Genomic DNA, 115,343 nt, shown 5'->3' with positions numbered 1-115,343 from the left:
ATGTATATGTTCGCTATTTACGAAACAAATTACATGGTGTAGATAAGGAGGAGTATATCCAGACTGTTAGAGGGGCTGGGTATGTGATGAGATGATCAAAAATTTTGCACAGCGCATTCGAAATCTCCCGATAAAATGGAAGCTAACTCTTTGGTCAACTACGTTATTATTTATTTTATTTGCTTTATATAATATTTTGCAGTTTATTGTGATTAATCAATGGACAGTAGACTATGAAAAGAAACAAATAAACAGACAAGTGAAAGAAATAGCAGCATATTTTACTGATAAAAAAGAAACACTTTCTAACAAAACAATTGAAAACAGTAAAGACTTTCTTAATAATATGAATGATAAACATCAGATTATTCGAATTTTAGATAAAGATGGACAACCAATTGTCTCGATTTCTCGTGATTTTAATCCGAGGTGGGCTTCTCCTAAATCGGTTACTCAGCCTGAAACTTATATAAAGAGGCATTTAGAAGATAGGATCTTAATTGAACGTATGCCGATTCAAACAGCGTCATTTACGGGAACAATTGAGGTTGGGGAAAATTTAGAAGCGTTCGATCATTTGTTGAAAATCATTTTCGTTGTAATGGTTGCAGCTGGTATCGGTGGACTTATACTTAGTTTTTTAGGTGGAAGGATCATTGCTAAACAACTTTTATTAAGTGTTCAGAATATAACTGATACGATGAATCGAATTAAAACAAACGGGTTAAAAGAAAGAGTTCCTATACGGGAAAATAATGATGAACTTGCAAAGTTAGGCATTCTATTTAATGAATTAATGGATGATGTAGAAAAGTCTTTTTTACAACAAAAACAGTTTGTTGAAGACGCATCACATGAACTTCGAACACCCCTTACAATTATTCAAGGACATTTATCCATGTTAAACCGTTGGGGAAAGGATGATCCTGTTATTCTACAAAAATCACTTCAATCTAGTTTAAAAGAAGTGGATAGATTGAATAAATTAGTCTCAGAATTATTAGAGTTATCCAGGGCAGAATCAGAGCAAGTGCCCTCATTAACAGTCGAGCCTGTACATGTAAATACTGTGTTAAAACAAGTAATTCAAAACTTTGAGGTTCTTCAAACTGAATTTCAATTTGATATACAATTACATGCCGAAGGGGCATACGTGTCTATACCGGCATCTTACTTAGAGCAAATAATTATTATCGTACTAGATAATGCAATTAAATATACCAAAACAAATGATAAGTACATTTGTATTCAAACAAACTTGCAAAGAGATAACATTGCTATACGAATTGTAGATCATGGCGTTGGAATACCCGAATCAGATTTACCATTTGTACTTAATCGTTTTTATAGAGTAGATAAAGCAAGGAGTCGTAAACAAGGCGGAAATGGACTGGGGCTTTCCATCGCAAAACGGCTTGTAGAAAAATATAATGGAAACATCATATTAGAAAGTAAGGAGAGAGAAGGTACATCAGTTACAATTTCGTTTCCTTATGTTTTACATGAAAATGAGAAATAGATGAGAAAAGTTTCAAGGTATTTTCATATTGCTGTTGTATACTGTGTAAACCAATAGAACTTGTACTTTCTTAAAGTACGAACGTAATGAACATAAGGAGAGGGTAGATATGAACTACACAGTATTTCAATGGATTAATAATTTAGCGGGAACCTCAATCATTTCAGATAAGATCATGATTATGATTACGAATAGCGCGCCTTATGTGGCGATTCTTTTCATGCTTATTTTATGGTTTAGTAACGCAAAAACAGAAATGGCAATTCAAAAACAATATACTGTTGTATATACTGTTCTTACAGTTGGAGTTTCATTGCTATTAAATGTTTTCATTCATGCAGTATATTATCATGCACGACCTTTTGTAACTTATCATGTTCATCAATTAGTGCCACATGCAGTAGATTCATCATTTGTAAGTGATCATTCTGTACTTGTATTTTCAATAGCATTTACGATGCTATTGAGAGGGGAAAGATTAAAATATATTGCATTAATTTGGACCGTACTAGTTGGAGTTTCACGTATTTACGTTGGTGTCCATTATCCAGCAGATATAATTGGTGGAGCATTCCTATCATTTATAACTTGTGGCATAGTAATGCAAAGTACGCGAAAATTAGAACCATTAACACAAATGGTATTTGTAATTTATGCATCCATTGCAAAACGAATTCCATTGTTATCGAAATATAACCATACACATTAATCATACAAGTCACTAGAAAAAGAACCTATTCGTAAATGATGGGTTCTTTTTCATGCATACAAACATTAATTTCACGCACTGTATTTAATTAGAAAACAAAATATCAGGGCTAGTTAGAAGATGTATGGCATGTGTAATTTTTCGTAAAACATTTTTTGAACGAAGTGTACAACGTCCATTGGGTACGAAACAGTCATATGTTCTGTAAAAATTTTATTCCGGAGTAAGAAATTTCCGCGAATATGTTAGTTAATAGAAATTCCTTACTTCAAAACGGGATCATTCAATGATCTGTATACCTCATCCATCCACTCTCTGATCGTTTTGCTTTAAATTTACCGTAAGATAAAAGCTTCATTGCTGAACGAGTAGCCGTGTGAAAAACTAAGATTCGCATCCATTCATCTTCCGTTTCACTAGGATAAGACGCGGACTCATAAGCATAATAAGCAGCCATGATACAAGGACCTACTTGCTCTGGTTCAAATTCATATGCAGTTGCATCATCGATAATTAAATCAATGATACTCTTGTTTCTTTCTTTGACTTCTTTCTGGATTAACTTTTTTACCGCCTCTGGTACTAACTTTAATATTTCATCTTTCATAACAGTCACCTCATTCTTTAGCATGTCCAAATAGCTTGGGGAGATATTGAACGTATTGTACCAAATTGGATGAAATTTGAATCTTAATTACGCAGGTTGAACAAAAGCTTACAGGTAATTACACTAAGACGTTTACTGCGTTCTTTATAGGTAATTTGTTTTTTCTGTTCTTTAGATGTTAAATCCTTTTGCCTACGTTTCATTTGTGTTTCAGTTAATTTATATAGGATAAGTCTTGCGGGAAGTTTTTGATACATTCCAATATAAATCTCAGGAATTTCATATGTTTCACCAGGCTGTAATTGGTCAATATCTTGATGGCGATGGGACGGGACCTCAATTAAAGTTTTTTAAACCTAATTGGACTTACCATTAAGAGAGCAAGGATTAAGGTAATCCATGCATTGCTATATGAAAACAATCCCATACCAGCCAATGGTAATCCAGCAGCTGGAATAGGTAATCCCATAAAATATCCAATGGTTGGTTTAACACTAAATTTAGCTAATCTTAAAGCACCCATCGTTGGGAAAAGGATAAATGCCAAAGAAGTTAAAATAGATGGTGCTGCTATCGAATGAAATAGAAGTGCAGGAGCAACTCCAAAACTAACAATATCAGCTAAGGAATCCAATTCTACGCCAAACTCACTGTTCACTTTTAATTTTCTCGCAATCCTTCCATCAAGAAAATCTAAAACAGCTGAAAGGAAAATAAAAATGGAGGCTACTTCCAAAAAGCCATTCATATTCAAGGTAATTGAAAAAACACCACACAATAAATTTCCAATCGTAAATAAATTGGGTACAGCTTTTACTATCTGATTGAACAATGTTGTCCCCCCTAAGTTGATCAAACTTCCCATTTATGTAGCATTTTCTATATATTCTTCCGTTATTCTTAAAAATATATGACCACTGCAAGCTAAGTAAATTTCGACAAGAAAAAAGCCGATTCCCTTGAAGTGACCCCAAGAAGTTGTCTTAATTCTTTTATAATTATAGTACACTATATACGTTGCTAGTTCTTGCTCAAAATGTTCTATACTCTTGAATTCTTTTCGATATATAAATTTTGACTTCATGATACCAAAGGAATTTTCAATTACTGCGTTATCGTAACAGTTCCCTTTACGGGACATGCTTTGTGTAATGCCACGTTTAGTAAGGGAATGACGGTATTGTTTCATTTGATAGTGCCAATCTTGATCAGGAGGATGCCGAATGCTCAGCTCATTATTTATCCAGATTCAGGGCATGGGTTCCTCTTCCGGTATCCGGAGCTGTTCGTCAAAGACATGTTGCTGTTCCTGCGATAACAATACATCCGACCCGCAAGCTATCTTTACCGTTAAAGAGGTCCTGCTAACATTTTAACGAAAATATACACATACACTCTGCCATTTTTGGGATGAAAAAGTTGATTTTCCTTACGTTAAGGAATCAGTGTCGATACACTAAACTATTGGAGGGTTTAAAATGATAAATAAAGATGTCATTCTCTACACTGGAGAAAATGGAATCGCAAAAATTACAATAAACAGACCGGAAGCACTCAATGCATTAAACCGAGATGTTCTTGAACAACTTTCATCCATCTTAGACAGGATTAAAATTGATTCAAGTGTAAAGGCAGTGATCATTATCGGTTCCGGGGAAAAGGCATTTTCCGCAGGTGCAGACATTAAGTATCTTAATAAAAGTACTCCTCTAGAAGTACGTGATTTAGCTCAGCTAGCTGTTACGGTTACTAATAAAATCGAGTCATTGGGGAAAGTAGTTGTTGCTGCTATCAATGGCTTCGCTCTAGGAGGTGGGCTTGAGTTAGCTGAATCCTGTTCGCTCCGTGTATGTGCAAATCATGCTAGATTAGGACATCCTGAAGTACGTATAGGTGCTGTTGCTGGTTTTGGTGGAACTACGAGACTTCCCAGACTTATAGGTAAGGAACGTGCTGCAGAACTGTTACTCACTGGAAACGCGATAAGCGCAGAAGAAGCTTATAGAATAGGACTGGTTAATAGGATTGTTGAGCCTAAACAGTTACTATCAGAATCAGAAACTCTTATCCTAGAAATTCTGTCTCAGGCTCCAATTGCAGTAAAAATGACCTGGGAGGCAATTCATAGGGGGAGCAATTTAACTTTAGAAGAGTCCGCTCTTCTCGGTGCAGATTATTTTGGTTTGATTGCATCCACAGAGGACTTCAAAGAAGGAACTAAATCATTTTTAGAAAAGACCAAAGCATCATTTAGTGGGAAATAGTTTATCGAATCAATCATTTAATTATTTCTCTTTTGATACTAGTTTAGTTATTTAATATCTTTTTGAATTACTTACTAATAAGTCTTATACAACAAGAATACAATATCAACTAAAATAAATACTATGAGGCTGGTGTATTACTATGAAAATTCTTGAAACCAATCGGCTTACCCTTCGCCTACAAACTACCGACGATGTAGAGTTTATCCTAGAGCTTCTCAATGATCCCTCTTGGTTACAATTTATAGGCGATCGTGGTGTGAAAACGATTGATGATGCACGTAACTACATTATGAATGGACCAATTCGTATGTATGAGCAATTCGGATTTTGTCTTTATTTGGTAGAGAGAAAAGAAGATCAAATCCCAATTGGGATTTGTGGTCTAGTAAAAAGAGACACCCTAGAAGATGTGGATATTGGTTTTGCCTTTCTTCCAAAGTATTGGGAAAAAGGATATGCCTATGAAGCAGCTTCTGCTGTAATGGCATATGGTAAAGATACTTTAGGATTAAATCGAATCGTCGCAATCACAACTCAAGACAATCACCCTTCAGCCAAGTTACTTGAAAAAGTAGGGTTACAGTTTGAAAGATTAGTTCAGTTGTCCAATGATCCTGAAGAGCTTAGACTTTTTGCATATAATAGTAGAACAGAAAACCATATAAATAACACATATAAATTATCAGATCAAAAAATAAGTTTAGATCGATTAACTGATGCATTCTTTAATGCATTTACCAACAAAAATGGAGAAGAACCAAATGTACGTGTACTCAATGATTTATTTATTCCAGAGGGAATGATCATTAAAAATACGGATTCCATCCCAAATATTTACAATCTTCAGCAATTTATCGATCCACGTGAAAAACTATTAAGAGAAGGGCGCTTAAATGATTTCAAAGAAGAAGAAATACAAGAAATTACAGAGATTTTCGGTAATATCGCTCACCGTTTCAGCTTATATCGAAAATCTGGAGTGTTGGATGGCGATTCATTCGAGACATTGGGGATGAAAACGATGCAGTTTATTCAAACTCCAAGTGGTTGGAAGATTAGTTCCGTAGCATGGGATGATGAAAGAAATGGATTAACCATACCGGAAAGATATCGCAATTAACAATTCAAGCAGAAAGCTCTCTGATCAAGGGTCTTCGCTTTTGCCACAAATATTGCAGATTACTTCGGTTTGATAGCAACAAAAGGGACAAGGGCAATTTAAGATTGATGATGAAATCATTGAAATTAAAGAGGGTACTGTTATTAGGATAGCACAAGAAGGGGAACGAATTTGGCGTAATAATTCAAGTGAACCTCTCTATTTTATCTGTATTCAAAACGCAAAAACAAATATCCGAATAACCTAACAAACGATACTGAATTCTCAAAAGAGGTAAATATTAGAAGTGAAGTAACGAAAAAAAATTTAAATAAATAATATTTTGAGTGGATATAATTAGGGGCCATTATAGAACATAACCTCATATTTAATTCGTTTCAGACATAGACAAAAAGATGTACACAACGTGAGTTTGTACATCTTTTTGTTTTTGATTAATTAAGTCACAATGATTGTTAAAATCCAATTCTACATAGTTGTTGTTTCAAATTTCATTTACCGTATATTTACAATAAAATAAAAAAATATAAAAATTGACCAGTACCAATAAATGAGAAACAGATCATATATTCTAATTCAAAAGAATATGCATGAAAAAATTGTAGAATGGAACCATATTTCATAAAGGATTTATAAAATATTATTGATCAGAAAAAAGAATGGGGAATTTTATCATGAAACTAACACCAGAACAACGGATTCAATTACATGGATTTAATAACCTCACAAAATCATTAAGCTTTAATATGTATGATATTTGCTATACAAAAACAAAAGAAGAACGAGAATCTTATATAGAATACATAGATGAACAATATAATGCAGACAGATTAACTAAGATTTTAAAAAATGTCTCAGATATTATAGGTGCACATGTATTAAATATTGCTAAACAAGACTATGTACCACAGGGGGCAAGTGTAACCATACTAGTATCAGAAGGTCCTGTGGTGGAAGTGCCGACAGAATCATTCACTGAATCTCCTGGACCGCTCCCAGATTCAGTTGTCATGCAGTTAGATAAAAGTCATATAACGGTTCATACGTATCCTGAATATCATCCAGATGAAGGTATCAGCACTTTTAGAGCAGATATTGATGTAGCTACATGCGGTGAAATTTCGCCTCTTAAGGCATTAAATTACCTTATCCACTCATTTGATACAGATATTATGACAATTGATTACCGCGTTCGGGGATTTACAAGAGATATAACAGGTAACAAGTTATTTATTGACCACGAAATAAGTTCTATCCAAAATTACATTCCAAATAACGTGAAAAAACTCTATGATATGATTGATGTTAATGTATATCAAGAACATATCTTTCATACAAAATGTAAACGAAAAGAATTTGACTTAAACAACTATCTATTTGGATATACCCAAGAAAAATTATCCGTGAAAGAACAAGAGGAAATTACAAAAAAATTAAAAACAGAAATGGATGAAATATTTTACGGAAAAAACATGAATCATGGATTAATTGAAGAGGATTTGGATGATGAACTCTAGGCACAATTTATTTCATTAGGCAACTTCTTGGACATGAGTCTGGTATTGTATCAGATTCATGTCTTTTAGTTTTGCCTTAATTTTTTATGATGATGAACAACAATTTGCTATATAAAAAGGTGAATTTCTCAATCCGAATTTTCAAATGAATCCATAATAATATAATGATTCCTTCACAAAACGTGAAGGGATTTTTTATCAATAGAGAATCATTAAACATTTATTTTCCAGTATATACTTTTGGGTAATCAGCTCTCGTTGGTTGCGGGAATTCCTTTAAAGTCTAGACAATCGCACATCACTCTGTTTACACCGACATTTCCAATATCCAGAATCCCTTGTTGTCCTACTGCTTTTTCCTTCATTAGATGAGCTAACAAGTTCACATCAGTTTCTGTGTACGCAATTCTCATTACTATCCCTCCATGCTCTTTACAAGTATATGTAAAGAGAATTAAAAACACGAATTTAAAGTTCGTGCAAAATAGGCAATTTCACGCACCGTATTTATAGGGGAAATATAATAATTTAAATAACTAAGTCAACATGAATATCTAATTTCCGCAAATACTACATTTTTTATTCTAGTAGTTGCTAAGTATAGAAAGTTTGCATAAACTACAATTAGAACAATCGTTCAATTTTTAATGAATTTAATCGAAAGGAGAAAACCGTTGAATAAAAGGCGTTATGACAGTGAACAAGCAAAACGAGTAATAGCTGAAAAAGCAACCGAATTATTTTCTATAAAGGGCTATGCAAAGACTTCTGTTGAAGATATTGCGAAAGCCTCTGGTTATAGCAAAGGACATATTTATTATCATTATCAAAATAAAGAAAACTTATTTGTATATTTGGCGCAAAGGGGTATGCAGCAATGGGATGAGAAATGGCAAACAACAACAAAGAAATATCAAACAGCGACAGAAAAGTTATATGGAATGGCTAGACACGTTCTTTATAATTACAAAGCTCCTTTATTAAGAGCTGGTCAAGAACTTGCATCAGATCCTACCACCAACCCTTCTACAGTGCAGAAACTATATGGATTAGCAATTATCCCCTTACAAGCATATCAATATATTTTAAAAGAAGGAATTAGCAATGATGAATTTAAAATAGAAGATATTGAAAAGACAAGTATTCTATTAGGTTCGTGGTTAGGTGGCTTATGTCAATTTATCCACACAATTGAAACTGAAGAATTACAACGTTTATTTGAAGAGGCAATCACTATATTTTTGTTATCTATTTCTAACAAGAAGTCTTAATTCATACTCGCCTTTTATTTCGTTTTCATGTAGAGAAATACGAGTCATGGAGGAGAGAAAAATGAAAATAGCGCTATTTGGAGATAGTCTAACCGAGGGAAGGCCAGGTATTTCTTTTTATAAAATATTGAGCGATCAATTTCCAAACGACACGTTATATAACTTAGGGAAACCAGGAGAAACAGTGACGGGCTTATATAATCGAATTAACCATTCTAAAGATGATGGTATATTTGATATTTCTTTTCTTTGGATAGGAATCAATGATATTTACGCCAAAGTATTAGGGGTAAAAGCGCGGCCAGTCGTATCAAACCAAAAAGAGTTTACTGAACGGTATGAAAAAGTTCTTGAAAAACTACATTGATCATGATTCTATTCGCTCAACAGCTGGCACGAGGTCTAGAATATGAAATGTTGCATGAAATTCATGCACAAGGCGAGCTTCAAGATTTTATTAATGTCCTCAAAGCACTTGAGCAATATCCCATAATAGGAACAATACAAGTAATTATGGATGTGTTGCCAGATGGTCACGGTGAACGTAGATTTACGAAATTGAGTGATAATGTCACTAAGCGACGTTATGTAATTGCTCAAATGTATTTGGGGAATGGCAAACAATTCAACATTATAGAAATTGAACGGGAAAATCGCTCTTTGTCGATGTTAATATTATCATCGTTTGAAATTCGTGAATGGAAAACTATTTATGATCGACTGCTTATAAATCTTGTGAATGATAGTGGAACTTGGACAAGTAAGTCATTGAAAAGCATTGAAGGTCAAGGTATTACAGTGGTGAAAGCTAAACACAGTTCTAAAGGGGTTCAGCATAGGGCAGAGGTTTTATTGAACAAATTAGATTACTAGACATTACGAGGGGGTTTATTAATGAAAATGAATGAAAAAACATATCTAAGTATAGAAGAGATTATTTCATTACCAACCTTATCAGGTACAAACATAAGTGATGATGGCAAAAACGTAGCATTTGTCAAGAAGACAGCTAACTGGAAAGACAATAAATATAGGAATCATGTATGGATATATGAAAAAGATAAGGGGCAGAGTTACCCATTAACAACTAGGGATATAGATAGTACATACCCATTATGGTCTCCAGATTCTAGGGATATCGCATACCTTAGCCCAGTTGGTGACGGGGATAATAAGAAAAATCAGATCTTTGTTAAGTCAATAGATGGTTATAGTGGGGTTCAAATTACTGATGAGAAAGAAGGGGTCAGTAAATTCAAATGGGCGTCTACTGGCAAGGGTTTTTATTATGTTGCACAGTCAAAAGAATCTGAGGTGATAAAGAAACGTAAGGAACTATATGGGAATTTCCATCATATAGGTAAAGAATACCAGAATAATTGTTTATATTACATTGAAATAGAAAAAGTGATACAAAATGATAAACATGAACACCTAGAAAATTCTGATAGTTCTGGTAAAGATAAAGATGAACACGAAAATAGCGTTGTTTATCAACTAACTGATGGGAAGGATTTTCATATCCATGAATTTGATATTTCAAATGATGGGAAAAAGGTTGTATTTATGGCTACACCAAGCCCAAATATGGGAGATTATATTAATGGAGATCTATACATACTAGATATTAAAGCTGGAGAGCTACAAAAGATGAATATAGATAAGTTGTTAGGAGGGAGCGTTTGCTTTTCTCCTGAAGGCAGCAAAATATGTTATTCAGCAAGCATAAGGGAGAAGGATTACTATAAGACCCATATACAAGACAGTACATTAGAGATATATGATATTAATAATGGAGAGCTAATTCAACCTTTAGCAGATTTTGATAGTACGGTTATTCCATTACGGTGGACAGCTAAAGGAATTTTAATTAGATGGCAGAATAAAACTAATTATCTTATTGGGTTGCTATCTGAGGATGGCACTGTGGAAATGTTAAGCGAAAAAGTAGATAGCTTTATAATGGATGCTTCTATAACAAGGGATGGAAATCATATATCCTATAATAAGGCTATAACAAATGAAACCTTTGAAATCTATTTAGACGATAAAAAAATAACGAATGAAAATAGCTTTTTCAAAGGAAAGCTTAAAAGTAACAGGGAAATAATCTCATGGCAAAGTAGTGATGGTCTTGAAATAGAGGGAGTTTTATCAACCCCAGTAGAGTTTGACGCAAATAAAAAATATCCCTTATTAGTGGTAATCCATGGTGGTCCGGCTTGGGCATCCTTTCCAATATTTTCAGACTGTTTTAATGAGAAATATCCTATTGAACAGTTTATCGAAAAAGGCTTTATAGTTTTAGAACCAAACTACAGGGGAAGTTCTGGTTATGGTAATGAATTCTTAAAAGCAAACTATAGAAAGCTGGGAATTGCTAACTACGATGATGTTATATCTGGAGTGGATAAACTAGTTGACAAAGGGATTGCAGATAAAGATAGAGTAGGGGTTATGGGATGGAGCAACGGGGGATATATATCAGCTTTCTGTTCTACATTTAGTAGTAGATTTAAAGCTATTTCAGTTGGAGGTGGAATTACTAATTGGAGTACCCATTATGTAAATACAGATATACCTTACTTTATTAGGATGTATTTAGGAAATAATCCATGGGATGATCCAGAGATATATACTAAAACATCACCAATGATATATATTAAATCAGCCTGTACTCCCACCTTAATCCAACATGGTGAAAAGGATGCAAGAGTTCCAACTTCAAATGCATATGAGCTATATCAAGGATTAAGGGATATGGAAGTTGATACAGAATTAATTATATTTAAAGGAATGGCATATAGTTCTGACCAGCCAGGAATTAATGTGGCTATTATGAAGCAGAATTTGATGTGGTTTTCACACTATATTCTTGGAGAAAGTATGAAAGATTTTAGGGTTTTATGATTAATAAATGGATATCCTCACAGGATACATAAGGATGAAACAGTCTTCATAAGGAAGCTTTTTTTCTTATTTAGCCTGTGATTGTAGCTCTATGATTTCCATGTGAATTTCCACTGTATAATACTCTAGCAACTACATTGACTTACAATTGTATAGCAACGTTATGGCATTAAGCTCCCTGTACCTTTGTAGGGGTACGGAAACGATTCGTGTAAAAACTGCAATAGGATAAAAACGTGGCTCAGATATGGAAAATTACATATTTGCCACGTTTTCTTCTTATAAAAGATTAATTAGACCTAGAAGGCAAAGTAGAGATAAGAAATGGATACTTCAGTACAACTGATTTATCTACGGGACAAAAAAAGATATATTAAATAAAATGATCAAACTTTTTTCAAAATTTAGCTATTGTTTTTTGCTGAAAAAACAATACTTCACACAAGGTTTTGATCAAACTTTTTTTAACACCTACATTTATCACTACATTCTGTTGGTTTGGAATAGTGTTTGATAAAAATAGTTTGCTCATTAGCTTACATTGCAAGCGGTTTTTATCTAGTTTGTGTACAATATTAAAGTAAGAAGAATATTGTACAAGAGTGCAGATTTTCAAAGGAGGCATATATATGGGATATATTATGGACTTACGTAATTTGGTTGGAAGTAAACCTTTAATTATGGTTGGGGCGTGTGTACTTGTTATAGATCATGAGCAACGAGTTTTATTACAACTTCGAAAAGATAATGGATGTTGGGGACTGATTGGTGGTTCTATGGAGTTAGGAGAAACACTTGAACAAGTAGCTTATAGAGAATTGTTTGAGGAAACAGGACTAACGGCTGAGAATCTTAAATTAATTCATACATATTCAGGAGAAGCTTTTTACTATCAATATCCTCATGGTGATGAAGTCTATAATGTTGTGACGGCTTTTGAATGTAAAGAATATAACGGCTATTTAAGTCATGATAAGGATGAGGCAACAGACCTTCGATTTTTTTCTTTATATGACTTGCCAAAAAATATAATCCTACCAGATAGACCTGTACTCGAAGATTACAAATTAAAATACACTTTATAAGAATTGGTGGTTAAATAAAAGATTCGATGTACGGATAGAATAATGATCAATCTTTTTTTATAAAAAGCTTTCTAACAACATAAATAATAGAAGGCATTTTGATCAAACTTTATTTCAAATTCACACGATTTTTCATTCATTCCCCTAAGTCTATTAAAATGCCATAAATCCCTACTTTTTTAGTTGAAAGTAGGGATTGTTTTTCGGAGGAAAAATTTAGATTTTCCCTTAAAGCACTACACTACATTTAAAAACGCCAGTCATGTTATTCCATTGAATTCCCATTTCATCGAAAATCAATAAGAATCTCAAGTGGAAAGTTGAAGTGTCAGATTGATTTGTTTTTGATTTATAATGGGATTTATTGGAGCAAATTGTTTGGAAAAGGGGCTTTGTTATGTATACCATTGGAAGATTTTCAAATCTGTGCGATGTACCTGTGAAAACAATTCGTTACTATAGTGACATTGGTTTACTCGCACCTTCTTATGTAGATCCCGAGACGAGCTATCGTTACTATGACTACGATAAGATGAAAGAGCTAAAAACTATCCTAGTGCTTAAAGACTGCCAGTTTTCGTTAAACGAAATTGAGCAAGTTTTAAAAAGTAAAGATATGAAAGATCTGGATGTAAGATTAAAGAAAAAAACAGAAGAGTTAAAGTATCAGCAAGAACAAATCATCAAGCAAATTAACAACATTCAGCAAATAAAGAAGTTCATAAAGAATGATGAAACATTCATTCCTGAGCCCACTCTGTCAAGTTGTTACATAGAGGAGCGAAAAGATACACAGGTTGTGTCTATTCGCAAAACAATAAACATGTTTGAAATGGACACACTCGTTAAAATGTTGTTTGAAAGGATATATGCATATCAGTTTAATATGGATGGGGAGCTACTAGCTATTTTTCATCAAAAAGACTGGAGACAAAAGAAAGCAGATGTTGAATTACTTTTACCCGTAAAAGTCGATAAAAATGAGGAGTATCTTACGAGAGTGCCTGGAGGAATGTATGCATGTGTCAATGTAGAAGGACCTTATTCAGAACTTCACTATGGCTACAATCGTTTAAAGGTATGGGTGGCAGAACAATCCCTTCATGTTAAAGGAATGTATATGGAACAGTACATAAAGGGACTCGTCCCATCCAAAGTAGTGAATCCAATAAATATTAAACCGAACAATGAGATACATCCAAATGATTTTTTGACAAAAGTGTTTGTAAAGGTAACAACGCAGAATAATTGAATAACGAACTGAGATTAACTCTCTAGTTACTGGAGGGTTTATTCTGTTTATAGCAAGGTATATATGTTTGCTATTAAAATGCAGAATGGGGAGCTTTGAATGAATACGCATACAGGGAAATTTACTTATCTTAAAGGAAGTTCGTATGAAATTGGAAAACAACAAGCATTAGAATACTATGAAAGTGCACACGTTAAGGAAATTTTTTTTAGGAAACACTCTGATTCTACCAAAGCGTATCTAGAAATCAGGTCCCAAATCGAGGAGTATTGCCCGGGATTAAATGAGGAATTAGAGGGTTTTGCGGAAGGGTTTGGTTATAAATCAAACCAATTAAAATTTTATGATGATGCCTGGTTAATACCTGGAGGGTGTAGCCTAAGTGCAATTTTGCCCCAAAAAATGTCTGATGGTAAAACATACGTATTACGAAACTATGACCTCTCTCCTGATATTTCGGATATGCGCCTTTGTACAACTAAAGTAGATGGAAGATACACGCATACCGGTTTCTCTGTTTCTACATTTGGTCGAAGTGATGGATTAAACGAGAAAGGTCTATGTGTAGCGTTTGCTTCGTGTGGCATGCCGATAGGCAAATATCCAGGTATGAGAAAACCAGTAGTTACTGGGTTGTAGTTTATGGTGGTTGTTAGAGCCATACTAGAGACGTGTGAAAATATTGAAGAAGCCATCTATGCTGTGAAAAACATGCCTGTGGGAACGAATATGAATTTACTTTTAGCGGATGCAAATGGTGAGGCAGCTTTAGTTGGAACATATGACGGAGTTAAAGTAGTTAAAAACGCAGAACTAGATTATTTAATTGCAACAAATCATGGGCTATTTCCTGAAATTGAAAATCTTGAACCAGGCAAGCTAGAACAATCTCAACTACGATATAATATTTTAGAGAATAAATTTAGTGCCAATGGTAAAAGAACTGCTTGCGAAATTAAAGAACTTCTTTCAACGGAGTTTCCGAAAGGGGTGTCCATTCATAATTATAAAGAAAACTTTGGAACAGTGCATTCAATTTTGTTTAATCTAACTGATTGCCAACTTGAGTTTTCCTATGGTTCTCCTTTACATAATAAATTATATCAGTTAAACGTTGGTGATAATTTTCCAAAGACACGAATTCCAGTTGAATTTTGTAACAAGAATTATGGACCGGATTTTTGGAGAATATCGAGATAATAAATATAAAATCATAGATAGTGTTTAAAGTGAAGCGCTGTATCTTGCTACTAAAGGTAGTTTTAGTTCAATATGTCCTAAGTACTAAGCTAATACAAGTTATGTACATATTCAAGAAAAGGGCACAATTGTGGATGTAGCTTTATAAAAAAGATTGATTATTTAATATAAAGATTGATAATTTGTAATAAAGTTTGATTAAAACATTCAAGAAGATGATATGAATTTGGAAATTCGTATCATCTTCTACTATTTCTTGGCATAATAATTGTAAGAATATTTCAATATTCGATAATTTAAAGAATGGGCAGGATGGAGGAATGTAGGTATGAATGTAAAAGATGTGATACCTAACTTAGTTATTATAATAAAACCTATATTATTTTTTATCGACGTACTGATAATATGAAATATCATAAAGAATATGTAGCAATGATAAAGGAGAGTATAATGTACACAATTGGACAAGTCGCTAAATTTTTAGGTGTATCTAGAGATACTTTGAAATTTTATGAAGAAAAGGAATTAGTCAAGCCTAAGCAAAATATTGAGAATGGGTATAGTAAATACTATCTTTACAAAAAAGCTTATACCTTCATTTTTAATTGGTATAGGATCCTTATTCATTTCAATTGGATATATGATTTATGCATTCTCAAATCATTTTATAATAGCAGCTATTGGTTTCTTCATTCTTTCTTTTGCTATGGATTTTGCGAATACAGGTTTTTATACATTTTATCAAAACAATATACCTGTAGATATAATGGGAAGGGTTGGGAGCATTTATGAATTACTTATAGCAATTCTAACCATTCTTGCAACTATTCTTTTTGGAGTAGCTACTCATTTCATTTCCATTCAAGTTGTAGTTATTATAGGGGCATTTGTAATGTTATTAATAACCATCGTGTTATGTGCATTTAATTTATTACCATCGAAAGCAAAATTATATTCAGCGCAGTCATTGGATTCTAAAAAAATCTGAAAAAGAATTTTGATTTTATTTTCGCATTGAAATCACTGAGAGTATAAAAATACAAAAAGATGTGCGTACTAAAATGTACGTCTTTTTGTATTTTAATTGCCAAATATTTTATAAAAATAGATGAATTGTTGAAGTAATCGAAACTTGTATTAAAAATAGTAGAAACATTCTAGCTTAACATTAATTTTATTATTGAAATTCTGAATATTAAAATGTAATATAGAAAAGCGTGTGTAATAATGTACTAATTAAAAAATGTATTTACAATAGATGTTTGTGTAAGTGATAAGGGGGAAAATGATAACGACTATACATATGGAATTTAAAAGTTTATCGGCATCAAAAATATGAAAATAAACTTACTAGAGTCTAAAGTAAAGTAAAGTAAAGAAAACAACATACAGGTACACTGTAAAAGTCATATGGAGGTTTCAGGAATGGGAAATGAAAGTAGATTTCAAGAAAAACAACAATCACGTCGAAAGCGCGGTGTTGTTAATATTGGATTAAGTTTAGTATTACTGACAGTCAGCATGGTATCTTATCAATTATTTTTTACTGGTCAAACAAAAGGAAAAGAACATCCAGAAGAAAAGAAAGTAGCCCAATTAGCATCTAAAGAGGCGAAAAATAATAAATTAGAGGAACAAAAAACAAAACAATCAGAAGAAGAGGCATCAAAAGAACAAATAAACAAAGAAGTTGAAAAACAAGAATTAACAGAGCAACAAAATCAAGAGAAAGAAAACTCAAAAATACTGGAAAAAGAAAAGCAGAGTAATGAAAATCAAGTGAAAAAACAAGAGGAACAAAAGAATACAAAAATGGAACAGCAAAAGGTTAATGAAGAGGGAACAACTAAAAATCAACCAGACAAAAATGAGGATCAAACAGAACAAAATAAGCAATGGAATCCAGTTGGTACAGAGCAAGGGGCAAAACCTGCCATGCAATTTAAAGAGGGAACGACAGATTGGAATGAGATGAAAAAAGCAATTTCCTACGCTGTTGATGCTCCTGAATCACAACTCATTTATGATTTTATTGGAAATAATGGAACGAATAAGGCCTATGGTAATGTGCGAGATAAGCAAAGCAATAAAAAATATAAAGTATATATTGATTGGGTAGAAAATAAGGGATGGAAACCAGCATCTGTTCAGGTTATAAAATAGTCATACCGACAAATAGTCTACCAAAATTCAGTATATAAGACAAAGACTCTCCCGATTGGAGAGTCTTTTACATAAGTTACTATTTTTCATATGTTTGCTGTTTATTTATGTGGTTGTCTTTTCGTTTATCAAATGCAAACAGACTAAGTTCTTCAGAATCATTAGCTAACTGAATCAATCGTTCAAACTGCAATCCTATTTTTTTTAGAAGCTTAGCTGAAGCGCGATTGTCTTGAGTAGTAATCCCCACAATACGATTTAGCCCCAATTTATCTTTTCCATATGTCATCACTGCAGAAGCTGCTTCATAGGCGTATCCTTTAGCCCAATACTTTGGGAGAAAGGCAAATCCAATATCTACATCTTCCAATGAATCTCTTTTTACCAGACCACAGATTCCAAGCGGAACGTGATCCTCCTTTTGTTCCACCAAAAAAAGACAGAAACCAAATTGTTCATACATGCGAAGCGGTCCGTTCAAAATATAAGTCTTTGCGTCTTCTATTGTCCTTACACCACGATCGCCTATACATTGCAACCAAGAGGGGTCATTCATAAGCTCTAGGATAAAAGCTGCATCGTCAGTTGTTTGTAGTCGAAGAATAAGACGGTCTGTTTCAAGGATATTCAAAGGGAATACACCATCCTTTCAATATTATATTCCATCTAGATATCATAATCGTATTGTAACTTAAAATTCAAGGATATTTGTTCATGAGGTACACATTATATGTTAAGCGTTGTAACAAACGCTTTTTTATGTACGCCACTTGGTACAATAATTAATAGAGGATATTATGTCTGAAAGAAATATCACTAATTAACAATTAAGTTATAAAATCAAAGCTTCGCTTGATTAGTAAATGATGAGATGGTGATACTAATAACTATGAAAAGTTTATGATAAGGGATGGTATTATGATTTTTATTTACACAGATTTTGGCGGAACACATACAACTTCACTTGCGGCAGCATATCATTTAAACAAACTCCCCACTGATCGAAGACTGACAAAAGAAGAAATTTTAAATGTGGACTATTTTAATAAGCTTAAAACGTCTGATATGGGAAAAATCATTTTTCATGGAAGGGACGAAGGAGGAAATCCGGTTTATACAGTAGGACATGGGGCATCAAAAGTAGTTGTTCCATCCATGAAAAATTTAGCGGAAATTCTTCAACATCAGTATCAAAACAATGAAAAAATCATTTTTTCAAATACTTCACCAACCGTTCCACTTCCTATGACGTTTGGAGGATTGTTTTCAAGAAGATTACATATTGATTTTATTGGTGTTCCCTTACTTGTATGGGGAGCAAAGCTGTGTTGTGATAATATACAACGACTTGTTGATTATACAAAAGAAGCGGGTAGAATGACTAATGATTATGTTGTTATTTTAGAGAATGAAACTTTCAAATAAAAATGCAGGATTTATTGGAATCCTGCATTTTTTCTATATCAATTCAACTTTTTTTCGAATGACAATTTTATCAATTTCATCTTCTTCATCACCAATGTATAAGCCACGTTCTTTTAAATATGTTTCAAAATATAAATCTGCTTCTGCACGTTCATCATAAGGTTTTACAGATAAAACAAACCCTAATTTATTTTGTTCCTCTAAATGGGAAGTAGAGATATAAGCAGGGATATTATGACGTAAAAAAAGTTCCTTTATAGGAATAATCATATCCTTCATTAGTTTTGATAGCATGCTCATTTCAAAATCAAAGTTAAAACGATCAATACTAGATATGTCAGCAAATACAACCCCAATAAAGCCTGTATTAAATACTTCTTGAAATTCGGCGTCTTGCTTATCATAAAAATTCTTTTCAATTAAGTAATTTTTAAAATAAGCAACACCATCAGCTTGTTCAAAAGGTTTTGTTGAAAGAACAAAACCGATTTTCTTTTGTTTATGTAAATACACACAAGACATATGTGCGGATATATTATGTTCTTTAAATAAAGAACTTGTTGCTCCTGCAAGACCATCTAATACATGATGGACAATTTGTAACTTTTTACGGGCAAAATAATAGGATTTTTTTTGTAGTTCCAATGTATCAATAAACACAGAGCCGATAAAGCCTGTATTTGAGATAGTAGGTGTATGCTTTTTTCTTCCTCTGCGCTTGTTTTGAGCCATTGTAAAAGTCATCCCTTCAAGTGCGATTAAAATAAAAGAACGTTTGTTCGCATATTTATATTTTACTATTTAATCGCTACAAAGTAAAGGGATTTTCATCAAAAAACAATAAAAAAGACACCTTTTAAAGGTGTCTTAAACGTGATAGGGAAGAGGTTTCAACCCACTTTATTTGTAATTTATATTATGAAACAGAGACAAGTTCTTCTGCATCGTCTACATCTAAATGACAATCCATTGTACGTACATCTTGATCTTCATGACTTCCGAAATAAATAGTAATTTTCATATGTATCGCTCCTTTATTCTAGGAATACCTAAAATAATTACTAGTAATGTTACTGCTTATTATATACCACTTTTTCCATTTCGACAATCTTATCCAGTTTATAAAATTTCTTTGTGAATATTAAGAATTTTTGTTACGATACACATAACTAAACGTAAGGAGGAATTCACATGTTAAAAAATTTAAACCGATTCTCAAATGAAGGAAGAGGAGTGAATAGCATTTAAGCTAATTTAACACTCCTGCTTCCGCAAAGAATATAAATATCGGAAAGTAGGAGAACGTTTGGATAAGTGTACGCTGGCAAATCATAATATTTCTATTTTATTTTGGGTACATTTTTTTGGAACAATTAGCTTTTTACAAGCGGTTATGACGTTGTTTTATGTGGAAAGAGGATTAACTCCTTCAAATGTTTTTATTGTATTGATGTGCTGGAGTGGAGCAGTTCTAATTGGAGAAGTACCAGCAGGCATTTTTGCAGATCGATTCGGTTTAAAACTCTCTTTTATAACAGGTGCTTGCATAAAAATTATAAGTATTTCCCTTTTATTATTTGCTGATAACATATGGCTATTTTGTTTATATAGCTTATTGAATGGTTTATCAGTCACTTTTTTTTCGGGTGCTGATGAAGCCTTAATATACGAATCTTTAAAAGAAACGAATGAACAACATCTTATGGATAAAGCGATGGGGAAAATTCAATCCGCTAGCTTTATTTCAATGTTGATTGCTGTTATTTTCGGATCTTATTTTGCGAAAGATTTGAAGGAAGAGCAATTCTTTATTTTAATTACACTCGGACTTCTTTTTCATTTCGTAGAATTAATTTTACTTTTATTTATAAAAAATCCGGCGGTGGAATTTGAATATAATGAGTCATCGTATTCACAAGTAATCGAAGGAATACAAGTTATTCGAAAAGCACCTCAATTACTCATCATGTTCTTAAATATATCACTTGTATTTATTCCAGCGAGTGCGGTTTTTGACAACTATGATCAACTACTTTTGAAAAATGCAGGAGTTCCTGTATTTGCAATTGGTATATTATATGCAGTCGCTGCAGTAGGCGGATATTTTGCATCTATTTCAATAGGATGGTTAACCAAAAAATTCTCTCGTATATTTTTATTAAATCTTTCAGGTGCATTAGCTGTCTGTGGATTACTATTAGCAGCGTGCTTTGGAAATACGTTATGGATCGTTTTAGGAGCATTTATTATATTAAGATTTGTAAGAGCAATAAGATATCCAATTTATTCACAGCTGAGTAATGATATAATTCCATCACATGTACGTGCAACAACAATTTCATTATTATCAGTGCTAGATTCTGTACTGGATTTAATTATTTTTGGTACGTTATCTATACTTGCTGTATACGGGTTACCTGTTATGTTTATGGGTTGTACTATAATTGCACTGATAGGTACTTGCTTACCGATTAAAGGTATAAGAGAAGTGCCTAAAAATATTGAATCGTAAATCTGTTTTAAAGCGACCATTCTTTAAGGTATATCCAAGCCTTAGAGGATGGTTATTTTTTATTAAGACATTAGCTATCCAATTGTTTATTTTGTAGACTGAATGATTTTGTTACAAAGCTTTAATAACATATTTATACGTGCTTAAATTTTATCGTGTAATATATATAAATAGAGTATAAGATTAGGAGTTAAAATATCACTATGAAAAAAGCACTTATTACTACAACTATTTGCATCTTAATAGGAATAAGCATTGCTGTTTTACAGCAAATAAAAGAAAGAAAGTTTATAAAAGCTAAGAATCAATCAGACCATGTCATAACAATTGCTCATAGAGGGGCATCTGCATATGCTCCAGAACATACAATATCAGCCTATAAATTAGGTCAACAATTAAAAGGTGATTATATAGAAATAGATCTTCAAATGACAAAGGATGGACACTTAATTGCTATGCATGATAATACATTAAATCGAACAACAAACGGATCAGGACTTGTTAAAGATCATACATTAGAAGAAATAAAAAGACTTGATGCTGGTAGCTTCTTTAATAAAAAACATCCCAAGCTATCAAAAGAAGAATTTAAGGACGTAAAAGTACCAACGTTTGAAGAGATTATTGAAGCGTTTGGCCATGATGCTCGTTATTATATTGAAACAAAATCACCAGAGGACTATCTAGGAATGGAAGAAAAGCTTTTAGAAATACTGAATCGATACCAACTAAGTGATCCCGCTATTGTAAAGGAGAAAATAATCATCCAATCATTTAGTACAGAAAGTTTAAAAAAGATTCATAGTCTAAATTCTAGCATTCCGCTGGTGCAATTATTAACACACAAAAAAGCAGTCAGACTAACCAATGAAGACTTAAAGGCGTATAAAACTTATTGTGTGGGCTTGGGCATGAACTATACATATATGAATGCTACCGATGTCCCAAAAATACAAAAACAAGGCTTAGAAGTTCACCCATTTACAGTAGATAAAGAGGAAGATATGAAAAAGATGATTGAATGGGGTGTAGATGGGATGTTTACGAATTATCCGGATCGTTTACAGCATGTAATTTTAGCAGCCTATAAAAAAGATTAAATAAAACACCCCTTAGTAATAAAATAGATAAACCTAAGTTACAAAAATAGATTATAATTAGTAGTGGTCTTAAATCTCTTATTCATTTCTTATAAGGAGAGTGCTTATCATGATTATTAAGTTCATTCGTTTCCGTTAATTTCAGGTACATTTCTATTCGTTCATTTTTCTAAAGTGAATTTTGGGCTGTCTTGATGTACCTTTTTTCAAATGACCAAATTCGAATGAAATGAGGAATGAATCATGAAAGAAAAGATAAATAAAATTAATGGAATTGATATATGCACAGAGAGTTTTGGAAATCCTAATCATCCAGCTACTTTACTGATTATGGGAGCAATGTGTTCAATGGTTTACTGGGATGAAGAGTTCTGTAAAAGATTAGCAGATACAGGGCGATTCGTTATTCGATATGATAATCGAGATGTTGGACGTTCCGTTTCCTATGAACCGGGAAGTTCTCAGTATGCTGTGGTAGACATGGCGGATGATGCTGTTGGAGTGCTCGATGCATACGATATTAATCAGGCACATATTGTTGGAATGTCCTTGGGAGGTATGATTGCTCAAATTATCGCAGTAAGGCATCCTCAAAGGGTCCTAACAATGACCTTGATTGCATCAAGTATTTATGGGTCTGATGAAAACAATCGGAATTTACCTCCAATGGATGAAAAAATTCTTGCTTATCATGCGAATGGAAGTAAATTGGATTGGACAGAAAACGAATCTGTTGTGAATTATTTAGTTAGAGGATCAGCATTACTCTGTGGACCAAAGCATAAATTTGATGAACAAAGAGTTATGAAGCAGGTAACAAAAGAAATAAAACGAGCAAACAATCTACTCAGCATGTTTAATCATACACTGCTTAAAGGTGATGATTACTTTGAGGGAAAATTAAAAGAAATAAATGTATCTACATTAGTTATTCACGGCACCGAAGATACGGCACTTCCATATGAGCATGGCTTAGCTCTAGCGAATGAAATTCCTAATGCATCGTTACTACCACTAGAGGGAACGGGGCATGAAATTCATTTTGATGATTGGGATAATATAATTAACGCTATTTCGAAACATACTTCAAGAGTGTAGGAATTTACACAGTCAAAATAGACGATTTAAGAAGTTTTCTGCTCCTTAGATCGTCTATTTTTTATTGGCACTTCGTTTCAACTATTCACGAATAATAAAGGGTTTCAAGTAGTATCTTGACTTTTAATAAAAAGTCTTTTATCTAAATGGATTCTTTTTCTTTGAACTAAAATGATTGAGTAGTAATAAAAAAATCGCTGAATCCAGTTATCGAAGCAGAATATTTATTGCATGATTAATAGCGATTCTATTTTTTCAAAGAGGAATAGAACTCTTTACTTGTTTGTATGTTTTTTATATTTTTTTGCAACAATTATTGTAAGTGGGGTACCAATCAATGTAGGCAAAAACCAAAACCATAGTTTAGGAAGTAAATTTAAAATCGGTATAGAACTCCCTATGTTCACTAGAAGAGCCGTTACAGCACCTATATATGAACCTAGCATACCTCTAATATGATGGTGAATCCAATTCTTCCAGCGTCTCTTTCTTGCAAGATAGCCATAAATAGCAAATGAATAAGAAAAAAGTGCGACATAAAACAAATAAGCAATCTCATTCCAATGTAAAATAGACAATATAATTGCAGTGATGAATATTACAACGTAAGATGCATGGTAAACTTCACCCCATTCTGTATGAGTTCCTTTTCTCTTTTTTGCAGACATTGCGACAGCTCCTGAAATTAAACATATGATCCCAAATAGAATATGAATTATTAAAAGTATGGGAAAGATATCCAATATACTTCCTCCTTTGCTAATTTAATATTTTGGGTTTATTGAAGAAGAGATGAAATATATCCTTGATTCACCTTAATATATTGAAATTAAGGTGTTTCTAGAACATCTTCTAGCTATAATAATTTTCATCATATTTTATTAGATGATTTAGAATGTATACCATAATTTAAGAAACCACCTCATATTTGAAAAGGTATTATAGTTCTAAAAAACTTGCTTTTGCAAAAATTCTAGGGCTTGATGAGGATTCGTATGAACAATTTATTATATTTGGAAGAAAATTAAATTATGATAAGGAGGTATATAATAATGGCTGAAAAAACGAGAATAATAGAAATCATGTCTTATAATCCTGAATGGAAAATGGAATTCCAGAAAATCAAAATAATGATTGAAAGTTATATCGGCGATTTAATTTTAAGAATTGAGCATGTAGGTAGTACCTCTGTGGAAGGGTTAGCAGCAAAACCATTTATTGATATTTTACGGGATTATTTATCAGCTAATGAGGCTGTGCGGAAAGAATATGAAGAACTAAAATATCGATTAGCTGAGAACTATCGATATAATATTGATGGTTATTGTGAAGCTAAAACTGATTTTGTAAAAGGGATTTTGAATAAGACGCTTTATATAAACTAAAAAGAAAAAGTGGGAATTACTACTTGTAATAGAAGAACAAATAGAATCTAATTAAATTGGAAATTTCAAAAATATTTTTCATCTTTCTTATATACCAATATGGTTAAACAATTATAAGTTAACTGAAAGATTTGATTTGGACGGTTTATGAAAAGGTAGAGAAGAATGTATCAGGAAGTTGTCAACACCTAACATATGAATGTATGAGTACCCGCTTGAAAGTCCTCTTCCTTAAATGAAGAGGACTTTTCTATGGTTCTATTAATTCCCTAACAATTTGACTTATCTGATAGATTCCTTGCGTAAGATCTTGGACAGGTACATAGCCATACGATAAACGAATATGTTGATCAAATTCTTCTTCATAAATACGCCCTGGGTTAAGAAGAATCCCTTTAGATAATGCTTTTGAAAATAGTTTTTTCATTGGAATTTTAGGTTGTATCTTTAACCATATAAACAATCCTCCGCTAGGGGCATTCCATGTTGCGATGTCTTTACAATACAGGTCCAGCGCTTGCATCATGATTTTTCTTCGTTCTTTCAGCTGCAATCTCACGGATGCTACATATTTTTGATATAAACCACTAGACAACCATTCAGCAGCAACTCTTTGTGATAATGAACTAGATCCATAATCTGTTTGCATTTTTATGTCTGATAATCTTTCAATCACAGGTTCTGGACCAATTACCCATCCAATTCTTAATCCAGGACTAAGTGTTTTCGATAAGCTACCGACATACAATACGTGCCCATTTTGATCCATTGCCTTTAATGGTAGTGGAGGTAGTTCATCAATCCATAATTCACGATAAATATCATCTTCAATAATAGGAAGTTGTTCTTTTTCACAAACATTCATAAGTTCTTTCCGTCGACTTTCCAACATTAAGACACCTGTTGGGTTGTGAAAACAAGGGATAGAATATAAAATGTTTTTCGTTTTATTATATTTACTTCGTCTAGACAAATCGCTTGGTACGATACCACACTCATCCATCGATATTCCAGAAAGATGTATATCTGCTGATTGAAATACATGAAGCGAATATAAATATGAAGGCTTTTCAAGTAGAACTGTGGATTCCCTATGCAAAAGACCAACTGATATTAACTGTAGTACTTTAATTAATCCTACATCTCTTAAATATATATATCGAGAGGTTACTGTCGATACACAGGGAGAATCAAAAGGACAGACTTTTGCTGATTTTCGTCCAAGTGCTAAATCTACAGGAGTTTGTATTGCATTAGAATTGGACCAACAAATGTTTATTCAAGACTTTATAAAAGTCATGATACGTATGGCGTGATTTTGTATAAAGATTGCGAGCTTCTATTCTTTTAGAGAGGGAATGATAGCGAATCGTTGAATATATAAGAAGTGTATTCGAACTATTAAAATCCGATAAAGAAACAATTATGAAAGAAAGATATTTTTCAAATAGTATAATTTGTTATTCAAAAAGGAGTCCATACGATGAATATCCAATTAAAAATAATAACAAGAGATAACTGGGAAGAAGCACTGAAATTACAAGTATCGAAGAAACAAACTACATTTGTACCATCAGTAGCAGTATCACTTGCGAAAGTATATATTAAGCCAGATGGCGAAAATGTCGAATACATTCCATTCGCCATCTATGACGACGATAGTATGATTGGGTTCATTATGCATGCATTCGAACCAAATACATCGGACATGTATTGGATTAACGGATTTATGATTGATGAGCATCATCAAGGAAAAGGATATGGTAAAACTGCTTTAGCTGAAATGATTAAATGGATTACAAATGAATTTACGGAATGTAAGGAGATTCGATTAACTGTACATAAAGAGAATATTATTGCAAAGAGGTTATATGAAGGTTATGGATTTAAAAACCTTGATTATGTTTATGACGAAGAGCAAGTATATCGTTTATATGTCTAACTTTTATTTAGAAAAGGTTGTGATCTAGCGCATGGAATTTAATGAAGTAAAAATCGAAATATTTATCCCAGAGGAATATATTGAAACTCTACGAGATGAATTAAATAACATTCACGCTTGTAAGGTCGGAAATTACGATAACTGTCTATCTTACAGCACAGTTAAAGGGTACTGGAGACCTTTAGATAATGAAAGACCTTTTGATGGAGAAATCGGTCAAATATGTGAAGGGCAAGAATGTAAAGTCGAAATAAGGTGTAAACAAGACATTGTAAAAGACGCACTTACCATAATTAATCGAATTCACCCTTACGAAACACCCATGATTTATATCATGCCACTACTAAATGAATATTTTGGACAAGTTTAATATTCTCGGAGGATATCACTTTCAAAAAACATGAAGTTAGTATTGTAATTTCATTTGTTAAAAATTACTTAAAGGTGTATCCAAAATCTATTCACAATAGTTTTAGAAAAACGAAAAATAATAATAAAGACTTAATGAAAATACATGCAAGAGTACTACGTTGTAAAAAAACATGATATAAGTACCCTTTCTCGAAAAACTAATATACTCTTAGTTCATCTTTTTAAAAATTTAATATCTGTGTTTTTTTATGACTAAAAGATATCACGCAAAAAACTACCACGCTTAAGCTATAGAACTAGAAAATGATGACATAAAGCTAAATGTTATTGTTTAAATTCATATTTTATAATTTCCATTTATAAAAATGAGCCCATAGTAAAAACAACCTAAAAATAGGCATATGAACAAGGTGCATCCTCTAGTGATAGGTCATATTTTGTTGGTGTACACGTATTGAACTTAGTTTATAGCGCTATTTCTACTTAGATTTAACGAGCAGAAATATAGGAAAGCATCGATGGGGTTTTAATTTATAAACGGAGGTCATGAAAATGAATGAGTTTCAACAAGAACTACAAGCGTTAAGCCTTAATGATTATCAGTCTGGAAATGTTGTGTATTGGGACCAGCAAAACCAATATCCATATTACTATATTGAAGATGATGCTCGTCGCTGTGGCGGTTGTGGCCGTTGCGGTGGATTTCGTTGTGGTGGATTTCGTTGTGGTGGATTCCGTTGTTTTGGTTGCTTCGGTTGTTTTGGTTGCGGTGGTTGCGGTGGTTGTGGTGGTTGCTCTAATTGTTTTGACGGTTTTAATGGTGCTACCTGGTGGGTCATTTAAATTCGTGACATAAATAAAGATATTTTTGAAAGAAAAGTGTATATACAAGTATGAACTGTAGAGACACTTTTCTTTTATTTTGTGAATTTAACAAATAAAAGGGCATCTTCTATTTTCATCGAAATTAATATTTGATATAGCATTTCATATAGAGGTGAATGGTACATTGGATACATATCAAAAATTAGTTTCATGGGTAGAAGAAATAAAGGTACGGAATAAGAGATTCGTCTAACTGTACACAAAGAGAACACTCGGGCAAAAAGGTTATATGAAAGCTATCGTTTTGTAAATCTTGGTCATGTTTATGATGGAGAAGAAGTATATCGTTTACTTGTTTAACTTTAATTAAGAAAATGGATAAAGAGGAGAAACCTAATTGAAAACAAAATTTCATCATATTGTAAGAGGGATAATTATAAAAGATAAAAGGCTTTTAATAGCAAACTACAAAGGGCATCATTCTTTTCTACCAGGTGGTCATGTTGAATTAGGAGAATCTGCAGAATGCGCATTAATTCGCGAACTTAAAGAAGAACTAGGCATCAATTGTGAAGTTAAGCGCTTTTTAGGAGTGATTGAAAACCAGTGGCAAGATAGTGAAATACTTCATTATGAAATTAATCATGTTTTCGAAGTTGATAGTAACGACTTACATAGTGATATAGAACCAATTTCCAAAGAGTCTCACCTGGATTTTAGTTAGATTATTCCTAATAATGAAAATCTAATTGCATATAAAATAATGCCTGAACCTTCAGTCCGAAGATTAATAGAAAAACTCCAAAAAGAGGAGTTATCAAGTTGTTGGCTGAGAAATTTATAAAAAGTACCCTTGTTTCGTTGTGGTGAATAATCGTAATAATGAAATAGAAGTTTTAGCATCTGACGGTACTTCGAAATTGCATACTAAGTCACCGATGCAAGTGACGAATCTTATAAAAATAAAATAATGAGAGAAGAATTTATGCTAGAGTTAGTATAGTCGGACACAACATAGTTAAGTTCATATAATAGATTTCAATGAAAATTCCGGGGAATTATCTTAATTTCTTGTAAAACAGCTGTCAAAGTAGATAGCTGTTTTTTTCCCTTATGATTTCTGTTTATAAAAATGAATCCAACATACAAGCTATCTAAAAATAGGCAACCGAACAAGGTACATCACCCAATAAAAGCTCATATTTTGTTGTTGTACGTATTGAAATTGGTTTCTAACTTCTATATTTATTGCTGTTTATTATGCCAATTAAACAAGTAATACATATAGAAAAGCACCGATGAGTTATGCTGGATAGAAACTTTAATTTATAAACGGAGGTCATTAAAATGAATGAATTTCAACAAGAACTGCAATCATTGAATCTAAATGATTATCACCCTGGAAATGTTGTGTACTGGGATAATCAAAATCAATATCCATATTATTATGCACAAGAAGATGCTCGTCGCTGCGGCGGCTGCGGACGCTGTGGTGGTTGCGGCGGACGTTGTGGTGGTTTTGGCGGACGTTGTGGCGGGTGCGGCGGTTTTGGCGGGTGTGGCGGATGCTTTAGCTGCTTTAGCTGCTGGAGCTGGTGGTTCATTTAACTTTGTAACATAAATGAAGTTATTGTATGAAAGAAAGGTGTATGTACATGTTCAGAGTGTAGAGACACTTTTCTTTCATTTTGTGAATTAAACAAATAAAAGGACATCTTCTATTTTCATCGAAATTAATATTTGATATAGCATTTCATACAGAGGTGAATGAGACATTGCATACATACCAAAAATTAGTTTCATGGGTAGAAGATATAAAAGAACGGAATCATAGTTCTGCAGCAGCACTTTTTATTATGAAAGATAATGAAGTGGTACTTGAACATTATAGTGGAAATCATTCTAATACTGAAAACAGTGCCACTATAACAGCGTCTTCACAATTTAATGTTGCTTCCGCTAGAAAGAGTTACTTAGGTTTAGCAGTTGCTTATGCACTATATGAAGGGAAAATAAAGCATCTCGACGATTACGCAGTTGATTATTTTAAAGAATATGATACAAATTTACTTGGTAAAACAACATTAAGGCATTTAGTAACCCATTCACATGGTTTAAATGAAAAAGTAGACGGAACTATTTATCGAGAATTCGAACCTGGACACAGGTGGGCATATCGAGATATTAACGTACGTATGATGACCCATCTTATTTATCAACTATATAATAAAAGTTTTCCTGAGTTATTAAAAGAACGTATCTTTATACCTGCAGGTTTTAAAGAAACAGGATGGCGAAAAAAGCATCATGAGAATTTAGTAAAGGTAATAGTAAATCCTCATGAAGAAGCAATATGCAGTACTGGAATATTAGATGATGGAACAGAAAAAAATCTTTTTGTTTCTGCTAGAGAATTCGCCTATTGGGGAAATTTACATTTAAATGAAGGATACATAAATGGAAAACAAATCGTACCGAAAGAGGTTATTCAAATTGCAACAAGTCTTCAAAGTCCAAAATACGAAAACATGGACTTACCTCAAAACGGCTGCTTTTGGTTTGTTCAAAACACACCCGCTATACAAAGCGAACTTGGGGAAAGGGTGCCTAAAGGTTCGTATCAAATATTAGGCATTACAGGACCCACTATTTTAGTTATTCCCAAGTATAATGTTGTCGTTGCCAAAATGTATAATAAAAGATATAACTATGGGGGAGACAACTATTTGTATTATTTACGAGAATTTAGCAATTTAGTCGCTGATACATTCGCGAAATCATCCTCTACATACCAGTAAAAATATTTGAATTAGGGTATAACTACTTTTATAAAGAAAAGGAGTGAACCCTTATGAAAAAACAAACAAATAGAAGTAAAAAACAAAACATCAAAGATACAAGTGTTGAGCAAAACGCTATATATAGCGATCCAAAAGATGCAGCGAATATGCAAACTGTTCCGCAACCAAAAGATTATGAGGAAATCGAATATTAATTTTTGTTGTTATAAGACTTTTTTATGAAAGAAAAATACATCTTAAGCCCCATAAAAATAAAGACATCATTTGGTACTATAATGTATATAAGCATTTGAAAATGTCTTATCTTAACACAGCTTTTTTTTACAATAAACCCGTATATAATCTAATTGACAAAAAGGCACTTCTTAACGAAGTGTCTTTTTGTTTATTTTGTACAATGACTCCAATTTAATTTCCAGTTTTAAATTAGTATCTTGTATTTCATCACGGATATACTAAATTGTGATAAAACATGTCATGATAAGAAAGGGACAGTTCGCATGAAACAAGCATCTGTAAATCCATGGCTGATTGTCCTAGGCACAATCATTGTGCAAATTGGTCTTGGAACGATTTATACATGGAGCTTATTTAATCAACCTTTAGTAAGTAAATTCGGCTGGGAACTTCATGCTGTGGCTATTACTTTCTCAATTACCAGCTTTTCTTTATCATTTTCAACTTTATTTGCAGGTAAATTACAACGAAAGTTGGGACTTCGTAAACTGATCGCAACCGCAGGAATTGTTCTTGGAGTTGGATTAATACTTAGCTCACAAGTTTCCTCATTACCACTTCTTTATTTACTAGCTGGTGTCGTGGTAGGTTATGCAGATGGTACAGCCTATATCACATCATTATCAAATTTAATTAAATGGTTTCCAAATCGTAAGGGCCTAATTTCTGGTATATCAGTCTCAGCATACGGAATGGGAAGCTTAATTTTTAAATACGTAAATGGAAAGTTAATTGATACAGTTGGTGTATCGGAAGCTTTTTTATATTGGGGCATAATCGTTTTGATTGTAATACTTGCGGGATCTTTCTTCTTACGTGAAGCTGCTGCGAATGAAACAGTATCTGAAACTTTAAGCAATGATTATTCAACGAAAGAAATGTTACGCACAAAACAAGTTTATTTATTGTTTTTTATGTTATTTACATCATGTATGAGTGGCCTATATTTAATCGGTATGGTAAAAGATATCGGAGTTCAACTCGTCGGACTTAGTGCAGCAACCGCAGCTAATGCCGTTGCAATGATTGCGATTTTTAATACTGTTGGCCGAATTATTCTTGGGACATTATCAGATAAAATAGGTCGATTGAAAATTGTCTCAGCAACTTTTATTGTAATCGGTTTATCTGTTTTTACACTGAGTTTTATGAATTTAAACTATGCTATTTATTTTATTTGTGTTGCAAGTGTTGCTTTTTGTTTCGGAGGAAATATTACCATATTTCCAGCAATTGTGGGTGATTTCTTCGGTTTGAAAAATCATAGTACAAATTATGGAATTGTATATCAAGGTTTTGGCTTTGGCGCACTCGCAGGTTCATTTATTGGAGCGCTGTTAGGTGGATTCCAACCAACTTTTATTACAATCGGTATACTATGTATTGTATCCTTTATTATCTCTATTTTAATTCGACCACCGAGCAATGAGAAAAAGAAAGAAACGCAAAAGTTATACCGAAAAACAGCTTAACATTTTGTATGTGTTCTGTATAGAAAAGAGCCCTAAATGAATACTAGGGCTCTTTTGAGAAGGAATTAAATTTTTTATTTCCAGTTATTTTATAAATAATGTAGTTCACCCCAAAGTATGTTACACCAAATAATAACAAAAACAATGGAAATAAAATAAGAGCTAGTAAACACCCTCCAATATCCCCATTAAAATCCGCATCTGCATTTGAAAAATTCCAGTCCTTAACTTTGCTGATAATATGCCCTAGAATATAGGACAACATAAAGCAAATTATAAAAGCTAAAGCAAGGTACACTGTAAATTCTCGATGCGATACTTTATCAAATATGTAATAACAAGATCCCCAAAACGCACCAAAAAGCACTAAAACAAACAGTACTTTAAAAAACTTCTTAATATTGATCCAGCATTGAAATACAATTTGCTTAAATGTTTTTCGATTACGTTTTTTCTTTCTAAGTCTTTTCTTTTTATGCGGTTTCATTTCATCCATCCACAATCTTTGTTTTTTCTTACTATTATATCTTTAAATAAAAACAAAGATATCCTTAATATTCCATATAATAATATTTAAAATTTACTAACAAGGGGATACATCGCTTTATAGAGAACTGTATACTAGAGATCTACTAAGGAGGTTCCTATGAAAAAAGTAACTGTAACGTACGTACTACTTTATGATACGTTTCAAGAAAAAGTATTAATGGTTAAAAATACAGGTTCAAATGCTTCTTATTTTACTTTACCGGGCGGTGCAGTCGAGTTTGATGAAACGTTAGAAGAAGCAGCAATTCGCGAAGTAAAAGAAGAGACAGGATTAGATATAGAGGTAGATGGGATTTTCTCAATAAGTGAAGCGTTTTTTGAAGAAAAAGGGCAACAAGTTATTTTTATTAACTTTGTAGGGAAAATTACAGGTGGAGAAATACATATATCAAGGCCCGGAGAAATCGAGGAAATTAAATGGATGGAGTTACAAACCGCCGAAACATATTTACGACTTCCCAAACATGTAAAAGGTCTATTGCAAAGAAAAGAAACTGTACCGTATATTTTTAATGGGACAATTATTCACAAATAATAAAGCTAATATTTTAAGTTGAAACAAATATGAGAAGAAAGATACTTGATAACCAAGAATATCCCATGAAAAGAAATTAGAGTAATTGATTCAATACATGGATGAAAAAGGTTTATTAAAAAACAAATCGTTAGCTTTTAAATTATTATGCACAGAAATAATAGGGGCTTAGGAGAAATAACTATGCAAATATACAACGAAATACTTTCAAGCGAAAAACTTGAGGAACTTATACTAAATGAAAGCGGAGAAATACTAGAAAACTTGAATAACAAAGAAATGTTTATTAGTAGTTTCATTGATTATTTTACAAAAGAATACGGGAATTCGGAATGTAATTACGTTGAGCTATTTGATATTGACAGTCCAGACTATATTAAAATTGAATTAATAGATAATAAAATGTTTGTTACTGCTTCTTTGTTTGCAGGATTATCTATATGGTTGGATAAAAAAGCGTTAGGAAAAGTAACAGCTACTATAGAGGGTGTTTATTCGTTCATATTGATTGATACAGACGGCAACATTATTACCTTAGATGAAAAGTTACATTTACATGAGAGTTCTTTTGCCATTACAAATTTTAAAATAGAAAAACTACAAAGTATCGATCAATATTTTGATGACTATACGATTATATAAGTAATGGTTGCTTTGCATTATCAGATGATAACAAACATCTGAAAAAGGGGATTACAACGATGGATTATACCGAGCTACTTAAGCGAGTAATTAATGGAGATTGGAAGTCAAATCAAAAAGGTTTTGTTGCTTATACTCCTGAAAAAACCATTGAATATTTTGAAGATATATCAAATGAAAAAGATATATTGTTAGCGGATTTTAGATATGTTGAGGATTTATTTTTTGAGGCCTGTTCTAAAGTCATAGAAAAATTTTCTCATTCCGAAAATAATAAAGATGTGTTTGTACTCGCATTGTATGTTGATACTGAGGGAGGCTATTGCGGTATATCAATAAATACAGAACATGCATACCGAAAGATAGTTGATAAATGGTATTCTGATGAATCAGAAGAAGAGCTTAATAGCTTATATGGTGTTCGGTACCATGATTCATCATTTCCGTTTACCTTTTTCAATGAATTAATCACTCCACAATTAGAAGAAATCACAAACGCATACTATTGTATAAATACGGAGCATCCAATACTTGATGTTGAAAGAAAGATAGCATTTCATAAATCGTTTTTTGAAGAGCAGCTAGTTTTAATAGGAATCAATGTAATAAATAGACTTAAAAATACATTTTCGTTGTTGGATACAACAGAAGATTTCTTTGCTTATGTAACTCTACATGATGTTGGTGCTGAAGTTTACGAATTGTTAATTAAAAAAACGGTTCCTTACTCATTGTTCAACAAGCTATTTACAGAAAACAAATGAAACTAACATAAAAATAAAAAAGTCCTTCGAGTGGTAATTATTTAAAGAAGGAGATTAAATTAATAGATCATCAATTTGGTTAAAAATATATTTCATATATAATTAAAAGATGGTATATCCCGATATTTATCTAATTAAAATAAAAGTGGTAATTAGTAAAAAAGGAGGGGAATGATGGATAAGTTTTTACAAGAAATCGCAAATTGGATTAATACAACTAATAAACGAATTGTTATCGGTATTTCAGGACATGGTGCTGCGCGAAAAACTACGTTTGCCAATAAGCTCATAACCCTATTGATGCAAAATAAATTTAATTATATTAATACAGATCCATATATTGTTAGTTCGGACATTCGCAAGCATGCAGTTATTAACTATACATACCAAAACGTAAATCATCATTATAAAATGACCGATTGTCATCCAGCAGCGCACCATTTGGCAGCTTTAGAAAGAGATGTTCGGATGGTTAGAGATGGATTAGATTTTTATACAATAGATGCTCTGTATGCCATACTCCAGAAATAGCTTTTTTCATAGCTTGTTCAGCTGTTAAATCATCAATATTTTGATACACAGCGTTCGCTTCTGCAAAGCCTGATTCAAACGCAATCACGTCATATCCCATTTCTTCATGTAAATATTTAATCATCCGAACCTTTGATTGATTCATTTCGGTTGAACCATGAGTAGACTCACCTAGTAAGACAATACGTTTATCTTGTAAGGTTTGCTTTAAAAATGAAAAATCCTCATTAGAACTAGCAGTTGGTTCTTGTAATTTAACTGCATGTTCACTAACCCATTTTTGTTGATCTGCAGGCAGTTCTTCAGCAGATGCTACAGTCGAAAACGTTGTTAATGCAAATAAAGTAGTTACTAATCCTTTTTTCCATTTCGAAAACACACATATCCCTCCTGGTTTTTTATAAACTTTATCACATAAATCTAATCATCTATGAGTTATCTAAAAAGAATAGGTGTAATTAGATTCATATTATGGGATAGGTTTTATATAAGGTAAGTGAAAATGAAGAATAATTCTTGTTAAATTATAAAATTCTATAAATTTCATAATTTAACAAGAAATGTCATAAGAGCACTCTAGGAAATACGCTCCATAGCAGCTACAAAAATAGAGCAAAATGTATGTGCAATGTAGGCAGAGTAGATAGTAGCAAAAAGAAGGGAGGATACGGGGTTTATAGCGAATAAAAATATTATCTTCAATTTCGATAGATAAAACAGACGGAACGTTCGTTCTTTTATATGATATAGAAGACAGTACACACTTAAGTTATATCTTTGAAAGGGGGATTAATTAAAATGATTGAAAGGAGTAAAAAGAAGTCTAAATGCACACTGGAAAAAGCAGAAATGATTAAGCTTTATTTAGAAGGAGAGAGCACATCAAACATTGCAAAATTAGCTAATGTTTCCGCTAGGTATGTTCGGATGTTCCTAACGGATAACAACGTTGAAAAAAGAGCAAGAGGCAGCTGGAAACGAAAATATAACTTAAATGAAGATTACTTTAAGCGTTGGTCTAATAATATGGCATATATTTTAGGGTTTTTCATTGCAGATGGTGTCATTACAAAAGATAACCAAACTGTAAGTATTTCTCAAAAAGAATCAGCGATTTTAGAAGATATAAAAATAAAACTCAATTCAAACCAACCATTATATAAAAACAAAAACACTGGTGTTTATATGTTAAATTTAAATAGCAAAATCATGAAAAATGATCTGATAAACTTACATGGAATCATGCCTTGTAAATCATACGACGTACAATTTCCATTTGTTCCAAAAGAGTATCTGCATCATTTTAATCGTATATATCTAAGTGGTAAAAATACGATTAAAAATTTTTCGGAATGGATTTACACAGATAAAGAATTATTTTTACAACGAAAATATGAGGTTTTTCAACTAAAAAATAGTTTTTAAGAACATAGTAAGAAAAGCTTGATCAGTACATATCCCAAAATCATATGTACTGATTTTTGTGTTTACGACTAAGTTATCCATTTCATAAACACAATTTCTAAACCGAATTCAAAAAAATGTACCACAGTGAGCCGCTTTAAAACTAACTAAATGTTCATATATATTAAAAGTCCCCAAGTTTGTGTCGCCAAATAGAAGGGGGAAAACAACCGACTAAAAGTAAGTTTATGAATTTTATCTAGTAGACATAATATATATTATAGGTAGTTATACAAAAGAAGTGTTTTCCTGTCTCTAAATACAAGTATACTATACATAATGAGATGAAACGGATATTTTTTATGAAATCCGCATTACATATTGCTTATTTAAATTTTTATAGATTTTATAGTAAATTTACGATTAAATTTCTCTACAGCATTTTTAGAATAAAAGTTTTGCTGAGTTTACAACATACAAAAACATTGATGAACATAAATTTATTACGTAATTCGTTAAAAAATTCTTTTTGTTATTACATTGTTTTCGTGTGCATATTTAAGTTTTTCATCATCTATTATACATTTCCTTATAATTACATCTTATTTTCTTAATATAGTTAAATTTAGAGTTTATCTATGCAATTTGTTTACTACGTTGTACTTTTTATCTTAGTTAACATAACCGATACTATTCCTATAAAAATTATCCCTATTTTTTAGGAATAATTTTTATATTAGTTTATATTTCTTTTTGTAAATTATATTTACTTTCTATTCATGTAACTACGTACATAAATTTTAAAATTGTGATTTCACACTAAGATTCTTGCTATAACCGGTAATTCACACAGATATAGCGAAATACTTCAACCCCTCTTCCCTATTTTTCGCTATATTAAAGGTGTTTTTAGACTTAACAGCAATCCCAATTATAAAGTACATTTGAAAAGTTTAGGTTTAGTAGATCTTCTTTCCGTACAAAAAAGTTAGCGATGCCGCAATCTCCCCACATAATTCCTAGAGAATCATCTGTATCGATTTGTAGCCATAAGATGTTATGTTCTTGATAGGTTTCTTCCCATTCCCTTGGATCTGTTTGTTTAAAGAATGGATATCCTCCACTTTTATGCCCTTGGCTTTCAAAGTGTTTATTGTACAATCTATGAAATTCCATTCTACGCTATCGTCATCGATTTCTTCTAAATGAATTGCATCTCTAAAAAACTCTTCAAATCGATAATCTCCTAGTGTACAGGTTGATAACCTGCTTCAAACCTTAACTTTGCTGCTCTAGGCACAATAAAATTCTCTGAATCAATAGCATTTAAGTAGCTAAAATCCGTCACAATTTGAGTTTCATCTTGCGTTAATTCTGCTCTTTGGTACAAATTCAATATGCGGAATCTCTCTAAAATTCAACTGCGCAAGTAACATCATAGGCTGTCCATTCGAATCCTTTGGATGCTCATGATGAATAGGTACATACGGATACCCAACAAATTTACTTTCAAATAAAATTGTTTCACCTAGTTCTCCTGTAATTTTTATATAGGGTTTTGCGCTTTCTTCCAGAATGCCTCTATACTGTTCTAGCTGCCTCGGTATTTATAAATGGTATGTATTTGTCACCCTCTACTCCTCCCTTACATAATATATGAAATAAGCCTATTTTAATTACATAACAAGAAATAGGCTTATTGAAAAATACTAAAAATCCGTTTTCACTCTCATTTTTTGTGCAGATGCTGGGCACAATAAGTTATGTTCCAAAACTTTTTTATTAATAGTCCGAACTAGCTTTGTTGCTTCATTAGAATCTGTAATCTCTTTCAGCTTTTCCTTTAAATAATCAATTTCTTTCGAAAGCTCAATCCACCTAGGTAAAACATGATTATCTTTCAATGTTTTATAAAGTTGTTTTTCAGGATTATACGAAAGGCTTTTATCAATATTAAGTGGTTTCCCCTTGCCAGGTAGGTCATCAAAAGCTCCCGATTTTTCTGCCCGCTTAACGATAGAACTAATATGATCTTCATACGTAAAATCCCAAACTTTCTCATCCTTTACTAAAATCTCTTGTTTTTTTAACTCTTTATCTAAATCCTTTTGATTCATATTTTACCTCCTCATTTCTTTTTAAGATAACGATCTTGAATTATTTAATGCTAATAAACCCTCAGCAAGTTGCTCTCACCACCAAATCTCGTCGTGACCGCCTTGAAACTCACTATAGGTGATTTGGTATTTTTTTCTCTAAGTGTCTTATATAGGCTCCTATTGGCTTGTAAAAGCGGTTCGTTCTCAAGAGTTCCAGCTGCCATATACATACGTAATCTCAGCGTATTACTAATTGATAAAAATTGTTTCTCCATCCAAGGAAGTTTTTCTTCATACCCGTCCTTTTTCCAATGTACAGAACCTGACAATGACAGCACATTTCCGAAAACATGAGGATTCTGAAGTGCTGCATAAAACGCCGCTAGACCACCTAAACTTAAACCAGCAATTGTTGCATGCGCCGGATCCTTATATACATGATATTTTGTTTGAATCCAAGGAAGTAGCTCTTCTATTAAAAATGCATTCATCTTGTCGTTATAAGTAAGCTCATTTAATCGATCTACGTGCTCAATTCCAACAACAATACACGAAGGTATTTCTTGTTTATGAATGAGATGATCGAGTGTTGCTGGTGCTGAAAGATTTTGCATAAATGCGTTTCCATCAAATGTGATGATAAGATTTTGAAGGCTTGATGTAAGAGAATAATCATGAGGTGTGTAAATATATATCTTTCGTGTATTGCCTAAAACAGAACTGTAAAAAGAATATGTTTCAATTTTCCCATGAGGATTATAATTTTTAGGGAATCTTTTATCGTACTGCATTTCCATTCCTATTTCTAAAACAGCTGCTCTATCTGTTCCTTCTCCGAATATATGACTGTTAAATGGATCTAATTGATACTGTTCACTACGTGTTATCCAATTTTGTTCAAAATAATCATTAACTGAAAAATGATAGGTAGAAATAAACCTTTTGTTCGTTCTAAATGTTTTGTACCATAAATTCGTGTCTGAAAGCCGTTCTAGTCGATTAGAATGAAGATCCCAACCAGGATAACTACCAAATACATAAACATTTTCTGTGTCTTTATCGCCTAGCCATATGTAAGTAATAAGATGATACTGATTATTCATTGGACAAGTTTCTATAAGTGGCGTCTCATTTGCTTTGAGTTCATCTAAAAAGGTATGAAAAACTTGTGTATCTCCATTGCTTAATTGATCTGTAAGCTCTGTTATTTTGGGGCTTAGTATTGACTTCATTCCTTTTCCCTCCTCCACCGCAGTATATTAGTACTTCTTTTTTTGTAAATAAATCCCTATATAAACAGGGTACTAATGTTGTATATTCTATGAACAAAAACACACAAACAATATAGTCTGTGTGTTTACATTCTTATTTATCAAGGTAGTAAAATGATAATTTACGTGCTGTTTCCTAGTATCCACTGTTCACCCCTATAGTTATTATTTCTCTATCCATTCTAATAACTGCTCATACTGATTCTTTGCATCCTGATACCCAAGATTATATAAATTAACAAGCTTGTCCTTATTTCTTTCAATCCCACTAACAGGAAGCTGCATGCTTGGTTGAATTACAAAAAAATTTTCTTTTTGTTCATCTGAAAACATGTATGAAATGCTCTCATTATAAAACCGATAATGATCTACTAAAAGCTGAGAGACTTTCGGATATCGTCTATATAAATATTTTGCCATTGGTGAAAACTTATTACGCTTTTTCTCATATCCTTTTGGCTTTGTCATAATAACAATGTTTTTTTGAAATCCATCTATTTGTGCCTTTCGAACAGGGATAGGATCAATGATTCCCCCATCTAAAAGTTTTTTACCATCATAGTCCACAGCTGGCGCAATAAATGGTACAGAACTTGATGCGCGAATAATTTTCAATATATCATTCCCATGCTCTTGCTTATTATAATAAACAGCTTGTCCTGTCTCGCAATCTGTTGTGCCGATTACAAATTGCTCATTTGCATGTAAAAAAGTTTGAAAGTCAAATGGTACAATTTTATTAGGCACTTCATCAAAAAGAAAGTCCATACCAAACAATTCTCTTTTTCGTATTAAGTTGCGATAAGATATATAACGATGATCAGATACTAACTCTGTATTTACTTTTTTATTCCTTCCTTTTTGACGCGATAAATAAGTTGCGCCCATGCATGCTCCTGCCGATACTCCAACTACATATGGGAAAAACAAATCATTTTCCATAAAGTACTCAAGTACCCCTGCTGTATATAACCCTTTCATGCCTCCGCCTTCTAATACTAAACCGATATTTTTCATTTATAATCCCTCTATATTTGTTTCTTGATTTTCTAAACACTTATATTTTAGCACAAGATATTATGATGAAGTATCAATAAATTCATTGCATTTGCTTAAAAAAGCTCTTGCTGCATTGTAAGAATCTCTTAGTCTATAACATGATACAATAAAAGAAACTCATTCCACAGATCATAAAGGAGGAATTTTATATGGGTTTATTTAATGGTATTTTCGGAAATGCATCTGATACGAGTACAGAAAATGTTGAGCGTGACTTACAGAAGATTATGCTTGATGATGAACAAGTTGAGTATGCGTATAAATTGATTCGAGATTTAATTGTATTTACAAATCGACGAATGATTTTAGTAGATAAACAAGGAGTAACTGGTAAGAAAACTGAATATCATTCTATTCCATATAAAAGCATTACACAATTTAGCATTGAAACAGCAGGTCATTTTGATTTAGATGCAGAACTTAAAATTTGGGTATCTAGTATGCATGAACCGATTACAAAGGAATTTAAAAGTGACGACAGTATTTTAAGCGTTCAAAAAGCGTTAGTAAAATATACAACAAAATAACACCTTTGCATTTTTATACAAAAACAAAAGTTATAACCCCGTGTTTTTTGGAACAACATGCATTGTTTTGTTTTAAAAATACAAAAAACTTCGCAACATTGTATTATATAGGACCAAAATAAAAGGATAGATAATACAGATATACTCTGTTTTATCTATCCTTTTAAAATCTATTTTTATAATATTTTCTTATAATAAACAAGTGTTGTATTATCATTCAACTTCTTTTTTAAACCCGTCTTAGTGTAACCCATTTTTTCATACAGATAACAATTACGTTCTTCTTCGAAAATTGTAGCTAATTCCCAACTAGTTGCATGTGGAAACAGTTTTTCTATTAAAACAAGTACTTTCTGGGCCACCCCTTTCCCTTGATAATTAGGTAGAATAAACATAGGACTGATCCAGAATTGTGTCGTCTTCTCTTTCCAAAATACACAAATAGCCCCCGCAAGAGTATGATTAACTAATATTTTATAAAATCCACCATTAGGATTGTTTATTCTTGTAATTACTTTATCAATCGTTTCATTGGCAGGATTCGTTTTATAGTCCTTATATTTTTCTAATAACGGTTTAAATGCTTGTACTTGAATATTGAAAATATATTCCGCATCAAAACTTCTTGCTCTTTCTAGTGTTATTTTCATAACATTTACCATCCTAATCGTTCCCGTAAAGAAGTAATATGTGCAGTATGATGACGACCGTGCCATGCATATAATCCGATTGCTACTTCCAGTTTTGTTTCACCTGACTCCGGATGGTTAAAAGTTTTTTCAAGATCTGCCGGCTCTAAAGAACTTAATACATTTACCCACCTTTTATGTAATGAATCTAATAATACAAGGGAAACATCTACAGGTAATTTTGAATCAGGGAGCTCTGCCCATTTCTCTTCCATATATGGTTTAATTGTCGGGTTATTTTCTGTAAGAGCTAACTTAAAACGAATATAACTATTCATATGACTATCGACAACATGATGAACAACTTGCCGTACTGTCCATCCACCCTTTCGATAAGGTGTATCTAGCTGTTCTTTATCTAAACCGTTAATTGCTTTTGTTAGTTCTGTAGGGAGATTTTCAATTTCTCGAATCCACTTTTCTACCATTTCCTCCGTAATATTTCCTTCATAAGTAAACTTCCCAATTGGATAACGTAAGTCCTGCATTGTATTGTTCCCCTTTTGTTTTAAAATTTCTTTTATAATACTTTAGTATGTTTCCAAACGTAATGAATGAAATTAATCTTTTGACCATTTAACTCTATACTTTTTTTATCAATTGCGGTACGTGAAAAGCCGCTTTTTTCTAATACTAGTTGTGAAGCAATGTTATTATTTGTTGTCTTTGCATGAATTTCGATAATTTGATGGTCTGCTGCTTGAATTAGGAGTAATTGGACGGCCTTAGTTGCAATTCCATTTCCGATAAAATTTTCTCCTACACGATAACCAAGATATCCTAATTGTCTATCTTTCTCTATGTCTACTAAGTTTATTCGACCTACAATTGTTTTTTCCATATTCCGTATGAGATAAAAGTAGGACGTGCCTTCTTTTTGTTCCTTTAACAATTCATCATGTTTAGATTGAAACGTCTCATAAACATAGTAATCATCACCACGACTCGGTACCATCTTTTCAAAAAAAGTTCTGTTATAACACTCAAAAGCAAACAATTCTTCTGCATCTTGTTTCTTTAATTTTTCTATGTATATTTCCATTCATGACTCATTCCTTTTTTTATCAATTAACTATTATGGATTCGACATTTAATAGTTAATTTCCTACTACTTGTAATGAGATTAACCTCCTTTATTTTTTCGAGTTGTAAGAATAGCAAGCCATACCTTAGGATGAAGAAGATGTAGAGGATTACGCATAAGGTTCATGACCCTAACTAAACGAATGTAAACGTCTGTATTACTCGCGGAAAGTTGGTATATTTTTTTCGTATACCATTGTCTTCAATGGTTTGAATAAAGGCGCCATAAGGATTTTCAGGAAAGCTAGGAGAAATAAGTAAATTACACCAAGCAGGATATTCATTCTTTTTTAGACGGAATACCCTAGTCGCGTAAAATAATTGAATCCATACTTTTTCTTCTATTACAAGTACTATTTAAGCAAAGAATCAACATGTAATTCCGCTAAAAATAGCATTGTTAGGTTTATCTAATAATGTTCACCAGCAAGACCCAGCATAAAATAAGATTATTGCATGACTGTATTTTTTCAATGTCGTTCTCCTTAAAATACGCCAGTGAACTGTAAAGTTAAAATGATAATACCTAGAGCCCAAACGTAATAGGCAAATACTTTAAGAGAATGCTGCTTTAAATATTGAATCATCCAAGATACTGCAATATATCCAAAAAATGCAGCAGATAAGGTACCAACGATTAACGATGTACTTGAAATACTTTCAGCTTTCCCTTGAAATACGTCTACAGACTGTAAAATGATTGCTCCAACAATAGCGGGAGTAGATAACAAAAACGAAAAATATGCAGCTGTTTCACGATCTAATTTTCTCCAAAGTGCTGCGACAATCGTCATACCAGAACGAGAGATTGCTGGAAAAATAGCAAACGCTTGAAACGAACCAATAATAAAAGCATCTTGATATGTAATGTCATCCATTTTCTTACGTCCATTTTTTTGTTTCTCCGCCATATATAAAAACAAACCTGTCACTAAAAACTCCCATCCGATTGTTACACCCGTTTTTGAAATCTCTTCAAAGAAATCTTTAAATAATAAGCCAATTATAACTGCTGGGATTGTTCCAACAATGAGTAAAAATGTAAGTTTCGAAAATGGGTTTTTAATTAAATAGATAAACTCTTTTTTATAATAAATAAACACTGCTAGCAGGGTACCAATATGCAGCATCGTGTCTAAAAAAAGCCCAGCTTCATCTAAATGAAATAAATGTCTTCCTAAATATAAGTGCCCTGTACTGCTTATAGGTAAAAATTCCGTTAATCCCTGAATAATTCCTAATATAAAAGCTTCTAACCAGTTCATGATTGTCTCCTTTCTTGTTTGCTTGTACCAGTATATGTTTATTTTTACCTGTTATGAAAGAAAAGAAAGGAAAAGGAATTCAAGATTTAAGAACTTTCCCAAACAACAAAAAAAGAGGGTATATACCCTCTTAACATAAACTTTATTTAATTTGTTCTTTATGTTCATGATTAACAAGAACATACCATTTACCTGTATCAAACTTTTCTTTATTAATCACATAAACTCTCTTTTCTTTCTTTATATCCCCAGGTTTTAATTCCATATTACTAATAGGGGTTACGCCTTTTTCAACTGCATAACTACTAGCTGCCCACACATTCATTTCGTAAGCATTATCATTTTCATCCACTAAATCAACAGATGGCAAAACCGCTAATTTCATCGGTTCGTTTGTTATATTTTTCCCTTCAATCTCTATAACAATAAAGACATTCCCATTGTCAGCTTCTTGAATCCCTATGCTTTCTTTACCCACTTTATCTCTTTCTACAACCTTTTTCACAGTTACATCAAATTTTGGCGTATTAAAAGTTTTGTTTAATGAATACTCTTTTTCTTTTATTTTTGTCTTTTCTTTTGTTTGTTCCGTTTTTTTCGAATCTGTATTCCCTTTCGTTATATCGTTTGTTTTCACATTCTTTTCTTCTTGCTTAGAAGTGGTTTCTTTAGATTCAGAAGAAGTTTTGTCAGAGGTACTTCCACAGCCAGATAAATTAAATACTAAAGCGCCACCCAAAATACATGTAGTAAATTTTTTCAACATCCCTTTTTATCCCCTGATAAACACAATATATAAAATTCCTACTTATCATAGCAAAAAAACAATTTTTTGCATTGTTATATTTTGTCGAATAATCAAAGAAGCTCAAATTTATTAGATATAAAAAAACATGACCTTAATATAGCACTAAGATCATGTTTTAAATGGTTCTTATTTTATTTATAAAAAACTTTATCAACATTATACTTCGCTTGAAGTTCATTAATGATGTATGTTTCGTAAATTTCTCTTTCCATTGGATCTTCTACAATACATACATCAATACGATATACTTCATCGCGATGTGCTTGAATTGGTGAAACATTGTCTTCAAAATGCTTTTTAATACGCTGTCTTATTTTACGTGCTTTCCCAACAAAGAGAAGCTCGTCATTAATGTTATAAAACATAAAAATGCCACCTTTGTCTCTTGGGAACAAGTGGAAATCAATAAATCCATGAATCGGAGTGATTCTTGGTTCATCTCCTTTTATTACTTGTTTTCTTTCTGTTATAGAAACATCAACTGCAGGTAAATCAATTTTAATCAAGTTACTTCACGTCCTCTTTTATAGTAAAGGTAAATAATAGCATAAGTATGTAAGAAAAGCTATGCGTGTTGATTATAAATGTAATTTAATTAAATTTATACAATCGATTTGCTAAAACACATTTCATTATCTACTAAATATTATAGGTATATCATTTATGCATTTTCTCCAAATCATATGATCATACGCCTCGCCCCAATAATCCTTTAACAAAAAGTTAGGCTCTCCAAATTTTTTCTTCCATATTTCCTGTGCATTGGTATATCCACTATCCAAACAGAATTCTTTTATTCCTTTATCCAATAAGGTAAGAAAAATCGCATTTAAAAGCAAATTACCTATGCCGCGTCTTTGGTAATTCGGGAGTACAAATACAGTCCCTATCTCATATAAGTCTTTTAATGCGCCATCTGTGCAATTATTAATTAGTTTACTAGATGGCCCAAATTCAATTGTGCCGATAATTTTATTACAATGTTTGTCTACAGCGATCAAAAAATATCGATTTTTCCCATCGCTATCAAAGTCACATTTCAAGTACTTCTTTTTATTTTCAATTTCATTTTCTATATCATCAACCAACTCCGATAAACCTTCTCTAGCAAACGTGTCTATAATGACTGTATGAAACAATTGATTTAACTCTTCATAATCACCAATGATTGGTCTTCTTATTTCAACGTTATACACTTAAGACACCCCCTTAATCCTCTAAAATTGTATGTGTAATTGATTTATAATTTTCATGCTATCTATTTCAAATTTACAATCAATATAGCTTTTCTCCAAAATGCTCAAAATTCCCTCTGCAAATATCAAAAGAAACAAAAAAAGATTAGGTAGCTATTCCTAATCTTTTTTTGTTTCTAGATCTAATCACTATTCAAGTGCACCAGCTACATCATAATGACTTAAATCCAATTCTATCGGTTGGTCAAGAGCAAGTTTCGCAAGTTCAGAACCTAAGTATGGACCTGCTGTTAATCCAGAAGCACCTAGACCGTTCGCAACAAGGATCCCTTCAAAATTAGGTAACGGACCAATGACTGGGAGAAAACCTGGTGTGAATGGTCTAAAACCAACTCTTGTTTCAAGCATTGTACTATTTTCTAACCCTGGAGCCACTGACAATGCTTTATCAAAGACTTCATGTAAACCACCGGCTGTAACACGATAATCAAGGCCAGTATCATTTTCATGTGTTGCTCCTACAACTACACGGCCATCTTCAAAAGTTAATATATACTGATCGTTTGGCGGCATAACAACTGGCCAGTTTTCAGTATTTGTATTTGGCATATGTAAATGAACAATTTGTGCTTTTTGGAAGGTCACAAGAAAGTTAACCCCCAGTGGTTGTAACAATTCATTTGCCCACGCTCCTGCAGTGACAATTACTTGATCTGCCATTAATGTTTCACCATTTACATGAATACCTTTAACAAGATTATTTTCATGAATTAAAACGGCATCTCCTTTTATAAAGATAGCACCATGTTTTTTCGCAGCATTTACAAGGGATTGACGAAGTGCTCGTCCATTTACTCGAGCAGCACCGCTTATATGTACTGCGCCATATTCCTCTGATAGCGCTGGAAATAAACTTTTCGTCTCATCTGGTGATAAACGAGTAATTTCTCCAATTTCCGGAGCATCCTCACGTCGTTTATACGCTCGCTCTTCCATTTGATCTAATTTTTTATCATCCGTATGCAAGCTAATAGCTCCTACACGTTTATAACCAGTATCCGTTTCGCCATCTTCTTCTAATTGCTGAATTAAAGAAGTATAATAATGCGCCCCGCCTTTTGCAATTTTATACCAAGCCTGATTACGTCGCTGCGAAAGCCAAGGACATACAATTCCTGCCGCTGCATCCGTTGCTTGTCCTAAATCCTGGCGATCAACTAATGTAACATGAGCTCCCGCCTTAGCAAGATGATAAGCAGTAGACGCCCCTAAAATTCCAGATCCAACTACAATATACGATTTCATTTCAAACACCTTTTCTTATTCGTTCTTTTATATTCTACTTAATGTACGAAGGGCTTACACATTATCTGTACTGTAAAAAACAACCCTCATAAACCTTGAACCATATTCAGTATACTTGAAGGAGATCTTTTTTCAACTTTTTCATTCTATTAATTGTGTCATCATTATGTATTTTGATATCGAAAACTGAAGTTCATAAAAAAACATATTCTTGATGAGGTCAAGAATATGTTTTACATCTTAAAATTAGACGTACGGTACCTATCGCTACAGTTTAAATAAGTTCCACTCTTTTTGAAACGCCTAGTTTTACTATTAAACCTTCTTTATTTCTTCTTTCTGCGGAATAAATCAATTGATTTATAACCTTGTGAAAGAATTTCAACCATTTGCTGAGCACGCTTTTCACGTGTCTGTTGCTGTTTTGCTGAGAATATGTGGCGTGCCCAATCTTTTTGATATCCTGGTGTTAAACCTTGATAAAACTGAAGTTCATTTGGGTGATTAGCTAATAATGCTTCTACATCTTTAATATTCTCTACATAATCAGAAACACATTGACTAGCAGTAGATGTTTTCTTGACTTTCTTTTTTTCGCGTTTCAAACCAACAACGGTAAAGACATCATCCATACTTACCATCCGTGCGAATTTGATATCACTATTATCTACATATCCATCTTCTCCAACGTTCATTGCTGGGAATATTTCATCTCTGTGAATAAAAGTTTCATAACGATTGTTACCTTTTTTTGGATAAGCAAAAAATAAATAACCTTTTTCGAGTAATAGTTGTTTATTAAGAATAAGTTGTGTGTGCTTCACCATCTCATCAATTGTTTCTACAAAAATGAAAATAGCATCATGATTTTTAGATAACTTAATTGCTTGTTCAGTAAAGAGGGCATAATCGTTTGGTTGATTAATCACTACCATATTACTATATTTACTAAGGTTCAATTTATCGATAACTGACATAGTAGACTCCTTTTTTATTCATTGTTACTTTTATCGTACCTATATTACTATAAAAGAGAATGACCTTGCTGTGCAAACCAAGCCATTTATTTAATTCGTTTTTCAAATAAATAGTTTGGTTTTTCATTTATTTATCATGACGCTTTTACATTAAGGATCATACTATTTCTATTTTGAATGCAAAGGTAAGGTTTACATTTCAATGTTAAATATATCATGTAAGAGCTTCCTATAGTGATTCTCTGTAATTACACTTTTACTTTTTTGGCCATTCATTACTTGAGTCAAACTATCTTTCGTCAAAGAGACATATCCAGAATGCGTAAGTTTTACTGCAATCGGCCCTTTATTAAAACTAGAATTCTCATCTTCTATGACTTTTCTTTGAACTTCATTTAAAGTTGTTTCATCAATAGGATCCGTACGAAAAGCATGACATACTTTCCATTCTATCTTTTCGTGTGGGTCATGCCACGAATGAGTGTCTCGTCTTTCTAAAATATAAGTTCCTTTATCTGTATCTTTTCTCCTAACACGATATTCGCCATTTTTTGAAGTAACAATCTCACCAGTAAACGGTACAAGTGTGAGAGGTACAAGTGAAGCAATTCCTATATCAGCTAAATACGATACTGAATCATAATTTAAAATGATTGTAATATGGCCTTCTTCAAGAGCCCATACATTTAAATCACTTTTATAAACTGTGCCTAATGCTAACTTCACATCGAATCCACAATCTTTTAATAAGTAATATAGAATAGAATTCATTTCATAGCAAAGCCCACCTCGTGAACTCATTAGTATTTTCTTTTGTAAATTCTCTTTAGAAATCTCTTTCGTATTACCTGTTACGATATCTAAATTCTCAAACGGAATTTCATACGCAATTGCGCTAATTATTTTGTTCAATTCCTCAAATCTCACAGTCTGTTGTTTCTTTAGGTTTAACCTTGAAAAAAACTGATCTTGTAACTCTGTCATATAAAGCACCCCTTCAATATTTAGAGTGAATGTATTATATGCTAATTTTAAAAGCTATGAAGAGCATCAACAATGTTCATTTACAATAACTGTACCGGTACAAAATTCCTAATTTTTAACAAAAAGAAGTAGATACCGATGTTTAAAACACCAGCATCTACTTCTTTTTCATTTTATTTTAATGTGTTTTGAACAACAAGGTCCGGAAATACTGATCCCATAACCATAAAGGTGTATGAATATCACTTGGAGTAAACACACTTCCTATTAACACTTAATCCCACGCTGCAGCCACAACTTGACTGCTATCAATTGTAGATAATTCTCTACTTATACATAATAACAATTACAAACTTATGTAATCAACTCTTCATATAACAATGTAAAGAATTACCCTTTTCATTCATTTTTCATGCGTATCTATGTACATTTTTTTATTTATTAGTTATATTATGGTTATTGAATGATTACGAAAATAAATCTATCGCTTATAAAAACGTTTGTATTTTTTATATCCATAACAACACTACAAAATGTATGAAAATCCATTTGTCAAATGAATTCTACACGGAAGGAGGCTTGTAGTTCGTTCATCAGGATATAAAAAAACAGTTTTCTTTTTAGATAACTGCTAAAAAATACAGGAGGCGACACGATGTTTCGTACGATTTCAAACTTTATGAGAGTAGCTGAGATAAGAAGGAAAATCTTTTTTACACTTGCGATGTTAATTGTTTTTCGAATTGGCACGTTTATACCAGTTCCTCATACTAACGCAGAGGTATTAAAAGTACAAGATCAAGCCAATGTTTTAGGTATGCTTAATGTATTTGGCGGAGGAGCCTTACAACACTTCTCAATCTTTGCTGTAGGCATCACACCATATATTACAGCCTCCATTATTGTACAATTGTTACAGATGGATGTTGTACCTAAATTTACAGAGTGGGCAAAGCAAGGGGAAATGGGCCGCAAAAAATCAGCTCAGTTTACCCGATACTTTACAATCATACTCGCATTTATTCAAGCCATTGGAATGTCTATTGGCTTTAACAATATAGCAGGCGGACAATTGATTTCAAATCCTAACTGGACTACATATTTATTTATTGCTACAGTGCTAACTGCCGGTACTGCATTTTTACTTTGGTTAGGTGAACAAATTACTGCAAACGGCGTAGGTAACGGAATTTCAATGCTTATATTCGCAGGACTTGTTGCAGCCATTCCAAACGTCGTAAATCAAATTTATTTACAGCAATTCCAAAATGCTGGAGATCAACTGTTTATGCATATTATCAAAATCGTATTGATTGGATTAGTTATTTTAGCAATCGTTGTCGGCGTTATTTATATCCAACAAGCAGTTCGTAAAATACCTATTCAATATGCAAAAGCTGTTTCAGGAAATAATCAATATCAAGGTGCAAAAAATACACATTTACCGCTTAAAGTAAACAGTGCGGGTGTAATCCCGGTAATCTTTGCTTCTGCATTTCTAATGACGCCACGGACCATTGCGCAGTTATTCCCTAACTCTGATATATCTAAATGGTTAAGTACAAATCTGGACTTTACACATCCAGTTGGAATGATCCTTTACGTTGGACTCATTATTGCTTTCACATACTTCTATGCATTTGTTCAAGTAAATCCTGAACAAATGGCCGAAAACTTGAAAAAGCAAAATGGCTATGTTCCAGGTATTCGACCAGGCAAATCTACAGAGCAATATGTAACAAAAATTTTGTATCGCTTAACGTTTATTGGTGCGATTTTCTTAGGTGCTATTTCAATTTTACCAATTGTATTTACGAAAGTGGCTACTTTACCACCTTCTGCTCAAATTGGTGGTACAAGTTTACTCATCATTGTAGGGGTAGCGTTAGAAACAATGAAAACACTAGAAAGCCAGCTTGTGAAGCGTCACTATAAAGGGTTTATAAAGAAAGTAAACTAATATTTTTACATACAAATTAGGCATAATAGAACCCTCTCGTTTTATTTACGAGAGGGTTTTTCATGTTGCTTTATAAAATAGTTTAATTTAAATATTGAGTTATCAGAAAGACTTTGTTTTCTTTTAAAGAAAGATTAATGAAAACATTTCATTCTCTGATGTTACAGGTCACATATCTTAGAATAAAATCCAATCAAAATTGTTTATAAATTCAAAAATTTCTTTCGGATTTTTAAGATTCGTATATATGTTGAATTTCGACATTGTTACATAATGTAAACCTTACAAAAATAGAATACACATATAAAGTTCTCAACCACCCCTTCTCTCAAATGAGATGATTAGGAAAAAAGGGAGAATAAAAACGGGTAAAAGAAGACTTTAGTGATCAAGAAAGGATTGGTGAAGAATCATGAATCAAGTAAGTGATAAAATCCAAACAGTTTCTATAAAATATTCTTATTCTTCTATTTCACAACTAAAATACAATCATGTTACATTTCTTTTTTCAATAATCTCCCCTGTTTAAAGTACACTTCAAGTGTAGAGCGATTTGCTAAAAATACACCAATCAAGATGAAACTCGCTCCGATTCCCATTACTGGATTAATTGGTTCCCCTAAAAATACATATCCTGTAATAACAGCAATTAATGGAGATACATACAGCCAAGTTGATGGGAATACTGGATTGGTCTTTGACAAGAGCCAATAATATAAACCATGCCCACCAATTGACCCTACAAAGATGAGATATAGAATGGGCCATTGTACACTCCAAGATGTTAATATATCGAGATTTGGCTGTTCTATAAAAATAGAACTAATCAGAAGAAAAAGTCCACCGTAAAACATTTGGATTCCGTTAATGAGAAACGGCGATACTTTTGGCAGATCTGAAAGTATTTCTTTTGAATGGATGGAACCTATGCCATAAAATAATTCGCCGACTAATATGACAAAGCAGGCTATACTCCATATAAAAGTGAGTTGTTGGTGCATCCCTGGTAAGGAGATACAAACAACTCCAATAAGCGCTATGATTAGAGCGAGAAATTGCTCCCGTTGTAGTTTTGTTTTATTTCTCTTCGATTGTAATAACAAAATCATCATTGGCCCTGTTGCAGAAAGAACAGCTGCTAAACCCGAAGAAATATACTGTTCAGCCCAATATAATGTTGCAAATGTCATAAAGGTTAAACAAAAACCAGCATATATAATTCGCTTTGAAAGTAGGTATGGTATAATGGTCACGTTATATATTTAAAAGGATTCAGTAAAACATTAGCGCCAGGCCTTCGTATTGCAGCATTAGCTGTAGAAGGACCTATTTTTGAATGGTTATATGCTGTGAAAGCTTCGATGGATATAGGAAGTCCGTTACTAACACAAAAAGCGCTTCTTCCATTTTTACGAACAGAAAGAATGAAAAATCATTTAGAAAAATTACGCACCGCATTACAAATAAGACGCGATACAACACTAGAAATATTAACTTCTCTAACAGAGGAAATTCATTTTCAAAAACCTCTAGGTGGTTTTAATTTATGGATTACACTTCCAGATTCAATCAATGCTTTTATGTTACTTAAAAAAGCGAATGAAGCGAACGTTTCTTTTTTACCAGGAACGGCTTGTTTTTTGAATCATGAATCAAAATATAACTATTTACGAATTAGTTATTCTATGTTAAATGAAAAAGACATGTTGATTGGATTAAAAAGATTTCATAACGTATTGCTAAATTCCCTAAAACAACAAAAAATAGTTAATATATCTCCATATTAACTATTTTTTTTCAGGTTGTATTGGTGCAATATCTTTTCTAACATTTCACAAGTAACCGGCTGCGCTCCAGCTGTTAGTTGATAACCAACGCGGCCATTTGGTTCTACTGTTGCTTGTTGTAATATTTTAATATCATGAATTCCTTGTTCTCTTAAATACATCAGCAGTTGCTGTTCTGTCATTTTTGCACGTCTTAAATTATTTTGTAATATCTTCCCACTTTGAATAATAATGATGCTATTACCATTTAAAAATTGTTCCATCTTTCGTGATTTCATTTCTAAATAATGAATAATAAGTAAAACACCTGAAAATATACAAGCAGCAAGGATAGACGAACCTACTTTGCTACTCAATACCGGCTCTACAATAATACGCCCAATGGAAGCAACAATAATAATCTCAGCTCTTGTCATCTGACTAACTGATTTGCTTCCGGTTAATTTTAAAACGAGGATGCCAGTAACAATTAGAATTATGCTTTCAAAAAAAATATTCATCAACAATCCATTCCTTTAATGGTAATTTATGAATAGCATTACCATTAATCAAATCCTTTATTGTTCACTTGGTACATAAAAACTAAAAACAAGTATATACCAGTACTCCCTAGCATGTACTTGTTTTTAGTTATCCTAGTCAATTCTTATTTCTCCTCATCCCTCTACTAGATTTTTTGAACTTCCAAAAGAGATTTTCAATTTGTGCCTCCTCTTGCTCTACTCCATAAAACAAAAAAGCGGATGTTCTCTTTTTATTTGGTACAATTCCCAAGAATGACATAGGGGATTTGTCTCTTTTTTCATTTAAATAATTTTGTGAACGATGAATATATATTTATAATCCAAGTAATAAGAGATTGAAATGTATATGTATTCTTATCAATAATCACACTTGTTAGACTACCTATAACAGCACTCCCGATTATGTCAAATGGATAATGATGTCCTACCCAAATACGTGAAAAACCCGTCAAAACTGCTAATAACCACATAATAGAGCCAATTAAACGTTCACGAAGTAAAACGGAAGTCGCTACAGAAAAAGCTAAGGCAGTATGTTTACTTGGAAATGAGGAATTACTCTTTGATGGGATAAGCAAACGAATTCGATGGAAAATAAAAGGACGAGGTTTAAAATAAAAAAGTTGGATGATACGGTTTATAAATAAAGTAACTCCTGCTGAAATTCCTGCATACAAAATATTTTTTTTGTAGAAATTGTTTCTAAACCACATAAATATTAATATACAAAGGTATAGATAACGCGTCTTCTGTGAAAGAAAAACCATTATCGCATCCATAGTAGTACCTCGTCCAGCAAGACGATTAATCGCTTTAAACAGCATATAATTCATTGCAGATGTTCTCCTTCATTTCAGAAATGATATATAAAGTCCATTAACTAACAAAAAAATGGAAAACAGTTTATGACTGAATTGCCTGGGTGGCAATTGTTCACCAATGAATTTAAAATGGTCCCCACAAACTATAAACCATCCCTCCAACAATGAACCCTAAACCTAGAAATAACACTATAAAAGCGAGAATTGATTTTTTATTATCTTCCATGAACTTTACCTCCCTAAAAATTATTGGTTCTATATAAATTTCCCCACAACAAAAACCTTTAGTCATAATTATGGCTAAAGGTTTTGTCATCATACTTATAAGTAATAAAAATATGGAATTATAACCTGTAAGAACAGACTATATACAGTTAAGAAAGATTAAAACCTTTTTATTTGCCCTCGAATTTCTCCGTTTGGGTGGTTTTCTGTATGAGCGTTTACATACGAATTGCCGATTTCCATCTTTCTTGCTAGGTCTAACAAGGAAATACCTTGTAAAGGACCAGTAAGATCACTTTCTACAATTATTCCCGTTACCACTCCTCTATTGACACTAATACCACTCGTTACTGGTCCAAAAAGAAATGCGACAATCTGACCATTTTCACCTCGCATCCCTAGATGAATGTGAGCAGCAGTCAATATTTCTATATCATTAAGCACCAATTTAAATCGAAGTCCTGTAAAATCATTATTAAATCTAAATAGTACTAAACCGCAAGCATCTGTTTTTACAAGAGGCACTTCTTCTCGCCCTGTTAATCTAGTTAAAAAACATTTAGACAAAGTATAGTTCACTTCCCTATTCATTAAATAATGTATTTTATTCATTTGATAGAAAACAGCTTGCACGTTTTTACTATAAATAGATTTATCGCTTTTAGATGCACAACGATAAATACATTTTCTTGGGTTAATGGAATCTTATCAATGTTTTTTCTTAATGCATTTATCAAAGTAGCACGAAATATTAATAAAAAAGAGCCCATCTCAATTCCACAAATCTATGCATTTTTTTGTTCAATGATGTCTTTGGTTCATACGATACATTTCTCTTCCGCTCAAATTCGCTTTATGCTAAGCTGCACTTTTACAAAAATAAATCATATAGTGACTTTAACAATCCCTAATCTAATAAAGTAGGTGAAGACTATGCCCTCTGTTGTCGGAAATCTTGTTGTTCAAAATAGTAACGGTTCTTTTAACTTAGGTGATTTCTATAATGTTTCTCCGAAAGAGAATACAAAAGCCTATAATGGTTCAGGATCATCTAATGTTGCTTTTGTAACTAATACCTTTAACGGTGTGAGTGCAACGAATACATTTGATTCTGATGTTGCAGATCAAAATCAAGTTGGTACAGTTTAATTTTATTAAGAGTAATAAAATCAGTTTTATAAATTGTACACAGCACCAATTGGAATTGTTGAAAAATATATCCCATTCTGAGTAATATATGTAGGGTAATAATATTGTACAGACGGATAGTCAAAATGCATACCTTGCATCTGCATTGTTTGTACCTGTGCTTGTAATGCCTGCTGAACAGATTGAAGTGTACCTTGTGCTGCAGTATATGTTACAGCAGGAACTCGAATTTCATTATTAAAATATGGAACATTCATATTCATTCAACTCCCTCTTATATAATCATCTACACACTGTTTTATATATTATGGATATGGGTTTTAAAAAGTTCTAAAACGTAACAATATTTAACAGCCTTTTGTCCACCGTTAGAAGGAATGAAGATGCAGCAAAAATATTTATAAAAACGAAAATGAAGACTAAGAACCGATATATACATGGTTCTTAGTCTTCATTTCATTTTATACAATACTCATTGTCCTTTTAAAACATTCTCTTCAAAATATTTTCCCCAATCAGGTTGTCTTCCATCAATATCTTTAAATCCATATTCTCTCGCTAATCCCCAAGAACTAAGGGCTTTTCCTGTTTTATTATGAACGTTCGAATCACTTGCTAAAGCAGCGATTGCCCTACCAATAAAGAAAGGTGTTTCAGATGCGATAAAGTGTGGATCTTTCTTTGCACCTTCTTGCCAATTTTCTTCTGTTATACCAAATAAATCTAACATTGCTTCCGAACGGAGAAATCCAGGGCTTACCGCAACAGCAGTAATATGATGTTCCTCTAAATCTTTCGCCATTGCTTCTGCCAAATGGATGGTTGAGATTTTTGCTAAACTATAATATAGGTTTCCACGGTACTGATAATCGACACCGTCTGTAATTTCAATGACAAGCCCTTTCTTCTTTTTCACCATAAGCGGTACACCATAATAACTTGTCATCATATGCGAATGGACAGCACGTTGTTGCATGAGTAATCCGTTATGTAAGTCGTGTTCCCAAAACGGTTTTTCCCATTCAGTAAGCGGATCGCCACCCCAAACATCATTTACTAAAATATCAAGTTTTCCGTTTTGTTCTTCTTGAACTCTATTAAATAGCGCTTTAATATCAGCTTCTACTGTATGATCTACACGAACAGCAATCCCTCTTCCTCCTTGTTTTGTAACAAGCTCTGCTGTTTCTTCAATCGTTTCTGTTCGTCCCATTGATGATAAATTCCCGTTTGTGCTTCTTCCCGTTACGTACACAGTTGCTCCCGCTTCACCAAGCATCATTGCAATACCTCTTCCAGCACCGCGTGTCGCACCAGCTACAACTGCGACTTTTCCTTGTAATGGTTTCATATAAAATTCTCCTTAATGTTTATTTTCCAGTCTAATTAATTTAGGCACATGCTCTCTATCATACTTTTTTGTATATATTTCCTCATCCGGAGTAACAAATTTTAGCGTAATCTTACCACAAACACCAGTGTAAAATTCGAACTCACCTTGTGAATTTGAAATAGCAAGTTCTTCATTTACGATTGAGTCTGCATAAACTTTAACATTCGATATAGAAAGGTTGTTGCCATCTACAATAACTGACTTTATATGAATAGCAACCCCTTTACAATTTTCACTTCCTTTATTATACATAACCATTACTATCACTCCGGTTCCTACGACAATACATATCAACAAGGCTATTATGTTTTTCTTCATAATAAACCTCCTATATGAAGTGTTAGTCTTTCTTAAAATGGAAATCTACACGATTTACTTGTTTCATTTCCTCGATTACTCTATGAATTCCTACCCTAATTTTATCTTCTTTCATATTTGATACATTCAGTTTTAAAAGTTTTTCTTTACGGAAAGAAGACAAATAATTTTTATCAACAGTCTCTATAAATATTTGATTTTGTCCTAAGTTTTTAATAAGCGTTTCCGTGACAATACTTTTATGTAATGATAAGCACGTATGTATTCCTATTTTGCTTTCTGTTTTACAAAACAGATGTTGATTTTCTTTATAAGCTTCTTCTAATGCTCCAGATAACGCCTTAGATCTAGCGTAATATGACAATTGGATTTTTTGTTTGTGTCGTTCAAACATCCCGCTTTTTATGTAAATTTCTAAAGCAGCTTGGGAAATCATTGAACTATCAATATCTAATAGCTTTTTATATTTATGAAACGCTTCTGCAATAGAAGCAGGAATAACTGCCACACCTACACGTAATCCAGGGAAAATAATCTTCGAATAACTTTTTAGATAGATTACATGTGAAGAATTATCGTAACTATATAGTGGATCTACCTTTGGGTTTTGTTCTAAATCTGCTAAATAATCATCCTCTACTATAAATACATTGTATTTCTTTGCGAGAGAAATAATCTTTTCTTTTTCCTTCTTAGAATATGAAGTGCCGAGTGGATGATGAAATCTTGGGATGGTATAAAAGAATTTTATCTTTCCCGTTCGAAATATCTTTTCTAACTCAAATAAATCAATACCTTTAGCAGTGCGTTTTATTCCGATTACAGGAGTACGATTTGTTTCTAGATATTCAATAAATAAGTGATAACTCGGTTGCTCAATAAGTATCGTTTCATTTTGAGTTGGAAAGGGTATTGAAGTTAATATAACTAGAGCTTGCTGAACTCCTGAGGTGATAAAGATATTTTCTTCTTTTGTGAAAACTTGATAGTTCGCTAGTTGTTTTTGCACAACTGAAATTAAAGATGGCAGCCCTTTAGGTGTACCGTATATAAACAAATCATTCTTATACGTATCAATTGCCTTATTAATACAATGTTGAAAATCTAAGTAAGGAAATACATCAGGATCTGGAGCTGAAGATGAAAAATCAAAATTCTCTGTTTCATCTTCTTCATAATTCCCCATTTTTTTCACCACATAATATCCACTTTGAGGTACGGAATAAATAATATGGCGCTTCTCTAATTCATGAAGTGCACGTATAATGGTTGCTTTGTTGCACTCATATTGTGATACGAGTGAACGTATAGACGGTAATTTCCTACCTTCTCTTATCTCTCCTTTTTGAATCATGCTTTCTAAATCATTTAATACATTTAAATATTTATACATGATTACACCTCAACGTCCATTTTGTACCGGTACAGTTTGTATTTGTTCACATTGTAGCACCGATTCAGAAAGATTACCATGTACATATACTGGCCAGTAGTAAATCAATTATATGAGGTGAAATTATGAAAAACACAACTAAAGCATATACAGCCGCATTAGTATATGCCTTTATTATCGGATTTTCATTTATGTTTGTGAAATTAGCATTAACGGTTACAACTCCTCTCGATATACTTGCACACCGTTTTACAGTTGCTTTTTTAATAGCAACTATTCCTATCATTTTTGGTTTTGTAAAATTAAATATTTCATTTAAAAACATACTTTCACTTTTGCCACTAGCAATCTTTTACCCAGCATTATTCTTTGCGTTCCAGGCTTTCGGCTTAGTATATACAAGCTCGTCTGAAGCTGGGATTATCCAAGCTGTCATTCCGATATTCACAATGATTTTCGCTTCTTACTTTTTAAAAGAATTTACAAATGCATGGCAAAAAATATCTGTACTCATTTCTGTAATTGGTGTTATTTATATATTTGTTATGAATGGCATAGGAACTCATGAGACTAGTTTTATAGGAGTTGCTTTTATTCTGCTATCGGCGTTATCATCTGCTTGCTACAATGTTTTAGCACGAAAAATGACAAAGAAATTTAAGTTAATAGACTTAACATATATAATGACAATGATTGGGTTTCTTAGTTTCAATTTAATCGCTATCATTGAACATATGAATGAAGGTACTGTAAATGCATACTTTAAACCATTTACAAACGGAACATTTCTTATATCTATTTTATATTTAGGATTATTGTCTTCTTTGCTAACAGCATTTTTATTAAATTATTCATTGTCTTATATGGAAGCAGCTAAAATGAGTGTCTTTAGTAATCTATCTACACTTATTACAATTATTGCAGGAGTATTATTCTTACACGAACAAATTGCATACTATCATATCGTTGGGGCCATAATGATTGTTCTTGGTATAGTAGGTACAAACTTCCTAGGTAAAAAAGGAATTCATATGAAAGAAAAGAATACCTCTATTAGTAAATAAAAAGTGAGGGATTTTTCATGCAGCAGGCAATGCCTATTAATATTAGTAATATAGCTGAACTAACAAAAGAATTGGATACATTATTAAACGTATCAATATCTTCTAATCAAGAACTTGAGAATTGGTTAATACAACAATCACAGACTTTAAATTCTATCAATGAGCAACTCATGCAACATTATATTGCTTTTCAACGAAATACAAATGATATAAAGGTAAAAAAAGCTTTTGACTTTGATCAAAAAAATGTACAGCCTACATTAAAACGTTATAAAAGTCTACTAGATCAAAAATATTATGAATCACCCTATCGTTTCCAGTTAGATCCCTCTCAGTTTGGATTCTTAGATACAAAAATCCAAAACATTAGAAGCCTCTTTAACGAAGAAAATATTAGTTTAGAGGTTACTGAAGATGAGTTAATAACAAGATATTTTGAAATCACTGGTAATCTCTCTTCTATGTGGGGCAGTGAAGAAGTAAACCTTTCTGAATTAAGAATATATCTACAAGATTCTGATCGAAACATTCGTCAAAAAGCGATGACTGCTATCTCTGAAAAATTTTTATCCGTAGAGAATGAAATTCAAGAAATCTTAAATCAGTTGATTGTACTTCGAACAAAAAAAGCTAGAAACGTTGGTTTAACCAATTATCGTGACTACATGTTTAAAAAATACGAGCGTTTTGATTACACTGCCGAACAATGCAATGAATTCGCCGAATCTATTCGTAAATACGTTGTGCCGCTTCAAGAAAAAACACATAAAAAATTACAGGAAAAGCTTCGGGTAGATACATTACGTCCGTGGGATATACATGCTGTACCTGCAGATCATAAACCTTTACAACCTGTAAAAAATGAAAATGAATTAATAGAAAAAAGCAAAACACTTTTCGCAGAGATTGATTCAAGTTTTTCAGCTCTTCTAGAAAAAATGCATAACCATTTAGATTTGGAGAGCAGAAAAGGGAAAGCACCTGGTGGATTCTGTGAATATTTGCCCGCATCTAAGTTATCATTTATTTTTATGAATTTAACAAGAACACAGGATGATGTTGTTGTTTTCTTACATGAGATGGGTCACTGTATTCATCATGATTTAATGAAAGATATTTCGATACATCAATATCAACATTTACCAATGGAGACTGCTGAATTAGCAAGTATGACAATGGAACTATTTACAATGAACAACTGGGATGTTTTTTATAATAATCAAGAAGATTTTAAACAAGCTAAGCAAGAACAATTAACACAAATTATAGAGTATTTACCAATTACACTGATTATTGATCAATTTCAACACTGGTTGTATGAGAATCCAACTCATACTGTTGAAGAAAGAAATGCTAAGTTTTTAGAACTTTCTTCTCTATATAATTCAAGTATCGTAAATACAGATGGCTATAAAAATTGGATCGTCGCACAATGGTTATCTGTTCTACATATTTTTGAAGTACCCTTCTATTATATTGAATACGCAATTGCACAAATTGGTGCTTTACAAATGTATAAACAATATAAAGAAAACCCTCAGCAAGCATTGCAAAACTATAAAAAAGCTTTATCTTTAGGTAGTTCTAAATCTGTAAAAACAGTATATGAAGCAGCTGGAATTCGATTTGACTTTTCTGGTGAAACAATTAAGGATTTGATGTGTTTTGTTGAAGAGGAATTAGCGTTATTAGAAAAAATATGAGTAATTAAGCCTACGTTTTACTTAATTTAACCTTTACTAAAAGACTCTATTTTGAAATTATATTTTTCAAAATAGAGTCTTAGTTTATCATTATTAGTTTACATAATAATATTATATTTTTTCGAGATGATGACTTACAAGCAAAACACCAACTGGTTGGTATTTATATGATGATTTAAAGGAATCAATAACTATTCGATCCTTTCAGACATTTGCTGAACAAATTGTCTTGGTCGTCGATGAAGCTAATAATGAAGTGATTGGTCTTGATATTTTTGGATAAGCTTTTACTTCTAACTGAACTATTAAATGATTGTTAAAACGAAAAAGCACAATGATGTGCTTTTTCGTTTTAACTCTTCACTTTTAATCAGATAACACCGCTTATTAAAATCTTCTTCTGGGGATCGAATCTCAATAAACAAATCCGCATAAACTCCTACTCATTAAGAAAGGGTAGAAAATTCCTTCTATGTAATTACATCAAGCTTTCTGAGAATATTGTAAAATACCATTTGCATCAAAATAATAATAATAACCATCTAATAAAATCCAACCTCTAGTCATATGATATCCTGCATAAAAATGATACCACTTGCCATCATATTTTAACCATCCAACATGTTGTGATCCATCTTGTTTCATATAAGCCCAACCTACACCATCATGTACCCAACCTGTTTGCATTTGACCGTTGGAGTTAAAATAATAAAGCTTTCCATCAATATGATTCCAGCCAGTACTCATATATTTATCTTTAGGTGAATAATACCAATACCCACCATTTTGAAACCAACCAGTTTGCTGTGAGCCGTCCGCTTTAAAATATGCCCAACCTACACCATCATGTACCCAACCTGTCTGCATTTGACCACTGGAATTAAAATAATAGTTTTTGCCATCCACCTTATACCACCCTGTTACCATTGCCCCGGAACCATTCAATAAAAAATACCATTTCCCTCCGTCTTGTAGCCAACCATGATATAACGATCCGTTTTTAAAATAATACCAGTATCCACTATAAGAGAACCATCCATTTCTTGGAGCTTTGACCGTATTACGTTCTTGGTTAGAGTATTGAATACCATGTTTATTTCCTTTAATATCACTATTCCTTATTTCTGGTGAAAGCTCTGTTTTTATATGAATTGCTTTTTGCTGTTGGACAGCAGGTGTTTTTTGAAATCTTTGATTCTGTTTTTCTTGCTTAGAATTTTCCTGTGCATGTGAAATAGTAGGAAATAAAATAGCAGAAGATAAAATAACTGAAACTATTCTTTTTTTCATATGTATCCCCCTATGATAATGTTAAGAGTAATTTGGTAAAAATATACTCTATTAAAATATATTACCACAACGAGTGTAGTTCGAATATAAAATAACTATAAAAACATTGGAACTTGGATATAACAAGTTGTGTATAAAATGGTTTCAGAAAAACATATTGCCTCGAAATATAATAAAAAACAGCACTTTTTTATGTACTGTTTTTTATTATTGTGAACAATTATGTACTCTTTTCTGTATTTATTTCATTCATCATATATAATCAACAGTTTTTTATTTCACGATAAAAGCTTTTTTAATCTGTAATTATCACATAATAATACAATTAATTTAAATCATTATTTTCGATTTTACTAATTACTAACTTATATCTTTTATACCATTTTTCCCATTCATCTTTTGGAAAGTCCATGTCATGACCATCTAATACAGAAGAAAAAATTTCTAAACATATATGCCATCCAGATAAATCTTTTGGTGTGTGTTCATTTATTTCATGAATAAATTCCTTTAATATTAATAGACAACCATCTGGATTTTTATGTACTTCAAATCGAACACGATCTTCTCCCCAAGTAAATTCTAATACAGAATTTACTTGACAGTCTAAAATATTGATATCAATAAAATCCCCTGAGCCATCCATCATATCAAATTTTATAATACCTTCTTTTTGTAGGTTCTCAATATGAAGGTTTGGCATCCATCTTGCTAGTTTATCATTCTCTGTTAATACAGCCCAAACTTGTTCTACTGCATGATTTAATGAACGGTTAAATTGAGCTACATATTCATTATCTATTTTCTCTATTAAAGCTAACATAGTCATACCTCCATTTAAACTCGAAAAACAAACATACGCTCGTTTTTTAAAAATATCACACAAAACACATGAAAAAGCAAATAAAAACTTATGATGTCTATAAAAATATAAATCCTTCAGTTTCTTTTAAAGTATGCAGCTGAAAGATTTTTCTATTTTCCCCTAAACGTTACAATGTATAATACATTTCATACTGAGCCAACGAACTTTTCTCGAATCCACATTTTTTTACAAACCCTTCAAGTAAACCATTATTAGGGAATCCAATAGAAAGACTGGAAAACTGTAATTCTTTGCTTACAGTTTGTAATAGACTTGTAGCCACTCTAATTCTTCTATATTTTTTATCAACAAATAATAAACTTATCTTACCATTGTCACTAACACATATACATCCCTTTAAATCATCATTAATATAAGCTCCATAATACGTATTATTTTCAGTTTTCTCCATATAATCGATATCATTTTGCCAATTTATATGGAAGTTTAACCATTTTTGTATACCGTTTTGAAATTCGCCAAACTTAATTTGCTTTATTTCTATATTTTGTACACTCTTACTTGTCAAAATAGAAGTGTTCCTCAAATTATAGTAAGACAGATCATATACTTTTTCATACCCTAACTTCGTATAAAATTGAATCGCTCTATCATTACCGACAATGACTTCAAGAAAAAGTTGCTATCGCTTGATTTTGTATTCTTCCATTACTTTTAAAATATGATTTGTCACCGTACTAAATATATATGATTCTTTCTTAGGTTTCCCCACTGCAATAATAACAGCCTTTCAGCCTTGTAGTAATCGACGTATTGCAGAAATATCGCGAGCATCTCCTTTTACAACTTCCAAATGTTTATGCGATATTTTAAATATTTGTGGATTTCGTGTGAGAATACGTACACAGTATCCTTCTTGTAGTGCTTGAGTTATAAGGTATTTACCAGCCTTTCCGTTTGCACTGATAATTGCTACTTTATTTATTATTTTCATGACTAAAGTTAGGCTCCTTTTAAAGGATATAGATTTATATATCATATTATTGATGAGATGTAGTTAATTCGTAAACGCGTAAAAACGAAATTAAATATTCACATGCTCTCTCACAGGCTAACATTTTAAACACCTTTTGTTCCTCTACAGTTTTATCATTTGCTTGATCTGAAGCTGCTTTCAAACAAAGAAAAGGCTTTTTATTCACATGACATACGTATGCAAAAGCAGCTATTTCTTGATCAACAGCTATTGCACCATATACAGTATGTAGTAAATATCTCATTTCCGTACTGCGAATACGCTGATCTCCGGATATGAAAGTTCCAAAATGTACTGGATCATAAGCACGCACTTTTTTTATTTGTCTTACAAGGTATTTCGTTGTTTCAATAGGAGCTGCTCTACCAGTATATAAATCGAAACTATCCGTTCCTGTTCCCGCAGCGGTTACATCATGCTGTAGTGTGTTAAGTGCAACAACAATATGACCATTCTTTACTTTCTCAGATAAACTTCCGCAAATGCCTGTCATAAATAACTGTTCAGGCTTAAATTCACTTATTAGTAACTGTACGCAACTAGCACAGTTCACTTTTCCAACACCAGTAATTACAGAGATTATTTCTAATTCATTTATAGAATGAAAATGAAATTCCCAAGCAGCTCGTTTTTCTACACGATGGCTTGGATAATACTGATACAAGTATGTAAGCTCTGGTTCCCATGCGGATACAATTGCAATACGTTTCATTACACTTTTCACTTCCCCCTATTTTCATTTGAATAATTCACCGATGTTTTTTCGCTCATAACATGGAATCCACTTTTTATATAAATACCTTATTAATTCTTTATTCTTCGTAAGTACTTCACATCCTCTTCTAGATCCTTTCTAATTTACTATTCCTTTTAAATAATTCAAATTTCACTTATTTTATATTTCAAATCCCAATCTAATAAAAACTTTCTTATATCACTTTTCCAAGCTCCACTGGGTTCAAATGTATATAGTTTTTTATGTAACACGTTACTTTCTCCTCAATAAAACTTTGTTTCAACATATCACAAAGAAACAAATTACCCTGTTATTTTTATTCGTGATGTATTTTTTTAATTCTTTTCAATACGTTACATGAAATTTTGTGTGTGATCTTAACTCCCAAATGCCTAAATGTTTGTTATTATATTAATGATGAGGGAATGTAAAGAAAGGAATTAAGTATATGATGGAAAGAAACATTTTAATTATTGATGATGATAAAGAAATTGTAGAATTACTAGCCGTTTATTTACGAAATGAAGGCTACAGCATTTATAAAGCATATGATGGTGATGAAGCATTACACATGCTCTCACTTCATCAGATTGACCTTATGATATTAGATATTATGATGCCAAAACGAAATGGACTAGAAGTCTGCCAGCAAGTTAGAGAAGAAAATACGGTACCTATTCTTATGCTAAGTGCAAAAGCCGAAGATATGGATAAAATCCTAGGTCTTATGACAGGTGCAGATGATTATATGATTAAGCCCTTTAATCCATTAGAATTAATAGCTAGAGTTAAAGCGCTATTACGTAGATCTTCATTCCAACAAGTTACATCACTTAATGATGATGGTATTATTCGCATCCGCTCTGTTGAAATACATAAACATAATCATACTGTGAAAGTGAATGGAGAGTATATTAAACTTACATCTATTGAATTTGATATCTTATATTTACTTGCCAGCAATACTGGTAGAGTATTTAGTTCAGAGGAAATATTTGAACGAGTTTGGAATGAAGATGGTTATGGTTCCAATAAAACTGTAATGGTTCATATTAGTAACCTAAGAGAAAAACTTGAAACAGGAACGAATGGCGAAAAACTCATCCATACTGTTTGGGGAGTAGGTTATAAAATTGAGAAATGAGACATTTGACATATTAAAAGTCATTCCGAAATGGAAAATTGTTTTTTGGCTTTTAGTATCTATTTTGCTTACACCCATTACCGAGGTTGTCATATCCCGTCTTGTTACGAGTGTAATTGACAGTTCCCTTACATTAACGGCATTAAGTGGAGAATTTGTCAGAATCGTCGGCTACGAAAAGTATATGGGATTAAAGGAGTCTCTTTGGACAATGATGGGATCCTATCTGTTTTTATTCTCGATTTTTTCATTCTATGTTTATATTTTCTATCGTCACGAAAAAAAACTATATTATGAAGTATGCATAAAGCAAATGATTGACGAAATTCGTTATATTGCGGATGGTAATTTTAATCATAAAGTATCTATTTTACAACATAATTATTTAGAAGACTTAGCAACTGGTGTCAATCACATTGTAGAGCAGTTAAAAGTTTCAATTGAAGAAGAACGTCAAACTGAACAAGCCAAAAGTGAACTCATCACAAATGTATCACATGACTTACGGACACCGCTAACATCCATAGTTGGCTATGTTAATCTCATACATCATGATAATTACAGAGATGAAGTAGAATTACGTCATTATATTCAAGTTATTTATGACAAAGTAAATCGATTAAACATGCTAATGAATGACTTATTTGAGTATACGCGTGTTCAAAATAACGAGTTACAACTAAATACTGTACCTATTGATATAATTGAACTACTTGGCCAACTATCTGTTCAATTTCGTATGCAATTCCAGGAAGCCAATATTGAGTGTAGACCTTCATTTCCACCAGAAAAACTTATGGCCCTTGCTGATGGAGACAAATTAGTACGTGTATTTGAGAACTTAATTATAAATGCTATGACGTATGGTAATGATGGGAAATTTATTGATATAACAGCTTATCAAGACGGAAACATGATTGTAATCGATATTACAAATTACGGACAGCCTATCCCAAGTACAGATTTAGCACATATTTTTGAACGCTTCTATCGTGTTGAAAAATCCCGTTCTGCATACACGGGAGGATCAGGCCTTGGATTAGCGATTGCAAAAAGTATTGTGGAGATTCACGATGGAACAATTGAGGTATATAGCGATACTGAACAAACAACATTTACTGTGAAGCTTCTTTCATATAAGCAATAAAAAGCATTTATCTCAACAACTAAAAATCCACTAAAAAAATCACCTATTAGAACAAGAAAAGTACTATATTCTAAATATAATAGTGATTTTGTTGTGTTGATTGATAAACCCCATGGAAAAATTCCATGGGGTTTTATTTCCGATCTATCAACTTATCACTATCAATATAAAAAATAAAAACCTAGAATGTAAGCATTTTACATGGATTGTAGCTATAGCACGCCAGATGGGTTATGAGCCTCCAAATACAGATGTTTTAGGAACTAAAGAATAGTGAGAAATAACAGTTTGTACCTGCGTAAGTTGATTTTTTTCCAATAATTCCAAATGATTCTTCACTTTTCCCTACTGTACTTAAGAAGATTTTCCACCTCTAACTGTTACTTCCACTTCATAATTTACTTCTACGTTAAATAAACTGAAAAAATTTACTCTTTAAGGATTCTTAATTTATCCATTACTAATTCATTCCTGTCCTCTACTTCTAAATCTTCTTTATGTTTAAATGTGAGTGAAAATACATGTTTATTTCCTCATGATGACCATAATTATCCAAAATTTATATATTCCTTATAATTCTTTAGAAATTCTTTAACTTTTCTTTCCTCCTAGTTAAAGATTAATTTTTACACTAGTAATATCGATATACAAGGAGGATAGCTTATGCAACATTTTAAGAATTTGATGCTTCTTATATTGTCTTTTCTTATTACTGCAATTCTTGTTTTTTATTTTTATTTCTATGTAAACGGACCTTCAATTAAAGCAGCATCAGCTATTTTAATAGATGCAACATCAGAAGAGATTGTATATAAAAAAAATGAAGATACCCCTTTCTCCTCAGCAAGTTTATCAAAAATGATGACAGAGTATATTGTGTTAGAACAAATACAAAAAGGAAAAATCAAGTGGGATGATCGTGTGAAAATAAGTAATTCTTCCATTCAAATGGAAGGAAATAATATCGATATAACTTTTGAAGATCAAATAACGATTCGAGATTTGTTTCATGCAATGGTTCTTGCATCTGATAATAGTGCGGCCGTATTTTTAGCAGAACATATTTCGAAAAGTGAACAAGACTTTACGAATTTAATGAATGAAAAAGCGACACAATTAGGATTATCTAATAAAACGTATTTTGCAAATGCAACCGGCATAATGAATAAACAAAAAGAATCTAAAATAACAGCCTTAGATGCCTCGAAACTAGCCCAGCATTTAATAACGGATTATCCTATGATATTAGAAATCACCCAATTAACTTCTTATCAATTCACCTTCAAAGATATACATGTTTTCAATACAAATAAAATGTTGTATTCACTTGATAGTAAAATAAAATTCAAAGGAGTTGATGGTTTACAAACTAGCTTTTCAAATCCTGCTGGATATAGTTTTGCTAGTACAGCAAAGCAAGGAAACAAGAGGTTTATTTCGATTGTAATGGAGGCAAATGGAGAAAATAGTGCTTTTATCGAAACAAAAAAACTATTTACTTATGGTTCCGATCCTACTCACCTTCCATCTCTTCAATCTATTAAAGATTATGTAATATCGTGGATATCTCTACTTCAGTTTGAAAATCTATTTTTACAAACAATAATAATTTTTGTTATTATTTCCATTTCACTATTCGTACATATACGAAAAAAAGATTCAGAGGATTTCTAACTAAAAAGCTTCTTTCACATAAAAAACCGGCTTGTATTTTCTAAAAAAGCCGGTTTTCCTTATTTCCCTTTTTTCTTTTCATAGTATAATTCATCTGCATACTTTTTATTTGTTCCCTTTAAATATGCCAAAATAATTTGAGGTCTCTTTACTAAAGTCCAATCACCATGCTCATCAAATTTTCTACAAGATGTTGTCATATAAGCTTTTTTAATGGTAGTAAAGCCTTTCCCATGGATCTTACCGTATTTTTTTAAACGCATTGCAAATTCCGCATCTTCAGCCATTAATAAATCCTCATTAAACCCACCAATTGCTTCAAAATCCTTTCTATAACACCAAAACATTCCGACAGAAACGAGTCCATATTTAAAAATGAAAGGAATAATTAACAATAATCCTGAAACAATAATTCCTAATGAAATACGTTCAAATTTCCCTTTTACTCCCCCTCCTATATATTTTCCAGTTTTTAAATGCTTATCTATTTCTCTTAACATATTCTCACTCATCCAGCTATCAGCATCAATTGTAACAATGATTTCTCCTCGAGCTATTTTCGCCCCAGCATTTCTAATTTTAGATAGGTTCTTATTCTCATCTTGTAAAGTTATACAATGATAAGATTGTGCAATTTCTTCTGTGCAATCACTACAACGATTTAATACAACAATTACCTCGACTTGATTTTTATAAAATTTGGATGCAACCACAATGGAATCAAGACATCTACCAATATATTTTTCTTCATTGTGTGCAGGTATGATAATGGAAAACTTAACATCTTGTTCACCATCCGTTCCGGCAAAACAACCATTTCTATCCATATCATATCTCTCCTATGTAAACCTTATTTATCAATTCATTTTCTTACTATATTTACAACCGACTTATTATTGAACGCCGTTGTTTATTCAAGTTGTACTATGAACAAAGCCTTACTATTTTTGAAATGATTAAAGTCTATAAAACAAAAAGTTTTTTCTTAATGCATGTACTTTTTCAAAAAAACACCAATTAAAATGTCTCAATTTAAGCGTGACAATCCTACTCTCGATACTTCCATCTCTGTATTATCTTTCAGAATAATCAATTTCTCCTCATGCTGTTTTAACATACTCAAAATTTCTGATTTACTATCTTTTTCAAAATCATTCGTCCACTTAAACATTTTCATTAACATTTTAAATGTGGGCTTATAGTTAGCCTTTTCCAGGTTAAGTAACTGCAAAATAAATCTTTTTATTATTCTGACTATCCTCTTCACTACACTTACATCTAAGAATATAATTAAATCTGCTTTTTGAAAGCTTTGCGATACCCATTTATGATGGGCACCTTCAACAATCCAAGCATTTGAATTTACAATATTGTAAAGTTGTTCATCTCTTTCCTTAGGTGTATTTCTTATATCTCCATTTTTAGTCCTTCTCCAAACAACATTATCTAGCTCATAATAAGGAATATTTAATTGATAAGATAATGCTCTTGCTAAGGTTGTTTTTCCACTTCCAACAGAACCAATGATATGAATTTTATTAGGTATAATACTTTTCAAAACAACCACCACTTTATAGATTTTTACAAAATAGAATTCCCAGCTTCTATCATTAAACCTCTTCTAATTAAATTTGCTGACACAGGCTGAAGATTCAACTCTCTTGCCCAAATAGATAATTGACCAATATGATGGATCTCATGAGCAACCACATGACGTAGAACCTCGCCATATTTGAATGTCTCATCAGTCCATGAGGCTGCTAATATTTTATCCTCTAAATTACTTGACCATGTTTGCGTAAAGGCTTCCATTTTAGTTCGAAAGGAATCAGAAAGCTGCTTCACTTTTTCTAACGTTCTATAATCTTCAAACTTCAGTTCGAAATCCGCTTTCCCTTGAAGCGCACGTATCCAGCTATACTCTACATCTACAATATGAAATAAAGTTTCTAAAATACCCCCTACTCGTCCAACACGTTTACAGAGTAAATCTTCTTCCGAAAGCTGTTTGCACCATTCAAACCATTGATCTCTTACTTGCCAATTGTATCGAAATAAAGTTTCCAATAAATATCGCTCCTTTTACATATGTGATACTATCCATTTAACAGCTTCTATTACATATTCAGGCTCATCTCTTTGGATATAATGACCGCTATTAAGCGCAATAATCATTTTATGATTATTTGATAATTGCAATAGTTCTTTTTGCATTTTTATCCACTGGGCTTGCGCTTCATCAGAATAAAAATCTTTTTTTCCAGCAGCAACTATAACAAGGGGAATATTTCCGAGTGTTTGTGGATGACGCCCTACCTCATCTAAACTTCTCATAAACTCTTCATAGGTGCCTTCATATGTAAATTGTTTATAATATGCTTCTTGAAATTCAGAAGACATGATAGGCAGAAATTTCTCTCTATAGTTTTCTGGTGTTGAATCTACTAATATTAATCCTGCAGTTTCTTCTGGATATAAAGAAGCGAATAAACGAACATTAATACCGCCAAATGAATGCCCCACAAATATATAAGGTGGTTTAAGGTGTAATTGTTGTAATATCTCTCTTAGCTCCTTTACCATCTCAGAACTAACACGTGTATTCGGACTTTTTTCACTTTTCCCTAAACCAGCTCGGTCATATAAAAGCACTGTTCCGTATTCTGTAATTTTCTCTGCAACTTGATCCCAAGTTTTTGAATAATCACCGTATCCTGCATCCATGATAATTACTGGATTATCTTTCTTCCCTTTTATTACTTTTGTGTACAATGCAGCCCCATCTATATTCACATATTTTTCGTATTCTTTACTCATATTCATTTTCTTACTAAAACATCTCCTTTTTAATATGTATTCAGTTAATACCATTATATCACTTATACAGAAAATTCTTTTATTTTATAGTACTATTTTGTATAAAGAGCGCTATCCAAGAACATATCAATAGAGTATTCGTTTGAAAGATAAATAGCTATAATTTTATACCTGAGCACTTAAAAGAAACCAAATTAGATTTTTATAATTTTTCCAATTAGTTTAATATCTTCGCCATCAATAACTATCCCATCACCATCTTTACAAGCATAAATCGTCCTATTTCTCAACTTGGAATAATCCTTTAACAAATCTAAATATATAAGTTGCTTAAAATTGTTTCTTTCAAAATACTCAAGTTTGATCATTTTCCCTGACTCCTTTAAGATTTCAAGCTCGATAATTCTTTCCTAACTCTTCTCCTATTGAAAAATAATGTCTAAAATTATAAAATAATGGACTCCATTTTTGCGGATCAATATGGTTTTCCCCTTTTGTTATCTCCTCGTGCGCATGTACATGAATAACCTCGGTTTCAACAATTGCAAAGAAAGGATCATATTCTGGAATCCTAATTTGTTTTACGTTTGCTTCGATTTGTAGTGGGCATTCTTTAATGCGTTGTGGCTTTACTGACTGTGAATCCAATGGTGTAAAACCAGCCATTGTAAATTTATCTTTTTGATATGTATACCCCATTTCTTGTTTATAAACTGGAACATGCTCTACTCCAGTATAGGGTGCGATTTTTTCTACTTGTTTCCACTGCAATGCAGAAGGGAAATTAATAACACATTCTCTACTCCTTTCAAGATTTCCAATCGATTGCCCTCCCAAACCAATGCCTAAAATCATATAGTTTCCTAATGCCCATGAAGAAGACATTGGACTGATATTTGTTGTCCCATCTTCATTCAATGTTGATAATAAATAAATTGGTATTCCATAATATAAAATCTTTGGCTGTATCTCTTTGCATAATAGTTTACTTATTCCCGAATTCATATTATCACTCCTAATTTTGATTCTTTATCTGTATTGTAAAACACAAAAACTTCCATTATCATCGAAATATGGATGTAAAAAAGGAGTGAAGATGATGAATGAAAATATAGCGAAAATCGCTTCCTTAATTAGTGATACATCACGAGCAACCATCTTGGTTCACCTTATGGATGGGCGCGCCCATCCCGCTACTAAATTAGCACATGTTGCAAAAATCAAACCACAAACAGCCAGTTTTCATCTCAATAAATTATATGAGGCACAAATTGTTGAAGTAGAAAAGCATGGCAGACATCGTTATTACAAATTAACAAATCATGAGCTAGCAGAATCACTAGAAAAGCTATTATACATTGCCCCTTGCGAACCAATTCGATCTTTTAAACAAGCAAAAGAAAATAAAAAAATTCAATATGCAAGAACATGCTATGATCATTTAGCAGGAAAATTAGGAGTTGAGATTACAAATGCTTTATTAAATAAACAAATATTAATAAAAAAGGATACTGAATTTGCAGTAACAAAAGTCGGTGAAGCATTTTTTTCAGATTTCGGTGTAAACTTAGAACGATTACACAATAAAAGACGTGCATTCTCCAGATGTTGTTTAGATTGGACCGAGAGACAACACCATATTGCAGGTGCACTAGGAAATGCAATTCTGGTACGAATGTTAGAACAAAATTGGATTACTAAGTTCGAACAATCAAGAGCGATACATATAACTTCATTAGGACAGCAAAAAATTCATGAAACTTTTTCTATAAAACTTTAGTTTTACAGATGGACAATTTCTCCATATTTATAGACTTATACATGAATTATTCAGCAAAGGAACTACAAAATTAATCTTTATTTCAATCTGGCTTAGATATTGTATGTGCTTTTCATTCATATTAAAGGAGATTCTCAATACAAAAAATCTATCCATCATAAAACAAGACATGAGCCCCTTTTATAAGGGGCTCATGTCTTGTTTTATATTTGACTAGATTGTAATCCCTGAATATAAGAGACAACTTCCGGATTTACAAGTGAAGATAAATCTCCCAATTCTCTCCCTAAGTATGCTGCTTTAATCACACGTCTCATTACTTTAGAATTACGTGTTTTCGGCAAGTCTTCTACAACATGAATATCTTTTGGACATAACGCCTTTCCGATATGAGAGTTTACTAAATTCAATAATTCTTTTTTTAGTTCAGATGTAAATTTTATTCCTTCTTGTAAAACAATAAAGCAATGGCAGACTTCCCCTTTTACTTCATCTGGTACGCCGATCGCCGCGGCTTCTATTACACCAGGATGCTTTACAAGAATTGATTCATATTCAGCTGGCCCAATACGCTTCCCGGCAATATTTAATGTATCATCAGAACGTCCGGTAATAATATACTGTTCTCCATCATAAATGACCCAATCACCGTGCACCCATTTGTTTTCAAAGCGCGACCAATACGTGTTAACATAACGTTCGTCGTCTTCCCAGAAGCTTTTCGTCATTCCAACCCACGGTTTTTCTATACATAATTCTCCAACTTCATCACGGATTGGAGTACCTTGTTCATCTAATACAACTGCTGCCATTCCAGGTAAAGATGCATTGAAACTAATAGGTGCAATTGGTTTAATTAAAACATTTCCAAAAATCCCACCGGAAATTTCAGTTCCACCTGAATAGTTACAAATTGGTACCTTTCCTTTTCCAACTGTTTCAAAGAGCCACATCCAAGGGTCTGGATTCCAAGGTTCACCTGTTGATGCAAATACCTCTAAACTTTCTAGAGAATGTTTCTTTACATATTCATCACCTTTTGCCATCAGTGCTCGAATTAATGTTGGTGAAATTCCAAGGTGAGTAATTTGATATCGATCAACCGTTTCCCATAATCGATCTGCTTCCGGATAGTCTGGAACACCTTCATACATTACCATTGTTGCCCCATTAATAAGAGAGCCGAATAATAAAAACGGTCCCATCATCCAGCCCATATCAGTTACCCATAATACACGGTCACCTTGCTTAATATTCATACCAAATCCTGCATCAAATGCAGACTTCAGAGGAAATCCAGCGTGCGTGTGTACAGTTCCTTTTGGTTTCCCAGTCGTCCCTGATGTATAAATGAGCATAAGCGGGTCATCACTTTTCATTTCTTCAGCGTGTATAAATGGTTTTTCCTTTTCGAGAATACTCCATGATAGGTCATAGTTATGAGGTGTAAAATCATTTCCAGCATGACGTACAATTACAACCTTCTCAACAGATGCACAATGTTCGCACGCTTTATCTATCTCATCTTTTAATGAAACGATTTTACCACGGCGCGAGAATCCATCCGCTGTAATAATCATTTTGGATCCTGCTGCCTGTACACGCGTCATGACTGCATCAGCTGCAAATCCAGAAAAAATCGGGGAAATAATCGCACCTATTTTCATTACTGCCAGCATAGCAACAACTGTCTCTGGAATCATCGGCATGTAAATCGTTACACGATCACCTTTTTCAATTCCGGAATGCTTCAATCCATTGGCAACTCGGCTCACCCAGCTATCAAGTTCTTCATATGTAAATGATTTTGTTGTTCCGTTTTCCCCTTCGTACATGAGGGCAGGTTGTTGTTTTGTTTCTTCATCTGCAAGCCAACGAGATAAAGCAGATTCTACTACATTACACGTTCCCCCAGTGTACCACTGAGCGAATGGTGTACCGTTTTCTAAATCTAATACTTCTGTATACGGCTCCATCCATTGATAGCCAACTGCACGTTCCGCTTCTCCCCAAAACCATCCAGTTTCTTCAATTGACTTGTTATAAAATGCTTCATAATCTTCATAGCCAAGCGATTTCATCCACCCATATAGACGTGTTTTATCTTTATATTCTTCTGTTGGAAACCAAACGGCTTGTTTCAATGTTTTCCCCTCCTCATTTTTCGAACAAGAAAGCCCTTAATAGGGCTTTTATACTGGATAAACTGGATGTTTTCGATCTGTAAACACTTGATATTTACTCATGTACATTTCGAAGCGCTTCTTTAGTTCTTCACGTAAATCATTCGGATGAACAATACCATCAATCACCATTTCTGATGCTAGGCGATAAATATCAATATCTTTTTTATACTCTTCACGTTTTTCTGCAATGAAGCTTGCACGCTCTTCTTCTGGTAACGCTGCGATTTTATTCGCATATACGGCATTAACAGCAGCTTCTGGTCCCATTACAGCAATGGAAGCCGTTGGCAACGCTAAACAACAATCTGGTTCGAAAGCTGGGCCTGCCATTGCATATAGACCAGCACCATATGCTTTACGAACAACGATTGAAATTTTCGGTACTGTCGCTTCACTCATAGCAGAAATCATTTTCGCACCGTGACGAATAATACCAGCTCTCTCAACTTTCGTTCCAATCATAAATCCAGGTACATCCGCAAGGAATAATAATGGAATATGATATGCGTCACATAAATTAATAAACTTCGCTGCTTTATCAGCAGAATCGTGGAATAATACACCGCCTTTCATACGCGGTTGATTTGCAACAATACCAATAGGCTTCCCATCGATTCGTCCTAATCCTGTAATAAGTTCTTGTGCAAATAATTTTTTCACTTCAAAGAAAGAACCTTCATCGATAATACGATTAATAAGATCTTTCATATTAAAAGGAGCATTTTGATTTTCTGGGATGATTTGTTCTAACGTTTTTTCGAACTGTTTTGGTTCTTGAGGCTTAGTCATAGGAGCATTTTCTTGATAGTTACTTGGAAAATATGAAATATATTGTCTTGCCTGAGCAATCGCATCTTCTTCTGTCTTACATAATACATCTCCGCATCCTGATACCGAGCAATGCATACGAGCGCCGCCCATTTCCTCTAGTGTTACTTTTTCACCAATAACCATTTCAGCCATACGCGGAGAACCTAAATACATAGAAGCATTTCCTTCAACCATCATGACAACGTCACAAAAAGCAGGAATATAAGCACCTCCAGCTGCAGAAGGACCAAACAATAAACAAATTTGTGGTACCTTACCTGATAGCTTCACCTGGTTATAAAAAATGCGTCCCGCACCGCGGCGCCCTGGGAACATTTCAACTTGGTCAGTAATACGGGCACCTGCAGAATCAACAAGATAAAAAAGTGGTACACGTAACTTTTCAGCTGTTTCTTGAATGCGTAAGATTTTTTCAACAGTTCGAGAACCCCAAGACCCTGCTTTAACTGTTGAATCATTTGCCATGACACATACAGTACGACCATGTATTTTACCAGTAGCAGTTACAACACCATCTGCCGGTAAGCCTGTTTGCTCACAATTAGCAAATAATGCATCTTCTACATATTCACCATTATCAAATAGAAGAGCTAAGCGATCTCGAACAAAGATTTTTCCTTTTGCTTTATTTTGTTCATGATATTTTGGTGCCCCACCTTGTTTAATTGTTTCAACACGTTCTTGAAATGAATTCGATTGTTGTTTTTGTTCTAGCACTTTTACTCCCCCTTATACACTGGTTTACGTTTCTCCTGAAATGCTTGTAGTCCTTCTAATCGATCTTTCGTATGGATTACACCTTCATACGCCTGCTTTTCCATTTGTAATCCGGTATGCAAATCTACTTGTATCCCATTTGAGATTGCTTCTTTTGCTAATCGAATGGCAATTGGTCCATTACTCGCAATGCTTCTTGCAATTTCAATTGCTTTTTCTTCTAGTAAGTTAGCTGGTACCACAAACTCTACCATTCCATATTCCTTCGCCTCATGCGCCGAAATACGTCTTGCTGTATAAATTAATTCTTTTGCCCTGCCAACACCAATTAGTCTTGGGAGACGCTGCGTCCCACCAGCTCCTGGGATGATAGCTAGAGATGTTTCAGTGAGTCCAAGGCTTGCTGTTTCTGCCGCAATTCTAAAATCACACGCTAAACTTAACTCGGTACCACCACCAAGTGCAATTCCATTTATTGCAGCAATAACAGGTTGTGATAATTGCTCAACCATATCCATTGTAGAACGAATCATCCCAACTGCATGACGTACTTGCTCCTCATTCATATTGGCACGTTCTTTTAAATCAGCTCCGGCACAAAATACTTTTTCACCATAGCCTGTTAAAATGATAACGCGAACATCAGCTTCTTCATTAATATGATTTAATGTAGATTGCAACTCTTCTAATAGTGCAAAAGATAATGAGTTTGCTTGCCGTTCGCGATTTAATGTTATTTTTACGATATGCGGTGTTACATAATCTACTGAAATGTTTTGTAATTGTAGCATTTTATCACCTACTTATTGTTTTATGTTGCAATGCTTTATACACATGACTTGGCAATTGAATATTTAGCTTACTTTGAATAAATTGACTAGCCTTTAATAACTTTTCTTCATTTATATTTGTTTGTACGCCCATTTTGTGGAGCATATGTACTAAATCATCAGTCGCGACATTACCTGATGCTCCTGGTGCATAAGGACAACCACCAAGTCCACCACAGGAACTATCAAAAGTCGTAACACCGTATTCCAATGACTGAACGACGTTTGCAAGCGCCATTCCGTACGTATTATGAAAATGCATCGCGAATTGAGAAGAATCATATTTTTTAAGTAAATGCTCTAATACACGCTCTACTTGCAATGGATTTGCTACACCAATGGTATCTCCCAATGAGACTTCATAAATGCCATATGAGAAGAGTTGATTACATAATTCGTCTACAGCATCAATGCTCACATCCCCTTCATAAGGACAACCAAATACAGTAGAAACATAACCTCTTACTCTTTTACCTGCAAACCCTGCTTGCTTTGTAATATCTCGCACGACAGATAACGCTTCTTTAATGGACTTATTGATGTTATTTTTATTATGTGACTCACTTGCTGATAAAAAAACATTCACCTCATCTACATTTTGCAAAAGAGCTCGTTCCAAACCATTTTGATTTGGAACAAGCGCAGCATATGTAATATCTGAATTCCGCTTTAACTCTGCAAATACATCACTCGCATCAGCTAAAGCAGGAACCCATTTCGGGTGAACAAAAGAGGAAACTTCAATATATGATAATCCAGCTTCTGAAAGTAATTGAATCCATTTCACTTTATCTTTTGTGCCAACAATTTTCTTTTCATTTTGCAAACCATCACGTGGTCCCACTTCTTTAATGACAGCAAAAGTAGGTAGCTTCAATACATTTCACCCCTTCTTCTCCCTATTCAATCTCTACCAATACATCTCCTTCATTAACAAAATCGCCCTCTTGTACATTTATTTTCATAACTGTCCCAGCTTCTTCTGAAACGATTGGAATTTCCATTTTCATAGATTCCAAAATGACGACATCCTGTTCTTCTTCTACTGTATCCCCTATTCCCACAACAATTTTCCAAACATTACCTGCCATCGATGCATATACTTTTGTCATCATTTTTACCCCCTTTAATATTCATAAACCTTATTTTTTTACAAGTTGTTTTGTTACAAAGCCTGTTGTATAAATACCACTTTGGAACACTTCATCTTCTAATACTTGCAGAAGCATTGGTGTATTTGTTTTAATACCTTCTACTTTCAGATTTTGAAGAGCATCCTGTAATTTCTCAATAGCTTCTTCGCGCGTTTCACCATGCGCAATTACTTTTGCAATCATCGGATCGTAAAACGGTGTAATTGTCACCTTATTCTCCAAAAAGTGATCGATACGTACTGCGGTTGGTAGAGTTAGTCCTATAATTTCCCCAGGAGATGGGAAAAATGTTTTTGGATCTTCTGCATAAATACGTGCTTCAATGGCATGACCACTACGATTTATATCCTCCTGCGTAAAGGAAAGCTTTTCACCAGACGCAATGAGTAATTGTTGTTCAACAAGATCTAGACCAGTAATTTCTTCAGTAACAGGATGCTCCACTTGTAATCTTGTATTCATCTCTAAGAAATAGAAGTTTTTCTTATCATCCACAAGAAATTCAACCGTACCGGCATTTGTATAGCCAAGAGCTTTTGCTGCTTGTACAGCAACTTCCCCCATCGCTTTACGTGTTTCTTCATCTAAAAATGGAGACGGTGCTTCTTCAATTACTTTTTGATTCCGGCGTTGTACAGAGCATTCACGTTCCCATAAATAAACTGTATTGCCATGTGTATCAGCTAAAAGTTGAATTTCAATATGATGCGCATCTGCAATGTATCGCTCTAAGTACATCTCACCATTACCAAAAAAGTTTTGTGCACGCGTTTTATTGCTCTCGAATGCTTTGGTGAGCGTTTGCTCAGTTTCCATCAACTGCATTCCAATGCCCCCGCCGCCCGCGGATGCCTTCAACATTAATGGATAACCAATTTGTTTTGCAATTTCAATCGCTTCTTCAGCAGTCTCAATATTCGTTGTGATTCCTGGTACAACTGGAACATTTGCTTCTTGCATTGCCAGACGTGACTCGATTTTACTTCCCATCTTAGCAATGATTTCCTCAGAAGGACCAATAAATACAATCCCTTCTTCTTTACAGCGAACCGCGAAGGAAGGATTTTCTGATAACAATCCATATCCTGGATGAATCGCTTCAGTATTTGTTTTCTTAGCAATTTCTATAATCTTTTCGAGATTTAAATAGCTCTCTTGGACACGTGGGCCACCAACCAAATAAGCCTCATTTGCTAGTTTTACATGAAGTGCATTTTCATCTGCTTCTGAGTAAATAGCAACTGTACGAATTCCAAGTTTTTGACATGTTTTTATAATTCGAACTGCAATTTCGCCACGATTAGCAATTAATATCTTTTGAAACATAGTGAATCCTCCTTTTATCTACACCCTAAATGTCTTGCAATTACGAGACGTTGAATTTCAGAAGTTCCTTCACCAATTTCTAAAAGTTTTGCATCACGAATGTGACGCTCTACTTCATATTCACGCATATAACCATATCCACCGTGAATTTGCACTGCTTGATTCGCAATACGACTTGCTGCTTCAGATGCAAATAACTTTGCCATAGCTGCTTCTTTACCGAAAGGTTTATCATGATCTTTTAACCAAGCTGCTTTATGTACTAAATTACGCGCCAATTCCACTTCAGTAGCCATATCAGCCAGTTTAAATTGAATCGCTTGGAAATTAGAAATCGTTTTTCCAAATTGCTGACGCTCTTTTGCATATTGAAGTGCACGCTCAAAAGCAGACTGTGCAATTCCTACAGCTAATGCTGCAATTGAAATACGCCCTCCATCAAGTGTATATAAGAATTGTTTAAATCCTTTATTTACATCACCAAGAATATTCTCTTTCGGTACACGAACACCATCAAGTACGATTTCGCAAGTATTAGAGGCACGAACACCCATCTTATCGTATGGACTTGAAATCGTTAATCCCTCACTTGTTGTCGGCACAATAAATGCAGAAATACGTTTTTTTCCATTTTCTTCGACACCATTGATAGCGGTTACAATGGTTGTATTTGCATACTCTGCATTCGTAATCCAACACTTCTCACCGCTAATCACATATTCATCACCATCTAAAAATGCTTTTGTTTGTGTGCCACCTGCATCTGATCCAGCGTTCGGCTCTGTTAAACCAAAAGCACCTAGTGTTTTTCCTGATGCCATTGGAACTAAATACTTTTGCTTTTGTTCTTCTGTACCAAAGTAATAAATTGGTGAAGCACCTAATGAAATTGTTGCAGCATAACTTAAGCCTGTACCGCCACAAGCACGGCCAATTTCTTCAACAGCTAGCGCGTACGATAGAGTGTCGCCGCCAGAACCTCCATACTCTTCTGGGAATGGGATTCCTAATAATCCTAGTTCGCCCATTTTTTGAAACGTTTCGTATGGAAATTCAGCTGTTTTGTCATAATACACAGCTTTTGGTGCAATTTCCTTTTCAGCAAAGTCACGTACCATTTCTTTAATCATTTGTTTTTCGCGAGTTAGAGTAAATTCCATTCCGCTACACACCCCTTATCGAATATTGAGTTTCGACAGCGTGCGAGTCTGTACTACAAACATTGCTTCTTAAAGACAAGATTAGTAGTTAGATAATTGTTATAATTCTGTCATAACTTAATTTTAAAACAGATTCTGTACTCATGCACAAAAAAATTCCTACATTGTTCTACAACAACATAGGAATAACAGTGTCGAATTATGTGGTTTTTTCTTTAATAATCTCTTCCTTTTCCGGAATCTGAGATTTCTACTAATGCTTCAGGATATGGTTCAAAATAGGTTTGCCGAAATAAATAGTGGTCTTCAAAACGTAAGACCCACGACTTTAAAACTACAAGTAAATTGCTAAGAGGTATTTTCTTATCTGCATATTTTTGAAGTAGCGTTAAAAAATACTCTTTTTCTTGCTTGTTTAGCTTATCTTTAAAGTATCCAAAAATATGCTGACATACGTTTATATTCGATGTATAGCGAGGTGTTCGCTTCAATAATTCATACAAGGTTTTTTCGTAATTCTCAAAGAGATTTTCAATATTATCCTTTGCATGATTTGCAATAATACGGCCTAATTCTTTTTGTTTCACCTGATTATATGCCATAAATAAGTATTTGTGATCTGATTGAAAAGATACTAGCTCTTTCAAATTTTTATTATGTTTAATTCTTTTAAAGTGAGCGATTGTAAACAGTCTCGTAAAGAAATGTTCACGAATAATAAAATTCGACAATCTACCTTCTTCTTCTACTGCAATATGCGAAAATTTTTTTAATACAGCGCCACAAAACAAACCAGCACCCTTCTCTTTTACTGGTGATTTGTCATATCCTGTATAAATTTTCACATCTCTAGTTCCGCAACTTGGAGAACGATTTTTTAAAATAAAACCATCAACATCCAGTAAAGTACTTAAAAATTGATCAGAAAACCGTTGCATCCTCTCTGTAACATCTTCTCTTGTCGAAGGCTGTACAAGCTTGTGAATGCCACTATCTTCGATAATCCGAATTGTCTCACGTGGAATTCCTAATCCGATTTCTACTTCAGGACATACCGGAATAAATATAACAAACGGTTGTAAATTTCGAATTGTAATATCAGAAATCCTTTCCCCATTATAACGACAAGCATCAAATTCTAGGCATTTACTTACAACAACTGTTGGTTTTGCAAATTGTCGCATTTTATTACCTCCGCGGCGTTAATCCATATAATATAAATTGTACTACGATGAGTATTCTAAGCAAAGTTAGTTTGTATTGTCTATTTTTATAATGACTATATATCCAGTAACATATCAGCGATATTTTATATTTATTTTGTATAAGTGTTAGCAAGTTCATTTGCAAACTTGTTAGCACTTTTTTATATTTCTTCTATAAATATATTATACAAAAGAGCATCCTTTAAGTGGATGCTCTTTTGTAACTCTTACTTCACATGTCCATAGGCTTCGTTTGCTGTTACATAGTATGTTTTGCCCTGGCTACTATGCTCTTTGTACTGATAAAATCCATTCACCATAACCTTCCCATCGATTGCAAATCATAATCCTGCATCTAAAGTACCAGCAACAACATTATCCTGCCAAGATGGAGAATCATAGAAACGTAGGTTATCCACTTTGAACACAACTTAGTGAAGTTCTTACAATAAATTTCAAGGAGGGAGTGTCCGTATTAGACACTTGTGTTGAGTTTCTTCATGCTTTTCTAAAGAAAGAAGAAGTATACCGCACACAATATGTCACGTTTAAACAAACAAATCTAGCACTATTTCAATGCATCAAAGAATGATATAACCGCAGTAGCATTGGTTATAAAACTCCCAAAGCAATAGAAAATTCGACTAAAGAAGTTGCTTAAATTTAATTTTTTTATGTCCTAGATATTGACTCAAATCCATAACCCACTCGGTAACCTTCCCTGGACCAACTTGCTTCCTTATCAATGTACCGTCTTTAGCAAATTCAACGCCTTTGAGTGTAGCTGTTACATAATCTACACCCCCGGCTATTTTTGGCCAAGCTTATACAGTTTTTCTTTTTCGTTGTAGGTAGTGTTATATGTACAATTGGGATTTTAGCATATATCTTCGCTTAGTTAAAAAAGGAAGATGGGATTGCTATGGTGAAAATCTTAATAGTGTTGGTATTTAGTGTTGGTATTACTTTTTATGCTGTATGAGTTGATTAAAACAAAAAATGAACTTAAATTCTTTAGAAATGATGTAAAACGTTTATTAGAGAAGGAAAACAAAGATATATAATTTAGCTTCTGCTAACGGGGATTATGGTAAATAAAAGAGGAGTGATATTGAATGTTAGATGTTTTAAAGCAACAATACAGCTTTATTCGCTCTACCAGGGAAATTCTATTTACGTTTTCAGAAAAAATCCCACTGCAAAAGTTGCACAGCACCGTTCCAAATTTCGGAAGCGGTAGCATTATAAAGACCCATATTCATGTAGCCGATTGTTATCGATACTGGCTTGGATCATTCGCATTTAACCAAAGGCGAGCAGATTTTTCGTTTGCTACTGATTATGAAATTGAGCATTCAAATGTCGAGAAAGTTCGCGCCAGATTTGAGTTAGTAGATGAGATTGTACAACGTTTTTTAGATGAATTCAATGCTCGTTGGTTCGAAAATATAGCAAATGAAGTGAAATGGCAAAAAGAACCATGGAGTACAACTCCACTATGGCTTTTAACCCATACCGAGACACATGAATTTCATCATAAAGGACAAATCGTATCAATGGATCGTCACCTCGGATACATTCCTCCTAACACAGACCTTGATTAATTCAATTGTACTAAAAAATGATCTACTATAACTGCCGATAACATTGATTATGTGAATGGAAAGACCCTTCAGATGTAGGTTTGAGATAAAGTTTGATTAGAAATGGCTTATAAGTGTTATTTGTTAATTCCAGGTGTTGTTCATCATGTTTTTATAACTCTCTTTTGATAAAATTAGATTTAAAAGGGGGAATTTGTTTTGGTGAGAAAAATGGATCGTTTGTTTTTAGAAATGGCTTTAGAAGAAGCGAAAAAAGCAATGAAAGAGAACACATATCCAGTAGGTGCTATTATTGTTGGGCGAAACAATGAAATATTAGGTAAGGGGCGAAACAGGGTACACACTCAGGATGATGCCTCCGCTCATGCTGAAATCGATGCTATAAGAGCAGCAGGAAAGAAACTCATACATGCTAAAGAAAACAGATTACCTATTACATTATATACAACACTTGAACCATGCCCGATGTGTACTGGAGCTATACTTTTTTCTCATTTTACAAGAGTAGTATGGATTTTAAATGATGACAAGGGATTTGGTGGGTACCTCAAGATAAATAATACTCGTGTTTTTGAAAAATGCTTTAACAATATTGAGCATATTAGTGAACCGTTTGAAGATTTAGCCCTTAAACAAAGAGAATTAATGTTGGAATGGGCTGAAAATCCAAATAACATTCATAATAAAGTTTTAGGGGGGACGGTAGAATGATTAGGCAAGCTGTAGGTGCAATTGAAGCACGTTAGTGTTTCATTAAAAAAATGTTTTAGACTATTAAAAAATAGTTATAGACCGAAAAAGTGTTTTTTGGACATGAAAGCACCCTTTATTAATATAAAACCAAAGACCTTTAAAAGTCCCTTTAGATGAAGAACTGAAGGGACTTTCTATTCATGTTAATTTTTAATTGGATTGGTACCAAAGATTATTTGTTCTAATACCTGTGCCACACCTTCTTCATCATTGTTTCCAGTAACAAAAAATGCAATCTCTTTTAGCTCAGGAATAGCATTACCCATTGCTACTGGTAATCCAGATTCCCTAAATAAGTTAAAATCATTCCAGTCGTCCCCAAAAGACATAACATAATCCATAGGTATTCTCTTAGCTGTACAGATATCAATCACAGCACGCTCTTTCGACACATCTTTATCCATAATTTGAATCAAGCTTCCCGAGTCAGTGCGTATGATGTTAACTTTACCTTCAAAGAGTTCCTGTAAACTTTTATAGTCATAGCATTGAGAAATTAGTATTTTGGAAGCTTGTATCTTCCTTAGTTCATCAATGGTTACCACTGTAGGGTTTGTTGTGACTTTCATGACCTGTTTATAGTCTAAAGTTTGGCTGCTGTACCAAATGTCTTCAGACTCTATAGAAATATAAGCATCTGGCTGATTTGTATGTATATAGTTTAGAATTTCTTCCGTCAACATCTGTTCAATTGGGTAATGTTTTCTGCCTAACTGATTATCTACGGATAAAGCACCGTTATAATAAACAACAGATGCTATTTCTTGAAGCTCTCTACATAAAAAGTCATTAACAGACCTTGGAGGTCTTGCTGTTGCAAAAATAATAGCAAGACCTCTTTCGTGAGCTGTCAAAATGGCCCTTTTACTTCTTTCGGACACTTCTTTTTGTGAATTTAATAAAGTTCCATCGAGATCTAAGACAATGGCTTTAACATCATTTGTGAGTTTCATGTATTTTCCCCCTTTTTTAAATATATCAATACTCCTTTAATGTTCTATATTAAGCAATGAAATCCTATATAGCGTATACATGTGAGGTTGCCATAATGTCTTATTATACGCGGTAAACACAGAGATTAACTTCATATTCATTAAGGATTAGACCTGTTCTCTTTTAAAAACTTTATGCCAGAATATATACATTCTTGTTTTATTAAGTATGTTTTCTCAGAATTGTTCCTATTTCTCATGTGAAAATTACATAACCAATATTTAGTCTAATACTATATTTTAATAAAAACTCTTTTCCGAAAATGAAACTTATTTACCAGTCTGATTCTTTATTTTATTGAATTAGAAATATAAGAATTGAGGAATCCCATTAGATTAATGATGTTCAGTCTAAAACATTTTTTAACCTGAATAGTTAGACCCCCATTTATAGTGATAATATTTTATGAATTGGAAAACAATAATGCTTAGGAAAGGAAGGATTGCGAATGTCTGTGAAAAAGTGGTTAACTGGATTGGTCGTTTTGCTTGCGATGATTGTGGTTGTAACAACTCCAGGCTCACTCAGTGTATTTGCCGAATCCGGCGTCGTAACACAGCCTATTGAGTCAGTGAAAGTGATTGAGGTCGAGTTGAACGATGATTACTTTAATCCGAACGTCATCACTATTCCGATTGGAAGAACGACAACGTTGATATTGAAAAACCAAGGTAATAAAGAGCACACCTTCACAGTGGAAAAGCTCAGAATTGACGCCGAAGTCCAGCCGGGAAAAGAAAAAACCATAACCGTGAAACCTAAAAAGCCCGGTACATATGAACTGATATGTCGGTACCATTTCCAGAAAGGAATGGATGGAAAAGTAATAGTCAAATAACAAGCGGGGCCAATCGGGCCTTGCTTTTTTAATAAGCAACGGTAACTTACTTATTATTACCCAGACATCATTAAATAATAGTAATTTGACAAGCATTCTTCACCCAAATATTTACTTAATTTGACCTTATACTTTAAATATATACAGATAGTCCTATAGTGCTAAGTATCCTTAGTATTTTATCTAGTTTTTCTTTTTGTTCAAAAAAATTGATCTAAGTTTAATTCAATAAACATAGTTCTTCCCATAATGAATACTTATCCAAAAAAATAAATAGGTATTTGTTGAGAAATAAATTTACCCAATGACTAAATATTATAAATTTTTGTACAATTATATAAATACATAATAGGAGGGGTTATTCCATGGAGATTACAACGGTTACACTAGAGCAGATTACTTCTTTATTAAATAATTGGTATGATGCAATTCGCAGTCAAAACACGGACCTTGCATTAGAAATTAGAAACAAAGTAAAAGAAAAAATTGATAGAATTGAGGAGAACCAAAATATTCTTCTATACTACTCTTTACTAGAGTTTAGATATAAATTATTTATAAATGATTATAGTGAATCAAAAGCGTTGCTAGAAAAAATAAATAGCTTTGAAAAACCAACTGACGATTTTTTAAAGTACTACTATTATTTCTTTAAGGCAATTCACGCTACTGAAATTGGTAAATTTAAAGACGCTAATAATTACTTTAGTACTGCTCGAGAATTATTAGAAAAAATACCCGATGAAGCCGAAAAAGCCGAATTTTACTATAAAGCAGCGGCATTCTATTATCAAGTTCGTCAACCACTTATAGCTATCAATTATGCAACAAAAGCAAAAGGATATTATGAGAATTTAAACGGTTATGAAATTAATATTGCTGGCTGCACTAATATTTTAGGGCTTACATGTACTTCATTAAGTCAATTTGAAGCAGCTGAGGAATACTTTATATATGCTTTAGACATTGTTAATAAGCAGAAAAATACAATGCTAGCTTTAAAAATTAGACATAATTTAGGATTCTTATATGCAGAACAGAATCTATCTGAAGCAGCGATTAGAAACTTATCTGCTTCCATTGAAGATCCCGAAACTGATTATAAATCTACGTTCCTTTTAGCACGAGAACATTTCAAATTGGGGCATACAGATGAAACAAATAAATTTATTAATAAAGGTCTAAAAATCTGTAATCATGTAAATGCAATTGAATATAAACATCATTTTTCTATTCTGCGCGCATTAAATTCAGCTGAGCCAACCAATATATTTGAATCCATTATTAAAGAAGGAATTCAATACTTCGAGCAAGAAGGTTTATTAGGGTTCGTACATGACTACTCAAAACAATTAGCATTAAAATTTTATGCTTCAAATCAACCTGGTCAGGCTGGACATTATTTTTACAAGTCACACGAAGCCGAACAAAAACTACGCGATAAGGAGGCTTTAAAGTAATGAAAAAAACAATTAAATTTTTTGGAATTACATTTGGATTAACTTTAATTATAACAGGACTAATAGGTAACACTCCTTCTAGCACATTGCAAGCTGAGCATGGTAAAACATTCATGCAGCAATCGGATGTTCCCTCATATGTACTTAGAGAACACGGAAAAACTTTTTTATATGTTTCTTCTTTAAATACTTGAACAGTTGTTCAAGTAGAAAAATGTATTAGACTGGACATCGTTGGTTTAATTAAATTCCTCTATTTTTGTTTGTTTAATTTAATAAAATAAAGATTTAGACTGAGAAATAATTTTCATTTCGTAAAAGAGTATTTATTAAAATAAAGTAGTAGACTAGATAATAAAAAATACTCATAGATGGAGAGTGACAATTTTGATTCGAAGAAGATTACTCGAAATAGAGCAAATCATTAATTCCTTTATTTAAACTTCGTCTATGGACTATTTTTCTACCATTAGCTTCATAACATATAGGACAACCAGTTCCCCTAACTCTATTCTTAATAGTAGATATCCATTGATGATTACATCTACCAATCCACCATGCATTTTTGTTACTACCATATCCAATTTCTTTTATCTCCAAGTCTTCATTCTGTTCATGATCCCACTCGGCTAATAAATGTTCTTTGTTATTTTCAATGTACCAATCATAGAAACTCTTCTTCATAAATTACATCTCTTTTCACACAATATATTTTGTTTTGTTTTGTTTCTTATAAAGGTACATCTAATTCAATGGTTGCTTCTTGAATGTGAATTCGAATGGTGACATGTATGTTTTCTTCTACGACAGGGCCATTCATAGAACTCCAATTCACACGCTCATTTTTATTTTGATCTTCCGTTTCAGGTGATAATTTTTTCAACCAATAATATAGCCGATGAACTGGTAGGTTCTGTTTTTGACACCAGAAAACTTTTGATAATCCACTGTTTTTATAGTCTTGAATATAAGTTTCCCATTCTTTCTTTAATAGGTGTCTTTTCATAAAAAAGCCTCCACATGTAGTATGTAAGGAGATTATCTCATGGGTTATTTACAAATAGTAGGTGGGGAATATTTGACTCTTACCTTGAAATTCATTGTAAGGACTTAAATAAGTTGTGTCCATATGACTATACTAACTCCAATATTTATTCTTTAATTCAAAAAACTTAATCATCTTAAATAAACTATGTATTAATTAAAATAGACAAAAAATCCCGTATTAAAATACAGGATTTTAGTTAAACTTTGCTTTATTACCTTATTTTTGAATCGATTTACTACTCAAACTCACTATTAGAGTTGCCAAAATAACATTAAAATAGATGCTTACAGCGGGTGCTGTTAATACATGACCAGAAATAAATGCAATACCAAAACCTAATAATATTCCTGTTCCTAACAACACATGTTTGAATGCAAATAAAGTTTTTATATCTTTAATTAATAATAATAAAATTTTAAAACTGTAATAAATAAGAGGTAGTAAAATGAATATAAAACCAAACAATCCAAATGTATAAAACCAATCATGAAAGTCTCGTTCAATCAACTTAGGAGCTCCTTGATAATTCAGGATTCCCCCATACCCCATTCCAAACAGTTTTTGGGATATCGGAACTTCTTCAAAGGATTTTTTATAATGCTGGATAAATAATTCACGGCTACTAAATATAATATTTTCTACTTGATTTTTCTTTTCTTCTACTGCTGAATCACTACCTGAATTACTATCCGAAGCACTTACTTGTTCTTTAGGCGAACTACTAACTGGAACTTCTTTTTTCTCTTCTAATCGATATTGCTTTTGCTTTTCTTTGAATTGTTCCGTTTGTACTTCTTTTTGATGAATTGCCAAATTTTTAACAAATGGCGTTTTTGGTATTGTAGAAACAATTCCTATACTTATACAAATAACAACAAATATGTTCAATAATAGATATTTCCGCTGTTCTTTCAACTGTTTTTGGTAAAAAAACACATGAATAAAACTTATTACAAGTGTAATTACCATAGTAACTATAACCGCCATATAAGCAACTTTTGTTCCCATAGAGAAAGATGAAAAAATAGATAATAATGTTGGAATCCAATAATATAATTTCCTAATAGATGTTGTTTTTTCGATAGAATATAAAACGACAATCGGAAATGTAACACCTAAAATAGAACTCAATTCATTTCCAGCAAAAAACCATCCTTTTGATCCTATTTTACTATATTCATAACTATTATAATCAGTATGAGTGATAATAGAAATAAGTATAGTAATATTAACAATCAATATTGCATATACAATATAATCCCTTATCCTTACATATATATTTTCTTTTCTTTTGATAGAATTTAAAGCCAAAAGATAACTAAAAAACATAATTATATAATATATAGACTTTGCTATAAATTTTACTTCTTCACTTAATAACATAGGCTTTTTTATTACTATGTTATTTATAATTCCTATCATACATACTGATATTAATCCAACTAAATAAATAAGATACTTCCAATTCCCTATTTTAATTGTTGTTATCAACAAATATACAATACTTAACAACATAATAAATAAACGGACAAAAATGCCAATAGTAGCATTCATTTGTAATGACATAATACAAAAAGATGTAAGTAAATCCAAAATAGGTTGAAAAATAATAAATATGAGTAAAAAGTGTTCAAATTTGTTTTTAAAGTTTTTTTGTTTATATAACATGCTACTCTCCTTTAATCATAAATGCTTATTTAATTATTTGTTCAAAACAAGTAATTAGAATTTTCATTCTTATTATAACATCGAAATAAGAAGTTTTTTAAATTAAATTAGAATTTAACCATAATTTGGTTTTGTTGCAAAGTTTTTCAACAGATTATCCCAACAAACGGTTGTTTATTTTATGCAATTGTTAATAATTTTTGTAATTCTTTGTACGTTGAAAAAACGCAGTTTGGTTACAAACTGCGTTTTCGTTTATGTATAGCATGAATGGTTTCGATTCCTTTTATCGTGCGTGAAGCATGGCGAAGATTTTAAAATCCTGAGGATCTAGCAAAACAACGTTTCACGTGTCTATGGTCTCGTTCGATAAAATTATTTAAATGTTTAGCTGTATAATGCACAGTGTTTTTATAAAGATCTTTCTCTTTTAACTTTTTTAATGCACAAAGTAAAGAAGGAGCCTTATCTGTCGTCAGAACCGTTGGTTCTCCGAAGGTTTGAACCAATCTTTTCATGAAAGCATATGCCGCTTGAGTATCTCGCTTTTGGCGAAGTTGAATATCAAGTGTATGGCCTTCTTTATCAATCGCGCGATATAGATAACACCACTTACCTTTAACTTTTATATAGGTTTCATCCATTTTCCAAGATAATTTTATGTTTTTGTTTTTCTTCTTTCAGATTTGATAGATCAGGTTTCCATATTCATGAACCCAGCGCATAATGATTGTAGGATGAACCGAAACCCCAAGTTCTCTCAAGAGTTCAGATACATCACGATAACTTAAAGAAAAACGACAATAGTAGCCAACGGCTACCAAAATAATATCTTTTTTGAATTGTTTTCCTTTAAAGTATTTCATTTGTCATGCTCCAGTTCATTTTTTCTAGAGTGTAACTTTGTTTCAAAAACTTTGCAACAGAATCGAAAAAGCCAATTCTCTGTACGTTTAAAAAATTGGCTTTTTTACAATATAAAGTTTGATTTGCTAATTTAATATCTTAGATTAGTAGGCTGTATTAAGAAAAGAATGACACGCTTTTATAATTTTTTCACTACCTTCTTCCCTAAGTAATTCTTTTCTTACAAGTTCTGAAGATAGCTTTCGAATTTTTTGAGCTCTACCATACCTTCTCTTAAAATAGGATTGAAATGCTATATAAAAGGAATCATGATTATTAATTTCTTCTGCTAATACCATAGCATCTTCTATTGCCATTGCAGCTCCTTGGGCTAAATTTGGTGCACTGGCATGAGCAGCATCTCCACCAATGACTACACGGTTGCTGTACCAGTTCTCTTCCAATACAACTTCTTCAACTAGATTAAAGATAATGGGAGAATCTTTAGAAAGCCCCTCTTTAATTAAAATTGATGCTCCTCTAAATTGATCTACAATGTTCATCACTCTTTCATAACGTGTCATTTTATCATCCCAGTAATCTATCTTTACCGGCTTTATGATAAAAGCATAACCTGCACTTTCAGACAAAGGTACAATACCAATTTTAGTGCTTCCATTATGAAGCATGAGCGTCTCATTAAAAGATTTACTCTTAGGAAATTCTATAGGGAATCTCCATGCTCCCATACCTAAAAATTGAGGATGAATTTTTCGCCCCAGCATTATATCTCTGACTTTAGAACGAATGCCATCAAACCCTATAAGAATATCGCAAATGAGAGTGCTTTTGTCTTCAAAAGTTACATTAACCCCATATTCATGTTCGGTATAAGACTTTAAAGTTTTATTCCATTCTATATTTACCCCTAAAGACTGAGCTTTTGAAACTAATATTCCGCTTAATTCGGAACGCCAAATTGCATTTCTACCTGGTAGGTTTTCATCCATAAATGTTTCATTAATTTCACTTATTACCATGCCATGTTCATCAAAAATTTTTAGGGAAGTGAGTTGAAATCCTTTATTTAAGCATTCTTCATATATACCTAATTCTTGGAGAACCTTAAATGAATTTTGAGGTTGCAGAATGCCTGCACCTTTAAGTAAATTACTACCTGAAGACTCACATACTGTAACAGATAGACCATTTTTTCTTAAAGCAATTGCAGCAGATAGTCCACCTATTCCACCGCCGATAATAAGAACTTTTTTGATCTGCTGTTTCATTATATACACCCTTTCATAAAAGATTACTAATTACTATATTATAGGTTTTTACCTCTGAATAATATGAATAGTGAAATTTTTTATCTGTTGCAAAGTTTCTTAAACAGATAAAAAATTGGGCTGATTACAGATGGATTTTATACAATTCTAAGTAATTGCTGTAATTCATTGTATGTTGAAAAAACGCAGTTTGGTTGCAAACTGCGTTTTCGTTTATGTATAGCATGAATGGTTTCGATTCCTTTTATGGTACGTGAGGCATGACGGAGGTTTTGAAATCCTGAGGATCTAGCAAAACAACGTTTCACGTGTCTATGGTCTTGTTCTATGAGATTATTCAAATGCTTGATTGTGCAATGAGTTGTTTATAAAAGCCTTGTTCCCTTAATTTGTTAAACGTACAAAGTAATGCTGGAGCTTTGTCTGTTGTTAGAACCGTTGGTTCTCCAAACTTTTTCACTAATCTTTTCATAAAGCCATATGCGGCCTGATGATCTCGCTTTTTACGCAGTTGAATACCTAATGTGTAACCCTCTTTATCAATTGCACGATATAGGTAACGTCATTCTCCTCGTCTCATTTTTCTAGAATATAGCTTAGTTTAAAAAACTTTGCAACAGAACCGAAATTCCCTTAAAAATACTTCTGAAAATTATGAAATCCAGATAGGTACGTTTGCTTATAGTTTACGTATAGGACTGGCAAGTGCAATAATTACTTCAATAAATTTTGTAGCTGATGCCAAAATAAAAATTGCAACCGGATTATACTCAGAAATCACGCCCCCTACTAATGCACCTAGAGGCATTGCCAGTCGTGTAAGCACGCGTGAAAATCCTAAAACTCTTCCTTGCATATCAATGGGTACAGTTTCCTGCCGTACAGATGCTACAATAATATTCCAAGCAATATTACATACCATAGCAATTCCAAATGCAATGCCTGGCGCTAGCCAAAATTTGCTCCATATTGCGTAGGTTAATCCAATTGCACCTATACCTAGCAAAGCAGGAATTAGAATCCCACGTCGAAATCGCTTTTCAAGTGGAACAACAATAATACTTCCTACAAGACCGCCTACTCCAATTAAGGTATAGTTAAATCCACTTTGTTCAGAAGTTAAATGTAATGTTGAAAGCAAATAATACATTAATGCTCCTAGTATAGCACTAGCACCAAAGTTGCCTACCATTGCTTGAAGAGATAAAGCGAGATTAAGACGGTCATTCATTAACCATTTAAAACCTTCCTTCATTTCTCTTCCTATTTTCTGAAATAGATTTCCCGATCCATCTACAGATTTAGTTTTTTTGAATTTTGGTAACATTAATACAGCAATTAAAGTAGCTATATAAGAGAGAACATTTATCCAGAGTGCATTAAAACCTCCTATAATAGCAATGATAATACCTGCTAAGGCAGGACCTACTAAGCTAGCAATTTGAAGAACCATCTGATAAGCGGAATTGGCCCTGGTTAACGATTGACCTGCAATATGTGGAATTACTGTAACTGTCGCTACATCAAATAACATAGATAGTACTGCTAAAATAAAAGAAACAACGTATAAATGCCAGAGTTGGAGTAATCCTAAGATATGGAGAACAGGAATTACTGTTACAAAGAAAACACATAATAGGTCCGCAATCCACATTAATTTTCGTCTATCCCAACGATCTACTATTACCCCTACTATCGGACCAAATAAAACAATAGGTAACACACTTATGGCAAAAAGTGAGCTCATAATTACTGCTGAACCAGTTAATTCATATGCAATCAAAGGAAGAGAAAAGGTATATAGGGAATCACCAATTCTTGAAATAAGTAAACCAAATACAAAAATTATGTAAGTACTTGGCAATTGTGTAATCGTTGACATAAGGTGGCCACTTGTTTTCTTTATTTTTATCATTGAGTAAAAATTACTCTCTTTTTTTAATGTCAATTCTATAAACCTCCATTATAATATGGTTGATTTTATTTCTCATTAATAAGTAGTAATTAGTACATCATAAAAAGACCGTAGGCTAAATAATAGTAAAATTAATCCAGATGTTTTGTTTATAATTATTAAAGAATATGCATTTATTCGATTCTTTAATAAGCTAACAACAATACTAAGAAATAACCACCATAGTATTAAACCTAAAAAACTCCTAATACTAATATCAATTTCTCCATTAAGTCAATATCTGAATTAGCTATTCCAAGTCCTGAAAAGAGAGCAATAAAAGACAAAATTGTTACAGGGTTAGTTAGTGTTAAAAAGAAAGTAGATGCATATGCCTTAATATTTTGTTCATTTTTACTTTTAGTAAGTGTATTTGAAGGTTTTGATTTATAAGTTTTAACACCGAAATAACCTAAAAAAATTCCGCCAATTAGTTGAAACCACAATTGTTGATTAATCAAATAATTAGTTATCACTGTTAAGCTTAGACCCGCAATTAAACTATATAAACCATCTGCTGTTGCAGCACCTAAGCCTGACATAAATCCAACTACTTTCCCATTCTCAAGCGTTCTACGAATACATAAAATTCCAATAGGTCCTACAGGGGCCGCAATACTAAAACCAATGATAAGACCTTTGAGTAAGAATTCACTTGCCATTTCCCCCCACCTCATCAATAAAAAACCTATCTTTTTGCAAAGGAATTTTAAACGTTTCTTTCATTGTATCCATCACTATTGTTGTTTTTGTTCGAAGTACCCCCTGCAGACTTTTAATCTCATAGCTAATCACTCTGTCTAAATCCTTGGTATTACGACAACGAATTTTCAATAAATAATCATCATCCCCCGCAATGTGATGGCATTCTTGTACCTCCTCTAAATTAGTAATAAGATGTAAGAATTCTTCTCTATATTTTGGTTTTTCTAATGAGACTGTTACAAAAGCTGTACATTCTGTTCCTACATTTTCTCCATCTATCTTAGCTCCAATCTCTTTAATTACTCCATTACTAATCAAACGATTGACACGGTCAGCCACTGCTGGTGAAGATAATCCAATGTGAGATGCCAATTCAGCCCAAGTGACTCTACCATTATTCATTATTGATTGTATAATCTTATAATCATAAGAATCCAAGTTAATCAACCTTTCTTTATAAGTTTTTAATCATTTTAATATTTATTTAACAAAGAAACAAGTGGGATTTTCTTTAATAATAAAAATATCATTCTTTTAGTATTGTGAGGAAATAATTTTAAAGAGGATAGCTATAATAAATGTGGGTTTAGTTTTACAGGGGTTATTAGTAACAGCTACTGCATTAAATACGATGAATTAATGGGTTCAACTAGAAATATCAGGCTGAACTCATTTTACTAAAGGGGAGCTTTAGTGAAACAAACCAATCTAAAATTACTTAACCATGAGAACACTTGAAATACAAGAAAAAGACGCTTTCTCTATAAAAGAATAGCGCCCTTTAATAGAATAACTTTTTTTAATGATTTTAAGTAAAGCATCTTCGTTTGACAAAAGCTAAATCTGCCATTATCATCAACTCGAACTTATTTATGGGAGTGATAAAGATGAAAATTTATGTTGATGCAGATGCTTGTCCGGTAAAAGATATTATTATCTCTGAAGGTACGAATGCTGAAATTCCTGTTCTCCTTGTTACTAGCTTTTCTCATTTTTCTAATGCGGAACAACCATCAGGGGTGGAAAAGATTTATGTTGATTCTGGAGCAGATGCTGCAGATTATCGGATTATGAAGTTAGCAGCAAAAGGAGATATAATCGTTACGCAAGATTATGGTCTTGCTTCGCTAGGTTTAGCAAAAGGATGTACGGTTCTTCACCATAATGGGTATAGCTATACAAATGAAAACATTGACCAATTGTTGCAAACACGTTATTTGAGTGCAATGGCTCGAAAAAGCGGAAAGCGTACAAAAGGGCCAAAACCATTCACATCAGAAGATAGGGAGAAATTTAGGGAGCTTTTTAAAAGAGCGATTTCACTTTAAAAATGAACCGTCCATTTTTAAGGGAAACCTAGAAAAATAATATTGTGACAAGTATTTCAGTTCTTTTTTAAGCCTTACACTACACTCACACGAATAAACATTATAATTATTTGATGTATCGTATTAATGGTACCATATTCTATCAAATGACTTAATATACAAGAAAAGAAGAGAATGTCCAAATTAACATTCTCTTCTTAAGGTTTACCCTTTTAAAAAGAAGGTAAGTTATCTAAGTTATTTTCTTTTATACCATCAGGTTCACTACGTATAATATCCCTGCCATACTTATGAAATACATCCACATGAGCTAACTTCCCTGATTTTGCTTCATCAAGAGCAGTAATATAATCTAGTTCTCTTCCACTACTTGTTTTAAAAGCAATAATATCATCCTCATCATTTTTACGAACTGCAACAATTTGTTCTACTCCTGAATCGACTTCCTCAACTACTTCCAATTGAACTTGGTCTTTCCCTTGTTGTAAGTATTCATTATAAACTTTTTGAAAGTCTTTTTTATCCATAAAACTCACCTCCAAAACATTTTATTATTATGTTCGGAAGCTATTAGTTTTATGTACTATGACCCTTAATAAAAAATGTATTATTTTCACAACTTTTCACACTTCCATTCCATAAATGCGAACCTAATTCAGCTTTTCAGCTCTTATTCAACATAGTGGCCCAATACATAAAGATCGAGCACAATTCTTGCTACAGAATTGCGCCCGTTTCTAGAATAGTCCTACACAAATTATATAATAGTCTCCTTTGTTGTATTTTGAATACTTTCCTTGTATCACAATTTTCAAAAAATATGAGAAGTACAAAGCACGCTTGTTAATTCATTCTGTCTTTTGTTAAAGAGCGTGAATTCAGTCAAGTTCTTGGTTTACGGTATGTCCACTATTGCAAGCACGGAATTGACTCGGTGAAAGTCCTGTATTTCTTTTAAATGCATTATAAAAGCTAGATACACTTTGATAGCCTGTTTGATAACCAATCTCCGTACTATTAAAGACCGTTGTCAAGAGAAGTTCCTTTGCTTTCTTAACTCTGATCCTTTCTAAATATATTCGAGGAGTATACCCTGTTCTTTCTTTGAAAATCCGATTTAAATGAAAACGACTAACTCCTACCCTTGATGCAATTTCATTTAAAGACATGTTTTAAACATAATTATTTTTTATCAATCGCATAGTATCTTCCAAAACGCATTCGAACGGGTCATATATTTTTATATTTAGATCTGGTCGGCATCTTTTGCATGGTCGATAGCCTGCACTTTGAGCTTCGTACGCATTTGTAAAAAAGGATACTTTATTGCTACTCAACAGTTCCTTAATCCGCCTTTCAGTTCAGATCTTCTTTTCACTATAAAAACGCCCATTTAGATAAACAAATCCAAAGGAGCAAAACATCGCAACTTTTTATAAAGTTAGTGTCAATTAATATTTAGAAAGTAATCAAAGTCACTTGTTATCTGTACCACATACTCCATTTGTCCTGTATGTTCGTTGGTGCTTTGTTCTATTTTCATACTTCCATCTTTGTTGAAATAACTGTGTAACGGGTTATTTCCTCCATCGTTTGTCGTGTAATAAAATCCTTCTGGTTTTTCCACCTTTTTTAAGTCATCTTGAAAGTAGATTTCAGGTTCAACGCCTTTTTTATCACTTTTAGGGTATTTAAATAAACCAGCTTTTTTATAATACGACAATATTTCTGCTTTACTTAGTTTAGTAGATAGGCGAACAGATGCAATAACACCCCAATATCCACCATTTCCCCATACAAGGGATTTTCCATTAACTTGTTCCTTTTCCATGACTTTGGTTTGTGGAGGAAGGGGATATTTAAATAGTTGTTCAGCAAAGTTATTAGAAATTCTGTCTTTATTCGTCCAATATGAAAATCCTGCAATCAATATTATTACTACTAAAATGATTATCCCCATCTTACTAGATATCGTTCTTCTTAATATATTCAACTTTAAGAGACCTCTCCCAAGAAATTATTGATAGTAAAATTTTAACATAAAAATCCGTTTATCCTTAAAAAAACACTCCTTTTCTCATTTTATCAAAAGTCAAGAAAATAATTATGAAACACTATAATTAAACGATGTATTATAATGTCACACATTATATAGGGTTAAAAGGAAAGGATAGATGAACAGGAGAGAGTACCTGTATACATCTATCCTTTTGTACAACATATGACCTCATTTACCACAACAACAATATATTATTGTTGTTCAACTAACGCTCCCGTTACTTTAAGTACACAATAATTCTCAAGCTATACTTTTACATGATTAGAATTTATATCTTACCTAATCAGGATCCAACGCAACCAGATGATGTTGCCAACAATCTGACATCTCAGTTCCAATTTCGTGATTATTTATACAAACGCTATTGTTACCGTCCAATCCGTCATTACCACCTATTGATATGGCTAATCCCATAATGGTGTACTTACCCTAACTGGCGTTTAAATGCTTTATTGGCGAAGAAGTAAGCAATGATCATGATGCCGACGCACCAGGCAAGCGCGATCCAGATACCGTTGCCAACAGACCCTTCATACAAGAGGGCACGAATCGCATTCACGATTGAAGTCACGGGCTGGTTCTCAGCGAACGCACGGACAATTTTAGGCATGGTTTCAGTGGGGACAAAGGCCGAACTGATAAACGGCAGGAAAATCAGCGGGTACGAGTAGGCTGTCGCCCCTTCCATAGACTTCGCTGTCAAGCCGGGAATGACCGCCAGCCATGTCAGCGCTAGCGTAAACAGCCCGAGTATCCCAGCTACTGCGAGCCAATCGAGGATATCAGCGCTGGAACGGAAGCCCATCAAGAGGGCAACGAGAATAACCACCACGATAGTAAGCACATTGGAAACAAGCGAGGTCAACACGTGAGCCCACAATACCGACGAGCGCTTGATGGGCATGGTAATGAAACGCGCCATTAGCCCACTCTTTACATCCGTAAACAGCCGCAGTGAAGTGTAAGCGACACCGGATGCGATAGCCATCAGCAAGATTCCCGGCAATAAATAATTGACGTAGTTGTCCGTGCCTGTCTCTATGGCGCCGCCAAATACGTAGACAAACAGCAGCAGCATCATAATCGGCGTAATCGCTACCGTGATAATCGTATCCGGGCTGCGCATGATGTTGCGCATTAAACGCCCTAGTAATACCCCTGTTTTGCTTTTCATTTACATCTCCTCCCTTTTGCCGATGATCGCGAGGAAAATTCCCTCCAATGTCGGCTGCTTCTCGATGTACTCCACTTTCGCTGGCGGGAACATCTCTTTGAGTTCGGTAAGGGTACCGGTCGTGATGATTTTTCCGCCATGCAGGATAGCGATACGGTCCGCCAGTTGTTCGGCTTCCTCCAGGTACTGGGTCGTCAGCAAGATGGTCGTGCCGCCGCTGGCAAGCTCCTTGACGGTATCCCAGACTTCAATCCGTGCTTCGGGATCAAGCCCTGTCGTCGGTTCGTCGAGAAAAATGACTGCTGGCGTCCCGATCAAGCTCATGGCGATGTCAAGCCGGCGCTTCATCCCGCCTGAATACTGGTCTGCTCGGCGGTTGGCCGCATCGGTCAGGCTGAATCTTGCAAGCAGATTGTCGGCGACTTGAGCGGGATTGGAAACTCCCCGCAACTTGGCGATCATCATCAGGTTTTCCCGCCCGGTGAGCATGCCGTCTAAAGCTGCGAACTGCCCTGTCAGGCTGATGTTCTGGCGAACATGATCCGGTTGACGCTGGACGTCAAAGCCGCAAATACCTACTTCGCCGTCATCGAGCTTCATCAGCGTCGAGAGGATGTTGACCGTCGTCGTCTTGCCCGCTCCATTTGAGCCCAGCAGTGCGAAAATTTCGCCACGCCGCACCTCAAAATCCACCCCCTTTAAGACTTCCTTGTCTTTAAAGGATTTTTTTAACTCTTTTACAGAAATCACTGCATTGCTCATACTTTTTTCCTCCTTATAAAAAGCGCTTTGCGGAGCTAGATTGCCTATACTCTTCTATTTAGTCTGACTGATAATCCGTATAACTTAGTACCAGGTTGAAAATATAACTGAATAGCGAAGGTGGCAATTCACATTTGTAACCAGCTATTCAGTCGGTATTATCTATTGAATTTACTTTTTTCCCAATCGCTTCATGATACTCTGATTCAAATCTTCACGATACTTAGCGACATAGGTTTTAGCGTTTGCCACTAGTTCGTCGGCAAAGGACGCCACGTCGTCCCCAGTGATTTCCAGCACTTTTCTACCTTCCGCTGCACCGGCTTCGAACAACTCGATTAATTCATACTGAATGTGCAGCATATCCATCCCGTTGCCCGCTGAGAAATTCCACATGTAGTTTTGAATTTTCTTAAATACAAACTGGTAGTCCTCTGGCAGGGCTCCAACCCGTGCCATCATCATTTTGTACTCTTTTTTATCACCAATCATTTTTTTGAACATTTCCATCATGTTATTTTTCCTCCTTTTTTATAAAGCTGAACAAGACACTCCAAAAATATCGGACGGAATATCTTATGCAGCTAGATTGACTTCAAGACGTTGATTTTTGATGATACAAAATCCCATTTTTTCCAAAACAATTCAAGTTCCTGGCGGCCAGCCTCATTAAGTGAGTAAAACTTGCGGGGCGGCCCCATATCTGACGGTTTCTTTTCTATATTCACAAGTTTTTTCTTTTCTAATCGCACGAGGATGGTATAGACCGTCCCTTCCACGACTTCAGTAAACCCAAGCTCGTTCAGACGGCGGGTAATCTCGTAGCCATAGGTTTCATGGCGGCTGATGATTTCCAGCACACAGCCTTCCAGCGAACCCTTCAGCATTTCAGTTAAATTTTCCATGTTCAGATCCTCCTCTACCCCCTCTATTTTGTCTGACTTATATTCAGTATAACAGAGTACTAAGGGAAATTTTTACTGAATAGCTTTTGGGAAAACATGCTATTCAGTATTGCTTATTACATGTATATTGTAACACCGAGTAGAAGGTGTCAACTATTTTTCTTAAAAATATTTTTGTAACCTCACTATTCAGTGGTGTCAGTATCCAGTACGACTTACTACAGGTGTATCGTAACACGTAGTAGATAGACTGTCAACTGGATTTTCTAAATATTTTTAAAACCAGCTATCCCCATTGGATACAGCCGATTTTCTTTATGGAGCTTTTACTTCCTCCAATGCTTCTTTCACAATGATTACACCGTGGATCATTCCCATCCAGCAGCTGTACATGTAGGTTCCCGGTTTCTCTGATGTGAAAACGATGAGGTTTTCTTCTACTTCCAGTGACTTCTCAATCCCATACTCATTTATAAAGAGACGGTTGTTGCAGCCATTCAACTCTTCGGGAGTCGCCTGCACGTTCCACACCATCGTGTGCCCACTTCGAGCACAATGGTCTCGTATGCGAACGGTTCCAAATGAGTCGTCACATGCTGGGCGTCGTAAATAAAGCGATTCCAGAAAGCCCCAGACCGCGGTTGAACATGCTTACCCCCAAGATGATCACTAGCATAGCTCCGACAGCCAAGACCTTATCGGTAAACTTCTTCTTGCCAATTATTAGGCACTCAGCGCTTTAAAAAACTAATGGGGCAACTTATACTAATCCCAGATTAATTAAAATAATTTAATACTTATTAAACATAAAGATTGAAACAACTAAAAAAGCATGACGTTTCTCTGTCACGCTTTTATTATTTATTACAGCAAAATTAGATTAACATACATATTTCTAGTAAAGGCTACTTCTGTACTTCAACTATACACTTATAAATTATTTTATTTGTGTATGAATTTAGTAACAACTCCAACACGTTTTGTGAAATACTGGTATCCTTTTTTAATAAGATTGCATTTCTTACAAAATTTTCTGACGTTGTCAATTCATTCCTACAGTCCTCTAAAATAAAATATTTCTACTTGATACAATTACAGTACTACACTTATACTAAATCCATCATACCCCTTACTTCCTACAGTTTGTATTGCCGTTGAGGATAAATTGGACTCAGATGCAAGAATATCAAAGAAATGACGAACCCCCTGAACATTGACGTCTTTACTAGATGCATTGACTATCTCTCCTTTTCGCACTATATTATCCCCTATAATTACAGTACCTTTCCGAGACAATTTAAGGGCCCACTTTAAATATTCCGAATTATTTTGTTTGTCTGCATCAATAAAAATTAAATCAAATGGATTAATTCCCTCATCATATAATTTCGGCAGTGTTTCAAGAGCAGATCCAATTCTTACTTCTACTATATTAGATAGTTCAGCTCTCGCTATATTCACTTTTGCAACTTCTGCATGGTGCACTTCTGATTCAAGAGTAATTAGATGACCATCTGCTGGTAAAGCACGATGATTTATTATTCATGGGGGAAGCAGCTTCAACCGATTACCATTTATCTTTTATCGGTACCTTTTTAAATAAAGCATCTATATTTAATCGCTTTTTTTCTTTAGAACAACTAGCCATTTTAAATATTCACTTTGAAAGTATCAAGCATGCTAAGACTAGCGCTGATAGAGAATTTTGGATAGAAAAAGCTGAGAGCTATATCCGAGAAGAGAATTTGTTCCTATTTTTATACCATCCTATTAAAAATCGTACATTTCATCCGATGATTAAAGATATTCAATTTGAATCGTTCGGCTATGTAGATTTTAGGAAACTATGGATTAAGTAGCAGTGGTGTAAACGGTGCATTTATTAAATCTCAAAAAAGAAAGTCTGTTTGGATAGTCAATGTTTGCAAAATGTTTGCAAATACGAAAATAAAAACCCACAAACGTTGTTATAGCAACGTTTGTGGTGTTAATCCATACAATATAAATTGAATCGTATTTTCAATTTCCACTTCATCATCCCATTTTTCTTCAGGTAATAATAAAAATCGAGTTAAAATTAACCCCATTATAGCTGATAAAGTAAGGCGTATAACTGAAGGTGTAGGCATTTCAATAATTTGTCCTTGTTCTTGAAAATGTACAATTAATTTTTTAAAGCGGGAAAAAAGTTCTTTTTCCACTAATTGTTGTATTTCATTTTTTAATTCTGGTTGAAACGGGACTTCTTGCATTAAAATTTTTAGCATTGGAAAATGTTTTTTAGCAAATTCAAATCGATTTCGAATCGCCACTCTTAAAAACTCTTCATACGATTTGTACGTATTTTCAAGTACTTCTTTTGCAAAAGCCTGTACGAAAAATGGAGCAGCAAACTTTGTTAATGTTGGCATGACAACCGCTAATAGTAAATCTTTTTTTGTTTTATAGTAGCGGAAGATTGTTCCCTCCGCTACACCAGCACGCTTTGCAATTTCACTCGTTGAAGTTGATGCATATCCTTTTTCTCCAAACATATCAACCGCCGCTTCTAATATACGCATTTGACGTTCATTACGTTTATCTGTGTCTGTAGCAGCAATTAATTCTTCCAGCCAATCTTTCTTCATTCGTAAAGCTCCTTTTTTATAAACATTATATTTTGCGATGTTTCTTCAAAGCAAATACATTCCCTACTGCAAATAATAACGCAAAAAGAAGTAACACACCAAGATCTCCCGCAATTTCAGCAAATCCTTGATTACGAATCATCACTTGTCTCATTGCATCAGCACCATATGTGAGCGGAAATAACTTACCTAGCATTTGCAGCCACTTATTCATTGATTCCATTGGAAACAAACCTGAAAAGAAAATTTGCGGTACAATAACCAGTGGGATAAACTGAATCATTTGAAATTCATTATTGGCATATGCCGATAAAAAAGTTCCTAGTGTTAATGCTGTTAATGAAAGCATACATGTAATCAGTAGTGTAAGCCATGGAGATCCAGCTACATATAAATCAAGAACATAAACAGAGAAACTTACAATGATAACAGATTGTAAAAACGCAAAAATACCAAATCCAAGTATATAACCGACAACAATTTCCCATCTTCGCACTGGAGTAGATAAAAGCCTTTCTAACGTTCCACTTAACCGCTCACGCACAAAAGATACACCGGATAAAATAAAGACAAAGAAAAATGTAAAGAAACCAATTAATACAGGTCCAAGACCATCAAACATTGTAAAGTCTGCGGAACCATGTAAAAAATCAATTTTTGGTTTCATACCAGGCATTTCATTTTTTTCTGTACCCTTTTGTAATAGTCGCAGCACGGCGCTATTTTTTGAAGAATCGCTACCTTCCAGCAATACATTCACTTTTCCATGTTCTAAAGTTATAATGGCATCTATTTGTTGCTTTTCTAACTTAGACTGTGCGTTTTCTTTACTATACTCATAGATGGTAGCATCTTGCTTTTTCATTGATTCCACTATAGATGCTGGAACATCTACTAATGCAATATGCGGAGTATAGTCCTTTTGAGTAAACACTAACGATAATAACCAAAGGAGTAACATCGGAGCTCCAAACATCATTGCCAATGATCGTTTATCTCGAAAAAACTGGCGAATAATACGGATAACTACACCACCAATTCTCATGATTCAACCACCCCTTCCAATAAAAACACATCTTCAATCCGTCCTGATGAAGTTCGGTCTTTTAAGTCCTTTGGTGTTCCCGTTGCAATTAACTTACCATCTCTAATTAATCCAAGACGTTCACAAAATTCAGCTTCATCCATAATATGTGTTGTCACAATAATCGTTGTTCCTTGTTTCTTGAGCTCATAAAAATTCTCCCAAATAGATTTACGTAAAACTGGATCAATCCCAACCGTTGGTTCATCTAAAATTAATAACTTGGGCTCATGTAGAAGTGCTATAGCAAGTGATAACCGTTTCTTCATTCCACCTGAAAAATGTTGCACTTGCTTTTTTGCATGTTGGGATAATTGTACCAATGTAAATACCTCTTCTATTCTCTCTTTCTTGCGCTTCCCTTTTAATCCATACATTGTTGCAATAAAGTCTGCATTTTCATAAGCTGATAATTCTTCATACAGCGCATCCGCTTGCGCCATATACCCTATTTGTTTCATGCCATTTAAGTTAGGCATTTGTACCCCTAATGCTATTACATCCCCTATTGTTGATTCACTAATGCCAGCAACCATTTTAATAAGCGTCGTTTTACCAGACCCGGATGGACCTACTAAACCAAAAATCTCTGTCTCTGCTACAGATAGTGAAATATTGTGCAGTACTTCTTTTTTTCCAAAACACTTTGATACATCTTGTAAAATGACTGAAGGTTGTTGCAATAAGATCTCCTCCTTCTCGAAATGAGTGAGTACTCACTTTTATTTTACTCTTAGATTATTATATGTCAAATTATATTTATGAGTATTATCTTTTCAATCTTTCTAACAACTAATACATTGTCTATAGAAAAATGAAACAGAGTCGACAATAGAATTCATTTCTCACTGTCGACTCTGTTTCATTTTAAATCATTATTTATAGGCTACGTTTCTAAATTTAAATACTTTCTAATTCTAGCAAGATCTAAAGAATACTCAATTACTAACTGCTGGATAGGCAAAATAACTTTTTCAGGATACAAATGTGCATATTTTAATGTTTCTGTATATTTTTCTAACCTTTTTTCTAAATACTTTACAATTTGCTCAGGATGATTCACCAATAAACATTGACTATAATAATGAATTTGTTCTTCAATTGCAGTATATTCCTCAATTTCAAATTCTTTATGCATGTGTACACTCCTTTATAATTAGTTTTTTATATGCACAAGCCATAAGCATTCTAATTTGAACAAAAACTGATTATTTTAATTATTTACACTATAACAAAGAAAGAACGTCAAAATTTGTTAGTTTATGTAGCGTAGTACAAATTTAACAAAATTGTAATGGATACTTGTACTTTTTAGAAAACACCAATCTTTCATCATACATACTTTCTGTTGCTTACATTTGTTATCTTATTTTCTATTAAAAGAGTTATAGTGAATGAGCCACCGTAACATCACTCAAAGCTAATAAAAAAAGTCGTACAAATTAATCCAGCTGTACGACTACAATTTCTGGTCTATTAAAAATCCTTTGAGGAATGATGCTATTCCCTAACCCTCTGCTTACTATCATGGAAGTACCTTGTTCCTTATATGAACCTGCTGTGTATTTGGGTAATATGCCTTGATTAGGTGCAACTAAGCCTCCAATAAAAGGCAGTCTTACTTGTCCTCCATGGGCATGCCCTGTTAAAACTAAATCAATTTGTTGCTCAGCGTATACTTGTAAAAGTTCAGGTCTATGTGAAAGTAGTACTTTATATTCATCCTGATCTACCGCATTTTTCGCTTTAACGATTTCATTTTTCACTGTAGACATCTCTTCATTTTCATCGTTATTTTTCGCGGTAAATGCCGGATCATCTATGCCGAGAAGGCAAATTTCCTGCCCCTCTTTTTGAATACGTTCATGTTCATTTCTCAAAACTGTCACATTATATCTTTTCAACTCTTTTTCTAAACTATCATACCGCCCTGACCATAATTCATGATTTCCTGTAACAAAATAAACGGGATAGTGTTTTACAAGCTCTTTCACTACCTTTAAACTCGCCTCTGCATCATACCTCTTACTATCGATTAGATCTCCTGTAATGGCGATAATATCAGGGTTCAAGCTTTTCACTTTTTCAATTAAAACTTCTTGGTTTTCTCCAAATTTTTTACTATGTAAATCCGACAACTGTACAATTTTAAACCCCTTGAAATTAGAAGGTATCTTACTAGATGTTATTGATATTTCACTTACACTTATTAAATTATTTTGTAAGTATGAGAATGCACTGACTCCTATCGCTATTGCACTTATAATAAATAACCGTTTATATCTTTTTTTCATATCTTCTCCCTTATAAAAATTCTATTAAATATATTTTTAGCAATTCTTTTTAATCATATCATTAACATTTTATCAAACAGTCTATTTCTACAAAATAGATAGTATTTTATTTTTATAATGTTTTATTTTCCCTTTTAATACAGTATGTGAAATTATATTTTTTTTGCAGTGTTCCTTGCTCCTTAACTAACATTACAGATAGCAACTTCATTATATCTATATAATAATTTCTTTATTTTATCTATATCAATGCCGTAAAAAACTGCCTAAGGGGGACATTAGGCAGTTTAATTCATTTATATTTATGCTAGTGATTTCGTTTCTCTCATTACTTCAATGAAGTATCCCCAGTTATTTATAACTGATGAAATACTAATATGTTCATCTGGCGTATGAACATTGAAAATATCTGGTCCGAATGAGATGGCATCCAATTCAGGCATTTTTTGAACAAATACACTACATTCGATACCAGCGTGTACTGCAAAGATTTCAGCATCTTTGTTATATTTTTCTTTATGCACTTTTTCAAACAAATCACGAATTGGTGAATTCGGGTTGTACGGCCATTCTGGATACTCAGATTCCTTTTCAAATTGTGCTCCAACTAATTCTGCAATATGCTTAATTTCATTCGTAATATGCTGTTTTAAACTACTTACAGAACTTCTCACTTCGTTTCGCAATTTAATTTCATTATGTAATGTTTCAATAACACCTAAATTTGTTGAGCTTTCTACAAGGCCTTTAATATCCATGCTCATGCTTTGAATGCCGTTTGGAATCAAGAATAAAGAAGAAATAAGTTGTTTCTGTGTTTCTGTTGCAAATACTTTTTCTACTTTTTCTTCTAATTTTGTAAGAGAAACATGTACATCAGGATCTACAGCACGTAGCTCGTCTTGGAAAATACGTGTCCATTCTGCTACTTTCTCTTCTACCTTTTGCACGTCGTTTACAGATAATAAAATTGTTGCTACGCTTTCACGCGGAATTGCATTTGTTTTTAACCCACCATGAATTCCACTCATGTTAAATGAAATTTCATTCGATAAATCATGGAGAACGCGTCCTAAAACTTTATTGGCATTTCCTCTTTGTTTATCAATCTCCATACCAGAGTGGCCACCTTTTAAGCCTCCAACATATAAACGGTATGCTTCTAGTTCAGCAGGTACTTCTTCCCAAACAACAGGAATCGTTTCAACTGCCTTTGCTCCGCCTGCACTGCTCACTAGTAATTTATGATCTTCTTCAGAGTCGATATTAATAAATATTTTCCCATCAAAGTGCTTCGCATCAACCGCAAAGGCTCCACCCATTGTTGTCTCTTCTTCTGTTGTAATCACAACCTCAAGAGCTGGATGTGGAATATCAGTTGAATCTAATAGTGCTAATGCATATGCAACCGCAATACCATTATCAGCACCTAAAGTCGTTTGATTTGCATACAGCATGTCCCCAACGATTCGTAATTGAATTGGATCCTTTTTAAAATCATGAACGGTTGCTTGGTTCTTCTCGCAAACCATGTCCATATGGCCCTGAATAATAATTGCAGGAACATTTTCATAACCATCCGTTGCTGTCTTTTTAATGACTACATTTAATGCTTCATCTTGTACAACATCTAAATTACGATCTTTTGCAAATTCAACTAAATAATCACTAATTTCTTTTTCATTTCCAGATCCTCTTGGAATCTTTGAAATTTCTGCAAAATGATAAAATACAGGGTGCTTTGTTAATTGTTCTAAATTAGAATACATTTTGAAGCTCCTCTCTTAAATAAAACTGATTAGATAAATCTTTGAATTTCAAATTATTCTTTTCTTTACCATTATACCATGCTTCATCATTTTACTTTTTATTAAAGATGTAGATCTATCACTTCTATTTATCAAAAACTATCCCATATCCATTTCACAGAATATTAGTATGATTTTATACTACATTTAAAAAATTAAGGAGAATGCATATGTATTTTACAGAAACCTTCCTTGTCCTGAACATATTTTCGATTTATACGATTCCGTCGGTTGGAATGATTATTTAAAGCTTTTAAAAGAGCAAATGCATAATACCCTCACTCAAAGTACTTTTATTATAAGCGCTTATGACAACGGTCAATTAATTGCAACAGGGCGTATCATTTCAGATGGGGTAATTAACGCTTATCTATGTGGATTGGTCGTTCATCCATCATTTCAAAATCGAGGGATTGGAAAGGAAATCGTTCAAAAATTAATAGTGAAATGTCAAAAACAGAACCTACACCTACGATTACTTTGTACAAAGGAAAATATCCCATTCTATGAGAAATTAAATTTTGAGGAGTTTGGGGTGGGAATGAAGAAGAAATAAAAAAGAAAATGCTTCTATGCATTTTCTTTCAATTTTTTCCCTTGCATATATTTTGATGCATCACCATTCATAAGCTTTTCTAGTCTATTAATATTTTCCGTTAATGCACCTTTTACAAGAGAGAAATCTGTATTTGATGCTTCTTTTTCTTTCTTAAAAAAAGCAAGTTTTTGTTGTTTCATTTCTTGCATTTTCTCCTCCCCCTTTTGTAAAAAAGATACAATCTTTGTCTATCTTTATTATATATGAAATATGGACAGGTTGCACTTCTATCCTTTTCTTTTTAATTCTTCTTCTAACTCTTCTACTTGCTGCATTGTATCTCCTTTTATTAAAGAAAAATCTGTTGTATCCTCAGTCTCTTCTTTAAAAAATTCATTACTATATTCTTTTTCCACTACAATCACCTCTACCTGCTAGTGTAGGGATGATTGTCCAATTTTATTCATTTTTTGTCCGATTTCCTCAGAATTTGTTCTAAATTATGTATAGGAGAAAAGGACAGAATTGATATTCTGTCCTTACTTATTAAAATAACTATGATGAATCGTTAAATTATATACATTTTCAAAGTCACGATCTTGAAGATTGTTCTTTTGACCATCAATAACAATGCAAACATCTTTTACGATTTTCGCTGGTATGATGCCGACATTTTCAACTTGCACCGCCTTTTGTTCATTTAACTGCTCTATATACTCTAAAGGTACTGTAATACTAAATTGAGAGCGGATGCCACGGAAATTTGTATTTAATTCATCTTCTGTCACAAATACCACAATCTTCGCCCCATTTTTTTCTGCATACGTATCAAGAAATACATTTAAACTTTGTGCATATTCTGTTTCAGTTTGCCACTCCATCGTACCAAATGCTGCTGGGTTTACATTTTGAATAATTGTTGTGTAGATCTCACCTCGTGCTTTCGAAGCAATTAATGATCGTTTAATAGATTGAACGGTCTTTCCGATATCACTAAATTTTGCACCCCATATTTCAGAAATGTTTGGAGTTAAAATAAATGCAATATCAACAAATACCACCATTGCAACGAACATCAAAATATTTTTCCAGAGGGTTAAATCAATACCTTTCATCATGAAATAAATTGTGACTGATGTAATAAACACACCATACCATGTTTTTCGAATAAATTGCTTTTTCTCTTCGTACAATTCTTCATTTCTCCAGTAAAAGAAAATAAGAAATAAAAAGACTAGTACGAGAAAAAACAAACCAATTCGAATGTTAGAGACTGTCAATCACATCACCCTCCATTCAAAAACTTCTCACGATATCATTACATGCTCAACTTTCTCTCATTATGACAAAAGACATGGACAACCTTCTAAAGTTAGCTGCATTGCATATACATGAGAAGGAAGCCACATCTTTTATAATGAATCTACATTTTATATGTAGACAAGCATACATTTCAAATTTTCACAAATATTTTTTATCAGGATATATGTTTCGGAATCACACCTTCCGGAACTTCACCATCCATACTTAAATAGTAATGACGAATTGGGCGTAAATTTTCATCTAGTTCATATACGAGTGGTATACTCGTCGGAATATTTAATGATACAACACCATCATCCGATAGATTATCTAAATATTTTACAAGAGAGCGAATCGTATTTCCATGCGATGAGATAATTACCTTTTGTCCAGATTGTAACATCGGTGCAATTTCATTATGCCAAAAGTCCAATACTCTTTGTTCCGTATCCTCTAAGCACTCAGTAAGTGGAAACTCCCCTTTTTTCAACAACTTATATCTTGGATCATCTTCAGTAAGTGCTGGCGGTCTTACATCAGTACTTCTTCTCCATATATGAACTTGCTCATCACCATATTTCTTTGCTGTCTCATCCTTATTTAATCCTTGCAATGCTCCATAATGTCTTTCATTTAACTTCCATGATTTATGTACAGGAACCCATGCAAGATCCATTTCATGTAGAATAATCCACAACGTTCGAATTGCCCGTTTTAAAACAGACGTATACGCAAAATCAAACGTATATCCATTGTTTTTTAAAATTGCACCTGCTTCTCTTGCTTCATTTAATCCATTTTTTGATAAGTCTACATCTGTCCATCCTGTAAATCTGTTTTCAAGATTCCATAAACTTTGTCCGTGACGAATGAGTACAAGTTTTATCATAATAATCCCCTTCCGGAAATGAAAATTTAAATTTTGCAATGCGTACACGTAATAAAGTATCTGGTAATGTTAATTTTTTATCCATTTATTCTATGATTTATCCATAGTTGCCAAAATACATGGATAAAATCGGTTCTTTTTCAAACTCTAAAAACAGACGAATGATTTATTTACTCATTTTAATCAACTGGTTCTTCACGCTTAGATAACCATGCATCAAAACCTAAACGGCTATTTGCTAGTTCGGTCATCACTTGATGCCAGTTTTCTTCACATGTTTCACCAAATGTTGAAAAAATACTTCCCATTTGTTTTCTTTGCACATCGCTTAACTTTCTCTCTAGTTCTGCTCCTTCTTTTGTTAGGACAAGCTGTTTCACACGACGATCGTGTTCTGCTTCATTGCTTTCAATAAGCCCTTTTTCAAGAAGCTGACGGAGTGGTCCGTGAAGAGCTTGTTTACTTATTTCTAACAGAGATAACAATTCATTTATACTAAGCCCTGGAAAACGAGCAATAAAAAATAAGATTCGATGATGCACTCGCTGTATACCATACTCTTTTATAATTTCATCTGGTTTTTCTGTAAATGTTTTATATGCAAAATAAAACAATGCAAGTGCTTGGTTCATTTGTTCTTCTTTATGTTGTGTCATCTACTTTCCCCCTATATGTAAATTATACCACAATTTATATATAGAATATGAAATCAACCGCTTTGACTTAATAAAGGAGACCTTAC

114 protein-coding genes and 28 pseudogenes (1 of these 142 running past the window's edge) are annotated in these 115,343 nt (G+C 33.2%); 56 read left to right on the top strand and 86 right to left on the bottom strand.

Features of this window, described 5'->3' with window-relative positions:
• From ACM6HU_RS21710 to ACM6HU_RS21700, 3 genes are all read left to right on the top strand, one after another.
• Positions 1–95: the end of a response regulator transcription factor gene (locus ACM6HU_RS21710; RefSeq protein WP_016115004.1), read on the top strand. The gene continues 580 nt to the left of window position 1, outside the view; the window shows 95 of its 675 coding nt (coding positions 581–675); its start codon lies off the left edge, out of view; it ends in the stop codon at positions 93–95.
• Positions 92–1,519: a HAMP domain-containing histidine kinase gene (locus ACM6HU_RS21705; protein ID WP_016115003.1), complete on the top strand. Its 1,428-nt coding sequence runs from the start codon at positions 92–94 to the stop codon at positions 1,517–1,519. Before ACM6HU_RS21710 ends, ACM6HU_RS21705 begins: the two co-directional genes overlap by 4 nt.
• A gap of 109 nt (positions 1,520–1,628) precedes the next feature.
• Positions 1,629–2,228 (top strand): undecaprenyl-diphosphatase, encoded by a 600-nt coding sequence (locus ACM6HU_RS21700; protein WP_414848431.1) that lies wholly within the window; start codon positions 1,629–1,631, stop codon positions 2,226–2,228.
• 283 nt (positions 2,229–2,511) lie between these two features.
• On the opposite strand, the gene ACM6HU_RS21695 is transcribed toward ACM6HU_RS21700, so the two are convergent.
• From ACM6HU_RS21695 to ACM6HU_RS21680, 4 genes and pseudogenes are all read right to left on the bottom strand, one after another.
• The gene (locus ACM6HU_RS21695; protein ID WP_016115001.1) at positions 2,512–2,835 is read right to left on the bottom strand and encodes a hypothetical protein; all 324 of its coding nucleotides are present in this window, start codon (positions 2,833–2,835) and stop codon (positions 2,512–2,514) included.
• Positions 2,836–2,951: 116 nt separating this feature from the next.
• Positions 2,952–3,152 (bottom strand): annotated as a pseudogene (locus ACM6HU_RS21690) (IS4 family transposase); the annotation flags it as partial.
• 23 nt (positions 3,153–3,175) lie between these two features.
• Complete coding sequence (gene pssA, locus ACM6HU_RS21685; protein ID WP_016115000.1) at positions 3,176–3,667, bottom strand: CDP-diacylglycerol--serine O-phosphatidyltransferase; 492 nt, start codon at positions 3,665–3,667, stop codon at positions 3,176–3,178.
• A gap of 150 nt (positions 3,668–3,817) precedes the next feature.
• Positions 3,818–4,045, bottom strand: a pseudogene (locus ACM6HU_RS21680) (integrase core domain-containing protein); the annotation flags it as partial.
• Positions 4,046–4,313: 268 nt separating this feature from the next.
• On the opposite strand from ACM6HU_RS21680, the gene ACM6HU_RS21675 reads away from it, so the two are divergent.
• The 4 genes and pseudogenes from ACM6HU_RS21675 (at position 4,314) to speD (ending at position 7,739) form a co-directional block, all read left to right on the top strand.
• Positions 4,314–5,099: an enoyl-CoA hydratase/isomerase family protein gene (locus ACM6HU_RS21675; RefSeq protein ID WP_016114999.1), complete on the top strand. Its 786-nt coding sequence runs from the start codon at positions 4,314–4,316 to the stop codon at positions 5,097–5,099.
• Between the two features lie 142 nt (positions 5,100–5,241).
• A pseudogene (locus tag ACM6HU_RS21670) lies at positions 5,242–5,757 on the top strand (GNAT family N-acetyltransferase); the annotation flags it as partial.
• 547 nt (positions 5,758–6,304) lie between these two features.
• Positions 6,305–6,439 (top strand): annotated as a pseudogene (locus tag ACM6HU_RS21665) (cupin); the annotation flags it as partial.
• A 457-nt stretch (positions 6,440–6,896) separates the two neighbouring features.
• Positions 6,897–7,739 carry an adenosylmethionine decarboxylase gene (gene speD, locus ACM6HU_RS21660; RefSeq protein WP_016114997.1) on the top strand — a complete coding sequence of 281 codons (843 nt, stop codon included), beginning with the start codon at positions 6,897–6,899 and terminating at the stop codon, positions 7,737–7,739.
• Positions 7,740–7,979: 240 nt separating this feature from the next.
• Here speD and ACM6HU_RS21655 read toward each other — a convergent pair.
• Positions 7,980–8,152 (bottom strand): annotated as a pseudogene (locus ACM6HU_RS21655) (cell wall hydrolase); the annotation flags it as partial.
• A 261-nt stretch (positions 8,153–8,413) separates the two neighbouring features.
• On the opposite strand from ACM6HU_RS21655, the gene ACM6HU_RS21650 reads away from it, so the two are divergent.
• The 10 genes and pseudogenes from ACM6HU_RS21650 (at position 8,414) to ACM6HU_RS21605 (ending at position 17,620) form a co-directional block, all read left to right on the top strand.
• Complete coding sequence (locus ACM6HU_RS21650) at positions 8,414–9,010, top strand: TetR/AcrR family transcriptional regulator (RefSeq protein ID WP_016114995.1); 597 nt, start codon at positions 8,414–8,416, stop codon at positions 9,008–9,010.
• A gap of 61 nt (positions 9,011–9,071) precedes the next feature.
• Positions 9,072–9,377, top strand: coding sequence for an SGNH/GDSL hydrolase family protein (locus ACM6HU_RS21645; protein ID WP_016114994.1), 306 nt, complete (start codon positions 9,072–9,074; stop codon positions 9,375–9,377).
• 2 nt (positions 9,378–9,379) lie between these two features.
• Complete coding sequence (locus tag ACM6HU_RS21640) at positions 9,380–9,883, top strand: Tn7-like element transposition protein TnsE (RefSeq protein WP_255255010.1); 504 nt, start codon at positions 9,380–9,382, stop codon at positions 9,881–9,883.
• 21 nt (positions 9,884–9,904) lie between these two features.
• On the top strand, positions 9,905–11,920 hold the full coding sequence (locus ACM6HU_RS21635) for an alpha/beta hydrolase family protein (protein ID WP_016131424.1): 2,016 nt from the start codon (positions 9,905–9,907) through the stop codon (positions 11,918–11,920).
• A gap of 629 nt (positions 11,921–12,549) precedes the next feature.
• Positions 12,550–13,005, top strand: coding sequence for an NUDIX hydrolase (locus ACM6HU_RS21630; protein WP_016114991.1), 456 nt, complete (start codon positions 12,550–12,552; stop codon positions 13,003–13,005).
• Positions 13,006–13,402: 397 nt separating this feature from the next.
• Entirely contained in the window at positions 13,403–14,257 is an 855-nt protein-coding gene (locus ACM6HU_RS21625) for a MerR family transcriptional regulator (RefSeq protein WP_077294777.1), read from the top strand.
• A gap of 99 nt (positions 14,258–14,356) precedes the next feature.
• Positions 14,357–15,457: pseudogene (locus tag ACM6HU_RS21620) on the top strand (C45 family autoproteolytic acyltransferase/hydolase).
• A 450-nt stretch (positions 15,458–15,907) separates the two neighbouring features.
• Positions 15,908–16,072, top strand: a pseudogene (locus ACM6HU_RS21615) (MerR family transcriptional regulator); the annotation flags it as partial.
• Positions 16,017–16,445 (top strand): annotated as a pseudogene (locus ACM6HU_RS21610) (hypothetical protein); the annotation flags it as partial. The pseudogenes ACM6HU_RS21615 and ACM6HU_RS21610, both read left to right, overlap by 56 nt.
• Before the next feature lie 437 nt (positions 16,446–16,882).
• A complete protein-coding gene (locus ACM6HU_RS21605) occupies positions 16,883–17,620 on the top strand; it encodes a YrrS family protein (RefSeq protein ID WP_016114986.1) in 738 nt (245 codons plus the stop codon).
• A 79-nt stretch (positions 17,621–17,699) separates the two neighbouring features.
• Here ACM6HU_RS21605 and ACM6HU_RS21600 read toward each other — a convergent pair whose 3' ends face one another.
• Complete coding sequence (locus ACM6HU_RS21600) at positions 17,700–18,251, bottom strand: GNAT family N-acetyltransferase (protein ID WP_016114985.1); 552 nt, start codon at positions 18,249–18,251, stop codon at positions 17,700–17,702.
• 287 nt (positions 18,252–18,538) lie between these two features.
• Between ACM6HU_RS21600 and ACM6HU_RS21595 the strand changes: the two genes are divergently transcribed.
• On the top strand, positions 18,539–19,045 hold the full coding sequence (locus ACM6HU_RS21595) for a DUF3189 family protein (protein WP_016114984.1): 507 nt from the start codon (positions 18,539–18,541) through the stop codon (positions 19,043–19,045).
• Positions 19,046–19,078: 33 nt separating this feature from the next.
• Here ACM6HU_RS21595 and ACM6HU_RS21590 read toward each other — a convergent pair whose 3' ends face one another.
• Positions 19,079–19,789 (bottom strand): hypothetical protein, encoded by a 711-nt coding sequence (locus ACM6HU_RS21590; protein WP_170927919.1) that lies wholly within the window; start codon positions 19,787–19,789, stop codon positions 19,079–19,081.
• A gap of 562 nt (positions 19,790–20,351) precedes the next feature.
• Between ACM6HU_RS21590 and ACM6HU_RS21585 the strand changes: the two genes are divergently transcribed.
• From ACM6HU_RS21585 to ACM6HU_RS21575, 3 genes are all read left to right on the top strand, one after another.
• Positions 20,352–21,557 (top strand): MFS transporter, encoded by a 1,206-nt coding sequence (locus ACM6HU_RS21585; RefSeq protein ID WP_016114982.1) that lies wholly within the window; start codon positions 20,352–20,354, stop codon positions 21,555–21,557.
• A gap of 203 nt (positions 21,558–21,760) precedes the next feature.
• Entirely contained in the window at positions 21,761–22,657 is an 897-nt protein-coding gene (locus tag ACM6HU_RS21580; RefSeq protein ID WP_016114981.1) for a glycerophosphodiester phosphodiesterase, read from the top strand.
• A gap of 243 nt (positions 22,658–22,900) precedes the next feature.
• Positions 22,901–23,755 carry an alpha/beta fold hydrolase gene (locus tag ACM6HU_RS21575; protein ID WP_077294783.1) on the top strand — a complete coding sequence of 285 codons (855 nt, stop codon included), beginning with the start codon at positions 22,901–22,903 and terminating at the stop codon, positions 23,753–23,755.
• A gap of 275 nt (positions 23,756–24,030) precedes the next feature.
• On the opposite strand, the gene ACM6HU_RS21570 is transcribed toward ACM6HU_RS21575, so the two are convergent.
• A complete protein-coding gene (locus ACM6HU_RS21570; RefSeq protein WP_016114979.1) occupies positions 24,031–24,498 on the bottom strand; it encodes a DUF2306 domain-containing protein in 468 nt (155 codons plus the stop codon).
• A gap of 309 nt (positions 24,499–24,807) precedes the next feature.
• Here ACM6HU_RS21570 and ACM6HU_RS21565 point away from each other — a divergent pair, with 309 nt between their 5' ends.
• Positions 24,808–25,140: a GrpB family protein gene (locus ACM6HU_RS21565; protein ID WP_414848430.1), complete on the top strand. Its 333-nt coding sequence runs from the start codon at positions 24,808–24,810 to the stop codon at positions 25,138–25,140.
• 250 nt (positions 25,141–25,390) lie between these two features.
• Here the strand turns inward: ACM6HU_RS21565 and ACM6HU_RS21560 are convergent.
• A pseudogene (locus tag ACM6HU_RS21560) lies at positions 25,391–26,278 on the bottom strand (PLP-dependent aminotransferase family protein); the annotation flags it as partial.
• On the opposite strand from ACM6HU_RS21560, the pseudogene ACM6HU_RS21555 reads away from it, so the two are divergent.
• The 10 genes and pseudogenes from ACM6HU_RS21555 to ACM6HU_RS21510 all read left to right on the top strand — a co-directional run.
• Positions 26,262–26,456, top strand: a pseudogene (locus tag ACM6HU_RS21555) (nucleoside hydrolase); the annotation flags it as partial. The pseudogenes ACM6HU_RS21560 and ACM6HU_RS21555 sit on opposite strands and share 17 nt — an antisense overlap.
• A 167-nt stretch (positions 26,457–26,623) precedes the next feature.
• The gene (locus ACM6HU_RS21550; protein WP_016132831.1) at positions 26,624–27,082 is read left to right on the top strand and encodes a GNAT family N-acetyltransferase; all 459 of its coding nucleotides are present in this window, start codon (positions 26,624–26,626) and stop codon (positions 27,080–27,082) included.
• 31 nt (positions 27,083–27,113) lie between these two features.
• The gene (gene cutA / locus ACM6HU_RS21545; RefSeq protein WP_016132830.1) at positions 27,114–27,452 is read left to right on the top strand and encodes a divalent cation tolerance protein CutA; all 339 of its coding nucleotides are present in this window, start codon (positions 27,114–27,116) and stop codon (positions 27,450–27,452) included.
• 548 nt (positions 27,453–28,000) lie between these two features.
• Positions 28,001–28,297, top strand: coding sequence for a heterocycloanthracin/sonorensin family bacteriocin (locus ACM6HU_RS21540; protein ID WP_414848429.1), 297 nt, complete (start codon positions 28,001–28,003; stop codon positions 28,295–28,297).
• A gap of 222 nt (positions 28,298–28,519) precedes the next feature.
• A pseudogene (locus tag ACM6HU_RS21535) lies at positions 28,520–28,639 on the top strand (GNAT family N-acetyltransferase); the annotation flags it as partial.
• A 37-nt stretch (positions 28,640–28,676) separates the two neighbouring features.
• Positions 28,677–29,123 (top strand): annotated as a pseudogene (locus ACM6HU_RS21530) (NUDIX domain-containing protein).
• A gap of 503 nt (positions 29,124–29,626) precedes the next feature.
• A complete protein-coding gene (locus ACM6HU_RS21525) occupies positions 29,627–29,887 on the top strand; it encodes a heterocycloanthracin/sonorensin family bacteriocin (protein WP_077294792.1) in 261 nt (86 codons plus the stop codon).
• A 167-nt stretch (positions 29,888–30,054) separates the two neighbouring features.
• The gene (locus tag ACM6HU_RS21520) at positions 30,055–31,077 is read left to right on the top strand and encodes a serine hydrolase domain-containing protein (RefSeq protein WP_016114972.1); all 1,023 of its coding nucleotides are present in this window, start codon (positions 30,055–30,057) and stop codon (positions 31,075–31,077) included.
• Positions 31,078–31,130: 53 nt separating this feature from the next.
• Entirely contained in the window at positions 31,131–31,274 is a 144-nt protein-coding gene (locus ACM6HU_RS21515; RefSeq protein ID WP_016114971.1) for a hypothetical protein, read from the top strand.
• Positions 31,275–31,580: 306 nt separating this feature from the next.
• Complete coding sequence (locus tag ACM6HU_RS21510; RefSeq protein WP_016114970.1) at positions 31,581–32,789, top strand: OFA family MFS transporter; 1,209 nt, start codon at positions 31,581–31,583, stop codon at positions 32,787–32,789.
• A gap of 43 nt (positions 32,790–32,832) precedes the next feature.
• Here ACM6HU_RS21510 and ACM6HU_RS21505 read toward each other — a convergent pair whose 3' ends face one another.
• The gene (locus ACM6HU_RS21505; RefSeq protein ID WP_033671207.1) at positions 32,833–33,285 is read right to left on the bottom strand and encodes a hypothetical protein; all 453 of its coding nucleotides are present in this window, start codon (positions 33,283–33,285) and stop codon (positions 32,833–32,835) included.
• A gap of 150 nt (positions 33,286–33,435) precedes the next feature.
• On the opposite strand from ACM6HU_RS21505, the gene ACM6HU_RS21500 reads away from it, so the two are divergent.
• From ACM6HU_RS21500 to ACM6HU_RS21485, 4 genes and pseudogenes are all read left to right on the top strand, one after another.
• Entirely contained in the window at positions 33,436–33,873 is a 438-nt protein-coding gene (locus tag ACM6HU_RS21500; protein WP_016114968.1) for an NUDIX hydrolase, read from the top strand.
• Between the two features lie 183 nt (positions 33,874–34,056).
• Positions 34,057–34,515 (top strand): hypothetical protein, encoded by a 459-nt coding sequence (locus ACM6HU_RS21495; RefSeq protein WP_016114967.1) that lies wholly within the window; start codon positions 34,057–34,059, stop codon positions 34,513–34,515.
• A gap of 59 nt (positions 34,516–34,574) precedes the next feature.
• Positions 34,575–35,279 carry a hypothetical protein gene (locus tag ACM6HU_RS21490; protein ID WP_016114966.1) on the top strand — a complete coding sequence of 235 codons (705 nt, stop codon included), beginning with the start codon at positions 34,575–34,577 and terminating at the stop codon, positions 35,277–35,279.
• A 174-nt stretch (positions 35,280–35,453) separates the two neighbouring features.
• Positions 35,454–35,792: pseudogene (locus ACM6HU_RS21485) on the top strand (hypothetical protein); the annotation flags it as partial.
• Here ACM6HU_RS21485 and ACM6HU_RS21480 read toward each other — a convergent pair.
• Positions 35,779–36,189, bottom strand: a pseudogene (locus tag ACM6HU_RS21480) (hypothetical protein); the annotation flags it as partial. The pseudogenes ACM6HU_RS21485 and ACM6HU_RS21480 overlap by 14 nt on opposite strands.
• Before the next feature lie 419 nt (positions 36,190–36,608).
• Between ACM6HU_RS21480 and ACM6HU_RS21475 the strand changes: the two are divergent.
• Entirely contained in the window at positions 36,609–37,235 is a 627-nt protein-coding gene (locus tag ACM6HU_RS21475) for a helix-turn-helix domain-containing protein (RefSeq protein ID WP_016114963.1), read from the top strand.
• Positions 37,236–38,129: 894 nt separating this feature from the next.
• Here the strand turns inward: ACM6HU_RS21475 and ACM6HU_RS21470 are convergent.
• The 4 genes and pseudogenes from ACM6HU_RS21470 to ACM6HU_RS21455 all read right to left on the bottom strand — a co-directional run bounded on the left by ACM6HU_RS21470 (position 38,130) and on the right by ACM6HU_RS21455 (position 41,601).
• Positions 38,130–38,821: pseudogene (locus tag ACM6HU_RS21470) on the bottom strand (YwqG family protein).
• Between the two features lie 102 nt (positions 38,822–38,923).
• The gene (locus ACM6HU_RS21465; protein WP_016114961.1) at positions 38,924–39,331 is read right to left on the bottom strand and encodes a DUF1992 domain-containing protein; all 408 of its coding nucleotides are present in this window, start codon (positions 39,329–39,331) and stop codon (positions 38,924–38,926) included.
• 50 nt (positions 39,332–39,381) lie between these two features.
• Positions 39,382–40,545, bottom strand: a complete 1,164-nt coding sequence (locus tag ACM6HU_RS21460) for an alpha/beta hydrolase (protein WP_016114960.1) — start codon at positions 40,543–40,545, stop codon at positions 39,382–39,384.
• Positions 40,546–40,749: 204 nt separating this feature from the next.
• Positions 40,750–41,601, bottom strand: coding sequence for a patatin family protein (locus ACM6HU_RS21455; RefSeq protein ID WP_016114959.1), 852 nt, complete (start codon positions 41,599–41,601; stop codon positions 40,750–40,752).
• Positions 41,602–41,792: 191 nt separating this feature from the next.
• On the opposite strand from ACM6HU_RS21455, the gene ACM6HU_RS21450 reads away from it, so the two are divergent.
• A complete protein-coding gene (locus ACM6HU_RS21450; protein ID WP_077294798.1) occupies positions 41,793–42,170 on the top strand; it encodes a PH domain-containing protein in 378 nt (125 codons plus the stop codon).
• A gap of 176 nt (positions 42,171–42,346) precedes the next feature.
• On the opposite strand, the gene ACM6HU_RS21445 is transcribed toward ACM6HU_RS21450, so the two are convergent.
• From ACM6HU_RS21445 to ACM6HU_RS21390, 12 genes and pseudogenes are all read right to left on the bottom strand, one after another.
• Positions 42,347–42,886, bottom strand: a complete 540-nt coding sequence (locus tag ACM6HU_RS21445) for a GNAT family N-acetyltransferase (protein WP_170927920.1) — start codon at positions 42,884–42,886, stop codon at positions 42,347–42,349.
• Positions 42,826–43,347 carry a YfiT family bacillithiol transferase gene (locus ACM6HU_RS21440; protein WP_088093701.1) on the bottom strand — a complete coding sequence of 174 codons (522 nt, stop codon included), beginning with the start codon at positions 43,345–43,347 and terminating at the stop codon, positions 42,826–42,828. Before ACM6HU_RS21440 ends, ACM6HU_RS21445 begins: the two co-directional genes overlap by 61 nt.
• A gap of 32 nt (positions 43,348–43,379) precedes the next feature.
• On the bottom strand, positions 43,380–43,901 hold the full coding sequence (locus tag ACM6HU_RS21435; protein WP_016114955.1) for a GNAT family N-acetyltransferase: 522 nt from the start codon (positions 43,899–43,901) through the stop codon (positions 43,380–43,382).
• A gap of 81 nt (positions 43,902–43,982) precedes the next feature.
• Positions 43,983–44,138: pseudogene (locus ACM6HU_RS21430) on the bottom strand (glutamate synthase); the annotation flags it as partial.
• Positions 44,138–44,290: pseudogene (locus ACM6HU_RS21425) on the bottom strand (glutamate synthase); the annotation flags it as partial. The pseudogenes ACM6HU_RS21425 and ACM6HU_RS21430, both read right to left, overlap by 1 nt.
• 137 nt (positions 44,291–44,427) lie before the next feature.
• Positions 44,428–45,207 (bottom strand): undecaprenyl-diphosphate phosphatase, encoded by a 780-nt coding sequence (locus ACM6HU_RS21420; RefSeq protein ID WP_016114954.1) that lies wholly within the window; start codon positions 45,205–45,207, stop codon positions 44,428–44,430.
• A gap of 142 nt (positions 45,208–45,349) precedes the next feature.
• Positions 45,350–45,973: a DUF4352 domain-containing protein gene (locus tag ACM6HU_RS21415; RefSeq protein WP_016114953.1), complete on the bottom strand. Its 624-nt coding sequence runs from the start codon at positions 45,971–45,973 to the stop codon at positions 45,350–45,352.
• Between the two features lie 173 nt (positions 45,974–46,146).
• Positions 46,147–46,521, bottom strand: coding sequence for a nucleotide excision repair endonuclease (locus tag ACM6HU_RS21410; protein WP_006094986.1), 375 nt, complete (start codon positions 46,519–46,521; stop codon positions 46,147–46,149).
• A 126-nt stretch (positions 46,522–46,647) separates the two neighbouring features.
• Positions 46,648–47,211 (bottom strand): GNAT family N-acetyltransferase, encoded by a 564-nt coding sequence (locus tag ACM6HU_RS21405; RefSeq protein ID WP_016131417.1) that lies wholly within the window; start codon positions 47,209–47,211, stop codon positions 46,648–46,650.
• 189 nt (positions 47,212–47,400) lie between these two features.
• Entirely contained in the window at positions 47,401–48,516 is a 1,116-nt protein-coding gene (locus ACM6HU_RS21400; RefSeq protein ID WP_016114951.1) for an NAD(P)/FAD-dependent oxidoreductase, read from the bottom strand.
• 326 nt (positions 48,517–48,842) lie between these two features.
• Positions 48,843–49,493 (bottom strand): YdeI/OmpD-associated family protein, encoded by a 651-nt coding sequence (locus ACM6HU_RS21395; RefSeq protein ID WP_088093702.1) that lies wholly within the window; start codon positions 49,491–49,493, stop codon positions 48,843–48,845.
• Positions 49,494–49,685: 192 nt separating this feature from the next.
• Positions 49,686–50,477 (bottom strand): arylamine N-acetyltransferase family protein, encoded by a 792-nt coding sequence (locus tag ACM6HU_RS21390; protein WP_016114949.1) that lies wholly within the window; start codon positions 50,475–50,477, stop codon positions 49,686–49,688.
• 655 nt (positions 50,478–51,132) lie between these two features.
• On the opposite strand from ACM6HU_RS21390, the gene secY reads away from it, so the two are divergent.
• Complete coding sequence (gene secY, locus ACM6HU_RS21385; RefSeq protein ID WP_016114948.1) at positions 51,133–52,437, top strand: preprotein translocase subunit SecY; 1,305 nt, start codon at positions 51,133–51,135, stop codon at positions 52,435–52,437.
• A 494-nt stretch (positions 52,438–52,931) separates the two neighbouring features.
• On the opposite strand, the pseudogene ACM6HU_RS21380 reads toward secY, so the two are convergent.
• Positions 52,932–53,684: pseudogene (locus ACM6HU_RS21380) on the bottom strand (DMT family transporter); the annotation flags it as partial.
• Between ACM6HU_RS21380 and ACM6HU_RS21375 the strand changes: the two are divergent.
• A pseudogene (locus ACM6HU_RS21375) lies at positions 53,682–54,224 on the top strand (aminotransferase class I/II-fold pyridoxal phosphate-dependent enzyme); the annotation flags it as partial. The pseudogenes ACM6HU_RS21380 and ACM6HU_RS21375 sit on opposite strands and share 3 nt — an antisense overlap.
• Here ACM6HU_RS21375 and ACM6HU_RS21370 read toward each other — a convergent pair.
• The 3 genes from ACM6HU_RS21370 to ACM6HU_RS21360 form a co-directional block, all read right to left on the bottom strand.
• On the bottom strand, positions 54,221–54,724 hold the full coding sequence (locus tag ACM6HU_RS21370) for a DUF421 domain-containing protein (protein WP_016132825.1): 504 nt from the start codon (positions 54,722–54,724) through the stop codon (positions 54,221–54,223). The pseudogene ACM6HU_RS21375 and the gene ACM6HU_RS21370 sit on opposite strands and share 4 nt — an antisense overlap.
• A gap of 302 nt (positions 54,725–55,026) precedes the next feature.
• Entirely contained in the window at positions 55,027–55,581 is a 555-nt protein-coding gene (locus ACM6HU_RS21365) for an undecaprenyl-diphosphatase (protein ID WP_016132824.1), read from the bottom strand.
• A 372-nt stretch (positions 55,582–55,953) separates the two neighbouring features.
• A complete protein-coding gene (locus ACM6HU_RS21360; RefSeq protein ID WP_016114942.1) occupies positions 55,954–56,406 on the bottom strand; it encodes a CHRD domain-containing protein in 453 nt (150 codons plus the stop codon).
• A gap of 321 nt (positions 56,407–56,727) precedes the next feature.
• Here ACM6HU_RS21360 and ACM6HU_RS21355 point away from each other — a divergent pair, with 321 nt between their 5' ends.
• Positions 56,728–56,943: a spore germination protein gene (locus tag ACM6HU_RS21355; RefSeq protein WP_003197853.1), complete on the top strand. Its 216-nt coding sequence runs from the start codon at positions 56,728–56,730 to the stop codon at positions 56,941–56,943.
• Positions 56,944–56,969: 26 nt separating this feature from the next.
• On the opposite strand, the gene ACM6HU_RS21350 is transcribed toward ACM6HU_RS21355, so the two are convergent.
• The 4 genes from ACM6HU_RS21350 to ACM6HU_RS21335 form a co-directional block, all read right to left on the bottom strand.
• A complete protein-coding gene (locus tag ACM6HU_RS21350) occupies positions 56,970–57,206 on the bottom strand; it encodes a DUF3947 family protein (RefSeq protein ID WP_077294816.1) in 237 nt (78 codons plus the stop codon).
• Between the two features lie 209 nt (positions 57,207–57,415).
• Positions 57,416–58,294 (bottom strand): SDR family oxidoreductase, encoded by an 879-nt coding sequence (locus tag ACM6HU_RS21345; protein WP_016114940.1) that lies wholly within the window; start codon positions 58,292–58,294, stop codon positions 57,416–57,418.
• Positions 58,295–58,306: 12 nt separating this feature from the next.
• Positions 58,307–58,654 (bottom strand): hypothetical protein, encoded by a 348-nt coding sequence (locus ACM6HU_RS21340; protein ID WP_098116909.1) that lies wholly within the window; start codon positions 58,652–58,654, stop codon positions 58,307–58,309.
• A 22-nt stretch (positions 58,655–58,676) separates the two neighbouring features.
• Entirely contained in the window at positions 58,677–60,047 is a 1,371-nt protein-coding gene (locus tag ACM6HU_RS21335; protein WP_016114938.1) for a PLP-dependent aminotransferase family protein, read from the bottom strand.
• Positions 60,048–60,172: 125 nt separating this feature from the next.
• Here ACM6HU_RS21335 and ACM6HU_RS21330 point away from each other — a divergent pair, with 125 nt between their 5' ends.
• Positions 60,173–61,111, top strand: a complete 939-nt coding sequence (locus ACM6HU_RS21330; protein WP_016114937.1) for a DMT family transporter — start codon at positions 60,173–60,175, stop codon at positions 61,109–61,111.
• A 17-nt stretch (positions 61,112–61,128) separates the two neighbouring features.
• On the top strand, positions 61,129–62,814 hold the full coding sequence (locus ACM6HU_RS21325) for a M3 family oligoendopeptidase (protein WP_016114936.1): 1,686 nt from the start codon (positions 61,129–61,131) through the stop codon (positions 62,812–62,814).
• A 483-nt stretch (positions 62,815–63,297) separates the two neighbouring features.
• On the opposite strand, the gene ACM6HU_RS21320 is transcribed toward ACM6HU_RS21325, so the two are convergent.
• From ACM6HU_RS21320 to ACM6HU_RS21295, 6 genes and pseudogenes are all read right to left on the bottom strand, one after another.
• Positions 63,298–64,104: an N-acetylmuramoyl-L-alanine amidase family protein gene (locus ACM6HU_RS21320; RefSeq protein ID WP_016114935.1), complete on the bottom strand. Its 807-nt coding sequence runs from the start codon at positions 64,102–64,104 to the stop codon at positions 63,298–63,300.
• Between the two features lie 325 nt (positions 64,105–64,429).
• Complete coding sequence (locus ACM6HU_RS21315; RefSeq protein WP_016114934.1) at positions 64,430–64,927, bottom strand: SRPBCC family protein; 498 nt, start codon at positions 64,925–64,927, stop codon at positions 64,430–64,432.
• A 169-nt stretch (positions 64,928–65,096) separates the two neighbouring features.
• Positions 65,097–65,612 (bottom strand): annotated as a pseudogene (locus ACM6HU_RS21310) (GNAT family N-acetyltransferase); the annotation flags it as partial.
• Positions 65,613–65,615: 3 nt separating this feature from the next.
• Positions 65,616–65,924 (bottom strand): annotated as a pseudogene (locus tag ACM6HU_RS21305) (NAD(P)H-binding protein); the annotation flags it as partial.
• A 46-nt stretch (positions 65,925–65,970) separates the two neighbouring features.
• The gene (gene mtnN, locus ACM6HU_RS21300) at positions 65,971–66,678 is read right to left on the bottom strand and encodes a 5'-methylthioadenosine/S-adenosylhomocysteine nucleosidase (RefSeq protein ID WP_016114931.1); all 708 of its coding nucleotides are present in this window, start codon (positions 66,676–66,678) and stop codon (positions 65,971–65,973) included.
• A gap of 24 nt (positions 66,679–66,702) precedes the next feature.
• Positions 66,703–66,795, bottom strand: a pseudogene (locus ACM6HU_RS21295) (DUF3885 domain-containing protein); the annotation flags it as partial.
• Between the two features lie 358 nt (positions 66,796–67,153).
• On the opposite strand from ACM6HU_RS21295, the gene ACM6HU_RS21290 reads away from it, so the two are divergent.
• The 3 genes from ACM6HU_RS21290 (at position 67,154) to ACM6HU_RS21280 (ending at position 70,667) form a co-directional block, all read left to right on the top strand.
• Positions 67,154–67,846: a response regulator transcription factor gene (locus ACM6HU_RS21290; protein WP_026008582.1), complete on the top strand. Its 693-nt coding sequence runs from the start codon at positions 67,154–67,156 to the stop codon at positions 67,844–67,846.
• Complete coding sequence (locus ACM6HU_RS21285) at positions 67,836–68,993, top strand: sensor histidine kinase (protein WP_098116910.1); 1,158 nt, start codon at positions 67,836–67,838, stop codon at positions 68,991–68,993. Before ACM6HU_RS21290 ends, ACM6HU_RS21285 begins: the two co-directional genes overlap by 11 nt.
• A 663-nt stretch (positions 68,994–69,656) precedes the next feature.
• On the top strand, positions 69,657–70,667 hold the full coding sequence (locus ACM6HU_RS21280; protein WP_077294822.1) for a D-alanyl-D-alanine carboxypeptidase family protein: 1,011 nt from the start codon (positions 69,657–69,659) through the stop codon (positions 70,665–70,667).
• Positions 70,668–70,726: 59 nt separating this feature from the next.
• Here the strand turns inward: ACM6HU_RS21280 and ACM6HU_RS21275 are convergent, their stop codons facing one another.
• From ACM6HU_RS21275 to ACM6HU_RS21250, 6 genes are all read right to left on the bottom strand, one after another.
• Positions 70,727–71,494, bottom strand: a complete 768-nt coding sequence (locus ACM6HU_RS21275) for a glycosyltransferase (protein ID WP_088093706.1) — start codon at positions 71,492–71,494, stop codon at positions 70,727–70,729.
• Positions 71,495–71,694: 200 nt separating this feature from the next.
• Positions 71,695–72,225, bottom strand: coding sequence for a shikimate kinase (locus tag ACM6HU_RS21270; protein ID WP_088093707.1), 531 nt, complete (start codon positions 72,223–72,225; stop codon positions 71,695–71,697).
• A gap of 23 nt (positions 72,226–72,248) precedes the next feature.
• The gene (locus tag ACM6HU_RS21265; protein ID WP_016114926.1) at positions 72,249–72,734 is read right to left on the bottom strand and encodes a DinB family protein; all 486 of its coding nucleotides are present in this window, start codon (positions 72,732–72,734) and stop codon (positions 72,249–72,251) included.
• 15 nt (positions 72,735–72,749) lie between these two features.
• Positions 72,750–73,484, bottom strand: a complete 735-nt coding sequence (locus ACM6HU_RS21260) for an alpha/beta fold hydrolase (RefSeq protein ID WP_033671198.1) — start codon at positions 73,482–73,484, stop codon at positions 72,750–72,752.
• Between the two features lie 194 nt (positions 73,485–73,678).
• Positions 73,679–73,852 (bottom strand): hypothetical protein, encoded by a 174-nt coding sequence (locus ACM6HU_RS21255; RefSeq protein WP_016131415.1) that lies wholly within the window; start codon positions 73,850–73,852, stop codon positions 73,679–73,681.
• Between the two features lie 22 nt (positions 73,853–73,874).
• Entirely contained in the window at positions 73,875–74,489 is a 615-nt protein-coding gene (locus tag ACM6HU_RS21250) for a flavin reductase family protein (protein ID WP_414848428.1), read from the bottom strand.
• Between the two features lie 94 nt (positions 74,490–74,583).
• Between ACM6HU_RS21250 and ACM6HU_RS21245 the strand changes: the two genes are divergently transcribed.
• The gene (locus tag ACM6HU_RS21245; protein ID WP_414848427.1) at positions 74,584–75,264 is read left to right on the top strand and encodes an ArsR/SmtB family transcription factor; all 681 of its coding nucleotides are present in this window, start codon (positions 74,584–74,586) and stop codon (positions 75,262–75,264) included.
• A gap of 203 nt (positions 75,265–75,467) precedes the next feature.
• On the opposite strand, the gene ACM6HU_RS21240 is transcribed toward ACM6HU_RS21245, so the two are convergent.
• From ACM6HU_RS21240 to ACM6HU_RS21200, 9 genes and pseudogenes are all read right to left on the bottom strand, one after another.
• Positions 75,468–77,408 (bottom strand): AMP-binding protein, encoded by a 1,941-nt coding sequence (locus ACM6HU_RS21240; RefSeq protein WP_016114921.1) that lies wholly within the window; start codon positions 77,406–77,408, stop codon positions 75,468–75,470.
• A 48-nt stretch (positions 77,409–77,456) separates the two neighbouring features.
• Entirely contained in the window at positions 77,457–78,998 is a 1,542-nt protein-coding gene (locus tag ACM6HU_RS21235) for an acyl-CoA carboxylase subunit beta (protein ID WP_097835813.1), read from the bottom strand.
• A gap of 2 nt (positions 78,999–79,000) precedes the next feature.
• Entirely contained in the window at positions 79,001–79,789 is a 789-nt protein-coding gene (locus ACM6HU_RS21230; protein WP_016114919.1) for an enoyl-CoA hydratase, read from the bottom strand.
• 4 nt (positions 79,790–79,793) lie between these two features.
• Positions 79,794–80,705 (bottom strand): hydroxymethylglutaryl-CoA lyase, encoded by a 912-nt coding sequence (locus ACM6HU_RS21225; protein ID WP_016114918.1) that lies wholly within the window; start codon positions 80,703–80,705, stop codon positions 79,794–79,796.
• A gap of 22 nt (positions 80,706–80,727) precedes the next feature.
• Positions 80,728–80,943, bottom strand: coding sequence for an acetyl-CoA carboxylase biotin carboxyl carrier protein subunit (locus ACM6HU_RS21220; protein ID WP_003197789.1), 216 nt, complete (start codon positions 80,941–80,943; stop codon positions 80,728–80,730).
• Between the two features lie 27 nt (positions 80,944–80,970).
• Positions 80,971–82,308, bottom strand: coding sequence for an acetyl-CoA carboxylase biotin carboxylase subunit (locus ACM6HU_RS21215; protein ID WP_016114916.1), 1,338 nt, complete (start codon positions 82,306–82,308; stop codon positions 80,971–80,973).
• Between the two features lie 14 nt (positions 82,309–82,322).
• A complete protein-coding gene (locus ACM6HU_RS21210) occupies positions 82,323–83,468 on the bottom strand; it encodes an acyl-CoA dehydrogenase (RefSeq protein ID WP_016114915.1) in 1,146 nt (381 codons plus the stop codon).
• 215 nt (positions 83,469–83,683) lie between these two features.
• Positions 83,684–84,652 (bottom strand): YbgA family protein, encoded by a 969-nt coding sequence (locus tag ACM6HU_RS21205; protein ID WP_414848426.1) that lies wholly within the window; start codon positions 84,650–84,652, stop codon positions 83,684–83,686.
• 248 nt (positions 84,653–84,900) lie between these two features.
• Positions 84,901–85,104 (bottom strand): annotated as a pseudogene (locus ACM6HU_RS21200) (N-acetylmuramoyl-L-alanine amidase); the annotation flags it as partial.
• 24 nt (positions 85,105–85,128) lie between these two features.
• Between ACM6HU_RS21200 and ACM6HU_RS21195 the strand changes: the two are divergent.
• From ACM6HU_RS21195 to ACM6HU_RS21185, 3 genes and pseudogenes are all read left to right on the top strand, one after another.
• A pseudogene (locus ACM6HU_RS21195) lies at positions 85,129–85,334 on the top strand (IS3 family transposase); the annotation flags it as partial.
• Positions 85,335–85,788: 454 nt separating this feature from the next.
• Positions 85,789–86,277, top strand: coding sequence for a DinB family protein (locus ACM6HU_RS21190; RefSeq protein WP_016114913.1), 489 nt, complete (start codon positions 85,789–85,791; stop codon positions 86,275–86,277).
• 198 nt (positions 86,278–86,475) lie between these two features.
• Positions 86,476–86,988, top strand: a complete 513-nt coding sequence (locus ACM6HU_RS21185; RefSeq protein ID WP_414848425.1) for a nucleoside deaminase — start codon at positions 86,476–86,478, stop codon at positions 86,986–86,988.
• 185 nt (positions 86,989–87,173) lie between these two features.
• On the opposite strand, the gene ACM6HU_RS21180 is transcribed toward ACM6HU_RS21185, so the two are convergent.
• On the bottom strand, positions 87,174–87,983 hold the full coding sequence (locus ACM6HU_RS21180; RefSeq protein WP_016114911.1) for an HAD family hydrolase: 810 nt from the start codon (positions 87,981–87,983) through the stop codon (positions 87,174–87,176).
• Between the two features lie 488 nt (positions 87,984–88,471).
• On the opposite strand from ACM6HU_RS21180, the gene ACM6HU_RS21175 reads away from it, so the two are divergent.
• The 3 genes from ACM6HU_RS21175 (at position 88,472) to ACM6HU_RS21165 (ending at position 90,515) form a co-directional block, all read left to right on the top strand.
• A complete protein-coding gene (locus tag ACM6HU_RS21175) occupies positions 88,472–88,861 on the top strand; it encodes a cupredoxin domain-containing protein (RefSeq protein WP_016114910.1) in 390 nt (129 codons plus the stop codon).
• 365 nt (positions 88,862–89,226) lie between these two features.
• Positions 89,227–90,321, top strand: coding sequence for a RapH N-terminal domain-containing protein (locus tag ACM6HU_RS21170; RefSeq protein ID WP_016114909.1), 1,095 nt, complete (start codon positions 89,227–89,229; stop codon positions 90,319–90,321).
• A complete protein-coding gene (locus tag ACM6HU_RS21165; protein WP_016114908.1) occupies positions 90,321–90,515 on the top strand; it encodes a hypothetical protein in 195 nt (64 codons plus the stop codon). The genes ACM6HU_RS21170 and ACM6HU_RS21165 overlap by 1 nt, the downstream gene beginning before the upstream one ends.
• 208 nt (positions 90,516–90,723) lie before the next feature.
• Here ACM6HU_RS21165 and ACM6HU_RS21160 read toward each other — a convergent pair whose 3' ends face one another.
• The 9 genes and pseudogenes from ACM6HU_RS21160 to ACM6HU_RS21120 all read right to left on the bottom strand — a co-directional run bounded on the left by ACM6HU_RS21160 (position 90,724) and on the right by ACM6HU_RS21120 (position 98,269).
• Complete coding sequence (locus ACM6HU_RS21160) at positions 90,724–91,005, bottom strand: zinc-ribbon domain-containing protein (protein WP_016114907.1); 282 nt, start codon at positions 91,003–91,005, stop codon at positions 90,724–90,726.
• 46 nt (positions 91,006–91,051) lie between these two features.
• Entirely contained in the window at positions 91,052–91,327 is a 276-nt protein-coding gene (tnpA, locus tag ACM6HU_RS21155; protein WP_016114906.1) for an IS66 family insertion sequence element accessory protein TnpA, read from the bottom strand.
• A 258-nt stretch (positions 91,328–91,585) separates the two neighbouring features.
• Entirely contained in the window at positions 91,586–93,037 is a 1,452-nt protein-coding gene (locus ACM6HU_RS21150; protein WP_016114905.1) for an O-antigen ligase family protein, read from the bottom strand.
• A 236-nt stretch (positions 93,038–93,273) separates the two neighbouring features.
• Positions 93,274–93,903, bottom strand: a pseudogene (locus ACM6HU_RS21145) (IS6 family transposase).
• Between the two features lie 144 nt (positions 93,904–94,047).
• Positions 94,048–95,172: an FAD-dependent monooxygenase gene (locus tag ACM6HU_RS21140; protein WP_016114902.1), complete on the bottom strand. Its 1,125-nt coding sequence runs from the start codon at positions 95,170–95,172 to the stop codon at positions 94,048–94,050.
• 137 nt (positions 95,173–95,309) lie between these two features.
• Positions 95,310–95,734 (bottom strand): annotated as a pseudogene (locus ACM6HU_RS21135) (DDE-type integrase/transposase/recombinase); the annotation flags it as partial.
• A 117-nt stretch (positions 95,735–95,851) separates the two neighbouring features.
• Entirely contained in the window at positions 95,852–97,054 is a 1,203-nt protein-coding gene (locus ACM6HU_RS21130) for an MFS transporter (RefSeq protein ID WP_212667639.1), read from the bottom strand.
• A 266-nt stretch (positions 97,055–97,320) separates the two neighbouring features.
• Positions 97,321–97,788 carry a LysE family translocator gene (locus ACM6HU_RS21125; protein ID WP_414848424.1) on the bottom strand — a complete coding sequence of 156 codons (468 nt, stop codon included), beginning with the start codon at positions 97,786–97,788 and terminating at the stop codon, positions 97,321–97,323.
• Entirely contained in the window at positions 97,778–98,269 is a 492-nt protein-coding gene (locus tag ACM6HU_RS21120; protein ID WP_016131413.1) for an Lrp/AsnC family transcriptional regulator, read from the bottom strand. Before ACM6HU_RS21120 ends, ACM6HU_RS21125 begins: the two co-directional genes overlap by 11 nt.
• A 449-nt stretch (positions 98,270–98,718) precedes the next feature.
• On the opposite strand from ACM6HU_RS21120, the gene ACM6HU_RS21115 reads away from it, so the two are divergent.
• Entirely contained in the window at positions 98,719–99,159 is a 441-nt protein-coding gene (locus ACM6HU_RS21115) for a YaiI/YqxD family protein (RefSeq protein ID WP_016114898.1), read from the top strand.
• Positions 99,160–99,371: 212 nt separating this feature from the next.
• Here ACM6HU_RS21115 and ACM6HU_RS21110 read toward each other — a convergent pair whose 3' ends face one another.
• The 9 genes and pseudogenes from ACM6HU_RS21110 to ACM6HU_RS21070 form a co-directional block, all read right to left on the bottom strand.
• Positions 99,372–99,686: a DUF3892 domain-containing protein gene (locus ACM6HU_RS21110; protein WP_016114897.1), complete on the bottom strand. Its 315-nt coding sequence runs from the start codon at positions 99,684–99,686 to the stop codon at positions 99,372–99,374.
• Positions 99,687–100,037: 351 nt separating this feature from the next.
• Positions 100,038–100,481: pseudogene (locus tag ACM6HU_RS21105) on the bottom strand (helix-turn-helix domain-containing protein); the annotation flags it as partial.
• A gap of 125 nt (positions 100,482–100,606) precedes the next feature.
• The gene (locus tag ACM6HU_RS21100; protein ID WP_016114895.1) at positions 100,607–101,152 is read right to left on the bottom strand and encodes a hypothetical protein; all 546 of its coding nucleotides are present in this window, start codon (positions 101,150–101,152) and stop codon (positions 100,607–100,609) included.
• Positions 101,153–101,642: 490 nt separating this feature from the next.
• Positions 101,643–102,392, bottom strand: a complete 750-nt coding sequence (locus tag ACM6HU_RS21095; protein ID WP_016114894.1) for an ABC transporter permease — start codon at positions 102,390–102,392, stop codon at positions 101,643–101,645.
• Positions 102,393–103,154, bottom strand: a complete 762-nt coding sequence (locus ACM6HU_RS21090; RefSeq protein ID WP_016114893.1) for an ABC transporter ATP-binding protein — start codon at positions 103,152–103,154, stop codon at positions 102,393–102,395.
• Between the two features lie 171 nt (positions 103,155–103,325).
• Positions 103,326–103,667: a DUF1048 domain-containing protein gene (locus ACM6HU_RS21085; protein ID WP_016114892.1), complete on the bottom strand. Its 342-nt coding sequence runs from the start codon at positions 103,665–103,667 to the stop codon at positions 103,326–103,328.
• 71 nt (positions 103,668–103,738) lie between these two features.
• On the bottom strand, positions 103,739–104,059 hold the full coding sequence (locus ACM6HU_RS21080; protein ID WP_016131412.1) for a PadR family transcriptional regulator: 321 nt from the start codon (positions 104,057–104,059) through the stop codon (positions 103,739–103,741).
• 315 nt (positions 104,060–104,374) lie between these two features.
• Positions 104,375–104,593 (bottom strand): hypothetical protein, encoded by a 219-nt coding sequence (locus ACM6HU_RS21075; RefSeq protein ID WP_033671178.1) that lies wholly within the window; start codon positions 104,591–104,593, stop codon positions 104,375–104,377.
• 558 nt (positions 104,594–105,151) lie between these two features.
• A pseudogene (locus tag ACM6HU_RS21070) lies at positions 105,152–105,589 on the bottom strand (O-methyltransferase); the annotation flags it as partial.
• Positions 105,590–105,603: 14 nt separating this feature from the next.
• Here ACM6HU_RS21070 and ACM6HU_RS21065 point away from each other — a divergent pair.
• Positions 105,604–105,918 carry a hypothetical protein gene (locus tag ACM6HU_RS21065; protein WP_016114889.1) on the top strand — a complete coding sequence of 105 codons (315 nt, stop codon included), beginning with the start codon at positions 105,604–105,606 and terminating at the stop codon, positions 105,916–105,918.
• Positions 105,919–106,026: 108 nt separating this feature from the next.
• Here the strand turns inward: ACM6HU_RS21065 and ACM6HU_RS21060 are convergent, their stop codons facing one another.
• From ACM6HU_RS21060 to ACM6HU_RS21035, 6 genes are all read right to left on the bottom strand, one after another.
• Positions 106,027–106,686: a TetR/AcrR family transcriptional regulator gene (locus tag ACM6HU_RS21060; protein WP_016114888.1), complete on the bottom strand. Its 660-nt coding sequence runs from the start codon at positions 106,684–106,686 to the stop codon at positions 106,027–106,029.
• A 25-nt stretch (positions 106,687–106,711) separates the two neighbouring features.
• Positions 106,712–107,731, bottom strand: coding sequence for an ABC transporter permease (locus ACM6HU_RS21055; RefSeq protein ID WP_016114887.1), 1,020 nt, complete (start codon positions 107,729–107,731; stop codon positions 106,712–106,714).
• Positions 107,728–108,453, bottom strand: a complete 726-nt coding sequence (locus ACM6HU_RS21050) for an ABC transporter ATP-binding protein (RefSeq protein WP_016114886.1) — start codon at positions 108,451–108,453, stop codon at positions 107,728–107,730. Before ACM6HU_RS21050 ends, ACM6HU_RS21055 begins: the two co-directional genes overlap by 4 nt.
• 203 nt (positions 108,454–108,656) lie before the next feature.
• Positions 108,657–108,908 carry a hypothetical protein gene (locus ACM6HU_RS21045; protein WP_003197750.1) on the bottom strand — a complete coding sequence of 84 codons (252 nt, stop codon included), beginning with the start codon at positions 108,906–108,908 and terminating at the stop codon, positions 108,657–108,659.
• Positions 108,909–109,212: 304 nt separating this feature from the next.
• On the bottom strand, positions 109,213–110,064 hold the full coding sequence (locus ACM6HU_RS21040; protein WP_016114885.1) for a metallophosphoesterase: 852 nt from the start codon (positions 110,062–110,064) through the stop codon (positions 109,213–109,215).
• A 302-nt stretch (positions 110,065–110,366) separates the two neighbouring features.
• Positions 110,367–111,833, bottom strand: a complete 1,467-nt coding sequence (locus ACM6HU_RS21035; protein WP_016114884.1) for an aminoacyl-histidine dipeptidase — start codon at positions 111,831–111,833, stop codon at positions 110,367–110,369.
• A gap of 304 nt (positions 111,834–112,137) precedes the next feature.
• Between ACM6HU_RS21035 and ACM6HU_RS21030 the strand changes: the two genes are divergently transcribed.
• Positions 112,138–112,428 (top strand): GNAT family N-acetyltransferase, encoded by a 291-nt coding sequence (locus tag ACM6HU_RS21030; protein ID WP_016114883.1) that lies wholly within the window; start codon positions 112,138–112,140, stop codon positions 112,426–112,428.
• A 14-nt stretch (positions 112,429–112,442) separates the two neighbouring features.
• Here the strand turns inward: ACM6HU_RS21030 and spoIISB are convergent, their stop codons facing one another.
• The 5 genes from spoIISB to ACM6HU_RS21005 form a co-directional block, all read right to left on the bottom strand.
• Complete coding sequence (spoIISB, locus tag ACM6HU_RS21025; RefSeq protein WP_016114882.1) at positions 112,443–112,619, bottom strand: stage II sporulation protein SB; 177 nt, start codon at positions 112,617–112,619, stop codon at positions 112,443–112,445.
• Positions 112,620–112,697: 78 nt separating this feature from the next.
• Positions 112,698–112,826, bottom strand: coding sequence for a hypothetical protein (locus ACM6HU_RS21020; protein WP_033671175.1), 129 nt, complete (start codon positions 112,824–112,826; stop codon positions 112,698–112,700).
• Positions 112,827–112,949: 123 nt separating this feature from the next.
• On the bottom strand, positions 112,950–113,690 hold the full coding sequence (locus tag ACM6HU_RS21015; RefSeq protein ID WP_077294858.1) for a type II toxin-antitoxin system SpoIISA family toxin: 741 nt from the start codon (positions 113,688–113,690) through the stop codon (positions 112,950–112,952).
• A gap of 197 nt (positions 113,691–113,887) precedes the next feature.
• Positions 113,888–114,601, bottom strand: a complete 714-nt coding sequence (gpmA, locus tag ACM6HU_RS21010; protein WP_414848423.1) for a 2,3-diphosphoglycerate-dependent phosphoglycerate mutase — start codon at positions 114,599–114,601, stop codon at positions 113,888–113,890.
• 179 nt (positions 114,602–114,780) lie between these two features.
• Positions 114,781–115,257, bottom strand: a complete 477-nt coding sequence (locus ACM6HU_RS21005; RefSeq protein ID WP_016114878.1) for a MarR family winged helix-turn-helix transcriptional regulator — start codon at positions 115,255–115,257, stop codon at positions 114,781–114,783.
• Positions 115,258–115,343: the final 86 nt, after the last annotated feature.

Source organism: Bacillus sp. IT-79MI2, from assembly GCF_949768135.1.
Lineage (GTDB): Bacteria > Bacillota > Bacilli > Bacillales > Bacillaceae_G > Bacillus_A > Bacillus_A pseudomycoides.
The sequence above is the reverse complement of the archived record's forward strand: the minus strand, read 5'-3'. Positions and strand labels throughout refer to the sequence as shown.

Bases quoted from the DNA above. Each gene is read 5' to 3' on its own strand.
- ACM6HU_RS21705 (WP_016115003.1), top strand. From the start codon at position 92: ATGATCAAAAATTTTGCACAGCGCATTCGAAATCTCCCGATAAAATGG.
- ACM6HU_RS21700 (WP_414848431.1), top strand. From the start codon at position 1,629: ATGAACTACACAGTATTTCAATGGATTAATAATTTAGCGGGAACCTCA.
- ACM6HU_RS21695 (WP_016115001.1), bottom strand. From the start codon at position 2,835: ATGAAAGATGAAATATTAAAGTTAGTACCAGAGGCGGTAAAAAAGTTA.
- ACM6HU_RS21675 (WP_016114999.1), top strand. From the start codon at position 4,314: ATGATAAATAAAGATGTCATTCTCTACACTGGAGAAAATGGAATCGCA.
- speD (WP_016114997.1), top strand. From the start codon at position 6,897: ATGAAACTAACACCAGAACAACGGATTCAATTACATGGATTTAATAAC.
- ACM6HU_RS21645 (WP_016114994.1), top strand. From the start codon at position 9,072: ATGAAAATAGCGCTATTTGGAGATAGTCTAACCGAGGGAAGGCCAGGT.
- ACM6HU_RS21640 (WP_255255010.1), top strand. From the start codon at position 9,380: ATGATTCTATTCGCTCAACAGCTGGCACGAGGTCTAGAATATGAAATG.
- ACM6HU_RS21635 (WP_016131424.1), top strand. From the start codon at position 9,905: ATGAAAATGAATGAAAAAACATATCTAAGTATAGAAGAGATTATTTCA.
- ACM6HU_RS21630 (WP_016114991.1), top strand. From the start codon at position 12,550: ATGGGATATATTATGGACTTACGTAATTTGGTTGGAAGTAAACCTTTA.
- ACM6HU_RS21625 (WP_077294777.1), top strand. From the start codon at position 13,403: ATGTATACCATTGGAAGATTTTCAAATCTGTGCGATGTACCTGTGAAA.
- ACM6HU_RS21605 (WP_016114986.1), top strand. From the start codon at position 16,883: ATGGGAAATGAAAGTAGATTTCAAGAAAAACAACAATCACGTCGAAAG.
- ACM6HU_RS21595 (WP_016114984.1), top strand. From the start codon at position 18,539: ATGATTTTTATTTACACAGATTTTGGCGGAACACATACAACTTCACTT.
- ACM6HU_RS21590 (WP_170927919.1), bottom strand. From the start codon at position 19,789: ATGACTTTTACAATGGCTCAAAACAAGCGCAGAGGAAGAAAAAAGCAT.
- ACM6HU_RS21580 (WP_016114981.1), top strand. From the start codon at position 21,761: ATGAAAAAAGCACTTATTACTACAACTATTTGCATCTTAATAGGAATA.
- ACM6HU_RS21575 (WP_077294783.1), top strand. From the start codon at position 22,901: ATGAAAGAAAAGATAAATAAAATTAATGGAATTGATATATGCACAGAG.
- ACM6HU_RS21565 (WP_414848430.1), top strand. From the start codon at position 24,808: ATGGCTGAAAAAACGAGAATAATAGAAATCATGTCTTATAATCCTGAA.
- ACM6HU_RS21550 (WP_016132831.1), top strand. From the start codon at position 26,624: ATGAATATCCAATTAAAAATAATAACAAGAGATAACTGGGAAGAAGCA.
- cutA (WP_016132830.1), top strand. From the start codon at position 27,114: ATGGAATTTAATGAAGTAAAAATCGAAATATTTATCCCAGAGGAATAT.
- ACM6HU_RS21540 (WP_414848429.1), top strand. From the start codon at position 28,001: ATGAAAATGAATGAGTTTCAACAAGAACTACAAGCGTTAAGCCTTAAT.
- ACM6HU_RS21525 (WP_077294792.1), top strand. From the start codon at position 29,627: ATGAATGAATTTCAACAAGAACTGCAATCATTGAATCTAAATGATTAT.
- ACM6HU_RS21515 (WP_016114971.1), top strand. From the start codon at position 31,131: ATGAAAAAACAAACAAATAGAAGTAAAAAACAAAACATCAAAGATACA.
- ACM6HU_RS21510 (WP_016114970.1), top strand. From the start codon at position 31,581: ATGAAACAAGCATCTGTAAATCCATGGCTGATTGTCCTAGGCACAATC.
- ACM6HU_RS21505 (WP_033671207.1), bottom strand. From the start codon at position 33,285: ATGGATGAAATGAAACCGCATAAAAAGAAAAGACTTAGAAAGAAAAAA.
- ACM6HU_RS21500 (WP_016114968.1), top strand. From the start codon at position 33,436: ATGAAAAAAGTAACTGTAACGTACGTACTACTTTATGATACGTTTCAA.
- ACM6HU_RS21495 (WP_016114967.1), top strand. From the start codon at position 34,057: ATGCAAATATACAACGAAATACTTTCAAGCGAAAAACTTGAGGAACTT.
- ACM6HU_RS21490 (WP_016114966.1), top strand. From the start codon at position 34,575: ATGGATTATACCGAGCTACTTAAGCGAGTAATTAATGGAGATTGGAAG.
- ACM6HU_RS21475 (WP_016114963.1), top strand. From the start codon at position 36,609: ATGATTGAAAGGAGTAAAAAGAAGTCTAAATGCACACTGGAAAAAGCA.
- ACM6HU_RS21465 (WP_016114961.1), bottom strand. From the start codon at position 39,331: ATGAATCAAAAGGATTTAGATAAAGAGTTAAAAAAACAAGAGATTTTA.
- ACM6HU_RS21460 (WP_016114960.1), bottom strand. From the start codon at position 40,545: ATGAAGTCAATACTAAGCCCCAAAATAACAGAGCTTACAGATCAATTA.
- ACM6HU_RS21455 (WP_016114959.1), bottom strand. From the start codon at position 41,601: ATGAAAAATATCGGTTTAGTATTAGAAGGCGGAGGCATGAAAGGGTTA.
- ACM6HU_RS21450 (WP_077294798.1), top strand. From the start codon at position 41,793: ATGGGTTTATTTAATGGTATTTTCGGAAATGCATCTGATACGAGTACA.
- ACM6HU_RS21445 (WP_170927920.1), bottom strand. From the start codon at position 42,886: ATGGCACGGTCGTCATCATACTGCACATATTACTTCTTTACGGGAACG.
- ACM6HU_RS21440 (WP_088093701.1), bottom strand. From the start codon at position 43,347: ATGCAGGACTTACGTTATCCAATTGGGAAGTTTACTTATGAAGGAAAT.
- ACM6HU_RS21435 (WP_016114955.1), bottom strand. From the start codon at position 43,901: ATGGAAATATACATAGAAAAATTAAAGAAACAAGATGCAGAAGAATTG.
- ACM6HU_RS21420 (WP_016114954.1), bottom strand. From the start codon at position 45,207: ATGAACTGGTTAGAAGCTTTTATATTAGGAATTATTCAGGGATTAACG.
- ACM6HU_RS21415 (WP_016114953.1), bottom strand. From the start codon at position 45,973: ATGTTGAAAAAATTTACTACATGTATTTTGGGTGGCGCTTTAGTATTT.
- ACM6HU_RS21400 (WP_016114951.1), bottom strand. From the start codon at position 48,516: ATGAAATCGTATATTGTAGTTGGATCTGGAATTTTAGGGGCGTCTACT.
- ACM6HU_RS21395 (WP_088093702.1), bottom strand. From the start codon at position 49,493: ATGTCAGTTATCGATAAATTGAACCTTAGTAAATATAGTAATATGGTA.
- ACM6HU_RS21390 (WP_016114949.1), bottom strand. From the start codon at position 50,477: ATGACAGAGTTACAAGATCAGTTTTTTTCAAGGTTAAACCTAAAGAAA.
- secY (WP_016114948.1), top strand. From the start codon at position 51,133: ATGTTTCGTACGATTTCAAACTTTATGAGAGTAGCTGAGATAAGAAGG.
- ACM6HU_RS21370 (WP_016132825.1), bottom strand. From the start codon at position 54,724: ATGAATATTTTTTTTGAAAGCATAATTCTAATTGTTACTGGCATCCTC.
- ACM6HU_RS21365 (WP_016132824.1), bottom strand. From the start codon at position 55,581: ATGAATTATATGCTGTTTAAAGCGATTAATCGTCTTGCTGGACGAGGT.
- ACM6HU_RS21360 (WP_016114942.1), bottom strand. From the start codon at position 56,406: ATGAATAAAATACATTATTTAATGAATAGGGAAGTGAACTATACTTTG.
- ACM6HU_RS21355 (WP_003197853.1), top strand. From the start codon at position 56,728: ATGCCCTCTGTTGTCGGAAATCTTGTTGTTCAAAATAGTAACGGTTCT.
- ACM6HU_RS21350 (WP_077294816.1), bottom strand. From the start codon at position 57,206: ATGAATATGAATGTTCCATATTTTAATAATGAAATTCGAGTTCCTGCT.
- ACM6HU_RS21345 (WP_016114940.1), bottom strand. From the start codon at position 58,294: ATGAAACCATTACAAGGAAAAGTCGCAGTTGTAGCTGGTGCGACACGC.
- ACM6HU_RS21340 (WP_098116909.1), bottom strand. From the start codon at position 58,654: ATGAAGAAAAACATAATAGCCTTGTTGATATGTATTGTCGTAGGAACC.
- ACM6HU_RS21335 (WP_016114938.1), bottom strand. From the start codon at position 60,047: ATGTATAAATATTTAAATGTATTAAATGATTTAGAAAGCATGATTCAA.
- ACM6HU_RS21330 (WP_016114937.1), top strand. From the start codon at position 60,173: ATGAAAAACACAACTAAAGCATATACAGCCGCATTAGTATATGCCTTT.
- ACM6HU_RS21325 (WP_016114936.1), top strand. From the start codon at position 61,129: ATGCAGCAGGCAATGCCTATTAATATTAGTAATATAGCTGAACTAACA.
- ACM6HU_RS21320 (WP_016114935.1), bottom strand. From the start codon at position 64,104: ATGAAAAAAAGAATAGTTTCAGTTATTTTATCTTCTGCTATTTTATTT.
- ACM6HU_RS21315 (WP_016114934.1), bottom strand. From the start codon at position 64,927: ATGTTAGCTTTAATAGAGAAAATAGATAATGAATATGTAGCTCAATTT.
- mtnN (WP_016114931.1), bottom strand. From the start codon at position 66,678: ATGAAACGTATTGCAATTGTATCCGCATGGGAACCAGAGCTTACATAC.
- ACM6HU_RS21290 (WP_026008582.1), top strand. From the start codon at position 67,154: ATGGAAAGAAACATTTTAATTATTGATGATGATAAAGAAATTGTAGAA.
- ACM6HU_RS21280 (WP_077294822.1), top strand. From the start codon at position 69,657: ATGCAACATTTTAAGAATTTGATGCTTCTTATATTGTCTTTTCTTATT.
- ACM6HU_RS21275 (WP_088093706.1), bottom strand. From the start codon at position 71,494: ATGGATAGAAATGGTTGTTTTGCCGGAACGGATGGTGAACAAGATGTT.
- ACM6HU_RS21260 (WP_033671198.1), bottom strand. From the start codon at position 73,484: ATGAGTAAAGAATACGAAAAATATGTGAATATAGATGGGGCTGCATTG.
- ACM6HU_RS21255 (WP_016131415.1), bottom strand. From the start codon at position 73,852: ATGATCAAACTTGAGTATTTTGAAAGAAACAATTTTAAGCAACTTATA.
- ACM6HU_RS21250 (WP_414848428.1), bottom strand. From the start codon at position 74,489: ATGAATTCGGGAATAAGTAAACTATTATGCAAAGAGATACAGCCAAAG.
- ACM6HU_RS21245 (WP_414848427.1), top strand. From the start codon at position 74,584: ATGAATGAAAATATAGCGAAAATCGCTTCCTTAATTAGTGATACATCA.
- ACM6HU_RS21230 (WP_016114919.1), bottom strand. From the start codon at position 79,789: ATGCTACAATTACAAAACATTTCAGTAGATTATGTAACACCGCATATC.
- ACM6HU_RS21220 (WP_003197789.1), bottom strand. From the start codon at position 80,943: ATGATGACAAAAGTATATGCATCGATGGCAGGTAATGTTTGGAAAATT.
- ACM6HU_RS21215 (WP_016114916.1), bottom strand. From the start codon at position 82,308: ATGTTTCAAAAGATATTAATTGCTAATCGTGGCGAAATTGCAGTTCGA.
- ACM6HU_RS21210 (WP_016114915.1), bottom strand. From the start codon at position 83,468: ATGGAATTTACTCTAACTCGCGAAAAACAAATGATTAAAGAAATGGTA.
- ACM6HU_RS21205 (WP_414848426.1), bottom strand. From the start codon at position 84,652: ATGCGACAATTTGCAAAACCAACAGTTGTTGTAAGTAAATGCCTAGAA.
- ACM6HU_RS21190 (WP_016114913.1), top strand. From the start codon at position 85,789: ATGTTAGATGTTTTAAAGCAACAATACAGCTTTATTCGCTCTACCAGG.
- ACM6HU_RS21180 (WP_016114911.1), bottom strand. From the start codon at position 87,983: ATGAAACTCACAAATGATGTTAAAGCCATTGTCTTAGATCTCGATGGA.
- ACM6HU_RS21175 (WP_016114910.1), top strand. From the start codon at position 88,472: ATGTCTGTGAAAAAGTGGTTAACTGGATTGGTCGTTTTGCTTGCGATG.
- ACM6HU_RS21170 (WP_016114909.1), top strand. From the start codon at position 89,227: ATGGAGATTACAACGGTTACACTAGAGCAGATTACTTCTTTATTAAAT.
- ACM6HU_RS21165 (WP_016114908.1), top strand. From the start codon at position 90,321: ATGAAAAAAACAATTAAATTTTTTGGAATTACATTTGGATTAACTTTA.
- ACM6HU_RS21160 (WP_016114907.1), bottom strand. From the start codon at position 91,005: ATGAAGAAGAGTTTCTATGATTGGTACATTGAAAATAACAAAGAACAT.
- tnpA (WP_016114906.1), bottom strand. From the start codon at position 91,327: ATGAAAAGACACCTATTAAAGAAAGAATGGGAAACTTATATTCAAGAC.
- ACM6HU_RS21150 (WP_016114905.1), bottom strand. From the start codon at position 93,037: ATGTTATATAAACAAAAAAACTTTAAAAACAAATTTGAACACTTTTTA.
- ACM6HU_RS21140 (WP_016114902.1), bottom strand. From the start codon at position 95,172: ATGAAACAGCAGATCAAAAAAGTTCTTATTATCGGCGGTGGAATAGGT.
- ACM6HU_RS21130 (WP_212667639.1), bottom strand. From the start codon at position 97,054: ATGTCAACGATTACACAATTGCCAAGTACTTACATAATTTTTGTATTT.
- ACM6HU_RS21125 (WP_414848424.1), bottom strand. From the start codon at position 97,788: ATGGCAAGTGAATTCTTACTCAAAGGTCTTATCATTGGTTTTAGTATT.
- ACM6HU_RS21115 (WP_016114898.1), top strand. From the start codon at position 98,719: ATGAAAATTTATGTTGATGCAGATGCTTGTCCGGTAAAAGATATTATT.
- ACM6HU_RS21110 (WP_016114897.1), bottom strand. From the start codon at position 99,686: ATGGATAAAAAAGACTTTCAAAAAGTTTATAATGAATACTTACAACAA.
- ACM6HU_RS21095 (WP_016114894.1), bottom strand. From the start codon at position 102,392: ATGAAAAGCAAAACAGGGGTATTACTAGGGCGTTTAATGCGCAACATC.
- ACM6HU_RS21090 (WP_016114893.1), bottom strand. From the start codon at position 103,154: ATGAGCAATGCAGTGATTTCTGTAAAAGAGTTAAAAAAATCCTTTAAA.
- ACM6HU_RS21085 (WP_016114892.1), bottom strand. From the start codon at position 103,667: ATGATGGAAATGTTCAAAAAAATGATTGGTGATAAAAAAGAGTACAAA.
- ACM6HU_RS21080 (WP_016131412.1), bottom strand. From the start codon at position 104,059: ATGGAAAATTTAACTGAAATGCTGAAGGGTTCGCTGGAAGGCTGTGTG.
- ACM6HU_RS21075 (WP_033671178.1), bottom strand. From the start codon at position 104,593: ATGGTGTGGAACGTGCAGGCGACTCCCGAAGAGTTGAATGGCTGCAAC.
- ACM6HU_RS21065 (WP_016114889.1), top strand. From the start codon at position 105,604: ATGGGGGAAGCAGCTTCAACCGATTACCATTTATCTTTTATCGGTACC.
- ACM6HU_RS21060 (WP_016114888.1), bottom strand. From the start codon at position 106,686: ATGAAGAAAGATTGGCTGGAAGAATTAATTGCTGCTACAGACACAGAT.
- ACM6HU_RS21055 (WP_016114887.1), bottom strand. From the start codon at position 107,731: ATGAGAATTGGTGGTGTAGTTATCCGTATTATTCGCCAGTTTTTTCGA.
- ACM6HU_RS21045 (WP_003197750.1), bottom strand. From the start codon at position 108,908: ATGCATAAAGAATTTGAAATTGAGGAATATACTGCAATTGAAGAACAA.
- ACM6HU_RS21040 (WP_016114885.1), bottom strand. From the start codon at position 110,064: ATGAAAAAAAGATATAAACGGTTATTTATTATAAGTGCAATAGCGATA.
- ACM6HU_RS21035 (WP_016114884.1), bottom strand. From the start codon at position 111,833: ATGTATTCTAATTTAGAACAATTAACAAAGCACCCTGTATTTTATCAT.
- ACM6HU_RS21030 (WP_016114883.1), top strand. From the start codon at position 112,138: ATGCATAATACCCTCACTCAAAGTACTTTTATTATAAGCGCTTATGAC.
- spoIISB (WP_016114882.1), bottom strand. From the start codon at position 112,619: ATGCAAGAAATGAAACAACAAAAACTTGCTTTTTTTAAGAAAGAAAAA.
- gpmA (WP_414848423.1), bottom strand. From the start codon at position 114,601: ATGATAAAACTTGTACTCATTCGTCACGGACAAAGTTTATGGAATCTT.
- ACM6HU_RS21005 (WP_016114878.1), bottom strand. From the start codon at position 115,257: ATGACACAACATAAAGAAGAACAAATGAACCAAGCACTTGCATTGTTT.